This is a genomic window from Silanimonas sp. (genome assembly GCF_027531545.1).
Lineage (GTDB): Bacteria > Pseudomonadota > Gammaproteobacteria > Xanthomonadales > Xanthomonadaceae > Silanimonas.
Genome location: NZ_JAPZSC010000016.1, coordinates 224,376 through 335,456 on the forward strand (window position 1 = coordinate 224,376; position 111,081 = coordinate 335,456).

The window sequence follows — 111,081 nt, forward strand, 5'->3', positions numbered from 1 at the left end:
GAAAACGCTGGCGGGCGAGCGCCGGGGTTTGGCGTGGTCGCTCGGCGATACGGTGCGGGTGAAGGTGCTGCGCGCTTCCGTCGAGGACCGCCGCATCGATTTCAAGCTGGTGCTGCCGGACGAGATCGACACGCCGCGCAAGGGCGGCACGCCGACCACGCGCCCGCACCCCGACGCCAAGGCGCCGCGCGGTGCGGCAAAGGCTGGCCCCGGCAAGCCTGCTGGCAAGGGCGGCGCGCCCAAATCGAAGGCCGGCAAGTCCCGCCGCTGACGAACACGACACGGAACCCCTCATGAGCAAGACCAGCTGGATTGTCGGCATCAATGCCGTCGCCTCCGCCCTCGAGCACGACGTCGCCAATGTGCGCGAAGTGCTGATGGAGAACAGTGGCAAGAACCCTCGCCTTTCCGAGATCGAGAAGGAAGCCGTCGATTGCGGCATCCAAGTGCGGAAGGTGAACACGCAGGCGCTGGAAGGCATCGCCGGCGGCACGCGCCACCAGGGCGTCGCCGCGCGCTACGAAGCCGCCAAGCTGCTCGACGAGAAGGACCTGAAGGGGCTGGTCGAAGGCGCGGAGGGCAAGGCCCTGGTGCTCGTGCTCGACGGCGTGCAGGACCCGCACAACCTCGGCGCCTGCCTGCGCAGCGCCGCGGCGGCGGGCGTGACCTGCGTGATCATCCCGAAGGACAAGGCCGTCGGCGTCACGGCGACGGTTCGCAAGACCGCTGCCGGCGCCGCGGACCGCATCGCGCTCGTGCAGGTGACGAACCTCGCCCGCGCGCTGCGCGAGCTGAAGGATCTCGGCGTGTGGCTCTACGGCTTCGCCGGTGAAGCGAAGGCTTCGATCTACTCGCTCGACCTCAAGGGCAATGTGGGTCTCGTGCTCGGGGGCGAGGGCGACGGCCTGCGCCGCCTCACCGGCGAGACCTGCGACCAGCTCGTCCGCATCCCGATGCCCGGCGACATGGAGAGCCTCAATGTCTCCGTCGCGACCGGCGTCGCGCTGTTCGAGGCGGTCCGCCAGCGGGGCGCCGCGTGAGCCTGCAGTGGTTCGACTTCGTCGGCATGGCCGGCATCGGCTTCGTGCTGCTGGCCTACGCGCTGCTGCAGGCGGGCAAGCTGCAGGGCAGCTCGATCGGCTACCAGGTCGCGAACCTGTTCGGATCGATCTTCATCCTTGTCTCGATCTTCGGTTCGCCGGCCCCGATCACCGAGGTGCTCACGCCCTTCCTGATGCAGATCGCCTGGATCGCGATCAGCCTTTACGGCCTGTGGCGCGGCTTGGCAGCGCGTGCGGCGGCGTTCCGCGCGCCGAAATCCCCGGCGTAAGCGCTCAGCGCTTTGGTTTCTTCGGCGCGGCCGGTTTGGCCGCGGCTTTCTTCGCGGCCTTCGGTTTCGGCGGCGGCAGCGCTTTCGCGGTGTCGCGCAGCAGCGCGGCCAACGCTTCCGGATCGTCCAGCCATTCGTCGATCAGGGCGTGCGGCTTGGCGCCCGGGTAGGGCGGGGCCATCGGCGCCGTGGCCAGCCGAGCGGCCGTGGCCGGCGTGGGCTTGAGGAACAGCTGGTTGTCGCAGGCCAGCGCCACCACGAGGCCGTCCACGTACACGGCGTACTCGCCGAACATCTTCTTCAGCGCGACCTCGCCCGCGGCGCGGGCCTGTTCGCGGACGTACTCGGCGAAATCGGCGTCGGTGGCCATGGCGGCTCAGTCCTGCGCGGCGCGCTGCAGGTCGAGGTCGTTGAACTGCTTCCAGCGGTTCATCACCGCGCAGAACAGCTGCGCCGTGCGCTCGGTGTCGTAGACGGCCGAATGCGCCTCGTTGCCGTCCCAGGGCAGCCCTGCGGCTTGGACCGCCTTGGCGAGCACCGTCTGGCCGTAGGCCATGCCGGCCAGCGTCACCGTGTCCATCGTGCTGAAGGGATGGAAGGGGCTGCGCTTGTGTCCGACACGTGCGATCGCCGCGTTGAGGAAACCGAGGTCGAAGTGCGCGTTGTGGCCGACGAGGATGGCGCGCTGGCAGCCGTTGCGTTTCGCCGCCGCGCGCACCGGGGTGAAGATGCGGTCGAGCGCGAGCTTCTCCGGTTGCGCGTCGCGGAACGGGTGGTCGAGCTGGATGCCGGTGATCTCCAGCGACTTCGGGTCGATCTCGAGGCCCGGCGCGGGCTCCACATGCACGCTCACCGTTTCGCCGGGAAACAGGAAGCCCTCGTCGTCCATCTCGATCGGCACCGCGGCGATTTCCAGCAGGGCATGCCGCGCGGACTCGAAGCCGCCGGTCTCGACATCAACGACGACCGGAAGGAAGCCGCGGAAGCGCGAGGCCATCGGCGGCGCGCCGGTGGCGGCGGGCGTGCCCTGCGGGCCCTGTTCGTCGAAATCGCTCATGCCCGCAGGATACCAGCCGCCGCGCGCCGGCCCCTCAGGTCCAGAAGTAGCGCACGAGGTGGAAGAAGATCGGCGCCGAGAAGCACAGCGAATCGAGGCGGTCGAGCATGCCGCCGTGGCCCTCGATCAGGTGCCCCCAGTCCTTGATGCCGCGGTCGCGCTTGATCGCCGACAGCACCAGCCCGCCGAAGAAGCCCATCACGCAGCTCGCGAAGGCCAGGCCCGCGGCCTGCAGCGGCGTGAACGGCGTGATCCAGGCCATCGCCGCGCCCAGCGCCGTCGCGCTGAGGATGCCGCCGATGAGCCCCTCCCAAGTCTTCGAGGGCGACAGCGTGGGCGAGAGCTTGTGGCGGCCGAGCAGCTTGCCCCAGATGTACTGCAGCACGTCGCTGCCTTGAACGACGAGGATCAGGAAGGCGATCAGCAGCATGCCCTCGCCTTCGTGGCCGGGGATGCGCAGGTCGAGCAGGGCGGGGAGGTGCGACAGGCTGTACACCGCCACCATCACGCCCCACTGGATCGTCGCCGCGCGCGTGAGGAAGCGCTTCGGGTCGCCGCTCAGCGCGGCGAGGATGGGCAGCAACAGGAAGCCGTACACCGGCACCAGGATCGACCACAGGCTGTACCAGTCGACCCAGATCAGCGCGTAGTGCACCGGCAGGCACAGGAAGAAGCTGGCCAGCAGGGCGTGGTGGTCGCCGCGCCGCGTGTCGGTGATGGTGAGGAACTCGCGTAGCGCCAGGAAGCTCAGCAGCGCGAAGAAGCCGATGACGGCACTGCGCCCCATCCAGAACACCAGGCCGAGCAAGCCCACCATCCACCACCACGCGTTGACGCGGGCGACGAGGTTGTCGATGACGGCGTTCGGCTGCCCCTTGGCCACGGCGTGTCGCAGCCCGAGGCCGACGAGGCTGGCGAGCAGCAGCGTGCCGCCGAGGCCGGTGAACAGAAGGACGAACGGATTGGTGAAGTCGGGCATCAGCGGTCGTCCTGTTCGGGGGCCAAGGCGAGCAGGGCCTCGCGGGCGCGTTGCAGGAAGGTGCACTTGGGTTCGCCTTCGTCGACGTGCAGCGGCTCGCCTAAGCGCACCGTGCACAGCAGCGGCACCGGCAGCAGTTCGCCCTTCGGCATCACGCGATTGAGGTTGTCGATCCACACCGGCACGAGGTTCAGCGCCGGACGGCGGCGGCCCACGTGCCAGAGGCCGGCTTTGAAGGGCAGCAACCGCTCTTCGGTGAGATTGCGCGTGCCTTCCGGGAAGAGGATCAGCGAATCGTCGGCGTCGATGGCTTCGAGCATCTGTTCGACCGGATCGGCGGTGCGGGTGGCCGGGTTGCGGTCGACGAGCACGGCGCGGAACACGCGTTGGCCGATGAAGCGCCGCAGCGGGTCGCCGTTCCAGTAGTCGGCGCCGGCGACGGGACGCGTGCGTACGCGTTCGTGGGCTTCGAGCGAGGACCACAGCAGGACGAAGTCGCCGTGGCTGCTGTGGTTGGCGAAGTAGACGCGCTGCAGGCCGGGGGGCGGCGGGGCCATCCAGATGGTGCGTGCGCCGGTGAGCAGGCGCGTGGCCGTGGTGATCGCGGCGGCGGCGAGGCGGGCGAGCATCAGCGCAGCCCCGCGCGCACGCGATTCACGATCGTCCACGCCAGCAGCAGGCAGAACACCGGCATCAGCCACGCGATCCACGCCGGCAGCGATCCGGCGAGGCCGAGCCAGAGGCCGAGTGCGCCGAACACGAAGGCGCGGTCGCTCTTGCCCAACGGGCCGTCGTAGCGACGCGCGCCACCCATAATCGGGCCGAGCGCGCCCGCATATTCGCTGAGGATGGCCAGCAGCACGACGCCCACCACCCAGCCCGGACCGAAGGGCGCGACCAGCGCGAAGGGCAGGAAGAGCGCGCTGTCGGCGATGACGTCGGTGAGTTCGTTGAGGTAGCCGCCGAGTCGCGACTGCTGGCCGAACTCGCGGGCCAACATGCCGTCGACGGCGTTCAAGGCCATGCGCAGCAGCATCCACGCGGGGAGCAGCAGGAACAGCCCGGGTCGTGGGGCGTAGGCCAAGGTGGCGCCGAGCGCCACGGACACGACGCAGGTGGCGACGGTGACCTGGTTGGCGGTGATGCCGGCCCCAGCCAGGGCGGCAACGCCCGGGCGAAGCAGGGCCTGGAAGCGGGGCTTGAGGGCGTAGAGCGTCAAGGGGGCATTGGGGAGTGAGGGGCCAGCCACGCTAACGATCGGCCCCATAGGCGGCAAGGTCGGTGTGACCTATGGCCTGGGCGCGTGATCGCGAGTCGTGCATCCAGCGACGCTTCGCGGTTCGAATCCGCTACCGCATCCCCCGCGCTGTCGGACGGCCCGCCGAGCTCAGTCGGCCGTGGCCAGCTGCTGGCGAACCCAGGCCTCGGCCTCCTCGAACCGGTCGAATTCGCGGAACGGGCTGAATCCGCTGAACACGCTGGCGAAGATCGGCATCATCAAGCTGCGGCCTTCGATATCGGCTGCCGCGACGTAGGCGTTCGCGAACGGCGCGAGGCCGGAGCGCCGCCACTCGCCGAGCAATTGGTCGAAGGCTTCCAGAGCATCGGGCGTGGCCAGCATGCTCCGGTGGAACGTGCTGACATGGGCGAAGGGCCCGCCATCGGCCAGGCGCTGGAGCAGCGGTCGATAAGCGCGGATCACCGCTTCCACGATCTCGCCATCGAAGGGCCCCGTCGACTCGAAGAACAGCACCCGATCCGCGATGTGGGCGGTGATGTGGCCGCGCGGCGCGTGGGGGATCACGGCCTAAGGCCCCGCGGAGCGCTCGGGCGGGGCCGCCCGGCTCACGGCGTGCCCGCCAGTGCGCGGGCGATCCAGGCTTCCGCCTCGTCCCGCTGCTCGAAGATCTCGAGTAGCGCTCCTTCCCAGGCGCGCCGGTAGTGGGCTTCCACGATCGTCTTTCCCTCCACATCGGGCCCGACCACGTAGGCGCTGGCCGTCGGCAGGATGCCCATCGCCTTCCAATCGGCGATCAGGGCGGCGAACGTGGTGAAGGCCTCCGGCGTTGCCAGCATGCTTTCGTGGAACGTGCTGATGTGCCCGAACGGGCCGTCCGCGGCCATCGACGCCATGATCGGCGTGTAGGCCGTGCGCATCACCGCGACTGCCTCAGCGTTGAACGGACCGGTGGCCTCGAAGTAGACCACCCGGCCGTGGGGATGCACCTCTACCCGCCCGTGGGCGGGGAAAAGGTCTCCGTCGAGGCGAGGCGAAGCCACCGGCTTACTCGCTGGTCTTGTCGGCCTTTTCTCGGCTTCCCGCCATCGACTCGCCGTGCACCAGGAACCAGGTGTTCTCGGCGATGTTGGTGGCGTGGTCACCGATGCGCTCGATGTTCTTGGCCATGAACAGCAGATGCGTGCACGGCGTGATCTGCTTCGGATCCTCCGCCATGTAGGTCAGCAACTCGCGGAACAGGCTGGTGTAAGCCGCATCGAGTTCGGCGTCGCGGTTGCGCATCGCAGCGGCACGGTCGGCGTCGCGCAAGCGGTAGGCCTCGAGAGCTTCCGCGAGAAGCTCCGACGCCAGCGTCGCAAGGGCGGGCAGGCCGCGTGCCGGGGCCACCGGGGCGCTCTGGTTCAGCACCATCGAGCGCTTCGCCACGTTGGAAGCGTAGTCGCCGATGCGTTCGATGTCGGCGGCGATGCGCAGCGCGGCATAGACCTCGCGCAGGTCGCGGGCCATCGGCTGGCGCAGGGCCAGCACGCGCAGCACGTCGTTGGAGATGACCTGCTCCAGCTCGTCGATGGCGTCGTCGTTGATGGTGACGCGCTCGGCCGCCTTGCTGTCGCGGCGTTGCAGCACGTCGATGGCCGCTTCGATCTGGCCCAGGGCCATCTCGCCCATGCGGGTGATCTCGCCGTTGATGCGCTCGAGCTCGGCGTCGAAGCTCTTGACGATGTGTTCGGTGCCCATGATTCGCTCCTGGCTCAGCCGAACCGGCCGGTGATGTAGTCCTCGGTCTGCTGCTTCGAGGGCTTGGTGAAGATCTGCTGCGTGACGCCGTGCTCGACCAGCTCGCCCAGGTACATGAAGGCGGTGAAGTCGGAGCAGCGGGCGGCCTGCTGCATGTTGTGGGTGACGATCAGGATCGTGAACTGCTGCTTGAGCTCGGCGATGAGCTGCTCGATCTTGCCGGTCGCGATCGGGTCGAGGGCCGAGGTCGGCTCGTCGAACAGGATCACCTCGGGCTTCAACGCGACGGCGCGGGCGATGCACAGGCGCTGCTGCTGGCCGCCGGAGAGGCCGAGGGCGCTCTGCTTGAGCTTGTCCTTCACCTCCTCCCACAGGGCGCCCTGGCGCAGGGCCTGTTCGACGCGGTCGTCCATGTCGGACTTGTTGAGCTTCTCGTAGTGGCCGATGCCGTAGGCCACGTTGTCGTAGATCGACATCGGGAACGGCACCGGCTTCTGGAACACCATGCCGATCTTGCTGCGCAGGCGGTTGATCGGGTACTTCGGGTCCAGCAGGTTCTGGCCGTCGAGCAGGATCTCGCCCTCGGCGCGCTGGCCCGGGTAGATCGAGTAGATCTTGTTGTAGATGCGCAGCAGGGTGGACTTGCCGCAGCCCGACGGGCCGATCAGCGCGGTGACGCGCTTCTCGGGGACGGTGAGGTTGATGTCCTTCAGCGCGCGGTAGTCGCCGTAGAAGAAGTTGAGGTTCTTCGCGACCAGCTTGGCCGGCGAAGCCGTGGCGGGCTCGCCGCCGGCGACGGCGGTCTGCAGGGCGATCGGGGCGTTAGTCATTGGCGATCTTCTTGCGCAGCAGGAGGGTGCGGGCGGTGATGCTGACCAGCAGGACGAAGCAGGTGATGAGGAAGGCGCCGGCCCAGGCCAGCAGCTGCCAGTTCTCGAACGGGCTCATCGCGAACTGGTAGACCGTGACCGGCAGGTTGGCCATCGGCTCGCCCAGGTCGAGGTTCCAGAAGCTGTTGTTGAAGGCCGTGAACAGCAGCGGCGCCGTCTCGCCGGAGATGCGGGCGAGGCCGAGCATCACGCCGGTGAGGATGCCGGACATCGCCGCGCGGTAAAGCACGTGCACGGTGACCTTCCACTGCGGGATGCCGAGCGAGAGCGCAGCCTCGCGCATTTGCGTGGGCACCAGGCGCAGCATCTCGTCGGTGGTGCGGACGACCACGGGCAACACGATGAAGCCCAGTGCGACGGCGCCGGCGATGGCGGAGAAGCCCGAGATGCCGATCAGCCAGTCGGCCACGCCCGCCAGCCAGCCCTGCTGCCCGGCCTCGGTGGACTGGATGGCCGTCGCCACCTGGCGCGGCGTACCGATCAGCACCATGTAGACGAACAGGCCGAGCACGATCGACGGCGCCGACAGCAGGATGTCGTTGACGAAGCGGATGATGCTGCCGATCTTGCGGAAGTTGGCGTATTCCGCGAGGTAGGTGCCCGCCGCGATGCCGACCGGTGCGGCCATCAGCACGGCGAGCGTGCACATGACGATGCTGCCGACGATGGCATTGAGCAGGCCGCCCACGCCGACCTCGGCGCCCGGGGGCGGGGTCATCTCGGTGAACATCGCGAGGCTGAGGCCGTCGATGCCCTTCGAGAGCGTGGTGAAGAGGATCCAGACGAGGAAGAACAGGCCGACCATCGCTGCCGTGCCCGAGAGCACGAGGGCGAGCACGTTGACGAGGCGGCGGCGCTGGAACAGGCGCTCGGAGACGGCGGCGTCCATCACTTGCCCTCCCGGCGCTTGAGGCTCATCAGCATCAGCTTGGCGATGCTGAGGACGATGAAGGTGACGATGAAGAGCACGAAGCCCAGGGCCAGCAGCGAGCTGCGGTGCAGGTCGGCGAAGGCTTCACCGAACTCGTTGGCGATGGTCGCGGCGATCGAGCTGGAGGGCTCGAGCAGGTTGGCAAGGCGGTTGGCGTTGCCGAGCACGAAGGTGACGGCCATCGTCTCGCCCAGCGCGCGGCCGAGGCCGAGGAAGATGCCGCCGATCACCGCCGAGCGGGTGTAGGGCAGCACGATGTCCCACACCACTTCGAAGGTCGTCGAGCCCAGCGCGTAGGCCGATTCCTTCAGGCGCGTCGGGACGGTGAGGAACACCTCGCGCATCACCGAGGCGATGAACGGGATGATCATGATCGACAGGACGATGCCGGCGGTGAGCATGCCGATGCCGATCGGCGGGCCATCGAACCACGCACCGATGATCGGCAGCTGGCTGCCGTACTCACTGAGGCTCGGATACACGTACTCGGCGAGGAAGGGCACCAGGATGAACAGGCCCCACATGCCGTAGATGATCGACGGAATGCCGGCCAGCAGCTCGATGGCGGTCGCCACCGGGCCGCGCAGCCACGGCGGGGCGACCTCGGTGAGGAACAGGGCGATGCCGAAGCTGATCGGCACGGCGATCAGCAGCGCGATGCCCGCCGTGATGACGGTACCGACGATCGGGGCGAGGCCGCCGAAGACCAGGTTGCCCGGGTCCCAGTTGTCGGAGGTGAGGAAGCTCCAGCCGAAGGTGCCGATGGCTTCGCGGCCGCCCCAGGCCATCGTGAGGGCGGCGCCGATCAGGCTGATCAGCACGAAGAAGCCGGCGGCCGCCACGGTCCATCGGAACAGGCGGTCGGCACGCGCGTCGCCGCGGGCCAGGTGGTCGAGTTGGGACGTGGCGGACGCCATCAGGGTTCGTACCGGAGAGTTCAGATCAGGACGCCCGCGTCATGCGACGCGGGCGTTGGATCACGCCCGAGGCAGGGCGGACGGTGGAGCGGGGATTGTACCCGGCCTTCAGAACGTGAAGTTCTGGGCCCAGTAGCCCTCGACCTGGGTGACCAGGGCGTCGGGCAGCGGCACGTAGCCCAGTTCTTCGGCGCGGGCATCGCCGTTGGCGTAGCCCCACTTGAAGAACTCGAGCGCGGCGCGGGCCTTGGCCGGGTTCGACGGGGACTTGCTGACCAGGATGAAGTTGGTCGCGGCGATCGGCCACGCCTCGGCGCCCGGGGCGTTGGTGATGACCAGATGGAAGTCCTGCGCGTTGGCCCAGTCGGCGCTGGCGGCGGCGGCCTGGAAGCTGGCGATGCTCGGCGCGACCCAGTTGCCGGCGGCGTTCTGCAGGCTGACCGTGGTCAGGTTGTTCTGCAGCGCGTAGCTGAGCTCGACATAGCCGATCGCGCCGCTGAGCTGCTTGGTGTAAGCGGCCACGCCCTCATTGCCCTTGCCACCCACGCCGGTCGGCCACTTCACCGCCGTCGCGGCCTGGCCCACGCCCTCCGCCCAGGCCGGGCTGACCTGGCCGAGGTAGTTGACGAAGTTGAAGGTGGTGCCCGAGCCGTCCGAGCGGTAGACGACCTTGATGTCGGCTTCCGGCAGGGTGACGCCGGGGTTGATCTCGACGATCGCCGGGTCGTTCCACTTGGCGATCTTGCCGAGGTAGATGTCGGCCAGCAGCGGGCCGGTCAGGCGCAGCTGGTTGGCCGGCAGGCCTTCGATATTGACGACCGGCACCACGCCGCCGACCACGGAGGGGAACTGGCCGAGGTTGGCCGCCGCGAGTTCTTCCGGCTTCAGCGGGGCGTCGGTCGAACCGAAGTCGACCGTACCGGCCTTGGCCTGGGCGATGCCGCCGCCCGAGCCGATCGACTGGTAGTTCACCCGGTTGCCGGTGCCGGTGGCGTACTCGCTCGACCACTTCGACAGCAGCGGAAACACGAACGAGGCGCCCGCGCCGGTGACGTCGATCGCCGCCGGCTGCGCCGGGGCCGTCCCGGCCTCGCCGTTCGCCGCGGGGGCGTCGGACGATCCGCCGCAGGCGGCGAGCAGGCTCGCGGCGCCGAGGGCGAGAGTGGTGCGCAGCAGGGTCGAGGTCATGGCGGAGCTCCGTCGGTCGAGTTCAGGGTGCTGATGATGCCGCAGGCGCCGGGGACGCCGGCGCCTGGGGGGTGGATCGGGTTGCTGGGCGATCAGCGCTTCAGCTTGGCCGCCCAGTAGGCCTTGACGCGCTCGACCAGCGGGTCGGGCAGCGGCACGTAGCCGAGCGATTCCGCCGAAGCGTCGCCGTTGGCGTAGGCCCACTCGAAGTACTTCAGGGTGGCAGCCGCCTTGGCCGGATCGCGCGGGGTGAGCGGGACGAGGATGAAGTTCGTCGCGGCGATCGGCCAGCTGGCCTCGCCCGGGGCATTGGTGATGACGAGGTTGAAGTCTTCGGCTGCGGCCCAGTCGGCGCTGGCGGCGGCGGCGCGGAAGCTGGCGATGCTCGGCTGCACCCAGGCGCCCGCGGCGTTCTGCATGGCGGCATAGGTGAGGTTGTTGGTGGTGGCGTAGCTCAGCTCCACGTAGCCGATCGAGCCCTGCAGCTGTTTCACGTAGGCCGAGACGCCCTCGTTGCCACGGCCGCCGAAGCCGGTCGGCCAGCGCACCGCGGTGCCGAAGCCGACGCGCTGCTTCCACTCGGGGCTGATCTGCGACAGGTAGTGCACGAAGTTGTAGGTCGTGCCCGAGCCGTCCGAACGGTAGACCACGCGGATGGTCTGGTCGGGCAGGGTCACGCCCGGGTTCAGGGCGGCGATCTTGGCGTCGTTCCACTGGGTGATCTTGCCGAGGTAGATCTCGGCGATGACCGGGCCGGTGAGGCGCAGCTGGCCCGCGGCGACACCGCGCAGGTTCACCACTGGCACCACGCCGCCGATGACCGACGGGAACTGGGCCAGCTTGTTCTGGGCGAGGTCCGCCGGCGCCAACGGGGCGTCGGTGGAGCCGAAATCGACGGTGCCGGCCTTGGCCTGGGCGATGCCGCCGCCCGACCCGATCGACTGGTAGTTGACGCGGCCCTGGCCGGCGGCGGCGTACTCGCTCGACCACTTCGACATGACGGGGAACACGAACGAGGCGCCGGCACCGGTGATGTTCTGGGCCTGCGCGGCGAATGCCGAGGCGGCGATCAGGCCGGCGGCGGCGATCCGGGAAAACGTCTTGAGGTTCACGGGAATCTCCAAAAGGCCGGCGCCTCGGGGGCGGTCGGCAGTATGTGTCAGCTCTGTGACAGTCCGATGACAGGCCGCCGGGGTGGCCCCGACGGCCCGCTGGGGCGGCGTCAGATGGCGATCTGGCCGCGCAGCTCGACGATGTTCGGGTTGTTGTTGATCAGCACGCCCGACTGCACGCGGCTGCTGTCCAGCATCACGTAGTTCATCGAGAGGCGGAAGTTCGAGCGGATGTACCAGTTCACGCCGACCGTCCACGACTCCTGCTGGCCGCCGAGCAGGGCGCCGTCGTTGGCATCGAGCTTGTCGTAGCGGGCGGCGAGCTGCCACAGGCCCTTCACCGGGTCGTTCGGGACGGCCGTGGTGTAGATGCCGCCGCGGTAGCCGAACTTGTCTTCGCTCAGGGTGTAGAGGCCGGAGACGTACCAGCCATCGCTCTCGTAGTCCGGGCGACCGTTGGTGCGGCTGACGGTCTGGCGCATGTACTCGCCCATGATCTTGAACGGGCCGTTGAAGTACATGCCCTCGAGGCCGGCGATCTGGACGCGGTCGGCGTCGGCCAGCGACACCGAGATCGTGTTGAGGTTGCCGAGCGTCGCGTTGTTGTTCAGCGCGATGTCGGCCTGCGGGCGGATGCCGAGGCTGTAGCGATCCTGCACCGTGTCATGGTCGACGAGCGAGGCGCCGAAGTGCAGCACTTCGCCGGCTTCGATGTCGACGATCGGGGCCCAGGTGAAGCGGGCGCCGTAACCGTTGCCAACGCGCTGGTTGACGTTGATTTCGCGGGTGAACCAGGTGCCGGTGGCGGTGATCGACGGCGTGGCGTACTGGATCTCGGCGCCGACGCGGCGGGCGATGCCGAAGGCATTGGTGATCATCGCCTTCGAGATGAACTCGTTGTTGCGGGTGGAGGTCAGCTCTTCCAGCGAGTTCGGCTGCTTGAACTGGCCGACGCGGTAGGTCCAGTCGGCGTTGAGGCGGCCGCGGTAGTTCACGTCCAGCCAGCGGCCATTGCGGCCGGTGCCGCGCGCGCCGACGAGGTCGTAGCCGATCTGCCACTCGCCACCGTTGGCCATGCGGCCGCGGAAGATCATCTCGCCACGGCGCACCTGGCCGTTGTTGGTCAGGGTGTTGGCATTGATCTGGGCGGCGGTCAGGGCCAGGCCGTCGGCGCGGCTGATGTCCTGGTCGTAGTGGTAGCTGTCGAAGTGGATCAGGCCGTCGAAGTAGATCTCGGTGCCGCCGATCACGTCGATCGGCACCTCGGCCATGGCCGGGGTGGCGAGGGCGGCGGCGAGGGAGGCGGCAAGCAGGGAGCGGGCGAAGCGCATGGCGGCGGGCACCGTTGGGAAGGTGGGCGCAGCCTATGGACGGGATGTGACACCCATGTTTCAGTTGACACGAAATCGATACTTGAGGGTCATCCCAGCGACATCCCGCCGTCACTGGCGCATGACGCCGGGCCTCCGGCTAGACTCGGTCGGCGGGCGTTCGGATCGCCCCGGGGAGGGCGCCGATGGCAGGGCAGGCAAGCACGACCACGATCCTCGTTGCCGAAGACGACGGCAGCATCCGGGCGGTGCTGAACGCCACCCTGCGCTCGGCCGGCTACCGGGTGCTGGAGGCCGACAATGGCCCTGATGCCTTCATCCTGGCCCATGAGCACCTGCCGGACCTGATCCTGTCGGATGTCCTGATGCCCGGCGGCAATGGGCAGGATCTGTTGGCGGCCCTTCGCGCCGACCCGCGCACCGCCGACCTGCTCTTCGTGTTCCTGACCGGCCTCGACGAGCGCGAATCGATCCGTGCCGGCATGAACCTCGGCGCCGACGACTACCTCACCAAACCCTTCCGCCCGACCGAACTGCTGTCGCTCGTGCAGGCCCAGCTGCGGCGTTCTGCCAAGCGCACCGAGGCGCGCCGGCAACTCGAGGCCGAGGCGCAAAAGCTCCGCGAGTTCGATTCGGTCACCGGCCTGCCGAATCGGAGCCACTTCCTCTGCCGCCTCGCCTGGACGAGCGACGGCCAGCCCAGCGCCATCCTCGCCAGCATCGCACTGGGGCAACTGCCGGTGCTCCGGCAGTCGTTGGGGCAGGGGCCTGCGGACGAGGTGATGCGCGAGGGGGCCAACCGGCTGCTCGAAAGCGTCCGCGCCAGGCTGGGCAACCACGCCGTGCTGGCACGAGCCGGCGAGCACCGGTTCGCCATCGCCCTGTCCGGCGTGGAGGACGAGACCCGCATCGAAGCCCAGCTGCGCGACGTGCTGGCGCCCTTGGCGCAGCCGATGGAGATCGGTGGCCGCCGGCTGTTCTTCGATGCTTCGGTGGGCGTGGCGGTGTATCCGCGCGACGGCGACACCCCCGAGCGCCTGCTCGACAACGCCGAGACCGCCGAACCCGCCACCGCGCCCGGCGGCACGGTAGCCTTCTACTCCGCCGAGAACAGCGCCGCCCGCGGCCGCAGCGTGCGCCTGCTGCAAGACCTTCGCTTGGCCATGGAGCGCGGCGAACTCAGCCTCGCCTTCCAGCCTCAGATCGCGCTGGCCGGCGAGCGGCTGGTGGGTTTCGAGGCCCTGTTGCGCTGGTACCACGCCGAGCTGGGCCAGGTCGCGCCTTCCGAGTTCATTCCCCTGGCCGAGGAGTCCGGCCTGATCCTTCCCATCGGCAGCTGGGCGCTGCGCGAGGCGGTGCGCCAACTCAAGGGCTGGCGCGAGGAAGGGCTGGAGGTCGAGCGCGTGGCCGTGAACCTCTCGCCGCGGCAGTTCGAGGACCCGGGGCTGGTCGACGGGGTGCGTGCCGTGCTTCAGGAGTCCGGCCTTTCCCACGGATCGCTGGAACTCGAGATCACCGAGAGCGCCGCACTGCGCGACCCGGAGCGCGCCATCGCGCTGATGTCGACCTTGAGCGAACTCGGCGTGGCCCTCGCGCTCGACGATTTCGGTACCGGCTATTCCAACCTGTCGCAGCTCAAGCGCCTGCCGATCGACGTCTTGAAGATCGACCAGATGTTCGTCCGACAGATCGTGCGCGACGCCGGCGACGCCGCGATCGTGCGCGCCGTGATCGCGCTGGCGCATGGCTTCGGCCTCAAGGTGGTGGCCGAGGGCGTCGAGGCCCAGTCGCAGGTGATCAAGCTGGCGCAGCTCGACTGCGACATCTGCCAAGGCTACCACTACGGCGCGCCGATGGCGGCCAATGCCGTCGCCGGCTGGATGATGGAGCGCGGCTTCGCCTGAGCGCCTCGCGGTTCAGTGCGTCGCGTCGGTCTTGTCCTTGAAGCGGCAGAGGTCGCGCACCGGGCAGGCCCCGCACAGCGGCTTGCGGGCCTTGCACACGTAGCGGCCGTGCAGGATCAGCCAGTGGTGGGCGTCCTGTTTGAACTCCGCGGGCACGACCTTCAGCAGCTTCTGTTCGACGGCATCCACCGTTTTCCCGGGCGCGAGGCCGGTGCGGTTCGAGACCCGGAAGATGTGGGTGTCGACGGCGATCGTCGGCTCGCCGAAGGCCGTGTTCATCACGACATTCGCGGTCTTGCGCCCGACGCCTGGCAGGGCTTCGAGCGATTCTCGGTCGCGCGGCACCTCGCCGTCGTGCTGTTCGACGAGGATGCGGCACGTCGCGATCAGGTTCGCGGCCTTCGCGTTGTAGAGGCCGATGGTGTTGATGTAGCCCTTCAGGCCAGCCTCGCCGAGCGCGAGGATGCCCGCTGGCGTGTTCGCCACCGGGAACAGCTTGCGCGTGGCCTTGTTGACGCCGACGTCGGTGGCCTGCGCCGAGAGCAATACGGCGGCCAACAATTCGAAGGGCGAGGTGTATTCGAGTTCCGTCGTCGGGTGCGGGTTGAGCTCGCGCAGGCGGCGGAAGAACTCGATGCGGTCGGCGGGTTTCATCGGGCGCTCCAGCGCTGCCGCGCGGCGATCAGCAGGGCAAGCAGGAAGAAGGCGCCCACCGGCAGGGTGGCGAGCAGGAAGCCGCGGTAGCCGGGCAGCAGTGTCCACTCCAGCTGCGGCAGGCCGAGCAGGGCCCCGGCGCCGGCGAACACGGTGCCGCGGCCGAGCGCCTCGCGCAGGCCGCCCAGCACCAGCAGCACCAGCAGGAAACCGGTGCCCACCGCGAAGCCGTCCAGCGCCGCGCGCAGCGGGTCGTGGCGTGACGCGAAGGCCTCGGCGCGGCCGAGCAGGGCGCAGTTGGTGACGATCAGCGGGATGAACAGGCCGAGCACGCCGTGCAGCGCCGGCAGCCAGGCGCGCATCGCCAGTTCGATAGCGGTGACGACGCAGGCGATGACGGTGACGAACACCGGGATGCGCACGTCGCGGCCGGTCACGCGGCGCAGCGCCGCGATGCAGGCGTTGGTGGCCGTCAGCGCAAGCACGGTCGCGAGGCCGAGGCCGAGCGCCGACACCAGCGAGTTGCTGACCGCCAGCAGCGGGCACAGGCCGAGCAACTGCACGAGCGCGACGTTGCCGCTCGACAGGCCGTATTCGAGGATGGTGCGCGGGCTTGCACTCACTGCGTCGGGCCCTCCTGTGGCGGCAGGTCGCGGAAGGCGAGTGTTTCGCCAACCGGGGCCATCGCCAGCGCTTCGCCGTGGGATTCGACGAACTGAAGCGCGCGCCGAACCGCGCCCACCACCGCGCGCGGCGTGATCGTCGCGCCGGCGAGCTGGTCGAAGGCCCCGCCGTCGCGCCGCACGCGCCACGCGTCCGCCGCGGGGTCGCGCAGTGATCGGCCGTCAAAGCCAGTGATCCACGGGCCGCGCGCGATCTCGATGGGGTCGCCGAGGCCCGGCGTCTCGCGGTGTTCGACCACGCGCACGCCAATCACCCGGCCCTGCGCATCCACGCCGACGAGCAGTCGGATGTCGCCGTTGTAGCCGTCGGGCGCGACGGCCTCGAGCAACAGGGCCACGACGCGGCCGTCGTTCCGCGCGCGACGCACGGTCAACGCGTCCTCGCTGCCGAGCCACGCGGGAGCGACCACCTCGATGCGGTCGGTCTGCGGGTCGTTGTCGTACTCCTTCGGCAACAACACGGCCAAGGCACGGAGGGTCGACGCGCGCTGCTGCTCGGCGATGCGCTCGGCGGTGAGCGCACGCATCGCGAGCAGGCCGCCGAGGCCCAACGCTCCGACGACGGCCAGCGTCAGGGCCCCGCGTCCCAGGTTGCCGAGGCGCAGGCTCATGGCGCGCCCTTCGTCCGTTCGCCGAGCCAGCGCGGCCTCGCGAGCCGATCGATCAGCGGCGCGGCGGCATTCATCAGCAGCACGGCGAAGGCCACGCCGTCGGGGAAGCCGCCCCAACGCCGGATCGCCAGCGTCAGCAGCGCCACGCCGGCGCCGAAGACCAGGCGGCCGCGGGGCGTCGTGCAGCCCGATACCGGGTCGGTGGCGATGAAGAAGGCGGCGAACACCAGCGCGCCCGAGAAGACGTGGCTCAGAGGGCTCGGGTGCGTGTCGGCGTCCCACAGCCAGAACGGCAGCGTCACCAGTACCGTGGTGCCGAGCACCGCGACGGGCGTCTGCCACGGGATCACCCGCTTCCACAGCAGGAGCAGCCCGCCCAACGTCCAACAACCCGCCACCCATTCCCAGCCCCGGCCGCCGAGCGCGCCAAACACGGGGTTCGCTTGGATCTCGGACAGCGCGTAGCCCTGCGTGGCCTGCTGGCGCAGCAGGTCGAGCGGCGTGGCCTGCGCCAGCGTGTCCCACTGCCCGGGCGCGATCCAGCGCGAGTACTCGAGCGGGAAGGCGAGCACCACCACGGCCACGCCGACCATCGCCGGGTTGAACGGGTTGTGGCCGAGACCGCCATACAGGTGCTTCGCCACCACGATCGCTGCGGAGACGCCGACGAGGTTCATCCACCACGGCGCGGTCGGTGGCAGGCACAGCGCGAACAGCACCGCCGTCAGCGGGGCGGAGAGGTCGGTGAGGGCCGGCCGCAGTGTGGCGCCGCGGAGGGCCAGCATCGCGGCTTCGAGCACCATCGCGAAGACGACGGCGAGCGCGATCTGCACCAGCACGCCGGGGCCGAAGAACAGCGTCATGGCCACGATGCCGGGCACCAGCGCCAGCAGCACGAGGCCCATGGTCGCCGACACGCTGCGGGCGAGGTGCAGGGACGGCGTACCGGGATCGCGGAAGGCACGCGGGCTCATGGGCGATCACCCTCGGGCGGCGTGTCCGCCTTGCTCGGGGCCGAACCACTCCCGGCGCGTTTGGATCGGGCCTTCGCCAAGGCCGCCGCCGCGGCGCCCGACACCCGCTTCACCCGCTGCGCCTGGTGCTGGGCGGCCTCTTCGGCCTCGCGCTGCAGGCGTTCAATGCGGCGTTCGAAGCGCTCCTTCGCCGCCTCCGCTTGCACGCGCTGGTGCTGGCCGAGCCGTGCCGACTGTCGGGCCGCGACGAAACCGGCGGTGAGCGGGATCGCGCTCGGGCAGACGGCGTCGCAGGCCCCGCATTCGATGCAGGCGCCGAGGCCGAGCGCCAGGGCGCCGGTCAAGTCCCCGCCGTCGGACACGCGCAGGCGGGCGTGGAGCAGCTGCGGTTGCAGCCGCGAGGGGCAGGCGTTCGCGCAGTCGCCGCAGCGGATGCAGGGCAGCGGCGACCTTGGCGCGGATGAGCCCGCTCCCGCGTCGGGTGACACCGGCCCGCACCAGGCGGTGAGGGCGATGGTGGTCTTGATCACCGCCACGTCGTCATGCGGCAACGCCACGCCCATCATCGGGCCACCGGCGCGCAGCACCGTTGCCTTGTCGCGCCAGCCGCCCACGGCTTCCGCCACGTGCGACGCCGGGGTGCCGAGCAACACGTCGAAGGTGGCGGCATGGGAAACCCCATCGCCACCCACCGTCACCAGACGCGAGACCTGCGGTTCGCCATGCACGACGGCCCGCCAAGCCGCCGCCGCGGTAGCGACGTTCTGCACGAGCACACCGAGGTCGCGTGGCAGGCCGCCGTCGGGGACTTCTTCGCCGGTAATCGCCTGGATGAGCTGGCGTTCACCGCCGGCGGGGTAGCGGTCCGGCATCAGCGCCAGTTCGACCATCCGCCCCTCGGCGTCACCGTCCGCGCTCGCGGCGATCGCGGCCTGCACCGCCGGCACGGCCGAGGCCATGCGTTGTTCCATCGCCAGCACGAGGCGGGTGGCGCCGCAGAGCCGCGCCAGCAGCCGTCCGCCGGCCACCACCTCGTCGGCGCGCTCGCGCAGCAGCGCTTCGTCGCAGGCCACCACGGGTTCGCACTCGGCGCCGTTGAGGATCAGCAGGCGATGGCTGCCGACCAGTTTGTCGGCGGTGGGGAATCCCGCCCCGCCGAGCCCGACGAGGCCCGCATCAGCCAGCCGCTGGCGCAGCGCGTCCACCGGCGTCGCCTGCGGATCCAGCGCCGGCATCCGGGCGTCGTCCGACGAGTCGCTGTCGCCCGAAGGTCCGGCCCCGGCGATGCCAGCATCGACCGCGATCACCACATGCGTCGCGTCCGGCGTGCCCGGCATCGCGACCGGCCCGCGCTCGATGGCGACCACGACGCCTGCCGCCGGTGCGTGCACGTCCGCGCCAAGCGTGTCCGCCGTGCGGCGGCCGATCCGCTGGAACCGGCGAACGCGATCACCGACCACCACGCAGGCCTCGGCCTCCGCGCCGGCGTGTTGGAGCAGGGGCACGCGCAGCTGGCCCGGCACGGGCAGCCGCCTCACGGCGGCCGGGGCCGGTTTCAGCGCGGGGAGGGCCAGGCCGCCGAAAAAGCGATGCAGGCTCATCGATGCCCGCCCATGCGTGCCGGCCCGTGCGTGCTCAGCGGCCGGTGAAGCTGGGCTTGCGCTTGGCGAGGAAGGCGCCGGTGCCTTCCTTCATGTCCTCGGTCGAGAACGCGATCGCGAAGCCCTGCGTCTCGTAATCGAGGCCGACGTCGATCGGCGATTCGCCGCCGATCAGCACGGCGTCGAGGATGCCGCGCAGGGCCTGCGGGGCCGCGTTCGCCAGCTGTTCGGCCACGGCGAAGGTGGTGGCTTCCAGTTCCGCCGCGGGCACGACTCGATTGACGATGCCGAGCTGCATCGCGCGCTCTGTGCCGATCGGTGCACCGAGCAGGCAAAGCTCGAGCGTCGCGGCGCGGCCGGCGAGGCGCAGCAGGCGCTGCGTGCCGCCGAAGCCGGGGATCAGGCCGAGGTTGATCTCGGGCTGGCCGATCTTGGCCGTGTCGGCAGCGATGCGCAGGTGGCAGGCCATGGCCAGCTCGAGGCCGCCGCCCAGGGCGAAGCCGTTGAGCATGCCGACCACCGGCTTGCCGAGGCGTTCGATGCGGGTCATCAGCGCCTGCCCGTGGCGCGAGAAATCGCGCGATTGCACCGGGCTCAGGCCGTTCATTTCGGCGATGTCCGCCCCCGCCACGAAGGCCTTGGGGCCGGCGCCGGTCAGCACGATGGCGCGGACGCCGTCGTCAGCCGCCGCGGCGGCGAAGGCCGCGTGCAGATCGGTCAGCGTCGCGTGGTTCAGCGCGTTGAGCTTGTCGGGGCGGTTGACCGTGATGACGCGAACCGCGCCCCGATCTTCGGTTAGGAGGGTGTTAAAGGTCATGCGCGCTCCGCGCGGGCTGTGGATAAGTGTGCTTCCGGGCCCGGAATGTCAGTGGCGATTCAGGCCCCCGGCCGCTATTCTACGTCGCCCTCGAGGCCGCCCCACGGCCTCGATTCTTTTTCCGCTGGAGACTTGAATGATCGTGCGCGTCCTCGCTGTTGCCCTTGCTGCCGCCGTCGCCACCGCCGCGACCGCGCAGGCCCCGGCCCCCGCTCCGCAGGCCCGTCCGCAGGGCGCTCCGGCCCAGCAGGCGCCGCTGCCCCAGCCCGACAAGAACACCCTGAGCTACGCGCTCGGCTATGACGCCGGCCTGTCGATTGTCAACGCCAAGGCGGACGTCGACATGAACCAGGTCATCCGCGGCCTGCAGGACGCCTACAACAAGCGCCAGGCGGCCTACACCGAAGAGCAGATGGGTCGCGCCGTGGGCTGGCTGCAGCAGAAGCTGCAGACCGAAGCCCGCACCCAGTTCGAGACCGCCGCTCGCGAGAACAAGGCGAAGTCGGACGCCTTCCTGGCGGCCAACCGCGCCAAGCAGGGCGTCACCACGCTGCCCTCGGGCATCCAGTACCGCATCATCGACGCCGGCACCGGTGCGCGCCCGACCGCGACGAGCGAAGTGCAGATGCACTTCCGCTACTCGCTGCACACCGGCCAGGAGCTGGCCAACACCTACGCGTCGCCGAACGCGCAGCCGGCCACCTTCAAGATCGAACAGTTCCCGCTCGTCGGCATCCGCGAAGTGCTGCCGCTGATGCCGGTCGGCTCGCGTTGGGAGATCTACCTGCCGGCCGACAAGGCCTTCGGCAACGACCCGCGTTCGCCGGTCGGTCCGGGCCAGGCCCTCGTGTTCGACCTGAAGCTCGTCAGCGTCAAGTAATCCCGACGCTCGCGGCATCGACAGGGCGTCGCTCCGGCGGCGCCCTGTTTGTTTCCGGAACCTTGAATGTCCACGCCAATCCTCACCCCTTGCATCGGCATCTGCAGCCTCGACGCCACCGGCTTCTGCGAAGGCTGCTTCCGCACCGGCGACGAGATCGCGCGCTGGTCGCTGATGGGCGATGCCGAGCGCCAGCGCCTGATGGACGATGTCCTGCCGGAGCGCGAGTCGCGGCTCGCCGGCTGAAGCGTTCGATGCTGTCCCGCCACCTGTTCGAACGCGCGCTGCTTGGGCTGCACCCGGCGCCCATCGCGTCGCCGTGGAACCTCGAACAGTTGGCGGATCTGTTGCCCCCCGAACCCTTGCGCCCGGCCGCGGTGCTCGTCGGGCTGCGCGAGCACAGCAGCGGCACCACGGTGCTGCTGACGCGTCGACAGGACGCGCTGCGGCACCATGCCGGCCAGATCAGCTTCCCCGGTGGTCGTGTCGACCTCGCCGACGCGGGTCCGCTGGCGGCAGCGATCCGCGAAACCGAGGAGGAAGTCGGTTTGCCGGCGCGCAGCATCGAGCCGATCGGTTGGCTCGACCCATACGCGACGATCACCGGCTTCCATGTCTATCCGCTGGTGGCGCGCATCGACCACGAGCATCCCTTGCATCCGAACGCCGACGAAGTGGCCGAAGCCTTCGAAGTGCCGCTCGATTTCCTGCTCGACCCGGCCAGCGCCCGCGACGTGGCCATGGAGTGGCGCGGCCGCACGCGCCTGCTGGTGGAGTTCCAGTGGCGCGAACACCGCATCTGGGGCGCCACCGCGGCCATGCTGGTGAACTTGCGCGAGCGTTTGCAGGCCGCTTCTCCGCCCTGAATACTCGGGCTCCCGAACACGGAGCGCCGCGATGACCGCATCGAACGAACCGTCGCCGCTGGTCGAGGTCGAGGCCCTGCGTGCGCACCTTGGCGACCCGTCATTGCGCATCATCGACGCGCGCTTCGATCTCGCCGATGCCGATGCCGGCCGCCGCGCGTTCGCGGCATCGCGGATTCCTGGCGCGGTGTATGCGCATCTCGATGACGATCTCTCCGACCACGCGAAGCCCGCTTCGGAAGGCCGCCATCCGCTGCCCGAGGCGCACCAGTTCGCCACGACGCTCGCCCGCTGGCGCATCACGCCGGCGACGCCGGTGGTCGTCTACGACGGTGGGAGCGGCGCCATGGCGGCGGCGCGTGCGTGGTGGCTGCTGCGCTGGATGGGGCATGCCGAGGTGCGAGTGCTCGATGGCGGGTTTGCCGCATGGACGGCGGCGCAGGCCCCCGTCGATGACTCGCCCATCGAGTCTGCGGTGTGCCGAGACGACCGCGGGATCGCCCACGGCACGCCGGTCGACGCCTGGCGTCCCGGCAGCGCCCCGACCGTCGACGCCGACGCGTTGGCGTCGCGCGATGCCTCCATCGCGCTGGTTGATGCCCGCGCGCGCGAACGTTTCCGCGGCGATGTCGAACCCCTCGATCCGAAAGCCGGGCACATCCCGGGGGCGCTCAACCGCCCCTTCGCCGAGAACCTCGCCGCGGGCCGGTTCAAGCCACGGCCGCAGTTGCAGGCCGAGTGGCGAGCGTTGCTGCCGGAGGACAGCGCGACATGGTTGTCCTGCGGCTCGGGCGTGACGGCTTGCCACAACGCGCTGGCGCTCGTGCACGCCGGTTGGCCGATGCCACCGCTGTTCGCGCCCTCGTGGTCGGGCTGGGTGAGCGATCCCTCGCGGCCCGTCGCCACCGGCGACTGAAACGGTCATCCGCGCGCAACGAACGAGTCACCGCGGATCGCCAACCTGTCGGGCTTTCAGCCAGCGGGGCAAGCGATGCGCGGATTGGCAGTTTGGCGCAGTGTGGCGGTGGGCCTGGTGCTCGCCATGGCGTGGGTCGTGCAGGCGCAGGCGCCTGCGGGCACGCAGCGGGTCTGTCTTTCCGGTTCGAACACGGTCGGCCAGCGTCTGGCCCCGGAGCTGGCGAAGGCGTGGGCGGCCCAGCAGGGCTGGCGCTTCGACGGCCAGGACACCCCCGCCCTCGATGAGTCGCGGCTGCGCTTCACCACGCCGAAGGGCCTGCTCGTCGTCGACGTGCTGGCGCATGGCACCAGCACCGGCTTCGCTGCGCTTCGCGACGGCGACTGCGATCTGTGGATGGCGTCCCGCGCGGTGCGCGAGGAGGAGGTGCAGGGCGCACGGCTGATCGGGCCGCTTTACGAAAAGGGACTGGAACACGTCATCGCCCTCGATGGCCTGTCCGTGATCGTGCATCCGGGCAACCGGGTGTCGACCCTGACAGTCGAACAGGTGCGCGCGCTGTTCTCCGGGCGGGTGCGCGATTGGTCGCAGGTCGGCGGTGCGCCTGGTCCCGTGGTGCTGCATGCCCGCGACGACCGCTCCGGCACGTTCGACACCTTCAGGTCGCTGGTGATGGGCGAGGCGGCGCTCAGCGCGGCTGCTGCGCGCTACGAATCGACCGAGCAACTCGCCGCGGCGGTCGCGGCGGACCCGCAGGCCATCGGCTTCGTCGGCCTCGCCGGCGTGGGGCGCGCGAAGCCCTTGGCCCTGTCGGAGCGCGGCACCGTGCCGATGGCGCCGACGGCGCTGAGCGTGGCCACCGAGGACTACGTGCTGGCGCGTCGCCTGTTCCTTTACAGCGCGGCGCGACCGCGCGCCGAAGTGCAGGCCCTGATTGATTTCGCGCTAGGCCCTTCGGGCCAGCAGGTCGTTGCCGATGTCGGCTTCGTGCCGCAGGACATCCGCGCCCTCGACCAGCGGGCGCCGGAGCATCAGGACTACCGCGCGCTCGTCGCCGGTGCGCGCCGTTTGGGCCTGAATTTCCGCTTCGGCGAAGGCGCGGCCGTGCTCGACAACAAGGCGGTCGAAGACATCGAGCGCCTGGCCCGCTTCATGGCCGCGCCGCGTCAGGGCGGCCACGAACTGCTGCTGATCGGGTTCGCCGATCGTTCCGAAACGACGCCCTACCTCGCGCTCTCGCTGAGCAACGACCGCGTCGATCTCGTGGCCGCCGAGCTGAGGACGAAGGGGCTTCGCGTGGCGCGCCAGCGTGGCCTCGGGCAGATCGCGCCGGTGGCCAGCAACGACACGCTGCAAGGCCGCCTGCGCAACCGTCGCGTGGAAGTGTGGATCCGCCCGGTCGGCGCCGCCAACGCGGTCGGCGGGCAGCGCTGAGGGCGCGGCGCTTACTTCTTGAGCTTCGCCACCAGCGCGTGCAGGGCGTCCTGCGTCGCCTTCGCGAACCAGCGGTCGACGAAGCCGTCCAGCTCGTCGTCGCTGAAGCCGTCGAGGGCCGCATGCAGGTCGGCGCGGGCGATCTTCCGCGTGGTCAGCATCGGTTCGCGGGGCAGGGCGGCCAGTTCGCCCAGCCAGTGCAGGCCGCGCGTGGCGACGTGGTCGGCGTCGGTGAGTTCGTCGACCAGACCGATGGCCAGCGCCTGCTCCGAGTCGATCATCGCGCCGGCCACCATCAGTCGCTCGGCGCGATGCGTGCCGACGACGCGGCGCATCAGTACCTGGATCGCATCCGGCACCACCAGCCCGACCTGCGTTTCGTTGAGGCCGATGCGATAGGCGCCGCGCGCCATCACCCGGTAGTCGCAGCACAGCGCCAGCACGCAGCCGCCGGCCGGGCTGTGGCCGCCGATGGCGGCGACGACGGGCACCGGGCAGTGGGCGATGGCGCGGGCGGTGGCGAAGAAGCCCGACCATGCGGCGGTGAGGCCGGCACGGTCGAGGCCGAGCAGGTGCGGCACGTCGAGCCCGCCGGAGAACACCTTCGGCCCACCCGAGAGCACGACGCCTTCGACGCCGTGGAGCTGCGCGGGTGCGAAGGCCGTGGCGAGCGCCGCGAGCAGTTCCGGGTTCAGCGCGTTGACGGGCGGCCGCGCGAGGCGGATTTCGAGCACGTTGCCGTGGGCGATGCGTTCCAGCATGGGGGGAGTCTCAGTCGAGGGTGATGTCAGCGGCCCAACGATAGCGCACGGTGTAGCGCAGCACCGTCTCGCCGCCGGCCGGGACGCGCACGTCGGCTTCGATGCGCTGCGCGTCGGTCTTGCGGAAGCGCTCGCCGCCTTCGAGCAACTGCCACTCCGTCCAGCGCGGCAGGCGGTCGCCCAGGCGCACCGTCGCTTCGGCGGCCTTGGCATTGCGCAGCGTCCACTCCACGGTCTCGGTCATCGTCCGGCCGCTGCGGTCGAGCTGGAAATCGACCGTCTTGCGTTGGGCCGTCACGTCGAAGGCGCCGCCGAGGTCGAGGTCGAGCTCGCGGCCGGCCGCGGTGTGGCCGATGTCCGCTTCGCCGAGCAGTTCGGTGCCGTCGAAGGCGCGCAGGCGGCCCGCGGGCAGGGGCACGCCGAGCCCGGTCGCACGATCGTTCTTGAACACCAGTCGCGACCGCACCGGGATCTCGCCGTCACCGCCGAGTTCGCGATGGATCATCGGGCGGTCCGGCATCCAGTCGCCGTCATTGCGCACCGCCACGAGGCGGCGCTCGCAGGGCACGTTGGCCGCGGCCTTGAGCAGCGGCAGGCGCTGCAGCGAGCCGTCGGGCAGGTCGCCGGTGCCGGGCAGGGTGTAGCGGTGGTTCTCGCCCGAGGCCGAGACCGAAGGCGCGCCCTCGTCGGCCATCATCTTCGCCTCCGGCGGCGCAGCGGCGGCGCGCAGCATCGTTCCGCTCACCTGGACCACGTCGACGCGGCGGTTCGGTTCGCCAGCCACCAGATCGAGCGCGACGTTGTTGAAATCGACACCGGAGCGGTTCGCCACCATCGCGTGCCCTTCGAGGGCCATCCGGCAGGCACTGCCGCTGCCGGCCAGCACGGCGCGGTACTCCGCGCGCCAGGCGAGTCCCGAGGTGGCGTAGTCGAGGCGGGCGTCGCGCGCGGCCGGCGCGTCGATCAGGAAACGCAGGGTCGGGCGCGCCACCAGGCCGCTGGGCGGCTCGGCCAGCGTGAAGCCGCTGTAGCCCGAGAGCACGCGCAGCTGGCCATTGGCCTCGCGCAGCGTCAGGCCGTTGCCTGCCGCGATGAGGACGCCGGTGTATTCGCGCACGCCGGTGGCGAGGTTCTGCTCGACGGTGATGGTGCGGCCCACGGCACGCTGCAGCAATTGCGCGTGGTCGGCGGTGGCGAAGTCGTAGCGCTGGCTGCGCACCGCCACGCCATCACCGCCGAGCTGCACGGTGGAGGGGTCGAGCGCGAGCGGCAGTTCGTCGATGGACCATTCGCCCGGCGTCACGCGCACGGGCCTCTGCACGAGGGCATAGCCGGCCTGCGCGTTGCCGCCGCGGGTCTGGCTGACGGATTCGAAGCCACCGCTGTAGATGGCAAGGCGCTGGGGAACGGCGGCGGAGGCGGTCATCGAGGCAACTCCCAGCGTAAGGGCGACGGCGAGGGCGGCGGGTGTGGGGTGGACGCGCGGGAGGGGCATGGGGGACTCCGTCGTGGGTGGTGGGATCGTGAGCCCATCAACGGATGAGGCCAAGCCCCGGGGTCAGGACTTGGCTTCGTGTTCAGCCCGGGTTGTCGCCGGCCGGCGCCCGCCTACTCGCAGGCCGCGCGGATGCTCGCCGGGAGTGGAATCGACGTGCCGCTGTTGTCGACCCAGACCATCACCGTGGTGCCGTCGGCGTAGAGCACGCCGTCCTGCGTGGCGCTCTCGATGCGGTGGCCGAGCGTGAGGCTCTTGGTGCCCAGCTTGTCGGCGTGCAGCGTCACGCGCAGGCGTTCCGGCCAGCCGATCGGGCGGCGGTAGTTCATCGTCGCCGCGGCAAGAATCGGCGCGCAGTCGACGGCGGCCCAGTCCGCGGTGAGGCTCTTGAACCAAGCCACGCGCGCCTCCTCGATGAAGCGGAGGTAGCTCGCGTTGTTCACGTGGTTGAAGGCGTCCATGTCGCCCCAGCGCACGTCCATGGCGATTTCGAACACGGTCTTCATGCGTTTTCCTTCGTCTTGGTGGCGGCCTTCGCGGCCTTCTTGGCGGCTTTCTTGGCCGCAACCTTCTCTTCCTCCGTCAATCGAACGGGCGGCGGAGGGGCGGCCTTCATGCGCCGGGGTGCCGGCGCCACCGGTGCGGTCGCCGGAGCGGCCTCCAGCAGTTTGGCGAGGAAGTGCCCGGTGTGCGATTCCGGATGCGCGGCGATCTGCTCCGGCGTGCCGGTCGCGACGATCGTGCCGCCGCGGTGGCCACCCTCGGGTCCGAGGTCGATCACCCAGTCGGCCGTCTTCACCACGTCGAGGTTGTGCTCGATCACCACCACCGTGTTGCCGTCGTCGCGCAGCTTGTGCAGCACGGCCAGCAGGTGCTCGATGTCGGCGAAGTGCAGGCCGGTCGTGGGCTCGTCGAGGATGTAGAGCGTGCGGCCGGTGTCGCGGCGCGAGAGCTCCTTCGACAGCTTCACGCGCTGCGCCTCGCCGCCCGAGAGTGTCGTCGCGCTCTGGCCGAGCTTGATGTAGCTCAGGCCGACGTCCATCAGTGTCTCGAGCTTGCGCGCGATCGACGGCACCGGTTCGAACAGCTTGAGCGCGTCCTCGACCGTCATCTCCAGCACGTCGTGGATGCTGTAGCCCTTGTAGAGGATCTCCAGCGTCTCGCGGTTGTAGCGCTTGCCGTGGCAGACGTCGCAGGGCACGTAGACGTCGGGCAGGAAATGCATCTCCACCTTGATCAGGCCGTCCCCTTGGCAGGCCTCGCAGCGGCCGCCGCGCACGTTGAAGCTGAAGCGGCCCGGCGCATAGCCGCGGGCGCGGGCTTCCGGCACCTGTGCGTACAGCTCGCGCAGCGGCGTGAACAGGCCCGTGTACGTGGCCGGGTTCGAGCGCGGCGTCCGGCCGATCGGCGTCTGGTCGATGTCGACCACCTTGTCGAACAGGTCCATGCCGATGACTTCGCGGTGCGGTGCCGCCGTCGCGCCGGAGCCGTTCAGTTCGCGCGAAGCGAGGGCGAACAGCGTGTCGTTGATCAGCGTCGATTTGCCCGAGCCAGAGACGCCCGTCACCGCCACGAACAGGCCGGCCGGGATCTCCAGATCGACGTCCTTGAGGTTGTTGCCCGTGGCGCCGAGCAGCTTCAACCACTCGTTCTTCCGCGGCGCATGGCGCTTCGTCGGTACGTCGATCCGGCGCTCGCCACTGAGGTACTGGCCGGTGATCGAGCGCGGCGACGCCATGATGTCGGCCACTGAGCCCTGGCCGACGACTTCGCCGCCGTGCACGCCGGCGCCCGGACCGATATCGACCACGTGGTCGGCGAGGCGGATGGCGTCCTCGTCGTGTTCGACCACGATCACGGTATTGCCGAGGTTGCGCAGGCGGGTGAGCGTGCCGAGCAGGCGCTCGTTGTCGCGCTGGTGCAGGCCGATCGAGGGCTCGTCGAGCACGTACATCACGCCGACGAGGCCGGCGCCGATCTGCGAGGCGAGTCGGATGCGCTGCGCTTCGCCGCCGGAGAGCGAATCGGCCTGGCGGTCGAGCGTGAGGTAGTCGAGGCCGACATCCACGAGGAAGCGCAGGCGCTCGCGGATCTCCTTGACGATCTTGACCGCGATCTCGCCGCGCCAGCCGGGCAGGGTGAGGTCGCTGAAGAAGGCCATGCAGGCGTCGACCGGCAGGTGCGCCACGGCGGGCAGGTTCCGCCCATCGATGAACACATGCCGCGCCATCCGGTTCAGGCGCGCGCCGCCGCAGTCGGGGCAGGGCTGGTCGCTGATGTACTTCGCCAGCTCTTCGCGCACCGTCTGCGATTCGGTCTCGCGGTAGCGGCGCTGCAGGTTGGGCAGGATGCCTTCGAACGGGTGCTTGCGCTGGCTGCGGCCGCCGTTCTCGGTGATGTAGGTGAACGCGATCGCTTCGCCGCCGGAACCGTTCAGAACGGCGTCGCGCGCCTTGGCGGGCAGGTCCTGCCACGGCGTGTCGACGCTGAAGCCGTAGTGCTTGGCCAGCGCCGCCACTAGCTGAAAGTAGTAGATGTTGCGGCGGTCCCAGCCGCGCACCGCACCGTTGGCGAGGCTCAGCTCGGGGTGGCCGACGACCTTCGACGCGTCGAACACCTGGGTGATCCCAAGGCCGTCGCAGGTGGCGCAGGCGCCCATCGGCGAGTTGAAAGAGAACAGGCGCGGCTCGAGCTCCGGCAGCGAATAGTCACAGTGCGGGCAGCCGTACTTGCTGCTGAACATCTGCGCCGGTGCCTTGTCGTCGTCCATGTCGGCGATGAGGGCGACGCCATCGGCCAGCTTCAGCGTCGTTTCGAAGCTCTCGGCCAGGCGCTGCTTCAGGTCGGGCCGCGGCTTGAAGCGGTCGACGACGGCTTCGATCGTGTGCTTCACGCGCAGCTCGAGTTTCGGCACGGCGTCGATCTCGTGCACCACGCCGTCCACGCGTACGCGCACGTAGCCCTGCGCGCGCAGCGCATCGAAGACCTGCGCATGCTCGCCCTTGCGGTCGCGGATCACCGGGGCCAACAGCATCAGCCGCTTGTCCTCCGGCATGGCCAGCACGGTGTCGACCATCTGCCCGATGGTCTGCGCCTCGAGCGGTGCGTCGTGGTCGGGGCAGCGCGGCGTGCCCACGCGGGCGTAAAGGAGGCGCAGGTAGTCGTGGATCTCGGTGATCGTGCCGACCGTGGAGCGCGGGTTGTGCGAGGTCGACTTCTGCTCGATCGAGATGGCCGGGGAAAGCCCCTCGATGTGGTCGAGGTCCGGCTTCTCCATCACCGAGAGGAACTGCCGCGCATAGGCCGACAGCGACTCGACATAGCGGCGTTGCCCCTCGGCATAGATGGTGTCGAAGGCCAGCGAGCTTTTGCCAGACCCCGAAAGACCAGTGATTACGATGAGCTGGTCTCGCGGCAGGTCGAGATCGATGTTCTTCAGGTTGTGGGTGCGGGCGCCGCGGATGCGGATCTGGTCCATAGAGGGTCTGGGCGCAGGGGCAATCGGCTAGTCTAGCCCTCCCGCGTCGCCGGGCTGTGACCCCACTCCGGACCCATGCCGTGGGGGTCGTCGGCGCCCGTCCGCCGCGCCGCCGCGGCAGCTGAACGAACCCCATCCACAGCTTGCGCCGGGTGGGGGCGCTCCCCCATACTTCCCAACTCCCTGCGTCCAGCCCGGCCCGACCGGCGCAGCGCAGGGGTGGCCGACGGCCTTGCCGGCAGCCGAATCCCTAAGAAGAACTACATAGGAATCGCAACATGTACGCAGTCGTCGTCACTGGCGGTAAGCAGTACCGCGTGATGAAGGGCGAAACCCTCCGCGTCGAGCTGATCGACGCCGAGCCGGGCGCCAACATCGAAATCAACGACGTCCTCCTGGTCGGCGATGGTGAGAAGATCACCGTCGGTGCCCCGAAGGTCGCGGGCGCCAAGGTCACCGCGACCGTCAAGGGTCACGGCCGCCTGGAGAAGGTCCGCATCGTCAAGTTCCGCCGCCGCAAGCACCATCGCAAGCAGATGGGCCACCGGCAGCACTTCACCGAACTCGAGATCACCGGCATTTCGGCCTGATCCGTCCGTCTTAAGGAGAACACGTCATGGCAAGTAAAAAGGGCGTTGGCTCGACCCGTAACGGCCGCGATTCCAACCCGAAGTACCTCGGTGTGAAGATCTTCGGTGGCCAGGCCGTCGAAGCCGGCAACATCATCGTCCGCCAGCGCGGCACCGAGTTCCATCCGGGGGCCGGCGTCGGCATCGGTCGCGACCACACGCTGTACGCGCTGGTCGACGGCAAGGTCGATTTCGCGGTGAAGGGCGCCAACAAGCGCCGCACCGTGAGCGTGGTCGGCGCCGAGTAATCGGCCCGCGACGCGGTCCCGGCCTGCCGGAGTCGCCGCTCGCAACGCAAGGCAATACACGACGCTCCGCCACGGCGGGGCGTCGTCGTTTCTGGCGGCGCCGCCTCCCCGGGGCCGGCCGCCGTCCACTTGGAGTTCCCCATGAAATTCGTCGACGAAGCCGAGATCGCCGTCCACGCCGGTAACGGTGGCAATGGCTGCATCAGTTTCCGCCGCGAGAAGTTCATCCCGCTCGGTGGCCCCGACGGCGGTGACGGCGGCAATGGCGGCAGCGTCTGGCTCGTCGCCGACGAGAACCTCAACACCCTGATCGACTTCCGCCACCAGCGCGTCTACCGCGCGCAGCGTGGGCAGAACGGCATGGGTCGCGACATGTACGGCAAGGCCGGCGAGGACGTCATCATCCGCGTGCCGGTCGGTACGGCCGTCTGCAACGTCGCCACCGACGAGATCATCGGCGACCTCACCGAGCACGGCCAGCGCCTGCTGGTCGCCAAGGGCGGCGACGGCGGCAAGGGCAACATCCACTTCAAGACTTCGGTGAACCGCGCGCCGCGCAAGGCGACGCCGGGTTGGCCGGGCGAGGAGCGCGAGCTGCGCCTCGAGCTGAAGCTGCTCGCCGACGTCGGCCTGCTCGGCTTCCCCAACGCCGGCAAGAGCACCTTCATCCGCGCCGTCTCGGCGGCGACGCCGAAGGTGGCGGACTACCCGTTCACCACGCTATACCCGAACCTTGGCGTGGTCAGCGTCGAAGCCTTCAAGAGCTTCGTGATCGCTGACATCCCCGGCCTCATCGAAGGGGCGGCGGATGGCGCCGGCCTCGGCGCGCTGTTCCTGCGCCACGTGCAGCGCACCCGCCTGCTGTTGCACCTGGTGGACATGGCGCCGATGGACGAGGGCGTCGACCCCGTTGAGCAGGTGCAGGCGATCGAGAACGAACTGCGCAAGTACGACCCGGCGATGCTCGAGAAGCCGCGCTGGCTGGTGCTCAACAAGGCCGATCTGCTGGACGAGGAAGAGACCGTGGAGCGCGTCGCCGACGTCGTCCAGCGACTCGACTGGAAGGGCCCGCACTTCGTCGTTTCGGCCATCAGTCGCGAAGGCACGCGCCCGATCATGCTCAAGGTCCAGCAGTTCTTCGACGACCTGAAGCACCAGGCGGCGGAAGCGGCCGAGGACGCGGCTTGGGTGGAGCGGAATGCGCCGAAGCCGCCGACCGGCGAGGGCGCCTGACGGCGCCCGTTTCTGCCAGCGAAGGACAACAAAAAAGCCGGCGCAATGCCGGCTTTTTCGTGTTCCATGGCCCTTGCGGGCCAAGGAAGGCTGCGCCCGGAATCAGGCGGCCTTGAGGGCCTTGATGTGGCCGTTCAGGCGGGCCTTGTGGCGGGCAGCCTTGTTCTTGTGGATCAAGCCACGCGAGGCGTAGCGGTCGAGGATCGGCTGCGCGATGGCGAACGCGGCCTCGGCGGCGGCGGCATCCTTGGCATCGATGGCCTTGACGACCTTCTTGACGGCGGTACGCAGCATCGAGCGCTGGGCCGAGTTGCGAGCATTGCGAACAGCGGCCTGCTTGGCGCGCTTCTTGGCGGACTTGATGTTGGCCACGGACGGCTCCTGCGTGAAACTGGGTAAGATGGTGCACGAAAGACCGCGGAGTATTGGGGAAAGACCTTGGTGCGTCAAGAAGTAAGCGGCTTTCCGGCCCCGGCGTTCAGGAAATCGGCGTGAAGAAGCCCGCCTTGCTGCGGTCCACGGCTGTTTTCAGCGCGATGACCCTGCTGTCCCGCCTCGCCGGATTCGCGCGCGACGTGTTGCAGGCCAGCCTGTTCGGCGCCTCGGCGGCCATGGACGCCTTCGTCATCGCCTACCGGATCCCGAACTACCTGCGGCGCATTTTCGCCGAGGGTTCGTTTTCGTCGGCCTTCGTGCCGGCCTACTCGGCCCTGAAGGAGCAGGGCGACCGCGAGGCCGTCCGGGACTTCCTCGACCACGTGGCCGCCGCGCTGTGTGCCGTCGTGATCGTCGTGGCGGGGCTCGGCATGCTGGCCGCGCCCTGGATCGCCGCCGTCTTCGCCCCCGGGGCGCTCGACCAGCCGGGCCAGATCGACGCCATCGCGTCGATGCTGCGGATCACCTTCCCGTACCTCGTGTTCATCTCGCTGACGGCCCTGGCTGGCGCGGTTCTGAACAGCCATGGCCGGTTCGGTTTGGCGGCGGTGACCCCGGTGCTGCACAACGTCGCGATGATCGCGGCGATGCTGGCGCTGGCGCCTCTGCTCGAGGTGCCGCCGATGGCCTTGGCCTGGGGCGTGCTGCTGGCGGGCGTGCTGCAGTTCGCCCTGCTGTGGCCGGCCTTGGGTCGGATCGGGGCAAGGCCGCGTTTCCGCCTTGATTTCCGCCATCCGGCGGTGCGCAAGGTCGGGGCCCTGATGCTGCCGACGCTGTTCTCCTCCTCCGTCGCGCAGCTGAACCTGATCGTCGGCACCATCTTCGCCTCGCTGCTTGTCACCGGCAGCCAGACCTGGCTCTACAACGCCGATCGGCTCAGCGAGTTCCCGCTTGGCCTGTTCGGGGTGGCGATCGGCACGGTGATCCTCCCGCACCTCAGCTCGCGCCACGCGGCCGGCGATGCCGAGGGCTACGCCAAGGCGATCGATTGGGGCCTGCGCATGGTGATGCTGGCCGGCATCCCGGCGGGTGTTGGCTTGCTGATGCTGGCCGAACCCTTGGCCTCGGCGATGTTCCAGCGCGGCGCGTTTTCGGCCGACGACGCGAAGATGACCGGCCTCGCGCTGTCGGCGACGGCGATCGCCGTGCCCGCCTTCATGCTGACGAAAGTGCTGCTGCCGGCCTTCTACTCGCGCTCGGACACGAAGACGCCGATGCGCGCGGCCGTCGCGACGGTGTTCATCAACATCGGGCTGACCGCGGCGATCACCACGCCGCTCTGGCACTACGGTGTCCATGGGGCACACGCAGGCATCGCGCTGGCCACGTCGCTGGCCGGCATCGCCAACGCGGCGCTGCTCTGGGCATGGTTGCATCGCGATGGCCTCTATCGGACCCAGCCGGGCTGGGGGCGCTATCTGTTGCAGGTCCTGTTGGCCGCCGGGCTGATGGCCCTCGCCTTGGGCGCCCTGCGCCGTTGGCTGGGTGATTTCACCGCGATGCCCGAGTGGCCGCGGATCGCCGCCGTGCTGGGCTGCGTGGCCGCCGGCGCCGGTGTGTACGCCTTGTCGCTGCTGGCGCTTGGCGTCCGTCCACGGCAGGTCTGGGCGCACTGAGGCCGCTATACTCGGCGGCTTATGAGCCTGCTGTTCCGTGACATCGGGGGCGCGTCGCCCACCCCCGCCGGCAGCGTGGTCTGCATCGGTGCGTTCGACGGCCTGCATCGGGGTCATCAGGCGCTGATCGGCCGCGCCCGCGCCCGTGCGCGCGAGCTCGGCCTGCCGCTTGTGGTGCTGAGCTTCGAGCCGCTGCCGCGCGAGTTCTTCATGGCGCCCGAGCCGCCGGCACGATTGATCCTGCCTGCCGCGAAGATCGCCGGCCTGCAATCGCTCGAGGTCGATGTGATCGGCCTGCTGCGCTTCAACCCGGCGATGGTCGCCATGGCCGCCGAGGATTTCGTCCGCGCGGTGCTGGTGGCGAAGCTGCAGGCCCGCGAGGTGTGGGTCGGCCCGGATTTCCGCTTCGGCCACCGCCGCGGCGGCGATGTCGCGCTACTGCAGCGAATGGGCGCCGAGCTCGGCTTTGCCACGCACGCGTTGCCACTGGTCGAGGATGCCGGTGAGCGTGTGTCGAGCACCGCCGTGCGCGCTGCGCTGGCGAATGCCGAACTCGACCGCGCCGCGGTTCTGCTGGGCCGGTCCTACGCCATCCCCGGCCGCGTCGTGCGCGGCAAGCAGCTCGGCCGAACGCTGGGCTACCCGACCGCGAACCTGCGCTTCGGCGGCAAGCGCCCGCCGATGCACGGCATCTTCGCCACCTGGGTGCATGGCGTGGGCGACCGGCCGATGGCCAGCGTCTCCAGCCTCGGCACGCGGCCCACGGTGAACGGCAAGGAGCCCCTGCTCGAAGCCCACCTGTTCGACTTCAACGGCGATCTCTACGGCAAGCGCCTGAGCGTCGAGTTCGTCGCCAAGCTGCGCGACGAGCTGAAGTTCGACGGGTTGCCTGCCCTGATCGAACAGATGGATCGCGATTCGGCGCAAGCGCGCGCGATCCTCGCCAGCCTCCCGAAGGCCGGCCATCCCCATTCCTTGAGCCTGACGACGCCGTGAGCATCGACTACAAGAGCACCATCTCGCTGCCGGATACGGCGTTCCCGATGCGCGGCGACCTGCCGAAGCGCGAGCCCGCCACGCTGCAGCGCTGGCAGGACGGCCGCTTGTACGACCAGGTGCGAGCGAATGCCGCGGGCCGCCCACGCTTCGTGTTGCACGACGGCCCGCCCTACGCCAACGGCAACATCCACATCGGCCACGCGGTCAACAAGATCCTGAAGGATCTCGTCGTGAAGTCGAAGCTGCTGGCAGGCTTCGACGCGCCTTACGTTCCGGGCTGGGACTGCCACGGCCTGCCGATCGAACTCGCCGTCGAGAAGAAGTTCGGCAAGGTCGGCGACAAGCTCGACGCCGCCGCCTTCCGGCAGAAGTGCCGCGAGTACGCCGCCGAGCAGATCGCCGGCCAGGCGCGCGATTTCCAGCGCCTCGGTGTCCTCGGCGATTGGGATCATCCCTATCGCACGATGGATTTCCGCTTCGAGGCCGACATGGTCCGCGCGCTGGCGAAGATCGTCGCCCGCGGCCACCTCGTGCGCGGCGCCAAGCCGGTGCACTGGTGCTTCGACTGCGGCTCGGCGTTGGCTGAAGCCGAGATCGAGTACGCCGACAAGACCTCGCCGATGGTCGACGTCGCCTACGACGCGAAAGATCCGAAGGCGCTGGCCGCCAGGTTCGGCGTCGACGCCGGGGATGCCATCGTCGCGGTGCCGATCTGGACCACCACGCCCTGGACGCTGCCGGCCTCGCTGGCGGTGACGCTGGGCGCGGAGCTCGGCTACGCGCTGGTCGAGGGCCCGGCCCGCGACGGGAAGCGCGTTCTGCTGGTGCTGGCCGAGGCGCTGGTCGAGAAGGCGCTGGCGCGCTACGGAGTGGCCGAGGTGACGGTGTTGGGCCGCGTTGAAGGTCGCGCGCTCGAGGGCCTCGTGCTCGCGCATCCGTTCTACGCGCGCGAGATTCCGCTGATCCTCGGCGACCACGTCACCGCCGACGACGGCACCGGTGCGGTGCACACCGCGCCCGGCCACGGCCAGGAAGACTTCGCGGTCGGCAAGCTCTACGGGCTCACCGACCGTTACACCGCCGCGCAGATCAATCCCGTCGACGGCAAGGGCCTGTACCTGCCGGGCACGCCGCCGATCCCGACGCCGGACGGCGAGGTCGCAATCGCCGGAGCGCATTTGTGGAAGGCGAACGACCTCATCGTCGCGGCGCTGGGTGCCCGCGGCGTGCTGCTGTCCTCGGGCAAGCTGCACCACAGCTACCCGCACTGCTGGCGCCACAAGACGCCGGTGGCCTTCCGCGCCACGCCGCAGTGGTTCATCTCGATGACGCAGGCGAATCTGCGCGCCGACGCGCTGGCCGCGATCAAGGGCGTGCAGTGGTTCCCGGACTGGGGCGAAGCGCGCATCAGCGCCATGGTCGACGGCCGCCCGGACTGGTGCATCTCGCGCCAGCGCACCTGGGGCGTGCCGATCGCGCTGTTCACGCATCGCATCACCGGCGAGATCCATCCGCGCACGGCCGAGCTGATGGCCGCCGTGGCCGCGAAGATCGAGCAGGGCGGGGTGGACGCGTGGTTCGCGCTCGACGCCGCCGAACTGCTTGGTGCCGAGGCCGCCGACTACGAGAAGGTCACCGACATCCTCGATGTATGGTTCGATTCCGGCGTCACCCACGAGGCCGTGCTCGCCGCGCGGGCCGACGAGGGCCTGGGCAAGCCGGCCGATCTCTACCTCGAAGGCTCGGACCAGCACCGCGGCTGGTTCCAGAGTTCGCTGCTCACCGGTGTGGCGATCGACGGGGCAGCGCCCTACCGGCAGGTTCTGACGCACGGCTTCACCGTCGATGCGCAGGGCCGGAAGATGTCGAAGTCGATCGGCAACGTGGTCGAACCGCAGAAGGTCATCGACCAGATGGGCGCCGACGTGCTCCGCCTCTGGGTGGCCAGCACCGACTACCGCAACGAGATGTCCGTCTCCGACGACATCCTCAAGCGCACCGCCGACGCCTACCGCCGCATCCGCAACACCGCGCGCTTCCTGCTCGGCAACGTCGCGGGCTTCGATCCGGCCACGCACCAGTTGCCGAACGGCGAACTGCTGTGGCTGGACGCGCAGGCGGTGGCCCGCGCCGGCGAGGTGCAGGCCGAGATCACCGCGGCCTATGCCCGCTACGACTTCGCTGCTGTCGTCGCCGCGCTGCAGAACTACTGCACGAACGACCTTGGCGCGCTCTACCTCGACGTCACCAAGGACCGCCTGTACACCATGCCGGTGGACAGCCGCGGCCGCCGTTCGGCGCAGTCGGCGATGTTCCGCATCGCCCATGCGCTCACGCGCTGGATCGCGCCGATCCTGAGCTTTACCGCCGACGAGCTCTGGCAGCACCTGCCGGGTTCGCGCGAGGCGCACGTGCTTTTCGCCACGTGGAACGCCGATCTCGATCCGCTGCCCGCGGGCGGCGCGCTGTCGGGAGAGGCCTTTGCGCGATTGCTGGCCCTGCGCGAGTCCGTGGCCAAGGTGCTGGAGCCGATGCGCGCCGGTGGTGCGATCGGCGCTTCGCTCGAAGCCGAGGTCGACCTGTACCTCGACGATGCCACGCTCGCCACGTTCGCACCTGTCGCCGACGAACTCCGCTTCCTGTTCATCACCAGCGAGCTTCGCCTGCATCCGGCGTCCGCGAAGCCCGCCGACGCGGTGGCTGCCGACGGCGTCGCCGGGGCGTTCATCCGGGCAGTGCCAAGCTCGGCGGCAAAGTGCGTGCGCTGCTGGCACCACCGCCACGACGTCGGCTCGCACGCCGACCATCCCGAGCTCTGCGGCCGCTGCGTCGACAACGTCGACGGCCCGGGCGAAGACCGCCGCTTCTTCTGAGCCCCGGCCGCCTCCCGGGCGGCCCAAGCCCCACGCGCCGAGTGATCCCGCTTCCGTGACCGATCCGACCCCTACCGCTCCGACCCGCGACGTCGCCGCCCCGAACGCGCTGGCGTGGCTGTGGCTGTCCGCCCTCGTCATCGTCCTCGACCAGGCCAGCAAGCTCCATTTCCTGTCGATCCTCGAGTACGGCGGCCCGACCATTCCCGTCATCGACGGTTTCTGGGAATGGCAACTCGCGAAGAACCACGGCGCCGCCTTCAGCTTCCTCGCGGGTGCCTCGGGCTGGCAGCGGTGGTTCTTCAGCGCGCTCGCCCTCGGCATCAGTGCCTTGTTGGCGTACTGGCTGCGGCGCATGCCGCGCGGGCACTGGATCGAGGCCTTGCCTTTCGCGCTCATCATCGGCGGGGCGCTGGGCAATCTCATCGATCGCGTGCGCTTCGGCTACGTCGTCGATTTCGTGCACTGGTACTGGCGCGATTTCAGCTGGCCGGTGTTCAACGTGGCCGACTCGGCGATCGTTGCCGGCGCGGTGTTGCTCGTGATCGCCAGTTTCTTCAGCGGGGAACGGAAATGAGCTTCGATGTCCTGCTCGCGAACCCGCGGGGCTTCTGCGCCGGCGTCGACCGCGCGATCGAGATCGTCGACCGGGCGCTCCAGCAGCTCGGTGCGCCGATCTACGTCCGCCACGAAGTCGTCCACAACAGGTTCGTGGTGGAGGACCTGCGGGCCAAGGGCGCGGTGTTCATCGAGGATCTCGCCGACGTGCCACCCGGTGCGACGCTGATTTTCAGTGCCCACGGCGTGTCGCAGGCCGTGCGCAACGAAGCGGCCGAGCGTGGCTTCAAGGTGTTCGACGCCACCTGCCCGCTGGTGACCAAGGTGCACATCGAGGTCACGCGCCACTGCCGGGCCGGCCGCGATGTCGTGCTGATCGGCCATGCCGGCCATGTCGAGGTCGAGGGCACGATGGGGCAGTGGCGCAAGGAGGCGGGCACGGGCTCGATCTACCTCGTGGAGGACGTCGAGCAGGCCGAGCGGATCACCATCGCCCAGCCCGGGAACGTGGCGTTCACCACGCAGACGACGCTGTCGGTCGACGACACCAAGGACATCATCGCGACGCTGCAGCGCCGTTTCCCCGCGATGCAGGGGCCGCGCCACGACGACATCTGCTACGCCACGCAGAATCGCCAGGACGCCGTGCGCGACCTGGCCGCGCGCTGCGACCTGATCCTCGTGGTCGGCAGCCCGAGCAGTTCGAATTCCAATCGACTGCGCGAACTGGCCGAGAAGAACGGCGTCGAGGCCTACCTCATCGAAGGGGCGGAGCATGTCGAGCCGCGCTGGGTCGACGGCAAGCGCTGCGTGGGCGTCACGGCTGGGGCTTCCGCGCCTGAACTGCTGGTCCAGGGCGTGATCGCACGACTGGCCGAACTGGGCGGCGGGGCGGCGACGGAGCTTTCCGGCAAGCCCGAAGACGTCGTCTTCGCCCTGCCCAAGGAACTCCGCATCAGCCTGGTCGATTGACCGCGGGCCGACGGCCCCCTAAAATCCCGCGTCTGATGCCGGTGTAGCTCAGTTGGTAGAGCGGCGCATTCGTAATGCGTAGGTCGGGGGTTCGAGTCCCTTCTCCGGCACCATCAGTCCCCTCGGCTTCCCGCAGACCCCTAGCGGTCACCTGCTTGCTGCGGTGGCGGTGCGTTCCTTCTCCCTCGTTCGCGTTCGTCAGCCGGTGCTCCGGCCGGCGACGGTTGTTGCGTGCCAACTGCCGTCGCGTCTCGTGTCCTGCGATCCGCGCATGGCAAGCTGGCGTCCGGATCGAAGGAGCATCGGCGTGGCGGTCACCGGCAACAAGTCCAAGGCGAAGACGGCCTACGTCTGCACCGATTGCGGCGCGAGTTACTCGAAGTGGCAGGGGCAGTGCGAGGCCTGCGGTGCGTGGAACACGCTGTCGGAGATCGTCCTCGAGCCCGCCTCGGCCAAGGCGAATCCCCGCCACGGGAACTGGGCCGGCGCGCCGGAACAGGCCCGCATCACGCCGCTGGCATCGGTGAAGCACGAGGCCGAGTCCCGCGTGTCCACTGGCATCGGCGAGCTCGATCGCGTACTCGGCGGCGGCCTCGTCGAAGGCTCGGTGGTGCTGGTCGGCGGTGATCCTGGCATCGGCAAATCGACCCTGCTTCTGCAGGCCATTTCGGCCATGGCCGCGCGGGTGCCGGGCCTTTATGTCACCGGTGAGGAGAGCCTCTCCCAGGTCGCCGGGCGCGCGCAGCGCCTGGGCCTCGGCATCGACGGCGTGCAGGCGCTCGCCGAAACCTGCGTCGAGCGCATCCTTTCGCAGGCGGCGCAGGCCAAGCCGCGGCTGATGATCGCCGACTCCATCCAGACGCTGTGGTCGGAACTGCTTACCGCGGCGCCCGGCTCGGTGAGCCAGGTGCGCGAGAGCGCCGCGAAGCTCGTTCGCTTCGCCAAGGAAACCGGCACGGCGGTTTTCCTCGTCGGCCACGTCACCAAGGAAGGCGGTATCGCCGGCCCGCGCGTGCTCGAGCACATGGTCGACGCCGTCCTCTATTTCGAAGGCGAGGCCGGCAGCCGCTTCCGCGTGCTCCGCGCCTTCAAGAACCGCTTCGGCGCCGTCAACGAACTCGGTGTCTTCGCGATGGGCGACAAGGGTCTGCGCGAGGTGTCGAATCCGTCGGCGATCTTCCTTTCCGGCGCGCGCTTGCCGCAGCCCGGCAGCGCGGTGATGGTGACGCGCGAAGGCACGCGGCCGCTGATGGTCGAAGTGCAGGCCCTCGTCGATCAATCCCCGCTCGCCAATCCGCGCCGCGTCGCGCTGGGCCTCGAACAGAACCGCCTCGCGATGCTTCTCGCTGTGTTGCATCGCCACGGTGGCGTCGGCGTGTTCGACCAGGACGTGTTCGTCAACGTCGTCGGCGGCATCCGCGTGCAGGAAACCGCCGCGGACTTTCCCGTCCTGCTCGCGGTGCTCAGTTCGTTGCGCGATCGCCCGCTGCCCGAGAAGACGATCGCGTTCGGCGAAGTGGGTCTATCCGGCGAGTTGCGGCCGGTACCGAACGGCGAGGAACGGCTGAAAGAGGCCGCGACGCACGGCTTCAAGCGCGCCGTGGTGCCGAAGGCCAACGCGCCGAAATCCGGCCGCGTCGGCGAGATGGAAGTGATCGGTGTCGAGCGGCTGTCGGAAGCGCTGGAACAGGCGGTGGACTGAGTGGAGGACGCCCGCATCCGCCAACCGTTCGTCGTGCCGTTCGATGGCGGCTGCGTCCGGCCTTGGGCATCGGATGATGCCGAGGCCATGGTGCGGCACGCCGACAACCCGCGAGTCGCACGATTCCTCTCGATGCGCTTTCCGAGCCCGTACACCCGCGAGGATGCCGCACGCTGGTTCGCCTTCCTGCAGTCGCAAGACGATCCGGAGGGCTGGGCCATCGAGATCGAGGGCGCGACGGTGGGGGGTGTCGGTTTCCGTCGCGGTGAAGGCGAGTTCGCCCACAGTGCTGAACTCGGCTACTGGCTGGGCGAAGCCTACTGGGGCCGTGGCGTGATGACGCGAGTCGTGCGTGCCGTGCTGCCCGTGGCCATCCGGCGCTGGGGGCTGGCGCGGGTGACGGCTTATGCCGCGACCGCCAACCATGGCTCGATCCGCGTGCTCGAGAAGACCGGCTTTGTCCGCGAAGGCACCCTGCGAGCTCGCGCCATCCGCGGTGGCGAGGTGCAGGACCATTTCGTTTTCGGCTGGGTGGATGAGGCGCGTTTGGCCGATGTCGCGGCGGCCTGCCGCTGAGGCCGCGCGCAGGCCTCAGCGCGTCAGCAGGAACTCGTAGACGAAGCGGCTGCCGAAGAACGCCAGCCCGAGCAGCAGCATGGCGGCCAGCGTCCAGCGCGCGGCCTTGGCGCCGCGCCAGCCCCAGCGCCAATGGCCGAACAGCAGGGTGGCCAGCACGGTCCAGCTGAGCAGCGACAGCACGGTTTTGTGCACCAGGTGCTGGGCGAACAGGTTCTCGACGAACACCAACCCCATCGCCAAGGCCAGCGTCAGCAGGGCGAAGGCCGCGACCAGCGTGCGGAACAGCAGGCTCTCCGATTGGGTCAGCGGTGGAAGAATCCTTACCACCCCGGTGATGCGGCGCTGCCGCAGCGCGCGTTCCTGCAGCCACAGGCCGGCCGCGAACAGTGCCGCCAGCGCCAGCGCCGCGTAGGCCAGCAGGGCCAGCCAGGCGTGCATCAGGATCGGCCAGGGGAGGTCGTTGCTGCCGCTTCCCGGTTGTGCGCCGAGGGCATAGGTCAGCACGCAGGCGGCGGCCACCGGGAATACCACGACGCCGAGGGCTTCGAGCCGTTCGAGGCGGGCGGCCGCGACCGTGAGGGCGGCCATGCCGAGGCTCACGAGGGAGAGGGCCGCGAAGAAATGCAGGTCCGGCGCTCCCCTCAGGTGCCCGGCCCAAACGTGCAGGCCGAGTTGTAGAAGGACGCCGTTGCCGGCTAGCAGCAGGGGCCAGAGTGCACCGTGTGCCGATCCGCCGGCCTGCAGACGACGCACCAGCCCGAGGGCGGCGAGCGCATAGGCGAGCGCGGCGAGGGCCGCGAGGATCAGGTCGGTGGGCATGCCGGAAGTGTCGCACAGCGTCGCTCGAATCGAGAACGCCTCGCATCGGCCCCGGGGCTATACTTCGCGCCCCGCTTTCCCGCGTCCCTGCAGCGCTTTCCGCCATGTTCGAGTCCCTGACCCAGCGCCTTTCCGGCACCCTCCAGCGCCTCCGCGGCCGCGGCCGCCTGAGCGAGGAGAACATCCGCGAGAGCCTGCGCGAAGTCCGCATCGCCCTGCTCGAGGCCGATGTCGCCCTGCCGGTGGTGCAGGCCCTGATCGAGCGCATCAAGGTGCGCGCGGTTGGTCAGGAAGTGCTGCAGTCGCTCACCCCGGGGCAGGCGCTGATCAAGGTCGTCCGCGACGAGATGACGCTGGTGATGGGCGGGCAGGGCGCCGAGCTCTCGCTGGCCCAGCAGCCGCCGGCGGTGATCCTGATGGCCGGCCTGCAGGGCGCTGGCAAGACGACCACGGTCGGCAAGCTCGCCAAGCACCTGAAGGAGCGCCGCAAGAAGAAGGTGATGGTGGTCAGCTGCGACGTCTACCGTCCGGCCGCCATCGCCCAGCTCGAAACGCTCGCCGGCCAGGTCGGCGCGCTGTTCCATCCGTCCGAGGCCGGCCAGAAGCCCGTCGACATCGCCCGCGCGGCCATCGATGCCGCGAAGCGCAACGTCGCCGATGTCCTGATCGTCGACACCGCGGGTCGCTTGGCCATCGATGCGGAAATGATGGCGGAGATCAAGGCGCTGCACGCCGCGGTCGATCCGATCGAGACTCTGTTCGTCGTCGATGCCATGACCGGCCAGGACGCAGCCAACACCGCCAAGGCCTTCGCCGAGGCGCTGCCGCTCACCGGCGTGGTGCTCACCAAGACCGACGGCGACGCCCGCGGCGGTGCGGCCCTGTCGGTGCGCTACATCACCGGCAAGCCGATCAAGTTCGTTGGCGTCGGCGAGAAGCCCGACGGCCTCGACGTGTTCCATCCCGAGCGCGCCGCGGGCCGCATCCTCGACATGGGCGACGTGCTGTCGCTGGTGGAGGAGGTCGAACGCAGCGTCGACAAGGACAAGGCCGCGAAGCTCGCCGAGAAGGTCGCGAAGGGCAAGCGCTTCGACCTGAACGACCTGCGCGACCAGATGCTGCAGATGCAGAACATGGGGGGGCTCACCGGGCTGATGGACAAGCTCCCCGGCATGAGCCAGATCCCCGACAGCGTGAAGGCGCAGGTCACCGGCAAGGAAGTGCCGCGGATGATCGCGATCATCAACTCGATGACGCCGAAGGAACGCCGCAATCCCGACCTGCTGAATGGCTCCCGCAAGGCGCGCATCGCGAAGGGCTCCGGCACCAGCCCCGCCCAGGTGAACCAGGTCTACAAGCAGTGGCAGCAGATGGAAAAGATGATGTCCAAGCTGTCGCGCGGCGGCATGAAGGGCATGCTGCGCGGGATGCAGGGAATGATGGGCGGCCGGGGCTTCCCCGGCGGCGGCTTTCCGCGCTGAGGGCTGGTCCGGCGAGCCTGAACGGCGTCCCGGTGTTGCGGCCCCTCCTGGTCCTTGGCTTTGCCTTTTGAGGCTGGCCCCGCTAGACTTTCCAATTCCCTGCCCCTGAAAGGGCAGGTATGACCCCAAGAACTACAGAGCAAACAGCAATGGTCAAGATCCGCCTGGCTCGCGGTGGCGCCAAGAAGGCCCCCTTCTACCACGTCGTCGTCACGGACGGCCGCAACGCCCGCGATGGCCGCAACATCGAGCGCGTCGGTTACTACAACCCGGTCGCCCGTGGCGCCGAGAAGCGCGTCGAGATCGACTCCGATCGCGTGAAGCATTGGGTGTCGCACGGCGCGCAGATGACCGACAAGGTCGCGCTGCTGGTCAAGGAAGCGGCCAAGGCCGCCTGATCCCGTTGCGCCACGGCCCGCCCGCTGGCGCACGAGACCTGCAATGAGCACCGAGCGCCGCATCCTGTTGGGCAGGGTGATCGGCGCGTTCGGCGTTCGGGGTGAGCTGAAGCTCGAGTCCTGGACGAATCCCCGCGACGCGCTGTTCCGCTACAAGCCCTGGATCCTCGTCCATCGTGGCGAGGAAAGCCTCGTGTCCGGGGCGAAGGGCAAGCTGAACCCGAACGGTTCGATCACCGCCCGCCTCCCCGACGTGGAAACCCGCGACGACGCCGAGGCCATCGTCGGTGCCGAGATCTGGGTGCTGCGCTCGCAGCTGCCGCCCTCGAAACCCGGCGAGTACTACTGGGTTGACCTCGAAGGCCTCAAGGTCGCGACCATCGACGGCGTCGAGCTCGGCACGATCTCGCATCTGTTCAACAACGGCGCCAACGACGTGATCGCCATCAAGGGCGAGCGCGAGCGCTATCTGCCCTACACCCCGGACGTCGTGCGCGAGGTCGACCTCGACGGCGGCCGCATGCTCGTCGACTGGGATCCCGAGTTCTGATCGGCGCGCCCATGCGCATCGACGTCCTCACGCTGTTTCCGGATTTCATCGCCCAAGCGGCTGGTGTCGGCGTGGTCGGTCGCGCCGCCGAGCGTGGGCTGATCGCGGTGAAGGGTTGGAACCCGCGCGATTACGCCACCGGCAATTACCGGCGCGTCGACGAGCGTCCGTTCGGCGGCGGCCCGGGCATGCTGATGCTGCCGGAGCCGCTCGAAACCTGTCTGGCCGCAGCACGTGCCGACGGTGCATCGGGACCGGTCATCTACCTCTCGCCGCAAGGGCCGCGATTCACGCAGGCCAAGGCCCGCGCACTTTCGGCCACGCCCGGATTCCTCCTGCTTTGCGGCCGCTACGAGGGCGTCGACGAACGTTTCCTCGACGCGCATGTCGATGAAGAGCTGTCGATCGGCGATTACGTGTTGTCCGGCGGTGAACTGGGCGCGGCGGTGGTCATCGATGCCGTGGGCCGCCTGCTCGCCGGAGCACTGAACGACGCGGCGTCGGCGGTGCAGGACAGTTTCGAGGACGGCCTGCTCGACTGCCCGCACTACACCCGTTCGGAGTCGATGGGGACCGACGGGGTGCCGGAGGTGCTCCTTTCCGGCGACCACGCGAAGATCGCCCGGTGGCGGCGTCAGCAGTCGTTGGGCCGGACCTGGCTCCGCCGCCCGGACCTCCTGGCCCGGATGGACCTGAGCCGCCAGGACCGGGCCCTGCTCGCCGAATTCATCGCCCGTCAAGTTTCGAGCCCCGACAGCCCCTAGCGCCGGCTGTCAAGACGGGGGTATACTTTCCGACTCGCCCGGGCTACGTGCCTGCGTGGCGCGGCATCTAGAAGAACTACACAGGTTTAAAGCCATGAGCCAGCTCAACAAGTCGATCGTCGCCCAGTTCGAGGCCGAGCAGATCCAGCGTCAGCTTCCCGCGTTCAGCCCGGGCGACACCGTGATCGTCAACGTCAAGGTGAAGGAAGGCAACCGCGAGCGCGTGCAGGCCTTCGAAGGCGTGGTCATCGCCAAGAAGAACGGCGGCCTGAACTCCTCGTTCACCGTCCGCAAGATCTCGCACGGCTTCGGCGTCGAGCGCGTGTTCCAGACCCACAGCCCGATCATCGACTCGGTCGAAGTGAAGCGCTACGGCAAGGTTCGCGCCGGCAAGCTGTACTACCTGCGTGATCTCGAAGGCAAGGCGGCGCGCATCAAGGAAGACCTGGCGGCTCGCAAGTCGGCCCAGTAATCCCGGCCGCGCAAGCGCCAATCCCGGACGGCCGCCTCGCGCGGCCGTTCGTGTTTCCGGCCTCCGCCTCCATGATCCTTACGATGCGACGACGCCTCCGCTTACTCGAAGCGCCCGCCGGCGCGCCTTCGGGGGCTGCGGGCCCCGTTGTCGAGGACACGGCGTGCGTGCGTCTCGATCTCTGGCTCTGGGCGGCTCGCTTCTTCAAGACCCGCGCGCTCGCGAAGAAGGCCATCGAACTCGGTCAGGTGCGCATCGACGGCCAGACGCTGAAACCGAGTCGCACGGTACGCCCCGGCATCGTGATCGCCGTCGAGCGGGCTGGTGAGCGTTACGAAGTCGAAGTCCGCGGCGTCGCTGACCAGCGCGGTTCGGCCAGCGTGGCGCAGCAGCTGTACGTTGAATCGGAAGCATCGACCGCCGCCCGCCTTGCGGAGCGCGAGAAGCGGCGTTTCGAAGCACAGGGCTACCAAGCCCCCGAGACGCGGCCGAACAAGCGCCAGCGCCGCCTGATCCAGGCCTTGGGCGACCTCGACGCGCTGTAGCGGCTACAGCATCGCCTTGATCCGATAGAGCGCTTCCAGCGCCTGCTTCGGCGTGAGCTCGTCCGGGTCCACGGCGGCCAGCGCATCGAGCGCCGGCGGCGGGCTGCGGAACAGCGCCATCTGCGCCGGCTGCTCGATGGCAGCAGGCGACGTCGCGGTCGCCGGCATGTCACGGCTGCGCTGCTCCAGTTCCGCGAGTGTGCGTCGTGCCTCGCCCAGCACCGCGCGCGGCAGGCCCGCGAGGGCCGCCACCTGCAGGCCGAAACTGCGGTTCGCTGGGCCGTCCTTCACCGCGTGCATGAAGACCAGCTTCTCGCCGTGTTCGACGGCGTCGAGATGCACGTTGGCGATGCCGTTGCTGCCGTCGCCGGCCAGCGCTGTCAGCTCGAAGTAGTGCGTGGCGAACAGCACGAAGCCGCGATTCACGTTCGCAAGATGCAGCGCGCAGGCCTGCGCCAGCGCGAGGCCGTCGTAGGTCGAGGTGCCGCGGCCGATCTCGTCCATCAGCACGAGCGAGTGCGCGGTGGCGTGGTGGAGGATGTAGGCCGTCTCGCTCATCTCGACCATGAAGGTCGATTGGCCCTTGGCGAGGTCGTCGCCGGCGCCGATGCGCGTCAGGATGCGGTCGACGGGCCCCAGCACGCAGCGCGAGGCCGGCACGAAGCTGCCCGCGTAGGCCAGCAGTGCGATCAGCGCCGCTTGCCGCATGTAGGTGCTCTTGCCGCCCATGTTCGGGCCGGTGATCACCAGCATCCGCCGCTCGGGCGAAAGCACGAGGTCGTTCGGTTCGAACGGTGCCTCGCGCACGGCCTCGACCACCGGGTGGCGGCCGCGCTCGATGCGGATACCGGGCTCCGAGACGAGCTGCGGTTCGACCCAGTCCAGCGCCAGCGCGCGCTCGGCGAAGGCGGCGAGTACGTCGATCTCGGCCACCGCTTCGGCGGCGGCCTTCAGCGGGTTCAGCACGGCGTTGAGGCCGTCGAGCAGGTCTTCCCAGAGCTGCTTCTCGCGCGACAGCGAACGGTCGCGCGCCGAGAGCACTTTGTCCTCGAACTGCTTCAGCTCGTCGGTGATGTAGCGCTCGGCGCCCGTCAGCGTCTGCCGGCGGCTGTAGTGCAGCGGGGCCTTGTCGGCCTGGCCCTTGCTGATCTCGATGTAGAAGCCGTGGACGCGGTTGTAGCCGACCTTCAGCGTCGCGATGCCGGTGGCGGCGCGCTCGCGGGCCTCCAGATCCAGCAGGAATTGATCCGCATTGGTCGAGAGCACCCGCAATTCGTCGAGCTCGGCGTCGAAACCCTCGGCGATGACGCCGCCGTCCACCAGCTTCAGCGGCGGCTGCGGCGCGATGGCTTTCTGCAGCCAATCCGAGGTGTCGGCGTGCTCGCCGAGCCGTGCGAGCAGGGCGGCGAGGCGCGGCGAATCGAGCGGCGCCAATGCCTCACGCAAGGCAGGGAAGAGCGCGAGGCCATCGCGCAGGGTGGACAAATCGCGCGGTCGCGCCGAGCGCAGGGCCACGCGCGACAGGATGCGTTCGAGGTCGCCGACGCGGCGCAGCGCCTCGCGCAGGCCGTCGAAAGCGCGGGAGTCGAGCAGGCTGCGCACGGCGTGGTGGCGCTCGGCGACGACCGTCTGGGTGCGCAGCGGCCGGTGCAGCCAGCGCCGCAGCAGGCGGCCGCCCATCGGCGTGATCGTGCTGTCCACCACGCCTAGCAGGGTGTGCGCCGTGTTGCCGTCGACTCGGGTGTCGATTTCGAGGTGGCGGCGGGTGGCCGCGTTCAGCGCGATGGCCTCGTCCGCGGCCTCGATGGCGATGGCCGTCAGGTGCGGGAGTTGCTGCTTCTGCGTCTCCTCGACGTAGCCGAGCAGGGCGCCCGCAGCGGCCGTGGCCAGCGGCTTGCCTTCGAGGCCGAAGGGCGAGAGGTCGTGCAGATTGAAAAAGCGCAGCAGGGCGCGGCGCGCGCTGTCGGCGTCGAACAGCCACGGCGCGCGGCGACGGGCGCCCTGACGCTGCGTCACCGCCGACGGCCAGCCGTCTTCGTCCGGCACCAGAACTTCGGCGGGTTCCAGTCGCGCGATTTCCGCGGCGAGCGCGTCCTCGTCGGCGACCTCGTTGGCGAGGAAGCGGCCGCCGGCGAGGTCAGCCCAGGCCAGGCCGTACCCGACCTTGCCGCGCACCACCGCCATCAGCAGCGTGTCGCGGCGCTCCTGCAGCAGGGCCTCGTCGGTCACCGTGCCCGGGGTGACGATGCGGACCACCTTGCGCTCGACGAGGCCCTTGGCCAGCGCCGGGTCGCCGATCTGTTCGCACACCGCCACCGATTCGCCCAATGCGACGAGGCGGGCGAGGTAGCCCTCGTAGGCGTGCACCGGCACGCCGGCCATCGGGATCGGCGCACCGCCCGACGAGCCTCGCTGCGTCAGCGTGATGTCGAGCAGGCGCGCCGCCTTGCGGGCGTCGTCGTAGAACAGCTCGTAGAAGTCGCCCATCCGGAAGAACAGCAGCAGGTCCGGGTGCTCCGCCTTGGCGGCGAAGAACTGCTTCATCAGCGGGGTGTGCTGCGGGGCGTCGCTGGCCATTCGGAACGCGCGGGCTGACCGGTCGGGCAAGGGCCGGCTAGTCTAGCGGGATGGACACGCCCTACCTCCCCACCGATGCCGAGTTGGCCGCGCTGGCGCGGCAGCTCGCCGATGCCTTGGTCGCCCAGCGCCTCTTCGTCAGCACCGCCGAAAGCTGCACCGGTGGCTGGATCGCCAAGACCCTCACCGATCTCGCCGGCAGTTCGGCGTGGTTCGACTGCGGCATGGTCGCCTACAGCTACGAGGCGAAGCAGGCCATGCTCGGCGTGCGGCCGCAGACGCTCGAGCGCGAGGGCGCCGTCAGCCGCGAGACCGTGATCGAGATGGTTTCGGGCGCGCTGGTCCATTCGGCCGCGTCGGTCGCCGTGGCGGTGACGGGCATCGCCGGCCCCGGGGGCGGGACGGTCGACAAGCCGGTCGGCACCGTCTGGATCGGCTGGAAGCGCCGCGGCGGCTACCCGAAGGCCGAGGTGTTCCATTTCGCCGGCGACCGCGAGGCGGTGAGGCGGCAGACCATCGCGGCGGCGCTGCGGGGACTGCTGGGCTTGACCGCCGGCTGACGGGAGGGGGAACCCCTCGCAGGGCCCTGGGGGTTGTGGTGCTGGTCGGTTAGTAGTATTACTACCCACATGCCGCTGACCGACGTCCAGACCGCCATCCTCGAACTGATCGCCGAACGCATCGAATCGGAGGGCATGCCGCCTTCGCAGACCGAGATCGCCCGCGCCTTCGGCTTCAAGAGCGTGCGTGCCGCGCAGTACCACCTCGAGGCCCTCGAGGCCGCCGGGGCCATCGAGCGCCTGCCGGGCAAGGCGCGCGGCTTGCGCGTGCTGCAGGCCCCGGCCAAGGCGCAGTCGGCCCTCCCTCTGGCGCCATCGACCGACGACGACGCAGTGCGCCTCCCGGTGTTGGGCCGCGTGGCCGCGGGCCAGCCGATCGGCGCCGATATCGGCAGCGACGCCACGGTCGTGCTGGATCGCCACGTCTTCCACCCGACGCCCGATTACCTGCTGCGCGTCCAGGGCGACTCGATGCGCGACGAGGCCATCCTCGATGGCGACCTGATCGGCGTGCGTCGCACCGCCGATGCCCGCCACGGACAGGTCGTCATCGCCCGGGTGGACGGCGAGATCACCGTGAAGGTGCTGCACTTCGGGGGTGACGGCCTGCGGCTGATGCCGCGCAATCCCGAGCACGCGCCGATCGCCGTCGCCGAAGACCAGGATTTCGCCATCGAAGGCCTGTTCTGCGGACTGCTGAGGCCGTCGCGGTGAACGCCGACATGCGCGTTCGATTCCTTCGCACCGGGGTGAGCGGTGTTTCCCGCTGCCCCGCGATGTGCCCGGCCCCGATCCTTTCCCTGCGTTACGCCGCTGTCTCAGTCCGTGCGAAACGCCTCCCCCAGACTCCTCTCCACACCCTCTGACCCGAGACCCGACATGACCGCGATTGACGAAAACAAGAAGCGCGCCCTCACTGCCGCCCTGACCCAGATCGAACGCCAGTTCGGCAAAGGCACGGTGATGCGCATGGGCGACAAGAACGTGGAAGCCGCCGAAGTCATCGGCACCGGCTCCCTGATGCTCGACATCGCGCTCGGTATCGGCGGCCTGCCGAAGGGCCGCGTCATCGAGATCTACGGGCCGGAGTCCTCGGGCAAGACCACGCTGACCCTGCAGGTCATCGCCGAGTGCCAGAAGGCGGGCGGTACGGCGGCCTTCATCGACGCCGAGCACGCGCTCGACCCGATCTACGCGCAGAAGCTGGGCGTCAAGCTCGACGACCTGCTGGTCAGCCAGCCGGACACGGGTGAGCAGGCGCTGGAAATCGCCGACATGCTCGTGCGTTCGAACGCCGTCGACGTGGTGGTGGTCGACTCGGTCGCTGCACTGACCCCGAAGGCGGAAATCGAGGGCGAAATGGGCGAGATGCAGGTCGGCCTGCAGGCCCGCCTGATGAGCCAGGCCCTGCGCAAGCTCACCGGCAACATCAAGCGCAGCAACACGATGGTGATCTTCATCAACCAGCTGCGTATGAAGATCGGCGTGATGATGCCGGGCCAGAACCCCGAGACCACCACCGGCGGCAACGCGCTGAAGTTCTACGCGTCGATCCGTCTCGACATCCGCCGCATCGGCGCGGTCAAGAAGGGCGACGACATCATCGGCAACCAGACCAAGATCAAGGTGGTCAAGAACAAGCTGGCGCCCCCGTTCAAGCAGATCGTCACCGAGATCCTCTACGGCGAGGGCATCAGCCGCGAGGGCGAACTGATCGACATGGGCGTGGATGCCAAGCTCGTCGAGAAGTCGGGCGCCTGGTACAGCTACGGGACCGAGCGCATCGGTCAGGGCAAGGAAAACGCCCGCGCCTGGCTCAAGGACAACCCGCGCCAGTGCGCCGAGCTCGAGGCCAAGCTGCGGGAACTCTACGTTCCGGCCGAGAGCCGCAGCGAAGAGTCCGAAGAGCCGGCTGACGCGTGAGTGGCGAGGGCGCCGACGACCGCGAGCCATCCCCGCGCGGTCGTCGCGAGCGCCCAGCGGTTCCTGCCTACCAGCGGGCCCTCGGGCTCCTGGTCCGGCGCGAGCACTCAGCCACCGAGCTGAAGCGCAAGCTGCGTGGGAAGGGCGTCGAGGTCGACGAGCTCGACGCCGCCGTTGAGACCCTGCAGCGGCAGGGCTTCCAGGACGATCGCCGCTACGCCGAGGCCCTGGTTCGAAGCCGTGCGCTGGCGGGGCAGGGCCCGATTCGCATCCGCGCCGAGTTGCGCGTGAACGGCGTGCCAGCGGTCGATGTCGACGCGGCGTTCGAGGCGGCGGAAGCCGAGGGCCTTGATTGGGCGGACACCGCGGCTCGCATCGCGGCTCGCTTCCTTCCCGCGCTTCGAGCTGCCGGGCGGGGGCCGGAGGCGATCAAGCTGCGGCACAAGGCCGTGGGCTTCCTGCTGCGGCGGGGGTTTTCCCAGGACCAGGCCCGGCAGGCCTTGGCCCTGCGTTCCGAGGGCGACGACGAGGTCTGAGCCACTCCCCGCGCGCCCCCTGCTAACCTTGAAGGCTGTGTCCGCCTCCCATGTCGGCATGACGCGGCCCCGGCCGTGCCCTTCCGACCCGCCTTCAGGTTCCGCATGAAAACCAGCGCCGAGATCCGCCGCGACTTCCTTGAGTTCTTCCAGTCGAAGGGCCACACGATCGTTTCGTCCAGCCCGCTCGTTCCGGGCAACGACGCCACCCTGCTGTTCACCAACGCCGGGATGGTGCAGTTCAAGGACGTGTTCCTCGGCGCCGAGAAGCGCAGCTACACCCGCGCCGTCTCCTCGCAGCGCTGCGTGCGTGCTGGCGGCAAGCACAACGATCTCGACCAGGTCGGTTACACCGCGCGCCACCACACCTTCTTCGAGATGCTGGGCAACTTCAGCTTCGGCGACTACTTCAAGAAGGACGCCATCTGCTGGGCTTGGGAGCTGCTGACCGAAGTCTGGAAGCTTCCGAGGGAACGCCTGCTCGTCACGATCTACCACACCGACGACGAGGCCTTCGCCATCTGGAACCAGACGGTCGGCATCCCGGCCGAACGGATCATCCGCATCGGCGACAACAAGGGCGCGCCGTACGCCTCGGACAACTTCTGGCAGATGGCCGACACCGGCCCCTGCGGCCCGTGCACCGAGATCTTCTACGACCACGGCGCCCACATCGCGGGTGGCCCGCCGGGCTCGCCGGATGAAGACGGCGACCGCTTCATCGAGATCTGGAACAACGTCTTCATGCAGTTCGACCGCCAGCCCGATGGCAGCCTGCTGCCGCTGCCGGCGCCCTGCGTCGACACCGGCATGGGCCTCGAGCGCCTGGCGGCCGTGCTGCAGCACGTGCACAGCAACTACGAGATCGACCTGTTCCAGCACCTGATCAAGGCCGCGGCGGCCCTGACGGACACCAAGGACCTCGAGCACAAGTCGCTCCGCGTCATCGCCGACCACATCCGCGCCGCCAGCTTCCTGATCGTCGACGGCGTGCTGCCGTCGAACGAGGGCCGTGGCTACGTGCTCCGCCGCATCATCCGTCGCGCCACCCGCCACGTGTGGAAGCTTGGCGCGCTGAAGCCCGAGGGCGTGTTCTGGCGCATGGTCCAGCCGCTGGTCGAGGCCATGGGCGGGGCCTATCCGGAGCTGAAGGCGCAGCAGGGCACGGTGGAAGCGGCGCTGAAGGCCGAGGAGGCCGCGTTCGCGACCACGCTCGATGCCGGCATGCAGCGCCTCGATGCCACCCTGTCGAAGGCCGGCGTCGTGTTGGATGGCGAGGCCCTGTTCCAGCTGCACGACACCTACGGCTGCCCGCCCGACCTGATCCTCGACATCCTTCGCGAGCGCAGCCTCTCGCCCGCCGTGGATGCGCTGTCGGTCTACGAGCAGCGCATGAACGAGCAGCGCGAGCGCGCCCGCGCCGCCGGCAAGTTCGGCGGCGGCATCGTCATGCCCGCCGAGCTCATCGCCAAGCTGAATCCCACGCAGTTCCTCGGTTACGAGTCGATGGAGGCCGAGGACTGCCGCATCGTCGCGCTGCTGCGTGACGGCAAGCCGGTGGAGCGACTCGCCGCGGGCGAGGAGGGCGTGGTCCTGCTCGACAAGACCAGCTTCTACGCCGAGTCGGGCGGCCAGGTCGGCGACACCGGCCGCCTCATCGATGCCCGCGGCGACGCTTTCGACGTGCAGGACACGCTGAAGCTTGCCGGGCAGTTCCATGCGCACCTCGGCCGTGTCAGTGCCGGTGGCCTCGCGCTCGGCGATCGCTTGTCGGCCCGCGTGGACGGCGAGCGCCGCCAGGACGTCGTGCTGAACCACTCGGCCACCCACCTGCTGCACGCCGCCCTGCGCACGGTGCTGGGCGAGCACGTCACGCAGAAGGGCTCCCTCGTCGCCCCCGATCGCCTGCGCTTCGACTTTTCGCACTTCTCCGCGATCACGCCGGAGCAGCTCGCCACCATCGAGTCGATGGTCAACGCGGAAGTCCGCCGAAACGCCGAGGCGGAAGTGCACCACATGGGTATGCAGGAAGCGCTCGACTTCGGCGCCATGGCGCTGTTCGGCGAGAAGTACGGCGAGCGCGTGCGCGTGCTGCGCATGGGTGAATTCTCGACCGAGCTCTGCGGCGGCACCCACGTGCACCGCACCGGCGATATCGGTCTTTTCAAGATCGTTTCGGAGGGCGGTGTCGCCGCCGGCGTGCGCCGCATCGAGGCGGTCACCGGGCGCGGCGCGCTGGCCGAGATCGCGGCGCAGGAGGCTGTGCTGGAGCAGGCTGCCGATCTCGTCGGCGGTCGTGCGTCCGATCTGCTCGACAAGCTGCGTGGCCTGCTTGATCGCCAGAAGAAACTCGAGCGCGAGATCGAGTCGTTCAAGGCCAAGGCGGCGGCAGGCGCCAGTGCGGATCTCGCGTCGCAGGCCGTCGAAGTCGGTGGCGTCAAGGTCGTCGCTGCACGCCTCGAAGGCTTCGATGCCAAGGGGCTGCGCGATGCCGTCGACAACATCAAGCAGAAGCTCGGCGACGTCGTCGTCATCCTCGCCGCGGCCAACGATGGCAAGGCCAGCCTGATTGCCGGCAGCCACGGTGCCGCGCTCGCCAAGGTCAAGGCCGGCGACCTGCTCTCGCACGTGGCGCAGCAGGTGGGCGGAAAGGGCGGCGGGCGTCCCGACATGGCGCAGGGCGGCGGCAATGACGGCGACGCCCTGTTCGCGGCGTTGGCGGCGGTTCCTGCGTGGGTGGCGGGCAAGCTCGGTGCCTGAGCGTGCGGCGGATGCTGACGAAACTTGCCTTTTCCAAAGCCCCGGCGCGTTGCGTGTGAAGTCCAGCGCGCCTAGTATCGGCGGTCTGTGCGGTGCGTCGTGCAGAGCCGATCAGGCTGCGGTGGGCTCGGATGCCGCCGCGGTCCGGTGTAGGAAGAACCCCGGACGAGGAACACGCGTATGTTGATTTTGACCAGGCGGGTCGGTGAAACCCTGATGATCGGCGATTCCGTGACCGTGACGGTCCTCGGCGTCAAGGGCAATCAGGTGCGCATCGGCATCACCGCCCCGAAGGAAGTCGCGGTGCATCGCGAAGAGATTTTCCAGCGCATCCAGCGCGACGAAGCAGGCAAAGGGCCAGCCAGAGGCAAAGAAGATTTGCCCGGAGAGGCGTGAGCCGTTACTCTTTGTGCCCGCGCCGATGAGGTGCGGGTCGACGGAGTGATGCCCGAGAGGCCGAAGGGGCTCCCCTGCTAAGGGAGTATAGGGTCAAAAGCTCTATCGAGGGTTCGAATCCCTCTCACTCCGCCACGTCGATGCCGCCCTCGGGCGGCGTCTTCGTCTGGCGGGAATGGATCGCCAGCGCGTTTGCATCAATCGCATGCGTCGCGGTGGTGGTTCAGAAAAGTGGGTTCCGGGGCTTGACGTCCTGACATCCACTCCGCATAATTTCACTTCTACGCGCCCGTAGCTCAGTTGGATAGAGCACCAGGCTACGAACTTGGGGGTCGGAGGTTCGAATCCTTCCGGGCGCGCCATCGATCAAACAAGGTGCTTCGGCACCTTTTTTGTTCGGAGGAGAGACGCGGCATCGCGTCGATCCAGTGGTCCAACACAATTCGCGTGGCAGTCGTTCTTCGCCCGACCGCTTCAAAGCCGGGGTATAGCTCAGTCTGGTAGAGCGCCAGCTTTGGGAGCTGGATGTCGGGGGTTCGAATCCCTCTGCCCCGACCAGTTGCGTGGTCTGGTGGTGTCGATAAGCTGATGCCCCGGCGTCGGGTCCGGTGGGTCCATCCGTTTCTGAGCGCCCGTAGCTCAATCGGATAGAGCACCGGCCTTCTAAGCCGGCGGTTGCAGGTTCGATTCCTGCCGGGCGCGCCAGTTTCAATGTGGTGGATGTAGCTCAGTTGGTTAGAGCACTGGATTGTGATTCCAGGGGTCGCGGGTTCAAATCCCGTCTTCCACCCCAGCCCTTCAGTAGGGCATAATTCGCCTTCGCAGTCGCGTCGGCGACGAGGTTTCCGGGCCGTTAGCTCAGTTGGTAGAGCAGCGGACTCTTAATCCGTAGGTCCTAGGTTCGAATCCTAGACGGCCCACCAAACCTCGAACGCCGCTTCGCCTGCTCCAAAGCCTGCGAGAGTGGCGAAATTGGTAGACGCGCTGGATTTAGGTTCCAGTGGGGCAACCCGTGAGAGTTCGAGTCTCTCCTTTCGCACCAAGCAGCATCCGGTGCGGAGGATTTGAGGCCTGACTCCGCGGGTTTTTTCGTTTCCAGCGCGCGCGACGAGCGCGGCACAACACGCGACATTTCAGGAGTCACCATGCACGTTTCCGTTGAATCCATCGGCAGCCTGGGGCGCAAGCTTTCGGTCAGCGTCCCGGCCGAGCGCCTCGAGAGCGCCGTGGGCAACCGCCTTCGCGAGCTGTCGCGCACGGTGCGCATGAACGGCTTCCGCCCGGGCAAGGTCCCCGCGAAGGTCATCGAGCAGCGCTTCGGCTCGCAGGTGCGCTCCGAGGCTTATTCGGATGTCGTGCGCGACACCTTCGGCGAGGCGCTGCGCCAGCAGAACCTGCAGCCGGTGGGCCAGCCCGAGATCAACGCCGAAGGCGGCGTGGCGGAAGAAATCCGCTACACGGCCACCTTCGAAGTGGCGCCGGACTTCGGCGACATCGACATCACCAAGCTCGCGATCCAGCGCGCCGCCGCGTCGGTCGAAGACACCGACATCGACAACATGATCGAGACGCTGCGCCAGCAGCGCCGTTCGTGGAACGTCGTCGAGCGCGCGGCGCAGGCCGGCGATCTCGTCAACGTCGAGAACTTCGCCATGGTCGATGGCAAGCGCCTGCCTGAAGAAGGCGTCGAGCGCGGCGTGACGGTCGTCGGCAGCAATATGCTGTTCCCGGCGATCGAGCAGGCCCTCGTGGGCCTGTCGGCCGGCGAAGAGAAGACCGTCGACGTCACGTTCCCGGCCGACTGGCGCGTCGCCGAGCTCGCCGGCAAGACCGCGCAGGTCAACGTCAAGGCGGCCAAGGTCTCCGAGCAGAACCTCCCGGCGATCGACGATGCCTTCATCAAGAGCTTCGGCGTGAAGTCCGGCAAGCTCGACAAGTTCCGCGATGAAGTGCGCAGCAACCTGCAGCGCGAACTCAAGGGCGCGCTGTCGGCTCGCCTGCGCTCGGAAGTGGCCCAGAAGCTGGTCGCCGCCTACGCCCACATCGAGCTGCCGCCCCGCCTGATCGAGGCCGAGGCCCGCTCGATGGCCGCCCAGGCCGCCGAGAACGCCCGTCGCCAGGGCCAGAACGTTGGCCAGGTCGACCACGCCCCGTTCATGGAGGCCGCGCGCAACCGCGTTTCGGCCGGCCTGATCGTCGGCGAGGTGGCCAAGCGCAACAACCTGCGCCTGGACGCGAAGCGCGTGAACGAAGCCATCAACCTGATCGCCTCGACCTACGAGGATCCGCAGCAGGTGGTTGATCTTTACCGCAACGACCCCAATCTGATGCAGGGCCTGCAGGCGCGCGTGATGGAAGAGCAGGTGATCGACTGGATCGCCGAGCGTGCGCAGGCGACCGACGTGGCGATGTCCTTCACCGACGCGCTGCGCCCGAACGCCTAAACCGAACCGGAGCGCCCCATGGAACCGACCAAGAGCCTCAACCTCGTCCCGATGGTGGTCGAACAGACCGCCCGCGGCGAGCGCGCGTACGACATCTACTCGCGCCTCCTGAAGGAGCGGGTGATCTTCCTGGTGGGTCCCATCGACGACTACATGGCGAACGTCGTGGTCGCCCAGCTGCTGTTCCTCGAGGCGGAGAACCCCGAGAAGGACATCAGCCTGTACATCAACTCGCCGGGTGGCGTCGTCACCGCCGGCCTGGCGATCTACGACACGATGCGCTTCATCAAGCCGGACGTGAGCACCATTTGCGTCGGCCAGGCCTGCTCCATGGGCTCGTTCCTGCTGGCCGCCGGTGCCAAGGGCAAGCGCTACGCCCTGCCGAACTCCCGCGTGATGATCCACCAGCCCTCGGGCGGTGCGCAGGGCCAGGCGACCGATATCGCCATCCAGGCCAAGGAGATCCTGTATCTCCGCGAGAAGCTGGCCCGCGAGTACGCCGCCAACACCGGCAAGTCGGTCGAACAGATCGAGAAGGACCTCGAGCGCGATCTCTTCATGAACGCGGAAGAATCGAAGACCTACGGCCTCATCGATGCCGTGCTCGAGCGCCGTCCGGACGACACGGTGCAGGCCGGCTGAACGCCGCCGTTTTCCCCTTCACGCCGTGCCAGCACCCCGGGGCTTCCGCTCCGGGGTGCCGGTGCTATTCTCGGGCCGAGACCGCTGCCCCCGGGTTTCCCAAGAAATGACCGACGACCGACCCAGCCGCCCCGCCGACAGTTCCAAGATCCTCTACTGCTCCTTCTGCGGAAAGAGCCAGCATGAGGTGCGGAAGCTGATCGCAGGCCCCAGCGTGTTCATCTGCGATGAATGCGTCGAGCTCTGCAACGACATCATCCGCGAGGAGCTCGAGGACAAGTCGCAGGCGGCGCGCAGCCACCTGCCCAAGCCCAAAGAGATCCTCGAGGTGCTCGACCAGTACGTGGTTGGCCAGCCCCGGGCGAAGAAGACCCTCGCCGTCGCGGTCTACAACCACTACAAGCGCATCGAATCGCGCCAGAAGGGCGACGACGTCGAGCTGGCGAAGTCCAACATCCTGCTGATCGGCCCGACCGGTTCGGGCAAGACGCTGCTGGCCGAGACGCTGGCGCGCCTGCTCAACGTGCCGTTCACGATGGCCGATGCCACGACGCTCACCGAAGCCGGCTACGTCGGCGAGGACGTCGAGAACATCATCCAGAAGCTGCTGCAGAAGTGCGATTACGACGTCGAGAAGGCGCAGCAGGGCATCGTCTATATCGATGAGATCGACAAGATCTCGCGCAAGAGCGAGAACCCGTCGATCACCCGCGATGTGTCGGGCGAAGGCGTGCAGCAGGCCCTGCTGAAGCTGATCGAAGGCACGGTCGCCAGCGTCCCGCCGCAGGGCGGCCGCAAGCACCCGCAGCAGGAGTTCCTGCAGGTCGACACGCGCAACATCCTGTTCATCTGCGGCGGCGCCTTCGCGGGCATCGAGAAGGTGATCCAGCAGCGCAGCACGGAGGCCGGCGGCATCGGTTTCTCGGCCAAGGTGAAGAGCCAGAGCAACAAGGCCGATGCCGGCAAGCTGATGGCCGACGTCGAGCCGGAAGACCTGATCAAGTTCGGCCTGATCCCCGAGTTCGTCGGTCGCCTGCCGGTGGTTGCGACGCTCGAGGAACTGGACGAAGCCGCGCTGGTGAAGATCCTCACCGAGCCGAAGAACGCCATCGCCAAGCAGTTCAAGAAGCTGTTCGACATGGAAGGCGTCGAGCTGGAGATCCGCCCGGACGCCCTGGCTGCCGTGGCCCGCAAGGCGCTGAAGCGCAAGACCGGTGCCCGTGGCCTGCGGACGATCCTCGAGTCGGTGCTCCTCGACACGATGTACGAGCTCCCCTCGAAGGAGAACGTCAGCAAGGTGGTGGTCGACGAGTCGGTGATCGAGCACAAGACCGAGCCCTACCTGATCTACACCACCCCGGCGCCGGCACCGCAACGTGCCGCTTCCGGCGACTGAGTTCGGGCGCCAACATGAATACCAACAAGCCCCGCCCGGTTTCCGAGGCGGGGCTTGTTGTTTCCGGGGCAGGGCGTCCCCATCCTGCGTCCATCGGCCGACACCGGCCGCAAGGAGCCTGACATGAGCCGCGAATCCACCCACGACCTGCCGATCCTGCCGCTGCGCGACGTGGTGGTGTATCCGCACATGGTCATCCCGCTGTTCGTCGGGCGCGACAAGTCGATCAAGGCGCTCGACGTGGCCATGGCCGCCGACAAGCAGATCCTGCTGCTGGCGCAGACCAGCCCCGAGACCGACGACCCCGCCGGCAGCGACCTGTACCGGATCGGCACGCTCGCCACCGTGCTGCAGCTGCTGAAGCTGCCCGACGGCACCATCAAGGTTCTCGTCGAAGGCGTGTCGCGCTTCAAGGTGAGCGACGTGCGCGATGTCGACGGTGCGCTGATGGGCCGCGGTGCCGTGACCGAATCGATCGCCGGCGACGATGAGCGCGAGGCCGATGTGGCCCGGCGTTCGCTGCTCGCCCTGTTCGAGCAGTACCTGAAGACCAACCGCAAGCTGCCGCCGGAGCTGATGACGACGCTGTCGGGCATCGACGATCCGGAGCGTTTCGCCGACACGGTGGCCGCGCACGTCAGCGCGCGTCTGGTCGACAAGCAGAAGGTGCTCGAGACCGCGAAGGTCATGGAGCGCATCGAGATGCTGATCGGCCTCGTCGAAGGCGAGATCGACGTACAGCACATCGAGAAGCGCATCCGCGGCCGAGTGAAGTCGCAGATGGAGAAGAGCCAGCGCGAGTACTACCTCAACGAGCAGATGAAGGCCATCCAGAAGGAACTGGGGGATGGCGAGGAAGGCACGAACGAGGTGGACGAGCTGGCGAAGAAGATCGCCAATGCCGGCATGCCCAAGCCGGTCGAGGCCAAGGCCAAGGCCGAGCTGAACAAGCTCAAGCAGATGTCGCCGATGTCGGCGGAAGCCACCGTCGTGCGCAACTACATCGACTGGCTGGTGGGCGTGCCGTGGAAGAAGCGCAGCAAGGTGCGCAAGGACCTCAAGGCCGCGCAGCAGGTGCTGGATGCCGACCACTTCGGCCTGGAGAAGGTGAAGGACCGCATCCTCGAGTACCTCGCCGTGCAGTCGCGCGTGTCGAAGATGAAGGGCCCGATCCTCTGCCTCGTCGGTCCGCCGGGCGTGGGCAAGACCTCGCTGGGCCAGAGCATCGCCAAGGCCACGAACCGCAAGTTCGTGCGCATGTCGCTGGGCGGCGTGCGCGATGAAGCCGAGATCCGCGGCCACCGGCGCACCTATATCGGCTCGATGCCGGGCCGCATCGTGCAGAACCTCAACAAGGTCGGTTCGAAGAACCCGCTGTTCGTGCTCGACGAGATCGACAAGATGTCGATGGACTTCCGCGGCGACCCGTCGTCGGCGCTGCTGGAAGTGCTCGACCCCGAGCAGAACCACAGCTTCAACGACCACTACCTCGAGGTCGATCTCGACCTTTCCGAGGTGATGTTCGTCGCCACGTCGAACTCGTTGAACATCCCGGGCCCGCTGCTCGACCGCATGGAGATCATCCGCATCCCCGGCTACACCGAGGAGGAGAAGCTCAACATCGCGACGCGCTACCTGCTGCCGAAGCAGCTGAAGGCCAATGGCCTGAAGGACGGCGAGTTGGTGGTCGCGGAGTCGGCGCTGCAGGACGTGGTGCGCTACTACACGCGTGAGTCCGGCGTGCGCAGCCTCGAGCGGGAAATCGCCAAGATCTGCCGCAAGGTGGTGAAGGAGATCGCGCTCGCCGGACCGATGCCCGTTACGAAGAAGACCGGTAAGCCCGCGGCGCGCAAGCCCATCAAGGTCGATGCGAAGAACCTCGACAAGTACCTCGGCGTGCGCAAGTACGACTTCGGTCGTGCCGAAGCGCAGAACGAGGTCGGCCTGGTCACCGGACTCGCGTGGACGGAAGTCGGCGGCGACCTGCTGCAGATCGAAGCCAGTCTTTCGCCGGGCAAAGGCGCGCTGCTGCTCACCGGGCAGCTCGGCGACGTGATGCAGGAATCGGCCAAGGCGGCGTACACCGTCGTGCGTTCGCGCAGCGCCGCATTCGGCATCGACCCGGACTTCCACCAGAAGTTCGACACCCACGTGCACGTGCCCGAAGGCGCGACGCCGAAGGACGGCCCGAGCGCCGGCATCGGCATGGTCACCGCGCTCGTCTCGGCGCTGACCAAGGTGCCCGTGCGCGCCGACGTGGCCATGACCGGCGAAATCACGCTGCGTGGGCGCGTGCTGCCGATCGGTGGGCTGAAGGAGAAGCTGCTCGCGGCGCTGCGCGGAGGCATCCGCACCGTGGTCATCCCGGATGAGAACCGCAAGGACCTCGTCGACCTGCCGAAGTCGGTACTGCAGGGTCTCGAGATCATCCCCGCCAAGTGGATCGACGAGGTCCTCGACGTGGTGTTGGAGCGTCCGCTGGTTCCCGTCGCCGCCCTGGCCAAGGAGGAGGCGCCTGCCACTCCCGAGACCGCCAAGGAAAAGGCCAAGGCCGATGACGGCGGAGCCGACGCGGGACGGGCACACTGACCGCGAAAACGCGCGCGACTGGAACCGCTGCAAGCCGCGCCGTTGCTGCGTTTCGCTTGTTGCGACGCTGAAATGCCGCTGGTATAACGGCACGCAGCCCCGGTCCTCGCACCGGCGGGCTGAATGCCGCTGGCGCCCGCAGGACGGTGCGCCGGCAGAACACATCCGCGGGGAAGCCCGCCCAGGGAGTCAAGAATGAACAAGTCTGATTTTGTCAACGCTGTCGCTGATGCCGCCGAGCTGTCGAAGGCCGATGCCGGTCGCGCCGTCGACGCCGTGGTCGAGACCATCAAGAAGGCGCTGAAGAAGGGCGACACCGTGACGCTAGTCGGCTTCGGCACCTTCGCCGTCCGCAAGCGCGCCGCCCGCCAGGGCCGCAATCCGCAGACCGGCGCGACCATCAAGATCAAGGCCTCGAAGTCGCCTGCATTCAAGGCTGGCAAAGCGCTGAAGGATGCAGTAAACTAACGTTCTCGCTCGCCTAGGGTGCTTAGCTCAGCGGTAGAGCGTCGCCCTTACAAGGCGAGGGTCGGGGGTTCGAAACCCTCAGCACCCACCAAGTTTTCGGCGGAGTGGTAGTTCAGTCGGTTAGAATACCGGCCTGTCACGCCGGGGGTCGCGGGTTCGAGTCCCGTCCACTCCGCCACTTTCTACTCAAAGGCGCCGCAAGGCGCCTTTGTTTTTTCCAGATCTCGCGTTGGAGCCTGCGCTCACCATGTTGGAAAGAATCCGTGAACACACGTCGGGTTGGTTCGCTTGGGTCGTCATCGGCCTGATCATCTTCGCCATGGCGTTCTTCGGCATCGAGCAGTATTTCCAGACCCGCATCGATACCTATTCCGCGAAGATCGAATCGCCGCCGACCTGGTGGCGCGATGCCCCTTCGGATGGCGCGACGGGCCGTCTCGCCCGTGCCTTCGTCTGGGACAGCGTCGAGATCTCGCAGGCGGAATTCCGCGAACGCTTCGATCGCTATCGCGAGCAAGTGCGCGCGCGTGCCGGCGACGCCTATGACGCCGAACAGGTGGAAAGCATCGAGACCAAGCGTCTCGTTCTGGACGGCCTCGTCGACGAGAAGATCCTCGAGATCGCGGCACAGCGCGACGGCGTGGCGGTGGATGCCTCGCAGATCCGCAAGGCCATCCTCGAGATCGACGGCATCACGCAGGACGGCGAGTTCATCGGCGAGGACGCCTACAAGATCTGGCTGCAGTCGCGCGGCCTGACCGCGGCGGGTTTCGAAACGCTGATCGCCCGCCAGCTGACGACGTCCACCCTGCCGAGCGCCGTCGCCGAAAGCGGCCTCGTGGGTGATGCCGAACTGGAGAATCTGCTGAAGCTTCAGCAGGAAACCCGCGATCTGCGTTTCGTCGAGATCCCGCCGCCGGCGCTGCCAGCGGACGCCACCAATGATGCCGCCCTCGCGGAATGGCATTCGGCCAATGCGGAGCGCTACAGCACCGAGGAGACCGTCACGATCTCCTATCTCGAGCTGGACGCCGCGAGCATCGCCGTGGCTTCCGAACCGACGGAACAGGACCTCCGCGATCGCTACGAGAGCGAGAAGGGCCGTTTCGGCACTGAGGAAGAGCGCGTCGCTGCGCACATCCTCGTCGCCCTCCCGGCGGATGCGGACGACGCGGCCATCGAGGCCGCGCGTGCGAAGGCCGCAGGTATCGCTGAACAGGCGCGTGCGGATGGCGCCGATTTCGCGGCCCTGGCCGCGGCGAACAGCGAGGACCTCGGCTCGAAGGACCTCGGTGGCGATTTGGGCACGATCGCCCGTTCGACCGAGGATGCGCCGGGCCTCTATCCGAAGCCCCTTGAGGATGCGGTGTATGCCTTGGCTGAGGGCGGCGTGAGCGATCCGGTTCGCACCGACGCGGGCTGGCACGTGATCAAGCTGACGCAGCTGGTGGCGGGTTCGCAGCAGCCGTTCGAGGCCGTGCGCGACCAGCTCGCCGCGGAGTTCGGCGAATCGGAGCGCGAGCGCCTGTTCAACGAGAAGAGCGGCACGCTGATCGACGCGATCCTGCGCGAGCCGAACTCGCTGCCGGCCGTCGCGCGCGCGATGGAAATCGACGTCCAGTCGACCGCGGCATTCACGCGTGCGACGGGGGAGGGCGTCGCGGCGATCGAGGCGGTGCGCGCGGCCGCGTTCTCGCGCTCGCAGAAGGACGACCGCCTCGTCAGTGATCCGATCGAGATCGGCCCCAACCAGGTGCTGGTCCTGCAGGTGACCGAGCATGCGCCGTCGGCGCTGCGCCCGCTCGCTGAGGTCCGTGACCAGGTCCAGGCCGATCTGCAGGCCGACCGCTTGGCCACCGCGGCCCGCGAGCGCGCGGATGCCCTGCTGGAGCGTGCGCGCAAGGGCGAGACGCTTGAGGCGCTGGCTACGGAACTCGGCATCGTGCCGCAGGACAGCAATGGTGTTGCGCGCCAGGCCGGCTTCCCTGACCCGGCGATCGCGACCGAAGCGTTCCGCCTGCTCCCGATCGAAGCGGGCAAGCCTGCGGATGTCGGGTTGGCTGAACTCAGCGGCGGCCGTTTCGCCCTCGTCGTGGCGACGAAGGTGACGCCGGGTGACACCAGCACGCTGACGCCGGATGTGCGCTCGCAGATCCGCGCGCAGCTCGCGCAGATGCGCGGCGACATGGAACGCCAGGCCTTCGTGAAGGCCTTGCGCGGCCAGTTCGAGGTCACGGTCGCCGAAGAGCGCCTCTGATCCGGGGCGGCCTCGGCCCCCCGCGAAGCGATTCCCGGCGTTCCCGCCAGGAAACGAAAAAGCCCGGCGAGAGCCGGGCTTTTTCGTTGCTGCGCTGGGGAGGCGTGCCGCCTGCGCCCGCCATGCCGACGGGACTCAGTGGCTGTCGCTGTCCAGGCCGGCCATGCCGAGGGTGCTGTAGCCGCCGTCCACGTAGGTGACTTCGCCGGTGATGCCGGCCGCTAGGTCGGAGCACAGGAAGGCGGCGGCGTTGCCGACGTCCTCGATGGTGACGTTGCGACGGATCGGCGCGACCTCTTCGACATGCTTGAGCATCTTGCGCAGGTTGCCCACGCCCGACGCGGCCAGCGTCTTGATCGGGCCAGCCGAGATGCAGTTGACGCGGATGCCTTCCGGGCCGAGGTTGAGCGCGAGGTAGCGCACGCTCGCCTCGAGGGCTGCCTTCGCCACGCCCATGACGTTGTAGCTGGCCAGCGCGCGTTCGGCGCCGAGGTAGCTCAACGTCAGGATCGCCGACTGCCGACCCTTCATCATCGGGCGCGCGGCCTGCGCGAGTGCCGACAGCGAGTACGCCGAGATGTCGTGCGCGATGCGGAAGTTCTCGCGCGTGAGGTGGTCGAGGTAGCCACCGTCCAGCGCTTCGCGCGGGGCGAAACCGATCGAATGGACGAGGATGTCGAAGCCGTCCCAGTGCTTGCCGAGCTCGGCCATGCAGGCGGCGATCTGCGCGTCGTCGGCGACGTCGAGTGGGATGACGATGTTCGAGCCGTATTCGGCGGCGGCGTCTTCGACGCGCGACTTCAGCTTCTCGTTCTGGTAGGTGAACGCCAGCTCGGCGCCTTCGCGACGCATGGCCTCGGCGATGCCGTTCGCGATCGATCGCTGGCTGGCGATGCCGGTGATGAGGGCGCGCTTGCCCGCAAGGAAACCCATGGAACCTCCCGATGATCAGGCGTCGACGACGCCGCAGCGCGACAGTGTGACGACGCCCGCGGGCGGCGCCAACTGTACGCCTCAGTCTGGAATGCGCAGGGTTCGCCCGATGCGCAGCGGGCGCGCCGCGTCGATGCCGTTGAATGCGGCGAGGGCGCGCACCGTGGTGCCGTAGCTGCGGGCGATGCGCCACAGCGTTTCACCGGAACGGACGGTGTGCTCGCGCGGCGCCTCGGCCGGAGCTCCCGCGTTCGCGGCCACCGGCGCGGATGACGCGGCGATCGGTGCCATCGCGACGGCGGAGCCCATCGGGACGAGCAGGCGGCGCGGGGCGCCCGATCGGGCGATGCCCGAGCGGTAGGCCGGATTCCAGCGGGCGAGCGTTTCGGGCGCGGTGCCCCAAGCGCGGGCCACGGCATCCAGGCGGGTTGCCCCGTCCGGTGCGCGGCGCACTTCGAGCGGGGTGAAGGCGTCGACGGGCAGGGTCAGGCCGTGGCGTGTGGGTTCGGCGATGAGGCACGCCAGGGCATGCAGCTTCGCCACGTAGGCATAGGTGACGCTCGACAGGCCGGCGGGGAGACGACGCTCGCCCGAAATCCGCGATGCGCCGTCGCGGGCGAACGCGCGGCGGAGCCGTCCCTCTCCAGCGTTGTAGGCCATGGCGGTCGCTCGCCAATCGCCGAACTCGGTGTGGAGGACGGCGAGGTAATCGAGCGCGGCGTCGGTAGCGTCGACCGGCGAAAGGCGGCCGTCGTAGCCGCGCCCTACCTGCACGCCGTGGTTCCGCGCCGTGCTGCCGATCATCTGCCACAGCCCGGTCGGGCCCCCCGGGCCGCGGGCTTCCGGGCGATAGCCGCTCTCCACGATCGGAATCAGCGCGAACTCCCCGGGGAGCTTGCGGGCTTCGACGGCTTCGACGACGTAGGCCATCAGCGGCAGCGCTTCGCGCAACTGGCGCTCGAAGCTGGCGGGATGCCCTGCGTAGCGGCGGCGCCACTGGCGGTTGTGGTCGCCGCGGACGCAGACCGGCGGGGCGAAGGACTCCGCCAAGCGCTCGAACAGAACGCGGCCATCGGCGATCCGGGCGGGCGGGGTGGGTTCGGCCTCGGGCTGCGGGTCAGCGGCCCGGCGCGGCGGGGTCGGAGCGAGCTGCAGCGGCTCGCTTGGCTCCTCGATGGCGACGGGGTCGGGCGGCCCGGGAGGCGCCGGGGCCGGCAGTGTCGTACAGCCGGCAGCGAGCCCGCACAGGACCAAGGCGGCCAAGGCGTGACGGATCAGGCGGGCAGGGCGGGAGGGCAGGGGCACGGGCTCAACATCGGGCACGCGGCCCTTTGCCGCACAATCGCGACCATGCCGGCCCTCCAACTCCCCCGTCAAGCCGAAGCCCTGAACCGCTGGCTGGCCGATCCCCCCGCCCGGGGCCTGCTGCTCGGCGCGCAATCGGCTTGGACCGAGCACGGCGCCGATGGCGGTGGGCAGGTGTGGCTTCGGATGCTTCCTGAACTGGACTGGCCGGTCCCGCAGCCCGCGGCTTGCTTCGCGGAGACGTGGACGCTGGCCCCCGACGCGGGCCGCTGGCAAGGCGCCTGGCGCTCGGACCTGCACACGCTGCCGATGGCCAGCGCCGCCGTGAGCCGGATCGATCTGCGCTTCGTCCTCGAGTCGGTACCCTCGCCCGAACGCCTTGTCTCGCAGTGCGCTCGGGTCCTGCGCCCGGACGGGCGCCTGTTGGTGTTCGGTCTGAATCCGTGGGGCGTGGCCCGGCTGCGCTGGGCGCGGCATGTCGTGCGGGCCTTGCCGTGCTCGCGTGTCGTCGACCTGTTGCGCGGCGAGGGGCTGGACGTCGTGGCCCGGCGCACGCTCGGTCCGCGCTGGCGGCCGGCGGCCGTCGACGTGGGCCACGGGACGGCGCGAACGGAGTGGGGGCGAGTGGCTTGGGCCCTGCTGGCGGTGCGCCGCGATATCGGCCTGACGCCGCTGCGTCGCCCCGCCGCGGCCTGGCGTGCCTCGCCCGGGGTACCGGCCGCCTGAGCCGGGCCCGTATCATCGGGCCATGAAGTCGATCGAAATCCACACTGACGGTGCCTGCCTCGGCAACCCGGGGCCGGGCGGTTGGGCCGCACTGTTGCGCTTCAACGGCACCGAGCGCGAGCTCGCCGGCGGCGAGGCGCAGACCACCAACAACCGGATGGAGCTGATGGGCGCGATCGCCGCGCTCGAGGCGCTGAAGGAGCCTTGCGCGGTCGTGCTGCACAGCGATTCCAAATACGTGCTGCAGGGCATCAGCGAGTGGATGCCGGGCTGGAAGCGCAAGGGCTGGAAGACGGCCGGCGGCGGCGCGGTGAAGAACCAGGACCTCTGGCAGCGCCTGGATGCCGCGGCGGCGCAGCACCGCATGACCTGGACGTGGGTGAAGGGCCATGCCGGCCACGTCGACAACGAGCGCGTGGACGTGTTGGCTCGCACGCAGGCCGAGCGCTATCGCAGCGGGGCCACGGCGTGAGGCAGGTCATCCTCGACACCGAGACGACCGGCCTCTCCTGGGAAAAGGGCAACCGCATCGTCGAAATCGGTTGCGTCGAGCTGCTGGAACGCCGCCCCACGCGGCGCCATTTCCAGCGCTACCTCAATCCCGAGCGCGAGATGGAGCCGGGGGCCGCGGAAGTCACCGGACTCACCTGGGATTTCCTGCGCGACAAGCCGCTGTTCCACGAGGTGGCGCAGGAGTTCCTCGACTTCATCCGCGGTTCGGAACTGGTGATCCACAACGCGGCCTTCGACGTCGGCTTCCTGAACGCCGAACTGGCGCGGCTGGGCCCGGAGTACGGCCGCATCGACGACCACGTCAGCGGCGTGCTCGACACGCTGGCGCTGTCGAAGCAGCGTTTCCCCGGCCAGCGCCATTCGCTCGATGCGCTGTGCAAGCGCCTCGGCGTCGACAACGGGCATCGCACGCTCCACGGCGCGCTGCTCGATGCCGAGCTGCTGGCCGATGTGTACCTCACGATGACCTCCGGGCAGGGCGAGTTCTCGCTCGGTGCGGAAGCCGGTGAAAACGGGACGTCCCGCGCTGCGGAAACCGCGCTTCGCCCCTTGGCGGCCGTGGTGCGCCGGGGCATCCTCCCCGAGGAAGCCGTGGCGCATGCGGCCCGCATGGCGGGTATCGCGAAGAAGGCCGGCGGCACGGTGCTCTGGGGGAGCGAGGCATGAATTCGACGGTGCTGCTGCAGGCGGTGGACATCGCTATTCCCGGCTACCGCATCCTGCGCACGCTGGGGCAGGGCGGCATGGCCTCGGTGTTCCTCGCCGTGCAGGAGTCGCTGGATCGCGAAGTCGCACTGAAAGTGATGTCGCCAGCACTGGCCGCGAACCCCGAATTCGCCGAGCGCTTCCTGAAGGAAGGCAAGCTCACCGCCAAGCTGCAGCACCCGAACGTCGTGACCATCCACGACATCGGCATGCACAACGGCATCTACTACCTGTCGGCGGAGTTCATCCCGCGCGGCACGCTGAAGGAACGGATCACCGAGACGGGACTGTCGGTCGGCGAGGCGCTCAACGTGCTCTCGGACATCGCGCACGGCCTCGACTACGCGCACGAGAAGGGCGTGGTGCACCGCGACGTCAAGCCGGGCAACGTTCTGTTCCGGAAGGACGGTCGCGCCGTGCTGGCCGATTTCGGCATCGCCAAGGCGATGGATGGCGGCACCAGCTCGACGATGGCGGGCATGTCGGTCGGCACGCCGGACTACATGAGTCCCGAGCAGGCGCGCGGCGAGCCCGTGGACGGCCGCTCCGACCTCTACAGCCTCGGTGTGATGCTTTACGAGATGCTGACGGGCCGCCCGCCTTACGAGGCGCCCGACGCCTTCACCGTGGCGCTCTCGCACATCACCGAGCCGATCCCGACCCTGCCACCGCAGCACGCGTGGTTGCAGCCGCTGCTCAACGGGCTGATGTCGAAGATGGCCGGCGAGCGCTACAACACCGGCGCCGCGGTGATTGCCGCGGTGCAGCGCATGCTGCCGACGGCTCCGCCCGGTGCCGTCGACGTGCAGGCGTTCGAAGCGCGCGAGGGTATGGCGCGTTCGGCGCCGGCGGCCACGCAGCAGCGCACGCGGGTCAGCGACAAGGCGGCGAAGCGAGCGGGCGCGGGGGACGACGACACGTCGAACCCCTGGCCGCTGCGCATCGGCTTGGGCGTCGCGGCCACCGCCGTGGTGGGCGTGCTGCTGTGGGCGCCGTGGCGCTCGGCCGAGCCCACCCTGGTACCGACGCTGGTCACGGAGCAGCCGGTGGCGGGCCCGGGCGTGGCGACCTTCGAGACGCCGGGCGAGACAGGCGCGGCGACCGCGACGATGAGCGCGGACGAGATCGATCTGACGCTGCGGCAGGCGGAGGCGTACATCCTCGAAGGCACTGATCCCAACCATGCGATGGCGGGCCGGCGGCTTCGCGGCGACCCGGAATACGCGTCAGGCTTGATGCAGCGCGTGCTTGCGGCGGACCCAAGCAACCAGCGCGCCCTCGCTGGGCTTGGTGCCATCGCCACGTACTTCCGCGATTCCGCTGCGAAGCTCTGCGCCCGCGAGCAATGGATCAACTGCGGCACCATCGCCGGCTTTGGCCTCGAAGCCCTCCCCGACGACCCCGAGCTGCTCAAGCTGAAGGAAACCGCCGCAGCCGCCCAGCGCGGCCTCTGAGCCTCAGGCGCGGCGCAGCAGCACCGCGGTGACGTTGTCGCTGCCGCCGCCGTCGAGTGCGGCGGCGATCAGGTGGTCGACGCATTCCTGCGCGCTGATGTCCTTCTGCGCGACCGCCTTGGCGATCATGCCGTCGTCGACTTCCTCCGTCAGGCCGTCGCTGCACAGCAGGATGGCCATGCCCGGGCGCAGCTCGCCGGCCACCGTCTCGACGTTGAGCTTGTCCGGCTCGGTCACGCCGAGCGCCTTGGTGACGACGTTGCGGTAGGGGTGGCTGCGCGCCTGCTCCGGCGTGAGCTGCCCCTGGTCGATCAGCTCCTGCACGTAGCTGTGGTCGGAGGACACCTGCTGCAGCTTGCCGTTCCACAGGTAGGCGCGGGAATCGCCCACCCAAGCCAGTTCGAAGCGGTGGTTCGGCGCCACGCGCACGGCCACCACGGTGGTGCCCATCGGCATGCTTTCGTTGCGCCGCTTCGACTGCCGGATGATGTCCTCGTTGGCGCGAAGGATGGCCTCGGCCAGCGACTTGCCGGCGCGCACTTCGCGGACGATGGCGTCGCGCGCGAGGGCGCTGGCCACCTCGCCGGAGTCGTGACCGCCCATGCCGTCGGCCACCAGCCAGAGGCCCAGCTCGGCGTCGCCGTAGTAGGTGTCTTCGTTGAGTTCGCGGCGGAGGCCGACGTGGCTCAGGTGGCCAAATTCGATCATCGCCAGATCCTACTCAGAACTCGCCACGGATGCCCAGCGCGAGATTGGTCTGGGTGAAGCCGGACTTGCCGATCACCCGTTCCACGTAGACGAACCCGGAGCGCCCACCGGCGAACAGCACCGACAGGCCGCCGCCGATGCGGAAGAAGCTGCTGTCGATCGGCTCGCCTTCGATGCTGAAGCGCGTGGCGCTCGGGTCGGCGAGGAAGCGGGCACCGACGCGCTGGGGGTCATCGCGGTACTCGTGCTCCCATTCGACCTGCAGGTGCGGCATCAGGATGCCCCAGTCGCGGCTCAGCGCCGTGCTGAACTTCGTGCCGATGACGCTCGCCAGCGAGGTGTGGGTGCCGGGGAAGATCTCCAGCGCGAGGCCGCTGCCTGCGCCGCCGCCGATCACCTCGCGGCCGGCGTCGAAATCGATGCGCGAATACAACAGGCGGCCATAGGGCCCGATGTTCCAGGTGCCGGCCTGGTAGTCGCGACCCACCGTGCTGGCGACCGAGAGCAGGTCGCCGTCGAGGCGTCCGCGGGCGGTCTGGTCGATCGTGCTGGTGCCGCCCGGGCCGGTCAGCGTGTAGCGGATGCGGCGCAGGGTCTCGTAGTCGTTGCGGCCCCAGGTCAGGACAGCGTCCGTGTACCAGCTCTCGTCACGGTAGAACGTGGCATAGGCCGAGAGGCTGTATCCGTCTGCATCGACGTTGCCTTCGCCGTTGGCCAGCTCGGTGTCCTGCTTGGTGTAGCCGAGCGACGCACCGCCCACGAAACCGTCGTTGAAGCGGTAATCGACGCCGGCGGTCAGGCCGTTGATGTCGAAATCGTAGGCCGGCGTGCGACGACCGGCTTCCGACTCGCCGCGGCCGATCGTGCCGGAGACGAAGTAGCCCCAGCGGTCGAATCCGGCACCGGCTTCGGTGGTCTCGTCGGCATTCAGCGCCTTGCCGACGAAGCTCGTCATCGGGATCGCGCCCGCCGGCGAGGCCAGTGCCAAACCGCCGAACGCGCTGCCCTGCGTGCCCGATCGCAGGGCGGCGATGCGCGCCCTCAGGTTGTCGAGCTGCGCCTGTCCGGCCTGCAGCGCGACATTCACCATCGCCAGTGTGGTGTCGGGCAGCAACTGGTCGAGGGCGTCGGCGATCTGGCCGGGATTCGCACCGGCGAAGCTCTGGCAGCGCGCGAGCAGGTCGCTCTGCTCGGCGGTGCGCTGCGCGACGGGAATGCGCGCGATGGCCGCGCAGGCGTCCTGGATCACGCCGCCGAGTTCGCGTTCCGGGCCTGTGAGGCCCGGCAGGTTCTCGAGGTTGTTCGCGGTGGCCGCCACCGTAGTGCTCAGGCCCGGCGTGGCGGGAACGCTGGCTTGGATGCTGACGACGTCGCTGCTGTTCGTGCCTAAGGTGACGACGGCACTGACGCGGCCGTCGGCCCCGGTGACCTTGGTGATCTTCGCCGTGGGGCCACCGTCGCCGGCGACCGTCGCATCGGCGTCCACCCGGATGTCCACGACGGCGCCCTGCTCGGGCTGCCCGTTGCCACGCACCTCGATGACGATCGGGTTCGGCAGCGGCAGGCCGGGAATGCCCTGCTGGTCGCCGCCGGACACGAGGGCGAGGGTGCGCACGAAGGTGGAGGTCACCGCGAAGTCGACCGTGGCGCTGGGGTCATCGGTGCGCGTGGCGCGGACGACGATCGCCCCAGGCGTGGGGCCGAGCTGCAGGCCGGTCTGCGCGCGGCCCGCGGCGTCGGTGGCCGCGGTCGGGGACGACAGCGTGCCGTCACCGGACACGACGGTCCAGGTGATACCTATGCCCGGAGCGGCGATGCCGTTGTCGCGTGCTTCGACGACCAGTGGGTTGGGCAAGGACGTGCGCGTCGGCGCGTTCTGGTTGTTGCCGGAGACCGACACCATCGTCCGCGTCAGCGTCGAGGTCAGCGAGAACGTGGCATTGGCCGTGGGGTCATCGGTGCGGCTCACCCGCACCACGATGGGTCCAGGCGCGGCGCCGAAACGCACCGTCGCCTGGCCTTGCCCGGCGGTGCCGGTCACGGCGTCCGCCGTCGTGATGGCGGCGTCGCCGGACAAGACGGCCCAGTTCAGTCCCACGCCCGCCGCGGCGACGCCGTTGTCTCGGGCCTCGACGACGAGCGGGTTGGAGGCCGTCGTGCGGGTCGGGCCGCTCTGGTTGTTGCCGTTCACCGGGACGATCGTGCGCACCGTCGGTGGCTGCACGTTGATGGTGTAGTCGACGAAAAAGTCGGACCTGTCGATCCGGCTGGCCGAAATGGTGGCCGTACCGGTGCCCTGCCCGAAGGTGGCGATCACGCTGGCGTTTCCGCCCGCATCCGTGTTCGTCGAGGTGGATGACAGCGTTACCGGGCCGCTGGCGAACCATACGATCGTCGTGCTCGCTGGCGTGCCGCTGTCATCGGCCGTCACGCTCACTGTGGTGGACGAACCTTCCTCCGCATTGAAGCTGGTCGGCCCGACCGGACTGAGATTGCGGATCACCGGCACCGTCGCGGTGATGGTGTAGTTGATGATCAAGTTCGCCGGCGCCCCGAAACAGCCGGCCGTGCATTCGATACGCACTACCATCGTTCCGGCGGCAGGGCCGACGTTGATGAACGAGTTCCGCGAGCCGGGCAGGTTCGTCTCCGACGGCGGAGTGACGTTGCCTCCCGTCGTGTCGGTGACGATCGACGTCGTCGTGGTGATCGCGGTGCCGCAGCCGCCGCCACCGACCGTGTAGCCGACGCTGAGATTGTCGCCGGTGTTCGCGATCAGCGTGGTCACGCTGTCTGGCGTGATCTCGCAGTTGATCGTCGCGAGGGCCGGCTGGGCGAGCAGCGCCAGAGCGGCAAAGGCGAACAGCCGCACGCAGCGGCCGAGCAACGCGGAACTGGTCATCGAAGACTCCCCGGGGGCTGGCCACGCGTCGCATTTCCCCATGCGGGTGTGTATACACGTGGCCACGAGTATAGCCACGAAGCCGGCCGCGTCCGGCAACTGCCCGGAGGCCCCATGGCCGGTCGTCCTGTACGTGTTTCCCGCGTCCCGACCTCGTCCCGATTCGCAGCCGCTTTCGCGGTGTTCGTCGTCTCGCTGGCGGCCGGCGCCTCCGCGCCCGTGGCGGCCCAGGACGGCCCCAGCGTCCGCAACGCCGAGGATCTCCTGGTCGTCGATTGCCTGCTGCCGGGGCAGATCCGCCAGCTCGGCCGGCAGGCCAGCTTCATGAGCGCGCGTCGGCCGATCCGCACCACGCAGGCGGATTGCGAGATCCGCGGCGGCGAGTACGTGGCCTACGACCGCGCGAACTACCAGACCGCGCTGAAGGTGTGGCTGGATGCGGCGATGGGCGGCAGTGCCGAAGCGCAGAACGCGGTCGGCGAGATCTATGCGAAAGGCCTCGGCATCGAACCCGACTTCGGCATGGCCTTCCAGTGGTTCAAGAAGGCGGCTGAGCAGGGCGACAAGCGCGCCATGATCAACCTCGGCTGGTTGTACGAGGAAGGACTTGGCGTCGAGCGCGACGCGGCGAAGGCGGTGAACCTCTATCGCCAGGGTGCCGGCATCGAGGACGAACTGCTCTACGCGTCGGTGGTGCAGGGCGAACTCGACCAGCGCGACCAACGCATCGAGGGCCTCGAGCAGGATGTCGCGCGGGAGCAAGCCGCGGCCGAAGCCCTGCGCGCGGAAGTGTCGCGGCTACGGTCGCAGTTGGCCGAGCGACGTGCCGCCCTCGCCAGCGCGCGCGCTGAGCTTGCGGACACACGGCAGAAGCTCGAAGCGGCGAAGCAGGCTGAGGACCCGGCCCTGCAACGCCTGTTGGAAAACACCCTGGCCGAGCAGGAATCGCAGATCGGCCGCCAGCGCAACCTGATCGCCGGGCTGGAGCGCCAGGTCGGCGCGGGCGGCGGCATGGCCGCGCGCCTCGAACTGATCGACCCGCCGCTGGTCGCCATGCGTGGCCGGCCCGCCGCGGTGGTTCGCGGCGGCCCCGGCGAACGCACGATCACGGGTCGCGTTGCTGGTGCGGGCGAGGTCAAGAGCGTCACCGTCAACGGCACCGAAGTGCCCCTGAGCGGCGCCGGAATGTTCCAGGCCAAGCTGCAGGCAGCGGAGGCGGGCACGCCGGTGCGGGTCAGCGCGACCAAGGCCGATGGTGGCGTTGCCACGCTCGAGTTCACCCTGATGACGGCCGGCGGTGGCTCGGCCATCGCCGCGGCCGAGACCACATCGCCCAACGCTGCGTTGGGCCGCTACTACGTGGTGGTCATCGGCAACGACCGCTACGGCAATCCCGATTACCCGGACCTCCGCAGCGCGGCGAAGGACGCGACAGCGGTGGCGCGGTTGCTGGAGCAGCGCTACGGCTTCGAGACGCGGCTGCTGCTGAACGCCTCGCGGCTCGAGACGCTCACCGCCCTCGATGCCCTGCGCAAGACGCTCGGCGAGAACGACAACCTGCTGATCTACTACGCCGGCCATGGCGAGCTTTCGGATTCTGGCGAGGGCCATTGGGTGCCGGTGGATGGCCTGTCCGGCCGTTCGGAGTCGTGGATCTCGAACCGTGCGCTGAGCGAGGTGCTCGACACGTTGCCCGCCAAACGTGTGCTCGTGGTGGCCGATTCCTGCTACTCCGGCACGATGACGCGCGCGTCGGTGCCGATCGCCGATGCCAGCCTCGATGCCGCCGGTCTCGGCCGTTGGCTGCGCGAGGCCACGGCCGGGCGCTCCCGCCTCGCCCTGACCTCGGGGGGCGTCCAGCCGGTGCCGGACACGGGCCCCAGCGGGCACAGCTACTTCGCCCGCGCCTTCCTCAACGTGCTCGAGGACAATCGCGGCGTGCTCGAGGCGACGCGGCTGTTCCAGGACGTCTCCGCCTCGCTCGCGCTGGCGAGGCTGGATTCCAGCGTGGTTCAAGACCCCCAGTTCGCCCCGATCCGCTTCGCCGGCCACCAGAGCGGCACCTTCGTCCTGCAGGCGCAGGGCGCGGGTGCTTCGGCGGGTGGGCGCTGAGCATTGCGGCCCGTGGCTACAGGGCTGGCGCGAGGCGAGGGGAGGCTGTAAGATGCGCGGCTCGATCAGTCGCTGCACCACCGCGGCCGAGAGACCACCGGAGAGGTGGCAGAGTGGTCGATTGTACCTGACTCGAAATCAGGCGTACGTTTATAGCGTACCGAGGGTTCGAATCCCTCCCTCTCCGCCAGATCAAGAAAGGCGCCCTTTGCGGGGCGCCTTTCGTTTTTCCGCGCCATGAACGACCGCCGCCTGCCCGCCCTGACCGGACTCCGCGGACTCGCCGCGCTCTGGGTCCTCGTCTTCCACGCCTGGGCACTGTCGGGTGCCGCCGGGGCTGGGCTGCCCGCACCGATGACGGCACTGCTGGGCGCGGGATGGCTCGGCGTCGACGTGTTCTTCGTGCTCTCGGGGTTCCTGTTGGCCCGTGGGCTCGGGGATGAACTCGCGGATGGCGAACGGCGCCCCGACTGGACGGCCTTCGCACTGATGCGCGTGGCGCGCATCCTTCCGGCCTACTACGCGCAATTGGCGGTATTCGCCCTGCCGGCCGCGGCCGTCGTGCTGACGCCCGCCATCGCGTGGGTGCCAGCGTCGAACGGCGAGGCGCTGGCCCATGTGCTCCTGTGGCTCAACGCCTGGCCCTGGGTGCCGGCGCATCTGGGGCCGTGGTGGAGCCTGCCGGTCGAAGCGGGGTTCTATGCGGTCCTGCCGTTGCTCTGGTGGGCATGGGGCTCGTCGCGGCGGATGCTCGGGCTGCTGCTGGCCACGGCGCTCCTCGCGGTGGCGTGGCGCTTCGCGATGCATGACGTGGTGGGCATCGAACAGCGCATCGGTTGGTCGGAGCACCTGCCGGGCCGACTGGTGCAGTTCGTCGCGGGCATGGCGCTGGCACGTTGGATGTCGAGTGGCGCGCGCGAAGGCCGTGGCGGCACGGCGCAGGAGTCCCTCGGAGACGGTCGGGCGCCTCTTCGGGCCGATGCCTTGGCCCTCCTGACCTTCGCCGTGCTGGTGCTGCTGCCGCAACTCGGCGGCGATCGCGCATACGTTGGAATCATCGATGCGCGCGTCTGGACATGGTTCTGGCCCTTGCTGACCGCCGTGCCGGTCGCGGTGCTGCTCATGGCGCTGGTGCGTGCCCCGGAGGGCCGGGTCGCGCGCGTGCTGGGTAGCGCGCCTCTGGTTGCGCTGGGCACGGTCAGTTTCGGCCTCTATCTCTGGCACTACCCGGTGCAGTGGGCGCTGCGCACGGCCCTTGGCGGCTACGTCCCGCCGTCCTGGGGCCTCGCCGGCTACATCGCCGTGAGCTTGGTCGTCTCGTTGGCGGTCGCGGCACTCTCCTGGTGGGCCATCGAGCGCCCCGTCCTCGCTGCCGCCCGGCGCTGGCGGGAGCGCCGGCGCGTTAAACTGCGCGCCCCGTGAATGGAGTACTCCCGATGTCCGAGATCAGCGTGCCGGTGTCGTTCGGCGAACTGCTCGACAAGATCGCCATCCTCGAGATCAAGTCCGAGCGGATCCGCGACGAGGCGAAGCTGGTCAACATCCGCCGCGAGCTCGACGCGCTGCGCGCGACTTGGGCGGCGCATCCGGCGTCGCGGGTCGACATCGCCCCGCTCCTCGTGGCCCTGAAGGCGGTCAACGAGCGCCTGTGGGTGATCGAGGACGACATCCGCATCAAGGAGAAGGCGCAGGCCTTCGACCAGGAATTCATCCGCCTCGCCCGTGCCGTCTACTTCGAGAACGACGAGCGCGCCAAGGTGAAGAAGGACATCAACCTCGCGCTTGGCTCGACCTATGTCGAAGAGAAGAGCTACGAGGACTACAAGGTGCCCGGCGCGACGCGCTGATCAGGCCCCGAGGTCTGCGGCGCAGGCCTCGAAACGCCCGACGACCTCGTCCACGCCGATGAGGTCCATCACCTCCTCGAACTCGACGCGCTTGCCCCACGGCAGGCTCGCTGCGGGCTTGCGCAGGAAGCGCTCCGCGGCTTCGGCGTAGTGGTTCGGCGACCAGCGGCGGTCGGAGTACGGGCCGCTGCGCTCGGCATCGGTGCAGGCGTGCAGGGCAATGACCCGGCAGCCCATCGCGTTCGCCATGTGCACCGGCCCGGAATCGGGGCCGAGCAGGATCGAGGCGCGCCCGCAGAGCGCGAGGAAGCGCTTGAACGTGTCCTTGCCGATGAGGTCGAGGGCGCGCTCGCGTCCGGGCATGGCCGCGAGGATGGCATCGCCGACCTCGCGCTCCAGCGCGCTTGGCCCGCCACACAGCGCCACGCGCCAGCCGCGCGACAGCGCCTGGGAAGCGACAGCGGCGTAGCGCTCCGGCCGCCAGTTGCGCAGGCGATGGCTGGAGCAGGGCGAGACCAGCAGGGTGGGCGTCTCGCCGGGAAGCTGCGTCGAAGCCCAGTCGTGGGCCTCGTCCGGCACCGGAAGGCGCCATTCGACGCGGTCTTGCGGGCATCCGAGCACTTCCGCGAACTGCCCGAAGGCATCCAGCACATGGTGGCCGCCGGGAACGATGCGCTCGTTGATGACGAGCCCGTGGCCCTCCTTGCTGCGATACGTGTCGTAGCCGATGCGGCGGTCCGCGCGCACCAGCGTCGACAGCACGTTCGCGCGGAAGGCGAGCTGCATCTGCAGCAGGGCATCGAATCGGCGTCCAGCGAGCGTCGCACGCAGTTGCTTCAGTCCCGGCCAGCCTGACTTTTTGTCGAAGACCACGAACTCCACGCCCTCGAGGCCCTTCAGCATCGCTGCTTCGGCCTTGCCGATGATCCAGGTGATGGCGATGTCGGGGCGATGGCGTTGCAGCGTGCGGACCACGGGTACGACATGCGTGGCATCGCCGAGCGCGGAGAGCCGCAGGATGCAGACGGAAGCGGGCGGAGAGGGCACGGGAAGGGCCTTGCTAGACTGCCGCGGATGATAACGTCCGCGCCCGCCAGCCACCCTGCGCTCCAGCTGCATGCCGCCACGGCATGGCGCGATCGCGCGCGGCCCGAGTGGTTCGATGTCTCGCGTTACGGTGCGAACGCGCTGCCGATCGGCGTCGGTGGCCGCGGCGACGCGTGGTACGTGGAAGGGCCGTTTGGCGCTGGCGTGCTGCGCCATTACCGCCGCGGCGGTCTGATGGCGCGGTTCAGCACGCGGCATTACCTGTGGCTCGGCGCACGTCACGCACGCTGCGTGCGGGAGGTCGAGCTGCTCGAGGCTTTGGTGGCCGCGGGCTTGCCCGTGCCTGCGCCCATCGCGGGGGGGTGGTGGCGCGAGGGCTTCTTCTATCGTGCGGCGCTGTTGATGGCGCGCGTGCCGGTCCGTGCCGACCTGATGAGCCTGGTGCACGAGGACGTCGCGAGTGCGCCGTGGGAGGCCGTGGGCGCCACCTTGGCCCGGTTCCACCGGTTCGGTGCGCACCATCCCGATCTCAATGCGCGCAACGTCCTTCAGCGGTCCGACGGCGGCATCACCCTGATCGATTGGGACCGTGGCACGTCGGGCCACGCGCCGGGGCGCTGGTGCGACGACGAGATCGCCCGGCTGGAGCGCTCGCTGTTGAAGTACCGCCGCCACGTGACCCCTGCGCGGATCGGTGATGGCATGGCGCGATTGCGTGCGTCGTGGCGCGGGGCGATGGCTTCGGACGGAGCGGCGCGATGACCTGGGCGCTCCACCTGCTGGGCGTGGGCAATGCCGGCGCGGCCCCCGTGCTCGGCGCAGCCTCCGCCGTCATCGAGCGCGATGGTGCGCCGTTGCTGATGATCGATTGCGGGCAGGAGGCGCTGAGCGCCTTCCAGACCGCCTACGGTCGTTTGCCCGAGGCGATGTTCATCACCCACGTGCACATGGACCACGTCGCCGGCCTCGAGCGGCTGTTCTATTCGGCGTATTTCGATCCGGCCCTGCGCGGCCGGGTGCGGCTGTACGTGCCGGCGCCCGTGGTGCTGCACCTGCAGAAGCGCCTCGCGGACTATCCCGGCGTGCTCGCCGAGGGTGGCGCGAACTTCTGGGACGCGTTCCAGTTGGTGCCGGTGAGCGAGTCGTTCTGGCATGCCGGTTGGCGGTTCGAGGTCTTCTCGGTGCGCCATCACCGCCCCGACACCGCCTTCGGCCTGCGTCTGCGAGGCAGCGTGGTGTGGACCGGCGACACGCGGCCCATCCCCGAGGTGCTGGCCGCGGTGGCGGACGATGGCGAGGTGATCGCGCACGACTGCGGGCTGCACGGCAATCCGTCGCATTCGGGTCTGGACGACCTTGAGCGGGAGTACCCGCGTGAGCTGATGGCCCGCTGCGTGCTGTACCACTACGCCAGCGACGCCGACGGCGAGGCCATGCGCGCGCGCGGCCAGCGGGTGGCGAGGGCAGGGGAGCGGCTGGCGCTGCAGGCGCCGACGGCGGAAAGCGTATCGAGCCGCTGACAGCTGGCGGCGAAACGCCGACGTCGCGGCACTCTGGAAGGGTGACGGCCCCGCCAGCGTGACTCCGGCACCCGAATCAGCCGATACCGTTGCTCCCTTCCGGGCCTGGCGGGGTTTTCAGCCTATCGTCGCGGAGGCGCCAACGGGGCCGCCATAGAGGGTTCCGCTCAACAGCTTCGAAGTGGCGGACAGGGCGGGATTCGAACCCGCGAAGCGGGGTTTAGCCGCTTACACACTTTCCAGGCGTGCTCCTTCAACCGCTCGGACACCTGTCCACGCTCGTGCTGCAATCCCTTGGGCGGCCTCCGGCCGGCCTCAGGGAGCCGCGGATCATACCGGCCGGGCGGCGAGGGCACAAATGAACGGGGATTCGCGTGGCGCCGGGGCGGCCCGGTTGGCACAATGCCCGTCGGTTTCCGGGGTGCGGCATGGCCTATCTCGTTCTTGCTCGAAAGTGGCGTCCGAAGCGCTTCGCCGAACTCGTCGGGCAGGAGCACGTCGTGCGTGCCCTGTCGAACGCGCTCGAATCCGGTCGCGTCCACCACGCCTTCCTGTTCACCGGCACCCGCGGTGTCGGCAAGACCACGATCTCGCGCATCTTCGCCAAGTCGCTGAACTGCGAGCAGGGCACGAGTGCCGATCCCTGCGGCGTCTGCAACGTCTGCGTCGACGTCGACGCCGGCCGCTTCGTCGACCTGATCGAGATCGACGCCGCCAGCCACACCGGCGTGGACGACGTCCGCGATCTGATCGAGAACGCCCAGTACCTGCCTTCGCGCGGCCGGGTGAAGGTGTACCTGATCGACGAAGTGCACATGCTGTCGAAGCCGGCCTTCAACGCACTGCTGAAGACGCTGGAGGAGCCGCCGGAACACGTGAAGTTCCTGCTCGCCACCACCGATCCGCAGAAGCTGCCGGTGACGGTGCTGAGCCGCTGCCTGCAGTTCAACCTGCGCCGGCTGGAGCAGGAGCAGATCCACGGACAGATGCGCCGCATCGTCGATGCCGAGGGCATTCCCGCCGACGAACCGGCACTGGCCCTGCTCGCTCGCGGCGCGGACGGTTCGTTGCGCGACGGCCTCTCGCTGCTCGACCAGGCCATCGCGTATTCGGGCGGGCAGCTGACGGCCGAGGCCGTGCACGCGATGCTCGGCACGCTCGACCACCAGGCCATCGGCGGGCTGCTGGCGGCGCTGGCCACCTTCGACGGCCCGTCGCTGTTGGCGCAGATCGAAGCCATGTCGGCCTTCTCGCCTGACTACGCCCAGGTGCTGGATGACGTCGCCGCGGCGCTGCACGCCGTGCAGGTGAAGCAGCTCGTCCCCGAGGCCGCGCGCGCCGTCGATGGCGTGGATACGGAGGCGCTGGCCACCCAGGTGCCGGCCGAACTGGTGCAGCTCTGGTACCAGATGGCCATCAACGGCTCGCGGGATCTCGCGCTGGCGCCGACGCCGCGCGTCGGTTTCGAAATGGCGCTGCTGCGGATGCTGGCGTTCAAGCCGATGCCCGCCGGCGATGCCCCGGGCCCGGGGCCGCGCGGCGGCGAGCGCGCGACCGATCCGGCGCGGCCGTCCGCCACCGAGGCCTCGCGCAGCGTCGCGGTGCCGGTCGTCGATGCGCCGGCCCCTCGCAAGGCGCCGCCGTCGCCGTTCGCCCGCGCGGTCGAGCCCCCGCGTCCCGTGGAGCCGCCCCGCGCACCACTGCCGTCGCCTTTCGTCGAGGCCGCATCGGCCGGTGGCAGCGCGGCGCGGATGATCGAGCGTCCCGCTGTCGAAGCGATGCCCGCCGCGGCACCGATCGCTTCGAACGAGGATTGGTTGGCGGCGCTGCAGCGCCAGGCGCTGAGTGGCCCCGCGGGACAGCTGGCCGCGCATGCGCGCTTCGTCAGTGGCGATGCCGACAGCCTCACGCTCGCCCTGCTCCCCGAGGGCGAGGCGATGAAGTCCGATATCAGCGTCCGCCGCCTCGCAGAAGGGCTCGCCCCGCTGTTCGGGCGAGCGCCGCAGTTGCGTTTCGTCGATGCGCCGCGTGGCGAAGCCACCGGGGCCGAGACCCTGTTCGACCGCCAGCAGCGGCAGAAATCCGAGCGCCAGCAGGATGCCGAGGCGCGTTTCCTTTCCGATCCCGTCGTGAAGCAGCTGATGGCGCAGGGCGCCAAGCTCGTCGACGGGTCCATCCGACCGATCGAGGAGTAAGCCATGTTCAAGGGCAACATCGCGCAGGCCATGCAGATGGCGCAGCGCATGCAGGACAACATGAAGAAGGCGCAGGACGAGCTCGCCGCGCTGGAAGTCACCGGCAGCGCCGGCGGCGGCCTGGTCAGCGTCACGCTGTCGGGCAAGTTCGACGCCCGCAAGGTGCATGTCGACCCGCAGGCGCTCGGCGACGCCGAAATGCTCGAGGACCTGCTGCTGGTCGCGTTGAACGACGCGGTGGCGAAGGTCAATGAAGAATCCGGCAAGCGCATGTCGGCGGCTACGGCCGGCATGCCGATTCCGCCCGGCATGAAGGGCATGTTCGGCGCGTGAGCCCCAAGCGCGCGAGGACGCGAGCGGCAGGCGCATGAGTAGCTCCCTGCTCGAGCAGCTGATCGAGGGCCTGCGCGTGCTGCCGGGCGTGGGCGCGAAGAGCGCCCAGCGCATGGCCTACCACCTGCTGGAGCGCGACCGCGAGGGCGCTTCGCGGCTCGCGGAGCGCCTGCAGGCCGCGGTCGAGCGCATCCGTCATTGCGTGCAATGCCGCGATTTCAGCGAGACCGAGGTCTGCGCCATCTGCGCCAGCGCGTCGCGTGACCGCAGCGTTCTGTGCATCGTCGAGACACCGGCCGACCGCCTGGCCATCGAGCAGGCCACGGGCTATCGCGGCCTGTACTTCGTCTTGCAGGGCCGGCTCTCGCCCTTGGACGGGATCGGCCCGCGCCAGCTAGGCCTCGACCTGCTCGGCACGCGCCTCGCCGCCGGCGAGGTGCGCGAGATGATCATCGCCACCAATCCCACCGTCGAAGGCGAAGCGACGGCGCACTACCTCGCCCAGATGGCGCGTGCAGCGGGCGTCACGCCGAGCCGGTTGGCGCAGGGCCTGCCCCTCGGTGGCGAGCTCGAGTACGTCGATCGCGGCACGCTGGCGCACGCCTTCGGACAGCGCAGCGAAGCCGCGGGCTGATCGGGCTACACCCCGCCGCGCCGCGCTGGCATGCTCGCAGCGGACCGTTGGAGCCGACCATGCCCGAGACGATTTTCGACAAGATCATCCGCCGCGAGATTCCCGCCGACATTGTCTTCGAGGACGAGCACGTGCTCGCTTTCCGCGACATCGCGCCGAAGGCGCCGGTGCACGTGTTGTTCATCCCGAAGACGCCGATCGCCACGCTCAACGACGCGAACCCGGCTCAGGCCGAGCTGCTTGGCCGGCTGATACTCGCCGCGGCCGGCTGGGCGAAGGCGCAGGGTTTCGCCGAGAACGGCTATCGCGTGGTGATGAACTGCAATGGCGACGGCGGCCAGACGGTGTTCCACATCCACCTGCACCTGCTGGCCGGCCGCGCGATGGCCTGGCCACCGGGTTGAGGCCCTCAGCGCGGGCGATGGCGCTTGAGCGCCTCGATCAATGCCGCCCGCTCTTGGTCGGTATCGACGTTGGCCGGCGCATAGCGCTGGGCGATGAACCGTCGGACGAGGGCTTCCGCGTCGACCGCCGCGGACGGCGTGGACACGTGTGAGCGCAAGCGTTGGAGGAAGACCTCGGCGGTCTCGTCCGGGCGTTTTTCCATGCCGCGTTTCGCCCAGCGCCTGAGGAACCCGCGCCAGGCGCGCAGTAGGGGGTCACGTTCGCCCTTCGGTGGCCACATCAGCACCAGCAGGGTGAGGCCGAGGGCGATGCCGGCGGCGATGATGAAGGCCTGCCCCACCTGGGTCGCACCGGCGCCGCGCCAGCCGAGGTTCTGCAGCAGTTCGGCTTGGCGCAGCGCGTCGTAGCGCACCACGAAGTTGTTCCAGGCCTCGCGCAGGCTGTCACCGATGTCGAACACCGGCTGCAGGGCTCCTGCACTCGAGCCGCCAGTGCCCAGCATGTCGTCGAGCGTGTCGTAGATGCGCTCCGGTGCCACGGCCGCGGTCGGGTCGACGCGCACCCAGCCTTCACCTTCGAGCCACACCTCGCTCCACGCATGGGCATCCATCTGACGCACCACCCAGTAGCCGCCGACGCGGTTGGGCACGCCGCCCGTGTAGCCGGTCACGACGCGTGCCGGGATTCCGGCCCCCCTCATCAGGATGACGAAGGCTGAGCTGAAGTGCTCGCAGAAGCCTTCCCGCGTGTCGAACAGGAATTCGTCCGACGTGTGGCGCCCCAGCGGCGGCGCCGAGATGCTGTAGGCGTGCTGCGCGTTGAACCATTCCAGTACGCGTTGGATGTAGGCGCGGTCGTCCACGGCGGCGTCGCGCCATTCGCGGGCGCGTTGCAGGGTGCGCGGGTTGTAGCCGTCGGGCAGGTGCAGGAAGCTCTGCCGCAGGCGGGGATCCAGCATCGTCTCGTGAAGCTGCGGCGGTAGCGCGCGCAGGCGGTGCTGGCTGAGTGCGCGCAGGGGCGTGCGACTGCGCAGCGTGGCATCGAAGCCCAGCTCGAGCTCCGGTGACCAGCCTGCCGGGGATTCGAGCGCGAAGACGTAGCGGCGATCGGTAGGTTCGAGCGTCAGCGTATAGGCGACACCGCCCGTCGACGGTGCGCTGGGCAGTGGCGGCGCCGGGAAGCCGCCGAGCCATTCGTTGCGCGTCCACGCGCGCCCGTCGAAGCGTGTCAGCACGGGCCCCCGCCAATACAGCGTGTCGCTCGGCGGCGTCGGGCCGTCGAAGCGCACCCGGAACGCCGGCTTGTCGCTCCCCATCAGGTCGATCCAATCGCCCGGGGCCATCGATTCGCTGAGGCCGGTGCGGGCGACGGCGTTTTCCGGCAGGCCCCACAGCGGCGTCGGCAGTCGCGGGAACAGCCAGAAGCCGACGAGGGCCAGCGGCAGCGCCAACGCCAGCGATCGCAACAGATCCGCGCTTTCGCGGCGCAACGGCTTGGGCGCGGCCGGAGCCTCGGCCAGCCGGCCCATCGCCAGAAGCACGCCGAGCGCGGCGAACAGGCCGAGGGCGAGGGTGATCGGCCCCTGGTCCTGCAGGAAGGCGGCGAAAGGCGCGAACAGAGCGTAGGCGACCACGCGCTTGGCGTCGTCGAAGTCGCGTAGCTCGGACAGCTTCAGCACCAGCATCGAGAGCATCAGCGCACTGCCGGCGTCGCGGCCGACGCGGAAGCCGAACCCCACCAACACGGCGCCGGTGATCACCACGACCAGCAGCAGCCGGAGCGCAAGCGGCAGCGGCTTGCGAAGCGCACTCCAGCCCGAGACCAGAGCGACCGCGCCGATGCCCAGGCCGACGGTTTCCGGCAAGTGCAGCAGCAGGGGCAGGGCTGCGGCCAGCACGGCGACCACCACGGCGCGTCGAAGCGATGGCGTGAGCACGGGGGCGAGCGCGGCTGCGGGGGCGGCACTCATGCGCCGGCCTCCGGCAGCAGTGCGAGCGCCCGCAGGCAGGCGTGGCGATGTTCCGGCCCGCGTGCCGGCCCCAGCGTGGTGCCGGGGATCTGCAGTCGATAGCGCCGGCCTTCGCGTTCGGCCTCCAGCACCCATCGCGCCAGTCGGGCGATGCGCTGCTCATGCGGCAGCTGGCGCAGCGCCTGCCAATCGAGCATCACGTCGCGCGCAACGCCGGCTTCGTACTCGCGGACCATCAAGCGATCGAGTCGGGCACTCGCCTTCCACGCGATCTGGCGCGGCGCGTCGCCGTTCCGGTAGTCGCGGAGGTGGTGGGTGTCCTCGCCGCTGCGTTGGGCGCGAGGCTGTCGCGCGCCGTCGCTGGCCGCGCCCGGCAACGGCGGGCCGCTGCGCTCCAGCGCCGGGTAGACAAGAACGCGTTGCTGCGGGCGCCACCAGCTCCACGCCCGTGCGAGGCCAAGGGGGCGCGTGGTGCTCAGGCGCAGTCGCCCGAGGTCCATCAAGCCGCGTCGCGCGGTCGGGATCGTCAGTTCGACCTCGGCGTCCGCGCCGGTGACGTGCAGGCTGGCGGGCAGGTCCACGGCCTCGCCGGCCGCGGCACGAAGCTGCACCCCTTCGCGCGACCGCTTTCCGGATTCGAGGCGCAGCCTCAGCGCCAGTGATTCACCCGCATGCACCGGCTCGGCATGCAGCGCGGTGATGCGCAGGCCGGAAAGCCGAAGATGCGCGAGCACCACGCCGTTATGGACGATCGCCGCCAGCAGGAAAGCCAGCATCAGGCCGGGGTTGTTGTTGTAGTTCAGTGCGCCGAGCAGCATGCCCAGCACCAGCACGCCGACAAGCAGGCCCTGCCGCGTCGGCAGGACGTAGATGCGCTTGCGGTCGAGGGTGATCGGCAGCGGCTCCGGCTTCCGCCCCCGGACGAAGGGCAGCCGCGCGAGGCCGTCGTCGATGCGCTCGAGCACGTCGGGCCGGGACGGCATCGTCAGTCGACCGCCACCGCTCCCAGGATCGAGGCCGCGAGCGCGTCGCGTCGGTCGCCCTCGGCGTTGGCCACCAGCCGGTGGGCTGCCACCGCGGCGAAGAGGGCCTGCACGTCGTCGGGCAGCGCGTGTGCGCGGCCCAGCAGCAGCGCATGCGCGCGGGCGCCGCGCAGCAGGGCCAGGCCCGCGCGCGGAGACAGGCCGACGCGCACGCCGGCATGCCGACGGCTTTCGACGAGCAGACGCTGCACGTAGTCGAGCAGCGCATCGCTGGCGTGCACGCCGTCGACGGCCTTCTGCAGCGCCAGCACGTCGTCGGCGCCGAGGCGCGGCATCGTCTCGTTGATCATCAGGCGGCGGTCGCGGCCGGCCAGCATGGCGCGCTCGGCTTCGGCGTCCGGGTAGCCCATCGAAAGGCGCAGCAGGAAGCGGTCCATCTGCGAGTCGGGCAACGGGAAGGTGCCGGAGAGATCGACCGGGTTCTGCGTGGCGATCACGAAGAATGGGGCCGGCAGCCGATGCGATACGCCATCCACGCTGACCTGGTGTTCGGCCATGGCTTCGAGCAGGGCGCTTTGCGTGCGCGGCGGCGCGCGGTTGATCTCATCGGCCAGCAACAGCTGGGTGAACACCGGGCCGGGATGGAAGCGGAAGCCGCGATCGTTCTGGTCGTAGACCGAGACGCCAAGGATGTCGGAGGGCAGCAGGTCGGCGGTGAACTGCATGCGCTGGAATTCGAGGCCCAGCGTCGCCGCCAGCGCGCGCGCCAGCGTGGTCTTGCCGAGGCCGGGCAGGTCTTCCACCAGCAGATGCCCTCCGGCGAGCAGTGTGGTGAAGGCCAGCCGCACCTCGTGCCGCTTGCCCAGCACCAGGGTGTTCACCTGCTCGATCGCCGCGTCGAGTGCGGCGCGGGCGTCGACAGGTAGGATGGCGGCCGGTTTCGGGGGAGCGTGCATGGGCAGTGCGGCAGCAGGGGAAGGCCTCGAGTCTCGCATGGCCGATTCGTCGGCCCGCGTGAAGTTCATCGCGCTCTGGGCGCTGCTGCTGGTCGCGAAGTTGGCCTTCGCCGCGAGCATGCCGCTGTTCGGCGACGAGGCGTTCTACGCGTGGGAGGCCTTGCACCCCGCATGGGCCTATTCCGACCTGCCGGGCGGCACGGCGGCGGCCGTCGGCCTTGGTTTGGTGCTGCTCGACGGGCTGCCACTGCCCCGCGAGTTCGGCGTGCGGCTGGTGTTCCTGCTGGCTGGTGCCGCGATCCCCTGGCTGGTGGTCCGCATCGCTCGCCGTCTGGGCACGTGCGAGCAAGCATGGCGTGCGGGACTGTGGAGCTTGCCGATTCCGCTGCTGATGCCGATGGGCGTCATGGCCTTGCCCGACGCCCTGATGACGTTGGCGGCCCTGCTGGCCCTCGATGCCTGTGCCGGCCTGCTGCACGATGACGAGGCGCCGCGAGGCCGGCTCTACGCACAGTTCGCCGTCGCCCTCGCCCTCGGCGCGTTCACCCACTACCGCTTCGGCCCGATCCTGCTGGTCGGTGCCGCCGCATTCTTCGCTACCGGTGGGTGGCGCCGGCGTGGCGACCTTGGCCTCTGGTTGGCGCTCATCGTTGGTGCCGCGGCCTGGTGGCCGATCATCCAGTACAACCTCGAGATGCAGGGCGCGGGACTGCATTTCCAGCTCGTGGAGCGCCACCCGTGGCACTTCAACGCGAAAGGCCTGCTGCAGCCGCTGCTGCAGGCGGTGATCACCACGCCGGTGCTCTATGGGCTGTTCGGTTGGGCGCTGTGGGCGAATCGCCGGGCGCCGCAGCCTGTACTGCGTTTCGTCGCGCTCGCCGGCGGCGGGCTCTGGCTGCTGTACGCGTTGCTCGCACCCTTCGTCGACAAGGCGCGATTCTCCTTGCACTGGCCCGTTCCCGCCTACCTGTTGGCCGCGGCCCTGCTACCGATCGCCCTCGATGCCGCGAGGAATCGTTGGGCCGGGCGCCTGGCGCCCTGGGGTGCGGGCATGGCTGCGGGTGCGACGGCCCTGATGCTGGCGGCGTTCGTCCTGCCGTCGTCGCCGCAGTTGGCGGCGCGTGCCGCCGGGACCGCGCTCTATCCGGACAACTTCGTCGGCTGGGAGGAGATCGCCAGCGCGCTCCGGCCCCGGCTAGCCGATGGCGATGTCGTCGTGGCCGACCACTTCATGCTTGCCGCCCAGCTCAGCTTCTCGCTCGGTGGCCGCCCCGAGGTTTACGTGCTCGACCACTGGAACAACCACAAGCACGGCCGGGCGCCGCAGATCGCCCTCTGGGGCTACGACGAAGCGGCGCTGTCGCGGCTCGCCCCCGGCACGCGGGTCTGGATCGCCTTCGAGGTCGCCGAGACGCCGGTGCGCGACCACGCCGGGTGGGTGGCACGTCCGTGCCGCTGGTTTGAATCGGTCGAGTACGTTGCCACTATCGATGGCCCGGGCGGCGGCAAGCGCTTCTGGCTCTACCACGGCGTACGCCGCGCGGGCTCGGTGGAGCAGGCCGGCCTCGTCTGCGACGCCCGGCCGCCGGTCCGCTAGGGCAGGGCCGCCCGCTTCTCAGGCTTGGGGAGCGTCCCCGTCGGTCGCACGGCGCAACGACGCGGGTTCGCGCAGCGCGGCTTCATGGGCCGCATCGGTGGCCTGAGTGAGGGCGTCGCCTGCGGATTCCAGTGCGGCCAGCTGCTCGGCGAGGCGGTTGTGCGCCCTCTGCAGGGCAGCGCGGGCGTCGTCGAGTTCGAGGCGGGTGGCGCGCAGGCCGTTCGACTGGATCCACAGCCGGTGCTGAAGGAGATCGCGCTTGGCCTCGCGGATCAGCGGCTCGCCGTCCAGCGCCTGTTGTGCGCCCGAGCCCAGATCGCCCGCCAGACGGCCGACGACGCTCCGCCAGGCCGTCATGCGCTCGCTGGCGCGCGCGAGCAGGATCTGGACCGCATCGGCGAGGTCCAGCAGTTCGCGCAGGCGCCGCTCGCGGACCCGGCGCCCGCGATAGAAGATCCCCACGCCGGCGGCGAGCAGCACGAAGGCGACGAGGGCGAGGGTGGAAAAACCGAAGTCCATGCGGAACCGGGTTCGAGGGTGGGGGTCGAGTGTGCCCCCCGCGCTTCGCGCAGGGCAACGCGGGGTGGCGGAGGGGGCGGCGTCTGAACGGCCCCAGGCCCTTGATTTGACACAGGGGACGGCCCTCCTTACCCTTGCGCGCTTATGTCCGCGACCTCGCTTTCCGTGGTGGACGCATGGCGGATGGTTTCCGCCGCGCGTATCTTCACCGGCCGCGTCCCGCTGTCCTCCTTCACCCGGCTCGCCGGCCTGCTGGCGGATACCGAGGGCGAGTGCCGCTACGAGATCGAGTTCGGGCGTGATCTCTCCGGTCTGGCGACGATCGACATCGTCGCCGAGGCCGAGTTGCCGCTGGTTTGCCAGCGGTCGCTCGAGCGCTTCCTGTACCCGGTGTCGTCGCGGCAGCAGCTTGGTCTGCTGGCCGACGAATCGGAAGAGGCCGCGCTCCCGGAAGGGGTCGAGCCCGCCCTGGTGGGCCCGGATGGCACGTTGCACCCGCTGGAGCTGGTCGAGGACGAACTGATCCTCGCGGTGCCGGCCTTCCCGGTGAAGCCGGGCAGTGCGGAAGTGGAGGCGGTCTGGAACGACGCCACCGCCGAAGTGGAAGAAGAACAACCCAGAATCAACCCTTTCGCCGCGCTCGCCGCGCTGAAAGGCCGCAAGACCCTCGGAGATTGACCCATGGCCGTCCAGAAATCCCGCGTCACCCCGTCCCGTCGTGGCCAGCGCCGCTCGCACGATGCGCTTTCCGCCAAGCAGCTCGCCACCGACCCGACCAGCGGTGAGACGCACCTGCGCCACCACGTCACCGCCGACGGTTTCTACCGCGGCAAGAAGGTGATCGACACCAAGTCGAAGGTTTCCGACGCCGAGTGATCGGCCGGCATGGCGCCCGGCGCCAGCCTTCAGACCGTCCTCGAAGGGCTTGCCAACGGCGGTCCTTCGGGTGACGCTGCGATGACGCGACGGTTCGCCCCGTCGCGTTTCGTTTTTCTGCGCCACCGTACGCCCGCGAAGGGCGCCGGGGTGCCCTGGAGCCTTCGAGAATGACCGTCTATTCGCGCATCGCCGGCACCGGTAGCTACCTGCCGGAGAAGATCCTCACCAACGCCGACCTCGAGAAGATCGTCGAGACCTCGGACCAGTGGATCCGCGAGCGCACCGGCATCCAGCAGCGGCACATCGCCGCCGAGGGACAGACCACGGTCGATCTCGCCGAGCAGGCCGCGCTGCGCGCCATGGAGGCGGCCGGCGTCAGCGCCGCCGAGCTCGACCTGATCGTCATGGGCACCACCACGCCCGACATCATCTTCCCGAGTTCGGCCTGCCTCCTGCAGGCGCGCCTCGGCGCGAATGGATGCCCGGCTTTCGACGTCAACGCTGCCTGTTCGGGCTTCATTTTCGCGCTCACCACCGCTGACAAGTTCATCCGCAGCGGTGCGGCGAAGACGGTGCTGGTCGTCGGCTCCGAGACCTTGACGCGCATGCTCGACTGGTCGGACCGCAACACCTGCGTGCTGTTCGGCGATGGCGCCGGCGCGGTGGTGCTGAAGGCCGATGCCGAGACCGGCATCCTCAGCACGCACCTGCATTCCGACGGCGGCAAGAAGGAGCTGCTGTACAACCCGGTGGGCGTCTCCGCGGGCTTCAAGCTCGACGAGAAGAACGCCGGCGTGCGCGTACTGATGGCCGGAAGCGACGTCTTCAAGTACGCGGTGAAGGCCCTCGACAGCGTTGTCGACGAGGCCCTCGAGGCCAACGGCATCGACAAGGCCCAGCTCGACTGGCTGATCCCGCACCAGGCCAACCTGCGAATCATCGAAGCGACCGCCAAGCGCCTTGCCATGCCGATGGACCGCGTGGTGCTCACGGTGCACAAGCACGGCAACACCTCGGCGGCGTCGGTGCCGCTGGCGCTGGACGAAGCCGTGCGTTCGGGCAAGGTGCAGCGCGGCCAGCTGGTGCTGATGGAAGCCTTCGGCGGCGGCTTCACCTGGGGCTCGGCGCTGATGCGCTACTGAGCCCACGGGCTCGGCGGGGCGGCGCCATACCGCCTCGTACAGACGGATTCGCGCGGGCGGCCCTATCATGGCCGCCCGTCTCGTTTTCCGGACCCGCTGCATGACTGCACCGCTCGCCTTCGTGTTCCCCGGCCAGGGCTCGCAGAGCGTCGGCATGCTCGCCGAACTCTCCGAACTGAACCCCGGCGTGCGCGCGACCTTCGACGAGGCCAGCGACGGCGCGGGCGTGGACCTCTGGGCGCTCTCGCAGGGAGGCCCGGAAGAGCAGCTCAACCGCACTGAATACACCCAGCCGGCCCTGCTGGCCGCCAGCATCGCCGTGTGGCGCTTGTGGCAGGCCCGCGGCGGCGCCACGCCGCGCGCGCTGGCCGGCCACAGCCTCGGTGAGTACAGCGCCCTCGTCGCTGCCGGCGCGCTGACGCTGCGCGACGCGGCCCACCTCGTGCGCCTGCGCGGCCAGCTGATGCAGGACGCCGCGCCCGCCGGCACCGGCGCGATGGCCGCCGTGCTCGGCGCCGAGGACGCGGTGGTCGAAGCCGCCTGCGCCGACGCTGCGCATGCCGAAGTGGTCGTGCCGGCCAATTACAACTCGCCCGGCCAGATCGTCATTGGTGGCCATGCTGCAGCCGTCGATCGCGCCATCGCCCTGCTGGCCGAGCGCGGCGTTCGCAAGGCGGTGAAGCTCGCCGTTTCGGTGCCGTCGCATACGCCGCTGATGCGCGAAGCGGCCAACCGGCTGGCCCAGGTCGTCGCCGGCCTCGACTGGCGCGCCCCGTCGATCCCGGTCGTGCAGAACGTCGACGCCGCCGCGCACGAATCCGTCGAAGCCATCGCCGAGGCCCTCGTGCGCCAGCTCTACCTCCCGGTGCAGTGGACGCGCTGCGTGCAGGCGCTCGCCGGCATGGGCGCGACGACGCTCGTCGAGTGTGGCCCCGGCAAGGTGCTCACCGGCCTCGCCAAGCGCATCGACAAGTCGATCGACGGCAAGTCGACCTCGACGCCCGCGGATTTCGACGCTGCGCTGGGCGGCCCCGCGGCCTGAGCCGCGCCGCACGCATCAGCGTTGTTCCCTTTCCCTTGATCCTTACGCCGAATTGCCATGTCCAACGAACTGAACGGTGAAATCGCCCTCGTCACCGGTGCCAGCCGCGGCATCGGTGCCGCGATCGCCGACCTGCTCGCCTCGAAGGGCGCGACCGTCATCGGCACGGCCACTACCGAGTCCGGTGCGGCGGCCATCGGTGAACGTCTCAAGCCGCTGGGCGGCCATGGGCGCGCGCTCGACGTCACCGACGGCGCCGCCGTCGAGGCGCTCATTGATGCGATCGCCAAGGAATTCGGCGCGGTGGGCATCCTCGTCAACAATGCTGGCATCACCCGCGACAACCTGCTGATGCGGATGAAGGACGAGGACTGGAACGCCATCATCGACACCAACCTCAGCTCGATCTTCCGCACCAGCAAGGCGGTCATGCGCGGCATGATGAAGGCGCGCAAGGGCCGCATCATCAACATCGCTTCCGTCATCGGCGTCACCGGCAATGCCGGCCAGGCGAACTACGCCGCCGCCAAGGCCGGCATCATCGGCTTCTCGAAGTCGATGGCCCGCGAGATCGGGTCGCGCAACATCACCGTCAACGTCGTGGCGCCGGGCTTCATCGAGACCGACATGACCCGCGACCTGCCGGAAGAGGCCAAGGCCAAGATGCTCGCCGACATCGCGCTGGGCCGCCTCGGCAGCCCCCGCGACATCGCCGAGGCCGTGGCCTTCCTGGCCGGCCCGGCGGCTGCCTACATCACCGGCGAAACCCTGCATGTCAACGGCGGCATGCACATGGCATAGAATCCGGCCCGCAAGCCTGAATCCGGCGGCCCGCTGCTTAGACGCGCACGGCCCCGCCCCGACAACAAGCGTCTGAAACGTGGCATACCCGGGAGGGATCAAGACCCATGAGCACCATCGAAGAGCGCGTCAAGAAGATCGTCATCGAACAGCTGGGCGTGAAGGAAGAGGACGTGACCAACACGGCCTCCTTCGTCGACGACCTCGGCGCCGACTCGCTGGACACCGTCGAGCTGGTGATGGCCCTCGAGGAAGAGTTCGAGTGCGAGATCCCGGACGAGGAAGCCGAGAAGATCACGTCGGTCCAGCAGGCCATCGACTACATCAAGGCGCACGTCAAGGCGTAAGCCCGATTGCGTCAGGCGCCGCGTCCTTCACGGGGCGCGGCGTTTTGTTATCGGTGGCCCTCGCCGCCGGAACCCGATCCAAGGAGTGCTCCTAATGAGCCAGCGTCGCGTCGTCGTCACCGGCATGGGCATCGTCTCGCCCGTGGGCAACACCCTCGCCAGCGCGTGGGACAACATCCGCAACGGCCGCTCCGGCATCGGGCGCATCACCCACTTCGACCCTTCCGCCTACACCGCGCAGATCGCGGGTGAGGTGCGCGACTTCGACGTCAAGTCGATCGTGCCGCCGAAGGACGCGAAGAAGATGGACACCTTCATCCACTACGGCCTCGCCGCGTCGTTCCAGGCGCTGGACGATTCCGGGCTGGCGATCACCGAAGCGAATGCGGAGCGCATCGGCGCGCTGATCGGCTCGGGCATCGGCGGCGTGCGTGGCATCGAGGAAACCGCCATCGACCTGCACACCGGCGGCCCGCGCAAGGTCTCGCCGTTCTACGTGCCCAGCACCATCATCAACATGCTCCCCGGCCAGCTCTCGCTCATCAAGGGCCTGAAGGGACCGAATTTCTCCGCCGTCTCGGCCTGCGCCACGGCGAACCACAGCGTCGGCATGGCGATGCGCATGATCCAGTACGGCGACGCCGACGTCATGGTGGCCGGTGGCGCCGAGCACGGCTGCACCCCGACCTCGGTCGGCGGCTTCTGCTCGATGCGCGCGCTCTCCACCCGCAACGATGATCCGACCCGCGCCTCGCGCCCCTGGGACAAGGACCGCGACGGCTTCGTGCTCGGCGACGGCGCCGGCATCCTCGTTCTCGAAGAGTACGAGCACGCCAAGGCCCGCGGTGCGCGCATCTACTGCGAGCTCGTCGGCTTCGGCGCCAGCTCCGACGCTTACCACATGACCGCGCCCAGCGAGGGCGGCGAAGGCCCGGCGCGCTGCATGGCGGCCGCGTTGAAGGACGCCAAGGCCAATGCCACCGACGTGCAGTACCTCAACGCGCATGGCACCTCGACGCCGCTCGGCGACCTCGCGGAGACGCTGGCGATGAAGCGCGCCTTCGGTGACCACGCCTACAAGATGATGGTCAGCTCGACGAAGTCGATGACCGGGCACCTGCTGGGTGCCGCGGGCGGCGTCGAGGCGATCTTCTCGATCATGGCCATGGTCGATGGCGTCGTTCCGCCGACGATCAACCTCGACAATCCCAGCGAGGGCTGCGACCTCGACTACGTGCCGAAGGTCGCCCGCGACGCCAAGCTCGACCTTGTCGTGTCGAACGGCTTCGGCTTCGGCGGCACCAACGCCACGCTGGTGTTCCGCCGCCTGTGACGCCATGAGCGCGACGGTCCGCGAATTGCCCGCGGGCCTCGACCTGCTCGCGCTGAAGCGCGCCGCGCCGGCGGAGTTTCCGCTGCTGTTGGAATCGGCAGCGCAGGGCGGAAAGGCGCGCTGGGACCTTCTGCTGGCCGGTGGCGAGAGCGGGCTCTACTTGGGTGCCGATGGCGTGACGCGGCGCGAAAGCGGGCATGCCGTCACCGGTCGTTTCCTCGATGTCCTCGACCACGCCCAATCGGAACTGCGCGATCGCCTGGCGCGCATCTCCGCCTGCCGGGAGGGCGCCGGCGACGTGTTCGAAGCCGGGGTGGCGGACCTGCCGTTCCGCGGCGGTTGGGCGCTGTACCTCGGTTACGAACTCGCCGCGCAGGTGGAGCCGAGCCTGCGACTTCCAGCGTTCCGCGGCGGCTTGCCCGTGGCCGCAGCCCTGTTCTGCCCGGCGGCGGTGCTTCGCGATCGCGCGAGCGGGCGCTGCCTCGCCGTGGCGCTGCCCGGGCATGAGGCGTGGCTGGCGCGCATCGCGAACGTCGTCGATGGATTGCGACCGGCCGGGGGGGCGCTGCAGGTGGCCAGCGCGTTGCCGAAGCCACGAACGCTCGCCGAAGACGCCGACCAGCGCTTCCTCGGCGGCGTGGCGCGCGTGCACGAGTACCTGCGCGCCGGCGATGTGTTCCAAGTGAATCTTTCGCGCGGCTGGCGCGCCGGTTTCGAGGCATCGCCCGATCCCGTCGCGCTATACGCGGCCCTGCGGCAGGCGAACCCCGCGCCGTTCGCGGGCCTGTTCGCGCTGCCCGGCGGCAGCGTCGCGAGTTCCTCGCCGGAGCGGCTGGTGTCGGTGCGCGGACGTCGCATCGAGACGCGGCCGATCGCCGGCACGCGTCCGCGTTTCGAGGGCGACGACGACGCAGCGCGCATCGCCGAGCTGGTTGGCCATCCGAAGGAGCGTGCTGAGCACGTGATGCTGATCGACCTCGAGCGCAACGACCTCGGTCGCGTCTGCGTGCCGGGCTCGGTGCGCGTCGATGAACTGATGAGCGTCGAGAGCTACGCGCACGTGCACCACATCGTCAGCAATGTGTCCGGCGATCTGCGCGAGGGCGTGACCGCCGGTCAGGCCATCGCGGCGGTGTTCCCCGGCGGCACCATCACCGGCTGTCCGAAGGTGCGCTGCATGCAGATCATCGCCGAGCTCGAAGGCGAAGGCCGTGGGCCCTACACGGGCGCGATGGGTTACCTGGACGCCAGCGGCGACATGGATCTCAACATCCTGATCCGCACGCTGTGGACCGACGGTTGCGACGTGGCCTTCCGCGCCGGCGCGGGCATCGTGGTGGATTCACGCGCGGACAAGGAACTGATGGAGACCCGTGCCAAGGCCCGCGGCCTGCTGCGCGCGCTGGGGCAGGGCGATGGGGGCTGAGGCCATCGACCGCGGCCTCGCCTACGGCGACGGCCTGTTCGAGACGATGCGCGCGCACCGCGGCACCCTGCCATGGTGGCCTCGGCATCGTGCGCGCCTGACGGCCGGTGCGGGCCGGCTCGGGATCACCATGCCTTCGGATGCGGCGCTGGACGCCGCCTTGTCCGCTGCGCTGGATGCCACCCCCAACGGCGTCATCAAGCTGATCCTCACCCGCGGCTGCGGCGGGCGGGGCTACGCGCCGACGACGGGAGCCGAGCCGACGCTGATCGTCACGTCGTCGGAAGGGCCCGCCGCATCGGTCGAGCCTTTGGCGGTGGACCTGCTGTCCCTGCGCCTCGGCGTGCAGCCCGCGCTCGCGGGCATGAAGCACCTCAATCGCCTCGAGCAGGTCCTCGGGGCCGGCGAGGCCGCCGAGCGCGGACTGGATGACGGCCTGATGGCCGACGCGGACGGATTCCTCACCTGCAGCACGCGCGCCAACCTGTTCGCCCGCCTCGACGGGCGTTGGATCACGCCGCCGGTCGATCGCGCCGGCGTGGCCGGCGTGGCGCGCGGCGTGCTGCTGGACGCCTGGTCGCCACCGGGCGGGCTTCACGTGATGCCCTTGCTGATGGCCGTCTTGCCGCGCGTCGATGCGCTGCTGCTGAGCAATGCCGTGCGGGGTATCCTGCCGGTCGGCCGCTGCGGCGCATGGGCGCTCGATCCGCGGCCGGTGGGCTTCGCCGAGGCCCGCGCCGCGCTGGCGGCGTCCCATCCCGCTTTCCGCGAGTCCTGATGCGTTCCCTGCTGCGCAAGCTCTTCCGCTTCCTGTTCAAGCTCGGCCTCGTGCTGGCCCTCGTTGCGGCCGTCGGCGGCTACTTCGCGTGGCGACACTTCGAGGCCTTCGCCGACGCGCCAACTGGGGCGCCGGGAGGCACCACGGTGGTCGTCGCGCGCGGCGATTCCTTCGTGCAGGTGCTGGGCAAGCTGCGCGCTGTCGGCGTCGAGGCCGGCCACGACCTCGAATGGAAGGTCCTCGCCACCCGCATGCAGGCGCTGCCGCGCATCCAGGTCGGTGAATACGCCCTCGACCCGGCGCTGACGCCGCGCCAGCTGATCGAGAAACTCGTGCGTGGCGATGTCATCCGCTATCGCTTCACGATCGTCGAGGGCTGGTCGATGCGCGACCTTCGCGCCGCGCTTGCCCGCGATGCCGTGCTGGAGGACGACCTCTCGGCGCTCGACGACGTCGAGTTGATGCTGGCGCTGGGGCGCGAGGGCGTGCCGGCCGAAGGGCGCTTCCTGCCCGAGACCTACCTGTTCACCCGCGGCGAGACGACGGTCTCGTTGCTCGACCAGGCGGCGGATGCGATGGATGCGGCCTTGGCCGACGCTTGGGCGGCCCGCCAGCCCGACCTGCCGCTCGACTCCCCCGAGCAGCTGCTGACCTTGGCCTCGATCGTCGAGAAGGAAACCGGCAAAGCCAGCGAGCGCCCGGAGATCGCCGGCGTGTTCGTGCGCCGGCTGCGCATCGGCATGCGACTGCAGACCGACCCCACCGTGATCTACGGCCTCGGGGCGGCCTTCGACGGCAATCTGCGCCGCCGCGATCTCGAGACCGACACGCCGTTCAACACCTACACGCGCTTCGGCCTGCCGCCGCACGCCATCGCCATGCCGGGCCGGGCGGCGCTGATGGCCGCCGCGCAGCCCCTCGATGGCGAGACGCTGTACTTCGTCGCCCGCGGCGACGGCAGCCACCAGTTCTCGCGCACTTATGCCGAGCACCGGCGGGCCGTCGTGCGTTACCAGCTCGGCGGACGCTGAAGATGACGGACACGATGACGCCGCATGCCCTGCGCCGCGGCGCCCTGATCAGCCTCGAAGGCGGCGAGGGCGCGGGCAAGACCACCGTGCTCGTCGCCTTGCGGGCGCGCCTCGAAGCGCGCGGCCATGCCGTCGTCGGCACGCGCGAGCCCGGCGGCACGCCGGCGGGCGAAGCCATCCGTGCGCTGCTGCTCGATCCCGCGCAGCCGCTGGTGCCGAACACGGAGCTGCTGCTGATGTTCGCGTCGCGCGCGCAGCTCGTCGAGACGCTGGTGGAGCCGGCGCTCGCGCGCGGCGACATGGTGCTGGCCGATCGCTTCACCGATGCCAGCTTCGCCTATCAGGGCGGTGGCCGCGGTCTGCCGATGGGCCTGATCGCCGACCTTGAGCGGGCCTTCGTCGGTCGCATGCCCGACTTCACCCTGCTGCTCGACCTCGATGTGCAGGCCGGTCTCGCGCGTGCGCGATCGCGCGGTGCCCCTGCGGACCGCATCGAACGCGAGAAGGACGAGTTCTTCGAGCGCGTGCGCGGTGCCTACCGTGCCCGCGCGGCGGCGCAGCCGCAGCGCATCGGCGTGGTCGATGCGTCGCAGCCGGTCGAGGCCGTCGTGCAGGACGCCTGTGCCGCGTTGGACGCCTTCCTCGATCGCTGGAACGCGCCGTGAGCCTCGCGCCTTGGCAACAGCAGCGGCTCGACAGCGCCCTGGCGGCCTGGCGCGTCGGACGGCTCGGCCACGCGCAGTTGCTCTGCGGCCCGGAGCAGCTCGGCAAGCGCGCCGTGGCTGACGCGCTTGCCGCGAGATTGCTCTGCGATGCGCCGAAAGACGAGCCGCCCTGCGGTCGCTGCCGCGGTTGCACTTTGCGCGAGGCGGGCACGCATCCGGATTTCCGGATCATCACGTTCGAAGAGAACGCGAACACCGGCAAGCTCCGCACCGAGTTGGTGATCGACCAGGTGCGCGCCCTGAGCGGCTCGATGCAGATGACCTCGCAGCGCGGCGGCGCGCAGTTGGTGCTGATCGACCCTGCCGATGCCCTGAACAACTCCGCGGCCAACGCGCTGCTGAAGACGCTCGAGGAACCCGCCGACAACCGCTTCCTGCTCCTCGTGAGCGCCGCGCCGCAGCGCCTGCCCGCGACCATCCGCAGCCGCTGCCAGCGCATCGAGTTCTCGGTCCCCGAGCGCGAGGTCGCGCTGTGCTGGCTGGAAACCCAGGGCCATCCCGCGGCGCGCGCCAGCGAGGCGCTCGACGCCGCGCAGGGCCATCCGGGCCTCGCCGATGCGTGGCTGCGCGCCGGGCATCTCGCCTTGCGCGACACCACGCTGAAGGAGTGGGCGGGCGTCGCCCGCGGGATCGCCTCGCCGCTGGGGATCGCGCAACTGTGGATGTCCGAACCCGCCCTCGCGTCGCTGCGCCTGCGCTTCGTGGCCGATGCGGCGGTCGCGCTCGCGCGCGGGATCGCCGGGGCACCCGCCGTGGCCGGATTGACCCCGCCCGCCGATGTGGACAAGCTGGCGTCGTGGTTTGACCAGCTGAATCGCCTGCGCCTGCAGCTGTCCGCCCCGCTCAAGCATGAATTGGCCCTCGCGGGCCTGCTCGCCGAGTGGCGCGGCCTGATGGCGACAACGGAGACACGTCGATGATCGGAGCCGGTGGTGCCCGCCAGGGCATTCTTTCCCTCGCCATCAAGGACAAGGGCTCGTTGCACACGTCCTACATGTCCTTCCTGCGAGGCGGCGGGCTGTTCGTGCCGACGACCAAGCGCTACCAGATCGGCGACGAGGTCTTCCTGCTGCTGACGCTGCTCGACGACAAGGACCGCCTGCCGGTGGCCGGCAAGGTCGTGTGGATCACCCCGACGGGCGCGCAGGGCGGCCGTGCTGCCGGGATCGGCGTGCAGTTCGCCGAAACGCCCGAGGCCGAGATGGTGAAGGGCAAGATCGAAACCCACCTCGCCGGCATCATCGATTCCGACAAGCCGACCGCGACGATGTGACCCGCGCGCTCAGCGCGCGAGGTAGGGCCCGAAGAACGTGAACAGCGCGATGATGATCACGATCATCATCAGCAGCACCGTGCGCAGGCGTCGCGGATCGATGCGGCCTTTCTTTTCTTCGCGCTGCTGGAACTGAAGCTCCTGCGGGAGATAGCTCTCGCGCTGGCCGGGGTCCATCAGCCCGGCCTCGCGCAGCAGCCGGCGCGCTTCTGGCAGGTCGCCGTTGTGGGTGACGTAGAGCACCGCGGCCTTCGCGGAATCCGGCGTCTCGCGGAAGCTGAAATTCCGCCGCCGGCCGCCCTTGTAGGAGCGGCCGTTCTGGATGCTGGTCTCGATGCCGGCCCCGTTGAGCAGGGTCGCCGCGCCTTCGACCTGTTCGACGCGCAGCGAGCGGTAAACCTCGCGCATCAGTCCTCGCCCTCGACGATGCGGATCATGCCTTCCTGCGCGGTACTGGCCACAAGGCGGCCGTCGCGCGAATAGATGCTGCCGCGGCCGAGGCCGCGCGCGCCTTGGGCCGTCGGGCTATCGAGCGCATACAGCAGCCAGTCGTCGGCGCGGAACGGGCGATGGAACCACATCGCGTGGTCGATCGATGCCATCTGCACGCGCGGGTCGTAGTAGCTGATGCCGTGCGGCAGGGTGGCGGTGCCGAGCAGGTGGAAATCCGACGCGTAGGCGAGCAGCGCGCGGTGCAGCAGGGGCGTGTCGTCCACCCGGTCGATCAGCCGGAACCAGACCTGCTGGTAGGGCGGGCGCTTGGCCGGCTTCAGTTCATCGCGCGGATAGACGGGGCGCACCTCGAACGGCACCTGCCGCGACAGCCAGCGCTGCATCATCGGCGGGAGCTTGGCGAGCAGCTCGGGGGCGGGCATGACCATGGGCTCGAGGTCTTCCGGATCGGGGACCTCGGGCTTGTTGATCTGGTGCTCGGCGCCCGGCTCCTCGATGTGGAACGAGCTGGCGAACACGCAGATCGGCTGGCCGTGCTGGATGGCGGTCACCCGTCGCGTGCTGAAGCTGCGGCCGTCGCGCGTGCGGTCGACGGAATAGACGATCGGCGCTTCGATGTCGCCCGGACGCAGGAAATAGGCGTGCAGGGAGTTCACGTGCCGGGCCGCGTCTACCGTGGCCTGCGCGGCGGCCAGGGCCTGCCCCATCACCTGCCCGCCGAACACGAATTTCGTGCCGATGTCGCGGCTCTGGCCGCGGTAGAGGTTGTCCTCGAGGCGCTCCAGCTGAAGCAGCTGGACGAGGTCGGCGACGACGGGGTGGGTCATGGCGGCAGGGGTGTTGGCTCGCGGCCGCGAAGTATAGCGTTCGCCCTGTTCAGGGCTTCAGGCGCTCCAGCCCACAGGCCTCGAGCACCTGTGCCCACGGAAACAGCGGCCCGGGATCGCGTTTGCGCCACACCGTGAGTGTCGGGTCGTCGCTGGCTTCCACCAGCGCGGTGTCGAGGTCTTCGTGGCCGGCGATGAAGCGGAGGGACGGGAAGCGCTCGCGCAGCTCGGCCAGCAGCGCGAGAAGCGCGGCGATCTGGGCTTCGGTGTAGGGCTCGTCCAGCGCCTGGTGGCGGCTGTCGTACCAGTGCGGGTAGCGGCCGGTGTTGACGATCTCGACGCCGATCGAGCGAGGGTTCCATCCCCGCACGTGGTTGGCGATGCGCTCGGGTTCGACGTAGCAAACCAGCGTGCCGTCGCGGTCGATGTAGTAGTGGCCGCAGGCGCCGGTGCCAGTATCGGGGTAGAGCACGCGCTCGCCGAATTCACGCGCGCTGGCGAGCGTGGGCGTCTCGGTGCAGTGCATGACCACGAGGTCGATGCGGGCGGGGTCGCGTCGCGGCAGGCGCTCGGTGTAGGGCAGCGGCTGGTAGGGCGCGGAGTCAGGGTCGGCCATGGGCCGGATGCTAGCATCGCGACCCTTGGCGCCCTGGCGCCGCGCTTCACGAGTGGACCCCGCATGGCCCGAGGCCACGTCATCCTGTCGCATGGCCTCGAAAGCGGCCCCGAGGCCACCAAGGTCTCGGCCTTGGCGCAGGTCGCCGAACACCTCGGCTGGACCCATGAACGCCCGGACTATCGCGACCTCGATGCCGGCCGTCGCCCCGAGGACATCGCGGCGCGCGTTGCGCGGCTGCAGGCGCTCGCTCGCGCCCACATCGGGCCGCTGGTGCTGGCCGGTTCGAGCATGGGCGCCTTCATCAGTGGCGAAGTGGCGGGGCATTTCGCGGGCAGCGGCGACGGCGCGTCATCCACCGGACCGACGCTGTTGGGCCTGTTCCTGATGGCGCCGCCGATCGCCATGCCGGGCTGGTGGCCGACCCCGCTGCAGGCGCCGGCCTCCCTTCCGACGATGGTGGTGCACGGTTGGGACGACGAATTGATCCCGGCCGCCGCGGTGATCGACTGGTGCGCCGCCCGCAAGGCCGAGCTCCGGCTGGTGGATGATTCGCATCGCCTCGCCGCGCACGTCGAGTACAGCGCGAGCGCTTTCGCCGACCTTCTGAAGCGGGTGGACGCCTGATGCAGTACTTCGTGCCCTGTGGCCGCGGCCTCGAATACCTGCTTGCCGACGAGCTCCTCGCGCTGGGTGCCGACAAGGCCACCGCCGCGCAGTCTGGCGTGAACGTGGAAGGCGAGGCGGAGAGCCTGTTGCGCTGCGCGCTCTGGTCGCGCTTCGGCAGCCGCGCGCTGTGGCCGCTGCTCGAGTTCGACTGTGCCAGCGAAGATGATCTCTATGCCGCTGTCCATGCGCTGGACTGGCGCGAGCATCTCGAAGCGGAAGGCACGCTGGCGGTGCACGCCACGGTGTCCGGCCCCGGCTTCAACCACTCGCGCTATGCCGCGCAGCGGGTGAAGGATGCGATCGTCGACCGGCTGCGCTTCGACACCGGTACGCGGCCGTCGGTGGACGTCGACAACCCCGATCTGCGCCTCGATCTCGTGGTGCGCAAAGGCAAGGCGATCCTCTCCGTGGACCTCGCCGGCCCGCTGCACCGCCGCGGCTGGCGGCAAGGGCAGGGCGATGCGCCGCTGAAGGAGAACCTCGCCTGCGCCGTGCTCGCACGCGCCGGCTGGACGCGCGAAGCGCTTGCCGCTGCGGACGCGGCCGGGACGCCGCTGGCCCTGCTCGACCCGATGTGCGGCAGCGGCACGCTGCTCGTGGAGGGGGCGCTCATCGCTGCCGATACCGCGCCCGGCCTGTTGCGCCACGGCGAGGAGCCGCCGACCCGTTGGCGTGGCTTCGACCATGCGCTGTGGCAGCGGCTGGTCGAGGAGGCCAAGGCGCGTGACCATCGCGCCGACCTGCCGGCGCGCTTCTTCGGCGTCGACCTCGACATGCGCATCGTCCAGCAGGCGCGACGCAACGCCGAAGCGGCGGGCGTGTTCGATGCCCTCGATTTCCGCGCTGGCGACATCGCCGATCTGCAGCGCCCTTGCGAGGGCCCTGGCGTGGTCGCCTGCAACCCGCCTTACGACGAGCGCCTCGCCGCCGACGAGGCCCTGTATGCGGCCATCGGCACCGCGCTGCAGCAGGCGGTGCCCGAGTGGCGGGGCGCGATCCTCTGCGGCAGCGAGGCGCTGGCCCATGCCACGCGCCTGCGTGCGCGCAAGCGCTACGCGATCAGCAACGGCGCGCTGGAATGCACGCTGCTCGCCTGCGACTCCTTCGCGCCGCCGCCGCCGCGCGTGGAGGGCGAGGCGCGCGCGCTGAGCGAAGGCGCGCAGATGATCGCCAACCGCCTGAAGAAGACGCTGAAGCATTCGGCGCGTTGGCGCGAGCGCGAGGGCGTGACCTGCTTCCGCGCCTACGATGCCGACCTGCCCGAGTACGCGGCGGCTGTCGATGTCTACGCCGAGGACGAGGATGAGGGCGAAGCGCGCACCTTCCTGCACGTGCAGGAATACGCGCCGCCGGCGAGCGTGGCGGAGCACGACGCGCGCCGCCGCTTCGGCGAGCTTCTCGCCGCGCTGCGTGAGGTGTTCGGCGTTCCGAAGGAGCGCATCGCCACCAAGACCCGCGCCCGCGGCAAGGGCGGCAGCAAGTACGGGCGGATGGACGAGCGGCATGAGGCCTTCATCGTCCGCGAGGGCGCCGTGCGCTTGGAGGTGAACCTGTTCGACTACCTCGACACCGGCCTGTTCCTCGACCATCGCCCGCTGCGCACGCGCATCTTCGAAGAGTCGAAGGACGCGCGCTTCCTCAACCTGTTCTGCTACACCGGTGCCGCGAGCGTGCACGCCGCCGTGGGCGGCGCAGCCAGCACCACGTCGGTCGATTTGAGCTCCACCTACCTCGAGTGGGCCGCGCGCAACATGGCCATCAATGGCCAGGTCGGCCCGCAGCACCGCTACGTCAAGGCCGACGTGATGAGCTGGCTGCGCGCCGAGAAGGGCGAGTACGACCTGATCTTCTGCGACCCGCCGACCTTCTCGAACAGCAAGGACAAGGACGACTTCGACGTGCAGAAGCACCACGTCGACCTGCTGGGCGCGGCCATGCGCCGCTTGGCGCCGGGCGGCGTGCTGCTGTTCTCGAATAACTTCCGCCGTTTCAAGCCCGACATCGAGACGATCGCGAAGTTCGCCGAGATCGAGGAGATCACGCCGGACACCATCGGGCCGGATTTCGAGCGCAACCCGCGCATCCACCGGGCGTGGCTGTTGCACCGCGGGCGGCCACGCGACTGAGCGCGACCACGGGACGAAGCGGGAAGGCCCTTGGGGGGCGAGACCCAGCCAAGGGGAGGCGTAACGCCAGTGAAGGCCCCGCCGTGGCATGCTGGCGCACCCGCTTACCGATCCGGCCATCCATGCGCGATTCGACCGTCGACGACCGCCTGGCCCGCTGGGCCTTCTTCCGCCAATGGCTGAAGAACCCACTCGGCGTGGCCGCCGTGTCGCCGTCGAGCCCGCAGCTGGCGCGCCAGATGATCGCGGCGCTGCCGCCGAAGTCCAGCCGGCTGATCGAGCTCGGTGGTGGCACGGGGGCGATCACGGAGCAGCTGCTCCGCCATGGCATCGCGCCGGCGGACCTGATGGTGCTGGAGCTCAACGAAGCGATGCACCTGACGCTTCGCCAGCGCTTCCCGGACATCCACCTGCACCTCGCCAATGCGGCCGACGTGCAGCGCATCGCCCGCGAGAGCGGGTTCCTCGATGGTGGCCCCGCCGATGCGGTGGTGTCGGGCCTCGGCCTGCTGTCGATGCCGCGGCCGCTGCAGCGCGACATCGTCTCTGAAGCCTTCGCCTGTTTGCGCCCGGATGGACGCTTCGTGCAGTTCACCTACGGCCCGGCCAGCCCGGTGGCCCGCGAGGTGCTTGACGATCTCAAGCTGACCTCGCGACGCGTGAGTTTCACCTGGTGGAACGTGCCGCCCGCGACGGTGTACGTCTACGAGCGGCAGCGTTCGACGGCGGTGCAAGCGCAGCCGATGGGGCGCCGCGCCGGTTGAATCCGACGCGGCGCTTGGGCTTCAGCGCAGCCACATCCGCGCGCGGCGCGGCGGCAGGTTGAAGGTGTAGGTGCCGCTGGTGATGCGCACGACATTCGTGCTGTCGAGGGCGTCGCGGTAGTCGGTGTTCCACCAGAGCACGCTGTTGTTCATGTTCACGGGCACAGCCACCGAGTTCCCGCACTTGTTGATCGCCACGATGCCGCGGTCGCCGCGACGGAAGACCAGGTGGCAGTCGCCGGCCGACAGCACCTGCTGGTCGGTGCCCTGCGCGGTATTGTGGAAGCGCACCATCGCCTTCAGGTCGCTGCGGTTCCACGCGTTGACCCAGCGGTTGTCGCCGCTCTCGTTGTTGTCCGAGTACAGCATCGGCACGCCGCCGTTGCGGCCGAAGATGTAGGCGTAGGCCAGCGTCTCGTCGGTCGGGTCCATGATCAGGTAGCGGAACCCGCCGTTGTTCGGGATGTCGTGCGTGATCGTGAAGGTGATCGCGCGCGAGGGTTGCAGCGCCTGCCCGACGGCCAGTGGATCGACCAACTGGCTCATGCGGCCGCCGAAGCCGAATGCGCTGCGCAGCTGGTTGTGCAGCGGGAAGTCGTAGGCCGCGTGGTCGGTGTCGCGCAGGTAGGGCGCGAGGAAGCGGTCGTACTCGCCGTTGCCGGCACCGCCGCCGGTGATGACTTCGCCGAACACGTGCATGCCCGACTTGATCGTCGGCGTCAGCACCGCATTCATGAAGCTCGCCGGCATGTGCTTGGCGGCATCGATGCGAAAGCCCTTCACGCCCAGGTTCTTCAGGGCCTGCAGGTACTGCTGCTGTTGCGCGACGACCCAGCTGTTGCCCACGAGGTCCGGCAGGCCGGCGTCGCCGCTGCCGCCGCAGAGGCGGTAGTTCTGGACTTCCCAGACGTTGTTGTAGTCGACGATGCAGCGCGCCGGGCCGAAGTCGTTGCCCGACAGCACGTTGAAGCGCAGGTCACCGAACAGGCGGATGCCGTTGTAGTAGGCCGTGTTGCTCGCGTACGTCGAGAGCACCGCGCTGCCCGGGTAGTTCAGGTCGCTGCGCTTGAACGCCTCGTTCGCCATGTGGTTCATGACGATGTCGGCGTAGACACGGATGCCGCGTTGCTGCAGGGCCGTGACCATGTTGCGGAAGGAGGTGGTGTCGCCCAGCGGGTTGTGGATCATCCGGAAATCCTGCGGCTGGTAGCGCGCCCACCATGCGCTGCCTTCGCTCTTGTAGGCCGGAGAGACCAGCACGATGCGGTAGCCGGCATCGCGGATCTGGTCGGCGCGCGCCTGCACGTCGGCATAGCGCCAATTGAAGGCGTGGAGGATGGCATCGGCCTGGGCCGCAGGTGCGGCGATCGCCGCCAGGACGAGGAACGCGAGGGTACGGAACGAAGCACGGAGCGCCCGGAACGGGCGGAAAGCACGGGAGATCATCGTTGTGGCTCCAAACGTGGGAGGGAGCGCTTCGAGCACGGGCCGGGTCGGCCATCCTTGCGACTGCGGTGCGTCCTGGGTGGAACGTCTGCACGACGCCCGGCCCTGAGTTCCAGGCGCGTCGGTGAGCAGGACCGGGGGGCTTGCTCGGTTTAGAGCCTAGGCTCTAACCGGTGTATTCGTATGCTGAATACGTATGCACGTCGTCGCGTGCCTCAGCGGTGCCGCTGACGCGCTCAGACGGCGCGTCGGGCGTTCCGATGCATCATCCAGCCGGCGAGGCTGACGCCGATGCAGACGGCAACGATGATGAGCGTGGCCAGCGCGTTGATCTCCGGCGTCACGCCGAAGCGCACCTTCGAGAGGATCAGCACGGGCAAGGTGCTTGAGCCTGGGCCCGAGGTGAAGCTGGCGATGACGACGTCGTCCAGCGACAAAGTGAAGGCGAGCAGCCAGCCAGCCAGCAGCGCCGGCCAGATCAGCGGCAAGGTCACGAGGAAGAAGACCTTCCATGGCCGCGCGCCGAGGTCCATCGCCGCCTCTTCGAGGCTGTGGTCGGTCTGCGCGAGCCGCGAGCGCACCACCACGGTGACGTAGCAGACGCAGAGCGTCACGTGCGCGATGGTGATGGTGTCGATGCCACGGCCTTCCGGCCAGCCGACGAGCTGCTGCAGCGTGATGAAAAGGAACAGCGCGCTGATGCCGAGCATCACGTCGGGCATCACCAATGGCGCGGAGCTGAGCAGCGAGAGCAGGCCGCGGCCCTTGAAGCGGCCGAAGCGCGACAGCGCGAGGGCGGCCATGGTGCCGATCACCACCGCCAGCGTGGACGCCATGGCGGCGATCAGCAGCGAGAGCAGGGCGGCGTCGATGACGGCCTGGTTCTCCAGCAGGCGGCCGTACCACTGCAGCGAGAAGCCCTTCCACAAGCTCACCGAGCGGGTCTCGTTGAACGAGAAGGCGACGACGCTGGCGATCGGCAGGTACAGGAAGGCGTAGCCGAAGGCCATCAGCGTGTAGAGGATGAAGGGGCGGCGCTGGTTCATGTGCGCTGCGCTTCCTTCTCGGCGCGGCGCTCCTGCGAGGCTTCGAAGAGCAGCATCGGAACCACGATCAACACCAGCATCGCCACGGCCACCGCCGCAGCCAGCGGGTAGTTGCGTGCGTTGAAGAAGTCCTCCCAGATGCGCGAGCCGATGCTCAGGGCCTCCGGCCCACCGAGCAGGGCGGGGATGACGTACTCGCCGACCGCCGGGATGAACACCAGCAGCGAGCCGGCAATGATCCCCGGCAAGGAGAGCGGCAGAGTCACCGAGAGGAAGGCGCGCCACGGCTTCGCGCCGAGGTCGGCGGCGGCCTGCAGCAGGGTGAAGTCGAGCCGCATCAGGTTCGCCACCAGCGGCAGCACCATGAAGGGCAGGTAGTTGTAGGTGATGCCGACATACACCGCGAACGGCGTGTCGATCAGCCGGATCGGCGCGTCGGTGGCACCGATCGCCATCAGCAGCTGGTTCACCATCCCGTTGTCGCGCAGCAGGCCAGTGAGCGCGTAGGTGCGCAGCAGCGAGCTGGTCCAGAACGGCAGCACCACCAGCACCAGCAGGAACATGCGCCAGGCGGGCGTGGCGCGGGCGATGCCGTAGGCGATGGGGTAGCCGAGCAGCAGGCAGCCGAGCGTCGAGATCGAGGCGAACTGCAGGGAGTTCAGGTAGCTCTCGACGTACAGCGGGTCGGTGAGCAGGGTCGCGTAGCCCTTGAAGCTCAGGTTGATCTGGACGAGGCCCAGCTCGCCGATCGCCACGAGGTCGGAGTAGGGCGGCACGCCGCCCGTGCGCTCGGCGACGCTGATCTTCAGCACCACCAGTAGTGGGGCGAGGAAGAAGGCCAGCAGCCAGAGCATCGGGATGGCGATGACCACGTAGCGGCCGCGGCTGCCGCGCAGTTCGCGGCCGAGCGCGCCGATCTGCCGGAACAGGCCGACCACCACCTGGAACCAGAGGTCCCACCACGCTCCGCCGTCGTGGGAGGTCGGGCGCTGCATCAGGCGGTCAACACGATCGCGTCGCGGGCGTGCCACACGAGGTACAGCACGTCGCCCCAGTTGTAGTGCGGGTCGGCGCTGCGCGCGGCGTGGGTTTCCTGCACGCGCAGCACGAAGCCGTCGTCGGTCTGCAGATGGTAGATCGACACGTCGCCGAGGTAGGCGATCTCGACCACGCGGCCGCGAACCACGTTCTCCACGCCGCTGGGCTCGGCTTCGGCCACGTCGATCTTCTCGGGTCGGATGGCCACGTTCACGTCGGTGCCCACCGGGATGGGCTCGACGTAGCGCGCCCACACGTCGAGCTCGACGTCGTGGCAGTGCACCAGCACCCGCTCCTCCTGCTGGTCGACGACGGTGCCGCGCAGCATGTTCACCGCGCCGATGAACTCGGCGACGAACTTCGAGTTCGGGTACTCGTAAAGGTTCGAGGGCGTGGAGACCTGGACGATGCGACCGGCGTCCATCACCGCCACACGCGTCGACATGGTCATCGCCTCCTCCTGGTCGTGGGTGACCATGACGAAGGTGGTGCCGGTGCGCTCCTGGATGTTCACCAGCTCGAACTGGGTGTGCTCGCGCAGCTTCTTGTCCAGCGCGCCGAGCGGTTCGTCGAGCAGAAGCAGCTTGGGCTCCTTCGCGAGCGCCCGGGCGAGCGCGACGCGCTGCCGCTGGCCGCCGGAGAGCTGGTCCGGCTTGCGACGCCCGAGCTGGCCCATCTTCACGAGGTCGAGCATCGCCGCGACACGGTCGCCGATCTCGCTGGCCGGGCGTTTGTCCTGCTTCAGGCCG

108 protein-coding genes, 12 tRNA genes, 1 other RNA gene and 1 pseudogene (2 of these 122 running past the window's edge) are annotated in these 111,081 nt (G+C 69.2%); 77 read left to right on the forward strand and 45 right to left on the reverse strand.

Annotated elements, in window-relative coordinates:
* The 3 genes in view from rnr to O9280_RS09980 are tightly spaced (at most 22 nt apart) and all read left to right on the forward strand, a layout consistent with a single transcriptional unit that may run on beyond the window.
* Nucleotides 1-271 carry the 3' portion of a ribonuclease R gene (gene rnr, locus O9280_RS09970; protein WP_343228745.1) on the forward strand. Its footprint begins 2,153 nt before the window's first position, so only the last 271 of its 2,424 coding nucleotides appear in the window; its start codon lies off the left edge, out of view; the stop codon is at nt 269-271.
* Nucleotides 272-293: 22 nt separating this feature from the next.
* Nucleotides 294-1,040: a 23S rRNA (guanosine(2251)-2'-O)-methyltransferase RlmB gene (rlmB, locus tag O9280_RS09975; protein ID WP_298341904.1), complete on the forward strand. Its 747-nt coding sequence runs from the start codon at nt 294-296 to the stop codon at nt 1,038-1,040.
* Nucleotides 1,037-1,330 carry a hypothetical protein gene (locus O9280_RS09980; RefSeq protein WP_298341907.1) on the forward strand — a complete coding sequence of 98 codons (294 nt, stop codon included), beginning with the start codon at nt 1,037-1,039 and terminating at the stop codon, nt 1,328-1,330. Before rlmB ends, O9280_RS09980 begins: the two co-directional genes overlap by 4 nt.
* A 4-nt stretch (nt 1,331-1,334) precedes the next feature.
* Here O9280_RS09980 and O9280_RS09985 read toward each other — a convergent pair whose 3' ends face one another.
* The 14 genes from O9280_RS09985 to O9280_RS10050 all read right to left on the reverse strand — a co-directional run bounded on the left by O9280_RS09985 (nt 1,335) and on the right by O9280_RS10050 (nt 12,712).
* The gene (locus O9280_RS09985; RefSeq protein WP_298341910.1) at nt 1,335-1,700 is read right to left on the reverse strand and encodes a TfoX/Sxy family protein; all 366 of its coding nucleotides are present in this window, start codon (nt 1,698-1,700) and stop codon (nt 1,335-1,337) included.
* A 6-nt stretch (nt 1,701-1,706) separates the two neighbouring features.
* On the reverse strand, nt 1,707-2,387 hold the full coding sequence (rnt, locus tag O9280_RS09990) for a ribonuclease T (RefSeq protein WP_297864934.1): 681 nt from the start codon (nt 2,385-2,387) through the stop codon (nt 1,707-1,709).
* Between the two features lie 34 nt (nt 2,388-2,421).
* The gene (locus tag O9280_RS09995; protein ID WP_298341913.1) at nt 2,422-3,366 is read right to left on the reverse strand and encodes a phosphatidate cytidylyltransferase; all 945 of its coding nucleotides are present in this window, start codon (nt 3,364-3,366) and stop codon (nt 2,422-2,424) included.
* The gene (locus O9280_RS10000) at nt 3,366-3,995 is read right to left on the reverse strand and encodes a lysophospholipid acyltransferase family protein (RefSeq protein WP_298342483.1); all 630 of its coding nucleotides are present in this window, start codon (nt 3,993-3,995) and stop codon (nt 3,366-3,368) included. The genes O9280_RS09995 and O9280_RS10000 overlap by 1 nt, the downstream gene beginning before the upstream one ends.
* Complete coding sequence (locus O9280_RS10005; RefSeq protein WP_298341916.1) at nt 3,995-4,633, reverse strand: CDP-alcohol phosphatidyltransferase family protein; 639 nt, start codon at nt 4,631-4,633, stop codon at nt 3,995-3,997. Before O9280_RS10005 ends, O9280_RS10000 begins: the two co-directional genes overlap by 1 nt.
* Before the next feature lie 120 nt (nt 4,634-4,753).
* Nucleotides 4,754-5,170 (reverse strand): hypothetical protein, encoded by a 417-nt coding sequence (locus O9280_RS10010; protein ID WP_298341919.1) that lies wholly within the window; start codon nt 5,168-5,170, stop codon nt 4,754-4,756.
* A gap of 41 nt (nt 5,171-5,211) precedes the next feature.
* Nucleotides 5,212-5,646, reverse strand: coding sequence for a hypothetical protein (locus O9280_RS10015; RefSeq protein ID WP_298341923.1), 435 nt, complete (start codon nt 5,644-5,646; stop codon nt 5,212-5,214).
* Nucleotides 5,647-5,650: 4 nt separating this feature from the next.
* Nucleotides 5,651-6,343 carry a phosphate signaling complex protein PhoU gene (gene phoU / locus O9280_RS10020; protein ID WP_298341926.1) on the reverse strand — a complete coding sequence of 231 codons (693 nt, stop codon included), beginning with the start codon at nt 6,341-6,343 and terminating at the stop codon, nt 5,651-5,653.
* Between the two features lie 14 nt (nt 6,344-6,357).
* Entirely contained in the window at nt 6,358-7,173 is an 816-nt protein-coding gene (gene pstB / locus O9280_RS10025; protein ID WP_298341929.1) for a phosphate ABC transporter ATP-binding protein PstB, read from the reverse strand.
* Nucleotides 7,166-8,125: a phosphate ABC transporter permease PstA gene (gene pstA / locus O9280_RS10030; protein WP_298341931.1), complete on the reverse strand. Its 960-nt coding sequence runs from the start codon at nt 8,123-8,125 to the stop codon at nt 7,166-7,168. The genes pstB and pstA overlap by 8 nt, the downstream gene beginning before the upstream one ends.
* The gene (gene pstC, locus O9280_RS10035) at nt 8,122-9,081 is read right to left on the reverse strand and encodes a phosphate ABC transporter permease subunit PstC (RefSeq protein ID WP_298341936.1); all 960 of its coding nucleotides are present in this window, start codon (nt 9,079-9,081) and stop codon (nt 8,122-8,124) included. Before pstC ends, pstA begins: the two co-directional genes overlap by 4 nt.
* Before the next feature lie 108 nt (nt 9,082-9,189).
* On the reverse strand, nt 9,190-10,269 hold the full coding sequence (gene pstS / locus O9280_RS10040; protein ID WP_298341939.1) for a phosphate ABC transporter substrate-binding protein PstS: 1,080 nt from the start codon (nt 10,267-10,269) through the stop codon (nt 9,190-9,192).
* A gap of 92 nt (nt 10,270-10,361) precedes the next feature.
* Nucleotides 10,362-11,381, reverse strand: a complete 1,020-nt coding sequence (gene pstS / locus O9280_RS10045; protein WP_298341941.1) for a phosphate ABC transporter substrate-binding protein PstS — start codon at nt 11,379-11,381, stop codon at nt 10,362-10,364.
* A 110-nt stretch (nt 11,382-11,491) separates the two neighbouring features.
* Nucleotides 11,492-12,712: a porin gene (locus O9280_RS10050; protein ID WP_298341945.1), complete on the reverse strand. Its 1,221-nt coding sequence runs from the start codon at nt 12,710-12,712 to the stop codon at nt 11,492-11,494.
* 185 nt (nt 12,713-12,897) lie between these two features.
* Here O9280_RS10050 and O9280_RS10055 point away from each other — a divergent pair, with 185 nt between their 5' ends.
* Nucleotides 12,898-14,616 carry an EAL domain-containing response regulator gene (locus tag O9280_RS10055; protein ID WP_298341947.1) on the forward strand — a complete coding sequence of 573 codons (1,719 nt, stop codon included), beginning with the start codon at nt 12,898-12,900 and terminating at the stop codon, nt 14,614-14,616.
* Nucleotides 14,617-14,628: 12 nt separating this feature from the next.
* On the opposite strand, the gene nth is transcribed toward O9280_RS10055, so the two are convergent.
* From nth to O9280_RS10085, 6 genes are read right to left on the reverse strand one after another with little or no spacing between them, the layout of a single operon-like run.
* On the reverse strand, nt 14,629-15,270 hold the full coding sequence (gene nth / locus O9280_RS10060) for an endonuclease III (RefSeq protein WP_298341949.1): 642 nt from the start codon (nt 15,268-15,270) through the stop codon (nt 14,629-14,631).
* The gene (gene rsxE / locus O9280_RS10065; protein ID WP_298341953.1) at nt 15,267-15,893 is read right to left on the reverse strand and encodes an electron transport complex subunit RsxE; all 627 of its coding nucleotides are present in this window, start codon (nt 15,891-15,893) and stop codon (nt 15,267-15,269) included. The genes nth and rsxE overlap by 4 nt, the downstream gene beginning before the upstream one ends.
* Nucleotides 15,890-16,564 carry an electron transport complex subunit RsxG gene (gene rsxG / locus O9280_RS10070; RefSeq protein ID WP_298341956.1) on the reverse strand — a complete coding sequence of 225 codons (675 nt, stop codon included), beginning with the start codon at nt 16,562-16,564 and terminating at the stop codon, nt 15,890-15,892. The genes rsxE and rsxG overlap by 4 nt, the downstream gene beginning before the upstream one ends.
* A complete protein-coding gene (locus O9280_RS10075; RefSeq protein WP_298341958.1) occupies nt 16,561-17,538 on the reverse strand; it encodes an RnfABCDGE type electron transport complex subunit D in 978 nt (325 codons plus the stop codon). The genes rsxG and O9280_RS10075 overlap by 4 nt, the downstream gene beginning before the upstream one ends.
* Nucleotides 17,535-19,139 (reverse strand): electron transport complex subunit RsxC, encoded by a 1,605-nt coding sequence (gene rsxC, locus O9280_RS10080; RefSeq protein ID WP_298341959.1) that lies wholly within the window; start codon nt 19,137-19,139, stop codon nt 17,535-17,537. Before rsxC ends, O9280_RS10075 begins: the two co-directional genes overlap by 4 nt.
* A gap of 34 nt (nt 19,140-19,173) precedes the next feature.
* Nucleotides 19,174-19,956 carry an enoyl-CoA hydratase-related protein gene (locus O9280_RS10085; RefSeq protein ID WP_298341960.1) on the reverse strand — a complete coding sequence of 261 codons (783 nt, stop codon included), beginning with the start codon at nt 19,954-19,956 and terminating at the stop codon, nt 19,174-19,176.
* A 136-nt stretch (nt 19,957-20,092) separates the two neighbouring features.
* Between O9280_RS10085 and O9280_RS10090 the strand changes: the two genes are divergently transcribed.
* The 4 genes and pseudogenes from O9280_RS10090 (at nt 20,093) to O9280_RS10105 (ending at nt 24,052) form a co-directional block, all read left to right on the forward strand.
* On the forward strand, nt 20,093-20,836 hold the full coding sequence (locus tag O9280_RS10090; RefSeq protein WP_297864914.1) for an FKBP-type peptidyl-prolyl cis-trans isomerase N-terminal domain-containing protein: 744 nt from the start codon (nt 20,093-20,095) through the stop codon (nt 20,834-20,836).
* A 66-nt stretch (nt 20,837-20,902) separates the two neighbouring features.
* Nucleotides 20,903-21,702, forward strand: a pseudogene (locus O9280_RS10095) (DUF1289 domain-containing protein).
* 31 nt (nt 21,703-21,733) lie between these two features.
* Nucleotides 21,734-22,618, forward strand: a complete 885-nt coding sequence (locus O9280_RS10100; RefSeq protein ID WP_298341961.1) for a sulfurtransferase — start codon at nt 21,734-21,736, stop codon at nt 22,616-22,618.
* A 75-nt stretch (nt 22,619-22,693) separates the two neighbouring features.
* Nucleotides 22,694-24,052, forward strand: a complete 1,359-nt coding sequence (locus O9280_RS10105; protein ID WP_298341963.1) for a phosphate ABC transporter substrate-binding/OmpA family protein — start codon at nt 22,694-22,696, stop codon at nt 24,050-24,052.
* An 11-nt stretch (nt 24,053-24,063) separates the two neighbouring features.
* Here O9280_RS10105 and O9280_RS10110 read toward each other — a convergent pair whose 3' ends face one another.
* From O9280_RS10110 to uvrA, 4 genes are all read right to left on the reverse strand, one after another.
* A complete protein-coding gene (locus tag O9280_RS10110; protein ID WP_298341965.1) occupies nt 24,064-24,813 on the reverse strand; it encodes an enoyl-CoA hydratase/isomerase family protein in 750 nt (249 codons plus the stop codon).
* A gap of 10 nt (nt 24,814-24,823) precedes the next feature.
* Entirely contained in the window at nt 24,824-26,308 is a 1,485-nt protein-coding gene (locus O9280_RS10115; RefSeq protein ID WP_298341967.1) for a DUF4139 domain-containing protein, read from the reverse strand.
* Between the two features lie 113 nt (nt 26,309-26,421).
* A complete protein-coding gene (locus O9280_RS10120) occupies nt 26,422-26,814 on the reverse strand; it encodes a thioesterase family protein (RefSeq protein WP_298341969.1) in 393 nt (130 codons plus the stop codon).
* Nucleotides 26,811-29,786: an excinuclease ABC subunit UvrA gene (gene uvrA / locus O9280_RS10125; protein ID WP_298341971.1), complete on the reverse strand. Its 2,976-nt coding sequence runs from the start codon at nt 29,784-29,786 to the stop codon at nt 26,811-26,813. The genes O9280_RS10120 and uvrA overlap by 4 nt, the downstream gene beginning before the upstream one ends.
* 278 nt (nt 29,787-30,064) lie before the next feature.
* On the opposite strand from uvrA, the gene rplU reads away from it, so the two are divergent.
* From rplU to cgtA, 3 genes are all read left to right on the forward strand, one after another.
* Nucleotides 30,065-30,376, forward strand: a complete 312-nt coding sequence (rplU, locus tag O9280_RS10130; RefSeq protein WP_297864907.1) for a 50S ribosomal protein L21 — start codon at nt 30,065-30,067, stop codon at nt 30,374-30,376.
* A gap of 26 nt (nt 30,377-30,402) precedes the next feature.
* Nucleotides 30,403-30,663, forward strand: a complete 261-nt coding sequence (gene rpmA, locus O9280_RS10135) for a 50S ribosomal protein L27 (protein WP_294064528.1) — start codon at nt 30,403-30,405, stop codon at nt 30,661-30,663.
* A 141-nt stretch (nt 30,664-30,804) separates the two neighbouring features.
* Nucleotides 30,805-31,896 (forward strand): Obg family GTPase CgtA, encoded by a 1,092-nt coding sequence (cgtA, locus tag O9280_RS10140; protein ID WP_298341973.1) that lies wholly within the window; start codon nt 30,805-30,807, stop codon nt 31,894-31,896.
* Between the two features lie 102 nt (nt 31,897-31,998).
* Here the strand turns inward: cgtA and rpsT are convergent, their stop codons facing one another.
* A complete protein-coding gene (gene rpsT, locus O9280_RS10145) occupies nt 31,999-32,268 on the reverse strand; it encodes a 30S ribosomal protein S20 (protein WP_297864904.1) in 270 nt (89 codons plus the stop codon).
* 119 nt (nt 32,269-32,387) lie between these two features.
* On the opposite strand from rpsT, the gene murJ reads away from it, so the two are divergent.
* From murJ to O9280_RS10185, 8 genes are all read left to right on the forward strand, one after another.
* The gene (gene murJ / locus O9280_RS10150; RefSeq protein ID WP_298341976.1) at nt 32,388-33,947 is read left to right on the forward strand and encodes a murein biosynthesis integral membrane protein MurJ; all 1,560 of its coding nucleotides are present in this window, start codon (nt 32,388-32,390) and stop codon (nt 33,945-33,947) included.
* A 21-nt stretch (nt 33,948-33,968) separates the two neighbouring features.
* A complete protein-coding gene (locus O9280_RS10155) occupies nt 33,969-34,943 on the forward strand; it encodes a bifunctional riboflavin kinase/FAD synthetase (RefSeq protein ID WP_298341979.1) in 975 nt (324 codons plus the stop codon).
* The gene (gene ileS, locus O9280_RS10160; protein ID WP_298341981.1) at nt 34,940-37,819 is read left to right on the forward strand and encodes an isoleucine--tRNA ligase; all 2,880 of its coding nucleotides are present in this window, start codon (nt 34,940-34,942) and stop codon (nt 37,817-37,819) included. The genes O9280_RS10155 and ileS overlap by 4 nt, the downstream gene beginning before the upstream one ends.
* Before the next feature lie 55 nt (nt 37,820-37,874).
* Complete coding sequence (gene lspA / locus O9280_RS10165; RefSeq protein WP_298341983.1) at nt 37,875-38,396, forward strand: signal peptidase II; 522 nt, start codon at nt 37,875-37,877, stop codon at nt 38,394-38,396.
* Nucleotides 38,393-39,349, forward strand: coding sequence for a 4-hydroxy-3-methylbut-2-enyl diphosphate reductase (gene ispH, locus O9280_RS10170; RefSeq protein ID WP_298341985.1), 957 nt, complete (start codon nt 38,393-38,395; stop codon nt 39,347-39,349). Before lspA ends, ispH begins: the two co-directional genes overlap by 4 nt.
* 37 nt (nt 39,350-39,386) lie before the next feature.
* Nucleotides 39,387-39,462: transfer RNA gene (locus tag O9280_RS10175), tRNA-Thr, on the forward strand.
* Nucleotides 39,463-39,656: 194 nt separating this feature from the next.
* Nucleotides 39,657-41,051 (forward strand): DNA repair protein RadA, encoded by a 1,395-nt coding sequence (gene radA, locus O9280_RS10180; protein ID WP_298341987.1) that lies wholly within the window; start codon nt 39,657-39,659, stop codon nt 41,049-41,051.
* Nucleotides 41,052-41,627 carry a GNAT family N-acetyltransferase gene (locus O9280_RS10185; protein WP_298341990.1) on the forward strand — a complete coding sequence of 192 codons (576 nt, stop codon included), beginning with the start codon at nt 41,052-41,054 and terminating at the stop codon, nt 41,625-41,627.
* Nucleotides 41,628-41,642: 15 nt separating this feature from the next.
* Here the strand turns inward: O9280_RS10185 and ccsA are convergent, their stop codons facing one another.
* Nucleotides 41,643-42,437, reverse strand: a complete 795-nt coding sequence (ccsA, locus tag O9280_RS10190; RefSeq protein ID WP_298342486.1) for a cytochrome c biogenesis protein CcsA — start codon at nt 42,435-42,437, stop codon at nt 41,643-41,645.
* A 116-nt stretch (nt 42,438-42,553) separates the two neighbouring features.
* Here ccsA and ffh point away from each other — a divergent pair, with 116 nt between their 5' ends.
* The 6 genes from ffh (at nt 42,554) to O9280_RS10220 (ending at nt 46,659) form a co-directional block, all read left to right on the forward strand.
* The gene (gene ffh / locus O9280_RS10195; RefSeq protein ID WP_298341992.1) at nt 42,554-43,930 is read left to right on the forward strand and encodes a signal recognition particle protein; all 1,377 of its coding nucleotides are present in this window, start codon (nt 42,554-42,556) and stop codon (nt 43,928-43,930) included.
* A 149-nt stretch (nt 43,931-44,079) separates the two neighbouring features.
* Nucleotides 44,080-44,328 (forward strand): 30S ribosomal protein S16, encoded by a 249-nt coding sequence (rpsP, locus tag O9280_RS10200; protein ID WP_298341994.1) that lies wholly within the window; start codon nt 44,080-44,082, stop codon nt 44,326-44,328.
* Between the two features lie 43 nt (nt 44,329-44,371).
* Entirely contained in the window at nt 44,372-44,878 is a 507-nt protein-coding gene (rimM, locus tag O9280_RS10205) for a ribosome maturation factor RimM (RefSeq protein WP_297875781.1), read from the forward strand.
* A gap of 11 nt (nt 44,879-44,889) precedes the next feature.
* Nucleotides 44,890-45,642: a tRNA (guanosine(37)-N1)-methyltransferase TrmD gene (trmD, locus tag O9280_RS10210; protein ID WP_298341996.1), complete on the forward strand. Its 753-nt coding sequence runs from the start codon at nt 44,890-44,892 to the stop codon at nt 45,640-45,642.
* 94 nt (nt 45,643-45,736) lie between these two features.
* Nucleotides 45,737-46,114, forward strand: a complete 378-nt coding sequence (rplS, locus tag O9280_RS10215; RefSeq protein ID WP_297875783.1) for a 50S ribosomal protein L19 — start codon at nt 45,737-45,739, stop codon at nt 46,112-46,114.
* Between the two features lie 167 nt (nt 46,115-46,281).
* Entirely contained in the window at nt 46,282-46,659 is a 378-nt protein-coding gene (locus O9280_RS10220) for an RNA-binding S4 domain-containing protein (protein ID WP_298341998.1), read from the forward strand.
* Nucleotides 46,660-46,662: 3 nt separating this feature from the next.
* Here O9280_RS10220 and mutS read toward each other — a convergent pair whose 3' ends face one another.
* On the reverse strand, nt 46,663-49,236 hold the full coding sequence (mutS, locus tag O9280_RS10225) for a DNA mismatch repair protein MutS (RefSeq protein WP_298342000.1): 2,574 nt from the start codon (nt 49,234-49,236) through the stop codon (nt 46,663-46,665).
* 50 nt (nt 49,237-49,286) lie between these two features.
* Here mutS and O9280_RS10230 point away from each other — a divergent pair, with 50 nt between their 5' ends.
* The 21 genes from O9280_RS10230 to O9280_RS10330 all read left to right on the forward strand — a co-directional run bounded on the left by O9280_RS10230 (nt 49,287) and on the right by O9280_RS10330 (nt 65,207).
* Nucleotides 49,287-49,796: a CinA family protein gene (locus O9280_RS10230; RefSeq protein ID WP_298342002.1), complete on the forward strand. Its 510-nt coding sequence runs from the start codon at nt 49,287-49,289 to the stop codon at nt 49,794-49,796.
* A gap of 69 nt (nt 49,797-49,865) precedes the next feature.
* Nucleotides 49,866-50,510, forward strand: coding sequence for a transcriptional repressor LexA (gene lexA, locus O9280_RS10235; RefSeq protein WP_298342005.1), 645 nt, complete (start codon nt 49,866-49,868; stop codon nt 50,508-50,510).
* Nucleotides 50,511-50,684: 174 nt separating this feature from the next.
* Nucleotides 50,685-51,719, forward strand: a complete 1,035-nt coding sequence (gene recA / locus O9280_RS10240) for a recombinase RecA (protein WP_297864996.1) — start codon at nt 50,685-50,687, stop codon at nt 51,717-51,719.
* Nucleotides 51,716-52,255, forward strand: a complete 540-nt coding sequence (locus O9280_RS10245; protein WP_298342009.1) for a regulatory protein RecX — start codon at nt 51,716-51,718, stop codon at nt 52,253-52,255. Before recA ends, O9280_RS10245 begins: the two co-directional genes overlap by 4 nt.
* A 105-nt stretch (nt 52,256-52,360) precedes the next feature.
* Nucleotides 52,361-55,015: an alanine--tRNA ligase gene (gene alaS / locus O9280_RS10250; RefSeq protein WP_298342011.1), complete on the forward strand. Its 2,655-nt coding sequence runs from the start codon at nt 52,361-52,363 to the stop codon at nt 55,013-55,015.
* A gap of 180 nt (nt 55,016-55,195) precedes the next feature.
* Nucleotides 55,196-55,411 (forward strand): carbon storage regulator CsrA, encoded by a 216-nt coding sequence (gene csrA, locus O9280_RS10255; RefSeq protein ID WP_298342013.1) that lies wholly within the window; start codon nt 55,196-55,198, stop codon nt 55,409-55,411.
* Between the two features lie 42 nt (nt 55,412-55,453).
* A tRNA-Ser gene (locus O9280_RS10260) sits at nt 55,454-55,546 on the forward strand.
* Between the two features lie 150 nt (nt 55,547-55,696).
* A tRNA-Arg gene (locus tag O9280_RS10265) sits at nt 55,697-55,773 on the forward strand.
* 119 nt (nt 55,774-55,892) lie between these two features.
* Nucleotides 55,893-55,969 (forward strand) — tRNA-Pro (locus O9280_RS10270).
* Nucleotides 55,970-56,039: 70 nt separating this feature from the next.
* Nucleotides 56,040-56,116 (forward strand) — tRNA-Arg (locus O9280_RS10275).
* Nucleotides 56,117-56,127: 11 nt separating this feature from the next.
* Nucleotides 56,128-56,204, forward strand: a tRNA-His gene (locus O9280_RS10280).
* Between the two features lie 54 nt (nt 56,205-56,258).
* Nucleotides 56,259-56,334: transfer RNA gene (locus O9280_RS10285), tRNA-Lys, on the forward strand.
* A gap of 34 nt (nt 56,335-56,368) precedes the next feature.
* A tRNA-Leu gene (locus O9280_RS10290) sits at nt 56,369-56,453 on the forward strand.
* A gap of 103 nt (nt 56,454-56,556) precedes the next feature.
* Nucleotides 56,557-57,855 carry a trigger factor gene (gene tig / locus O9280_RS10295; RefSeq protein ID WP_298342016.1) on the forward strand — a complete coding sequence of 433 codons (1,299 nt, stop codon included), beginning with the start codon at nt 56,557-56,559 and terminating at the stop codon, nt 57,853-57,855.
* Nucleotides 57,856-57,873: 18 nt separating this feature from the next.
* Nucleotides 57,874-58,497 (forward strand): ATP-dependent Clp endopeptidase proteolytic subunit ClpP, encoded by a 624-nt coding sequence (clpP, locus tag O9280_RS10300; protein ID WP_297864881.1) that lies wholly within the window; start codon nt 57,874-57,876, stop codon nt 58,495-58,497.
* A gap of 106 nt (nt 58,498-58,603) precedes the next feature.
* A complete protein-coding gene (gene clpX, locus O9280_RS10305; protein WP_297875791.1) occupies nt 58,604-59,893 on the forward strand; it encodes an ATP-dependent Clp protease ATP-binding subunit ClpX in 1,290 nt (429 codons plus the stop codon).
* Between the two features lie 123 nt (nt 59,894-60,016).
* Entirely contained in the window at nt 60,017-62,482 is a 2,466-nt protein-coding gene (lon, locus tag O9280_RS10310; protein WP_298342019.1) for an endopeptidase La, read from the forward strand.
* A gap of 195 nt (nt 62,483-62,677) precedes the next feature.
* Complete coding sequence (locus O9280_RS10315) at nt 62,678-62,950, forward strand: HU family DNA-binding protein (RefSeq protein ID WP_297864878.1); 273 nt, start codon at nt 62,678-62,680, stop codon at nt 62,948-62,950.
* A 16-nt stretch (nt 62,951-62,966) separates the two neighbouring features.
* A tRNA-Val gene (locus tag O9280_RS10320) sits at nt 62,967-63,041 on the forward strand.
* Between the two features lie 10 nt (nt 63,042-63,051).
* Nucleotides 63,052-63,128 (forward strand) — tRNA-Asp (locus O9280_RS10325).
* 69 nt (nt 63,129-63,197) lie between these two features.
* Nucleotides 63,198-65,207: a SurA N-terminal domain-containing protein gene (locus O9280_RS10330; RefSeq protein WP_298342022.1), complete on the forward strand. Its 2,010-nt coding sequence runs from the start codon at nt 63,198-63,200 to the stop codon at nt 65,205-65,207.
* 135 nt (nt 65,208-65,342) lie between these two features.
* Here the strand turns inward: O9280_RS10330 and O9280_RS10335 are convergent, their stop codons facing one another.
* A complete protein-coding gene (locus O9280_RS10335; protein WP_298342025.1) occupies nt 65,343-66,140 on the reverse strand; it encodes an enoyl-ACP reductase in 798 nt (265 codons plus the stop codon).
* Between the two features lie 81 nt (nt 66,141-66,221).
* Nucleotides 66,222-67,445, reverse strand: a complete 1,224-nt coding sequence (locus tag O9280_RS10340) for a lytic transglycosylase domain-containing protein (protein ID WP_298342028.1) — start codon at nt 67,443-67,445, stop codon at nt 66,222-66,224.
* A gap of 45 nt (nt 67,446-67,490) precedes the next feature.
* On the opposite strand from O9280_RS10340, the gene O9280_RS10345 reads away from it, so the two are divergent.
* From O9280_RS10345 to O9280_RS10360, 4 genes are read left to right on the forward strand one after another with little or no spacing between them, the layout of a single operon-like run.
* On the forward strand, nt 67,491-68,171 hold the full coding sequence (locus O9280_RS10345) for a methyltransferase domain-containing protein (protein ID WP_298342030.1): 681 nt from the start codon (nt 67,491-67,493) through the stop codon (nt 68,169-68,171).
* A gap of 22 nt (nt 68,172-68,193) precedes the next feature.
* Nucleotides 68,194-68,643 carry a ribonuclease HI gene (gene rnhA, locus O9280_RS10350; RefSeq protein WP_297864873.1) on the forward strand — a complete coding sequence of 150 codons (450 nt, stop codon included), beginning with the start codon at nt 68,194-68,196 and terminating at the stop codon, nt 68,641-68,643.
* Nucleotides 68,640-69,350 (forward strand): DNA polymerase III subunit epsilon, encoded by a 711-nt coding sequence (dnaQ, locus tag O9280_RS10355; protein ID WP_298342034.1) that lies wholly within the window; start codon nt 68,640-68,642, stop codon nt 69,348-69,350. The genes rnhA and dnaQ overlap by 4 nt, the downstream gene beginning before the upstream one ends.
* Nucleotides 69,347-70,843 (forward strand): serine/threonine-protein kinase, encoded by a 1,497-nt coding sequence (locus tag O9280_RS10360; RefSeq protein WP_298342037.1) that lies wholly within the window; start codon nt 69,347-69,349, stop codon nt 70,841-70,843. The genes dnaQ and O9280_RS10360 overlap by 4 nt, the downstream gene beginning before the upstream one ends.
* Before the next feature lie 3 nt (nt 70,844-70,846).
* Here the strand turns inward: O9280_RS10360 and O9280_RS10365 are convergent, their stop codons facing one another.
* Both O9280_RS10365 and O9280_RS10370 read right to left on the reverse strand, forming a co-directional pair.
* A complete protein-coding gene (locus O9280_RS10365; protein WP_297864870.1) occupies nt 70,847-71,551 on the reverse strand; it encodes a protein phosphatase 2C domain-containing protein in 705 nt (234 codons plus the stop codon).
* Nucleotides 71,552-71,564: 13 nt separating this feature from the next.
* Nucleotides 71,565-74,453 carry an autotransporter outer membrane beta-barrel domain-containing protein gene (locus O9280_RS10370; protein ID WP_298342040.1) on the reverse strand — a complete coding sequence of 963 codons (2,889 nt, stop codon included), beginning with the start codon at nt 74,451-74,453 and terminating at the stop codon, nt 71,565-71,567.
* A gap of 114 nt (nt 74,454-74,567) precedes the next feature.
* Here O9280_RS10370 and O9280_RS10375 point away from each other — a divergent pair, with 114 nt between their 5' ends.
* The 4 genes from O9280_RS10375 to O9280_RS10390 all read left to right on the forward strand — a co-directional run bounded on the left by O9280_RS10375 (nt 74,568) and on the right by O9280_RS10390 (nt 78,412).
* Nucleotides 74,568-76,565, forward strand: a complete 1,998-nt coding sequence (locus O9280_RS10375) for a caspase family protein (protein ID WP_298342043.1) — start codon at nt 74,568-74,570, stop codon at nt 76,563-76,565.
* A gap of 99 nt (nt 76,566-76,664) precedes the next feature.
* A tRNA-Ser gene (locus tag O9280_RS10380) sits at nt 76,665-76,755 on the forward strand.
* A gap of 47 nt (nt 76,756-76,802) precedes the next feature.
* The gene (locus tag O9280_RS10385; RefSeq protein WP_298342046.1) at nt 76,803-77,987 is read left to right on the forward strand and encodes an acyltransferase; all 1,185 of its coding nucleotides are present in this window, start codon (nt 76,803-76,805) and stop codon (nt 77,985-77,987) included.
* Between the two features lie 14 nt (nt 77,988-78,001).
* Entirely contained in the window at nt 78,002-78,412 is a 411-nt protein-coding gene (locus O9280_RS10390) for a DUF6165 family protein (RefSeq protein WP_298342049.1), read from the forward strand.
* On the opposite strand, the gene O9280_RS10395 is transcribed toward O9280_RS10390, so the two are convergent.
* On the reverse strand, nt 78,413-79,459 hold the full coding sequence (locus O9280_RS10395) for a glycosyltransferase family 9 protein (RefSeq protein ID WP_298342053.1): 1,047 nt from the start codon (nt 79,457-79,459) through the stop codon (nt 78,413-78,415).
* 27 nt (nt 79,460-79,486) lie between these two features.
* Between O9280_RS10395 and O9280_RS10400 the strand changes: the two genes are divergently transcribed.
* Both O9280_RS10400 and O9280_RS10405 read left to right on the forward strand, forming a co-directional pair.
* Complete coding sequence (locus O9280_RS10400) at nt 79,487-80,221, forward strand: 3-deoxy-D-manno-octulosonic acid kinase (RefSeq protein ID WP_298342056.1); 735 nt, start codon at nt 79,487-79,489, stop codon at nt 80,219-80,221.
* Entirely contained in the window at nt 80,218-80,979 is a 762-nt protein-coding gene (locus O9280_RS10405; RefSeq protein WP_298342059.1) for an MBL fold metallo-hydrolase, read from the forward strand. Before O9280_RS10400 ends, O9280_RS10405 begins: the two co-directional genes overlap by 4 nt.
* A gap of 48 nt (nt 80,980-81,027) precedes the next feature.
* On the opposite strand, the gene ffs is transcribed toward O9280_RS10405, so the two are convergent.
* Nucleotides 81,028-81,124, reverse strand: an RNA gene (ffs, locus tag O9280_RS10410) — signal recognition particle sRNA small type.
* Between the two features lie 37 nt (nt 81,125-81,161).
* Nucleotides 81,162-81,254 (reverse strand) — tRNA-Ser (locus tag O9280_RS10415).
* 153 nt (nt 81,255-81,407) lie between these two features.
* On the opposite strand from O9280_RS10415, the gene dnaX reads away from it, so the two are divergent.
* From dnaX to O9280_RS10435, 4 genes are read left to right on the forward strand one after another with little or no spacing between them, the layout of a single operon-like run.
* The gene (gene dnaX, locus O9280_RS10420) at nt 81,408-83,174 is read left to right on the forward strand and encodes a DNA polymerase III subunit gamma/tau (protein WP_298342062.1); all 1,767 of its coding nucleotides are present in this window, start codon (nt 81,408-81,410) and stop codon (nt 83,172-83,174) included.
* Between the two features lie 3 nt (nt 83,175-83,177).
* Nucleotides 83,178-83,507 (forward strand): YbaB/EbfC family nucleoid-associated protein, encoded by a 330-nt coding sequence (locus tag O9280_RS10425; RefSeq protein ID WP_297864861.1) that lies wholly within the window; start codon nt 83,178-83,180, stop codon nt 83,505-83,507.
* Nucleotides 83,508-83,541: 34 nt separating this feature from the next.
* Nucleotides 83,542-84,141, forward strand: coding sequence for a recombination mediator RecR (gene recR / locus O9280_RS10430; RefSeq protein ID WP_298342066.1), 600 nt, complete (start codon nt 83,542-83,544; stop codon nt 84,139-84,141).
* Nucleotides 84,142-84,200: 59 nt separating this feature from the next.
* Nucleotides 84,201-84,545, forward strand: a complete 345-nt coding sequence (locus O9280_RS10435) for a histidine triad nucleotide-binding protein (RefSeq protein WP_298342069.1) — start codon at nt 84,201-84,203, stop codon at nt 84,543-84,545.
* 5 nt (nt 84,546-84,550) lie between these two features.
* Here O9280_RS10435 and O9280_RS10440 read toward each other — a convergent pair whose 3' ends face one another.
* The 3 genes from O9280_RS10440 to O9280_RS10450 are packed head-to-tail and all read right to left on the reverse strand — an operon-like array spanning nt 84,551 to nt 88,454.
* On the reverse strand, nt 84,551-86,515 hold the full coding sequence (locus O9280_RS10440; RefSeq protein ID WP_298342071.1) for a DUF3488 and transglutaminase-like domain-containing protein: 1,965 nt from the start codon (nt 86,513-86,515) through the stop codon (nt 84,551-84,553).
* The gene (locus tag O9280_RS10445) at nt 86,512-87,498 is read right to left on the reverse strand and encodes a DUF58 domain-containing protein (RefSeq protein WP_298342074.1); all 987 of its coding nucleotides are present in this window, start codon (nt 87,496-87,498) and stop codon (nt 86,512-86,514) included. The genes O9280_RS10440 and O9280_RS10445 overlap by 4 nt, the downstream gene beginning before the upstream one ends.
* Nucleotides 87,499-87,500: 2 nt before the next feature.
* Entirely contained in the window at nt 87,501-88,454 is a 954-nt protein-coding gene (locus tag O9280_RS10450; protein ID WP_298342077.1) for a MoxR family ATPase, read from the reverse strand.
* Nucleotides 88,455-88,491: 37 nt separating this feature from the next.
* On the opposite strand from O9280_RS10450, the gene O9280_RS10455 reads away from it, so the two are divergent.
* Nucleotides 88,492-90,051: a glycosyltransferase family 39 protein gene (locus O9280_RS10455; RefSeq protein ID WP_298342080.1), complete on the forward strand. Its 1,560-nt coding sequence runs from the start codon at nt 88,492-88,494 to the stop codon at nt 90,049-90,051.
* Between the two features lie 18 nt (nt 90,052-90,069).
* On the opposite strand, the gene O9280_RS10460 is transcribed toward O9280_RS10455, so the two are convergent.
* Nucleotides 90,070-90,570, reverse strand: a complete 501-nt coding sequence (locus tag O9280_RS10460) for a hypothetical protein (RefSeq protein ID WP_298342083.1) — start codon at nt 90,568-90,570, stop codon at nt 90,070-90,072.
* A gap of 144 nt (nt 90,571-90,714) precedes the next feature.
* On the opposite strand from O9280_RS10460, the gene O9280_RS10465 reads away from it, so the two are divergent.
* The 13 genes from O9280_RS10465 to O9280_RS10525 all read left to right on the forward strand — a co-directional run bounded on the left by O9280_RS10465 (nt 90,715) and on the right by O9280_RS10525 (nt 101,347).
* Nucleotides 90,715-91,248, forward strand: coding sequence for a YceD family protein (locus O9280_RS10465; protein WP_298342086.1), 534 nt, complete (start codon nt 90,715-90,717; stop codon nt 91,246-91,248).
* A gap of 3 nt (nt 91,249-91,251) precedes the next feature.
* Nucleotides 91,252-91,446 carry a 50S ribosomal protein L32 gene (gene rpmF, locus O9280_RS10470; RefSeq protein WP_297864852.1) on the forward strand — a complete coding sequence of 65 codons (195 nt, stop codon included), beginning with the start codon at nt 91,252-91,254 and terminating at the stop codon, nt 91,444-91,446.
* A 170-nt stretch (nt 91,447-91,616) separates the two neighbouring features.
* Nucleotides 91,617-92,591 (forward strand): beta-ketoacyl-ACP synthase III, encoded by a 975-nt coding sequence (locus O9280_RS10475; RefSeq protein WP_298342090.1) that lies wholly within the window; start codon nt 91,617-91,619, stop codon nt 92,589-92,591.
* A gap of 100 nt (nt 92,592-92,691) precedes the next feature.
* On the forward strand, nt 92,692-93,633 hold the full coding sequence (gene fabD / locus O9280_RS10480; RefSeq protein ID WP_298342093.1) for an ACP S-malonyltransferase: 942 nt from the start codon (nt 92,692-92,694) through the stop codon (nt 93,631-93,633).
* Between the two features lie 57 nt (nt 93,634-93,690).
* Nucleotides 93,691-94,434, forward strand: a complete 744-nt coding sequence (gene fabG / locus O9280_RS10485; RefSeq protein ID WP_298342095.1) for a 3-oxoacyl-ACP reductase FabG — start codon at nt 93,691-93,693, stop codon at nt 94,432-94,434.
* 107 nt (nt 94,435-94,541) lie between these two features.
* Complete coding sequence (gene acpP, locus O9280_RS10490; RefSeq protein WP_297864848.1) at nt 94,542-94,781, forward strand: acyl carrier protein; 240 nt, start codon at nt 94,542-94,544, stop codon at nt 94,779-94,781.
* 94 nt (nt 94,782-94,875) lie between these two features.
* The gene (fabF, locus tag O9280_RS10495) at nt 94,876-96,114 is read left to right on the forward strand and encodes a beta-ketoacyl-ACP synthase II (protein WP_298342097.1); all 1,239 of its coding nucleotides are present in this window, start codon (nt 94,876-94,878) and stop codon (nt 96,112-96,114) included.
* Nucleotides 96,115-96,118: 4 nt separating this feature from the next.
* Entirely contained in the window at nt 96,119-97,540 is a 1,422-nt protein-coding gene (locus O9280_RS10500) for an aminodeoxychorismate synthase component I (protein ID WP_298342098.1), read from the forward strand.
* On the forward strand, nt 97,530-98,318 hold the full coding sequence (gene pabC / locus O9280_RS10505) for an aminodeoxychorismate lyase (RefSeq protein WP_298342099.1): 789 nt from the start codon (nt 97,530-97,532) through the stop codon (nt 98,316-98,318). The genes O9280_RS10500 and pabC overlap by 11 nt, the downstream gene beginning before the upstream one ends.
* Nucleotides 98,318-99,349 (forward strand): endolytic transglycosylase MltG, encoded by a 1,032-nt coding sequence (gene mltG, locus O9280_RS10510; RefSeq protein ID WP_298342103.1) that lies wholly within the window; start codon nt 98,318-98,320, stop codon nt 99,347-99,349. Before pabC ends, mltG begins: the two co-directional genes overlap by 1 nt.
* A gap of 2 nt (nt 99,350-99,351) precedes the next feature.
* Nucleotides 99,352-100,014, forward strand: coding sequence for a dTMP kinase (gene tmk, locus O9280_RS10515; protein WP_298342106.1), 663 nt, complete (start codon nt 99,352-99,354; stop codon nt 100,012-100,014).
* Nucleotides 100,011-100,994 (forward strand): DNA polymerase III subunit delta', encoded by a 984-nt coding sequence (holB, locus tag O9280_RS10520; protein ID WP_298342109.1) that lies wholly within the window; start codon nt 100,011-100,013, stop codon nt 100,992-100,994. The genes tmk and holB overlap by 4 nt, the downstream gene beginning before the upstream one ends.
* Entirely contained in the window at nt 100,994-101,347 is a 354-nt protein-coding gene (locus O9280_RS10525) for a PilZ domain-containing protein (RefSeq protein ID WP_297864995.1), read from the forward strand. The genes holB and O9280_RS10525 overlap by 1 nt, the downstream gene beginning before the upstream one ends.
* 9 nt (nt 101,348-101,356) lie before the next feature.
* On the opposite strand, the gene O9280_RS10530 is transcribed toward O9280_RS10525, so the two are convergent.
* From O9280_RS10530 to O9280_RS10540, 3 genes are read right to left on the reverse strand one after another with little or no spacing between them, the layout of a single operon-like run.
* Nucleotides 101,357-101,755, reverse strand: a complete 399-nt coding sequence (locus O9280_RS10530) for a hypothetical protein (protein ID WP_298342112.1) — start codon at nt 101,753-101,755, stop codon at nt 101,357-101,359.
* Complete coding sequence (gene tesB / locus O9280_RS10535) at nt 101,755-102,627, reverse strand: acyl-CoA thioesterase II (RefSeq protein WP_298342114.1); 873 nt, start codon at nt 102,625-102,627, stop codon at nt 101,755-101,757. The genes O9280_RS10530 and tesB overlap by 1 nt, the downstream gene beginning before the upstream one ends.
* Nucleotides 102,628-102,676: 49 nt before the next feature.
* A complete protein-coding gene (locus tag O9280_RS10540) occupies nt 102,677-103,243 on the reverse strand; it encodes an N-acetylmuramoyl-L-alanine amidase (protein WP_298342117.1) in 567 nt (188 codons plus the stop codon).
* Nucleotides 103,244-103,306: 63 nt separating this feature from the next.
* On the opposite strand from O9280_RS10540, the gene O9280_RS10545 reads away from it, so the two are divergent.
* The 3 genes from O9280_RS10545 (at nt 103,307) to O9280_RS10555 (ending at nt 106,802) form a co-directional block, all read left to right on the forward strand.
* Complete coding sequence (locus tag O9280_RS10545; RefSeq protein ID WP_298342120.1) at nt 103,307-103,870, forward strand: hypothetical protein; 564 nt, start codon at nt 103,307-103,309, stop codon at nt 103,868-103,870.
* Complete coding sequence (rlmKL, locus tag O9280_RS10550; RefSeq protein ID WP_298342122.1) at nt 103,870-106,038, forward strand: bifunctional 23S rRNA (guanine(2069)-N(7))-methyltransferase RlmK/23S rRNA (guanine(2445)-N(2))-methyltransferase RlmL; 2,169 nt, start codon at nt 103,870-103,872, stop codon at nt 106,036-106,038. The genes O9280_RS10545 and rlmKL overlap by 1 nt, the downstream gene beginning before the upstream one ends.
* 122 nt (nt 106,039-106,160) lie before the next feature.
* Complete coding sequence (locus O9280_RS10555; RefSeq protein ID WP_298342126.1) at nt 106,161-106,802, forward strand: methyltransferase domain-containing protein; 642 nt, start codon at nt 106,161-106,163, stop codon at nt 106,800-106,802.
* Between the two features lie 21 nt (nt 106,803-106,823).
* Here the strand turns inward: O9280_RS10555 and O9280_RS10560 are convergent, their stop codons facing one another.
* The 4 genes from O9280_RS10560 to potA form a co-directional block, all read right to left on the reverse strand.
* Nucleotides 106,824-108,248: an alpha-amylase family protein gene (locus O9280_RS10560; RefSeq protein ID WP_298342129.1), complete on the reverse strand. Its 1,425-nt coding sequence runs from the start codon at nt 108,246-108,248 to the stop codon at nt 106,824-106,826.
* Between the two features lie 236 nt (nt 108,249-108,484).
* Entirely contained in the window at nt 108,485-109,294 is an 810-nt protein-coding gene (locus tag O9280_RS10565; protein ID WP_298342132.1) for an ABC transporter permease subunit, read from the reverse strand.
* A complete protein-coding gene (locus tag O9280_RS10570) occupies nt 109,291-110,148 on the reverse strand; it encodes an ABC transporter permease subunit (protein WP_298342489.1) in 858 nt (285 codons plus the stop codon). Before O9280_RS10570 ends, O9280_RS10565 begins: the two co-directional genes overlap by 4 nt.
* A gap of 140 nt (nt 110,149-110,288) precedes the next feature.
* Nucleotides 110,289-111,081, reverse strand: the 3' portion of a protein-coding gene (potA, locus tag O9280_RS10575; RefSeq protein WP_298342135.1) for a polyamine ABC transporter ATP-binding protein. It continues 350 nt past the right edge of the window; only the last 793 of its 1,143 coding nucleotides appear in the window; its start codon lies off the right edge, out of view; it ends in the stop codon at nt 110,289-110,291.

Bases quoted from the DNA above. Each gene is read 5' to 3' on its own strand.
- rlmB (WP_298341904.1), top strand. From the start codon at position 294: ATGAGCAAGACCAGCTGGATTGTCGGCATCAATGCCGTCGCCTCCGCC.
- O9280_RS09985 (WP_298341910.1), bottom strand. From the start codon at position 1,700: ATGGCCACCGACGCCGATTTCGCCGAGTACGTCCGCGAACAGGCCCGC.
- rnt (WP_297864934.1), bottom strand. From the start codon at position 2,387: ATGAGCGATTTCGACGAACAGGGCCCGCAGGGCACGCCCGCCGCCACC.
- O9280_RS09995 (WP_298341913.1), bottom strand. From the start codon at position 3,366: ATGCCCGACTTCACCAATCCGTTCGTCCTTCTGTTCACCGGCCTCGGC.
- O9280_RS10000 (WP_298342483.1), bottom strand. From the start codon at position 3,995: ATGCTCGCCCGCCTCGCCGCCGCCGCGATCACCACGGCCACGCGCCTG.
- O9280_RS10005 (WP_298341916.1), bottom strand. From the start codon at position 4,633: ATGGGGCCGATCGTTAGCGTGGCTGGCCCCTCACTCCCCAATGCCCCC.
- phoU (WP_298341926.1), bottom strand. From the start codon at position 6,343: ATGGGCACCGAACACATCGTCAAGAGCTTCGACGCCGAGCTCGAGCGC.
- pstB (WP_298341929.1), bottom strand. From the start codon at position 7,173: ATGACTAACGCCCCGATCGCCCTGCAGACCGCCGTCGCCGGCGGCGAG.
- pstC (WP_298341936.1), bottom strand. From the start codon at position 9,081: ATGGCGTCCGCCACGTCCCAACTCGACCACCTGGCCCGCGGCGACGCG.
- pstS (WP_298341939.1), bottom strand. From the start codon at position 10,269: ATGACCTCGACCCTGCTGCGCACCACTCTCGCCCTCGGCGCCGCGAGC.
- O9280_RS10050 (WP_298341945.1), bottom strand. From the start codon at position 12,712: ATGCGCTTCGCCCGCTCCCTGCTTGCCGCCTCCCTCGCCGCCGCCCTC.
- O9280_RS10055 (WP_298341947.1), top strand. From the start codon at position 12,898: ATGGCAGGGCAGGCAAGCACGACCACGATCCTCGTTGCCGAAGACGAC.
- nth (WP_298341949.1), bottom strand. From the start codon at position 15,270: ATGAAACCCGCCGACCGCATCGAGTTCTTCCGCCGCCTGCGCGAGCTC.
- rsxG (WP_298341956.1), bottom strand. From the start codon at position 16,564: ATGAGCCTGCGCCTCGGCAACCTGGGACGCGGGGCCCTGACGCTGGCC.
- O9280_RS10075 (WP_298341958.1), bottom strand. From the start codon at position 17,538: ATGAGCCCGCGTGCCTTCCGCGATCCCGGTACGCCGTCCCTGCACCTC.
- rsxC (WP_298341959.1), bottom strand. From the start codon at position 19,139: ATGAGCCTGCATCGCTTTTTCGGCGGCCTGGCCCTCCCCGCGCTGAAA.
- O9280_RS10085 (WP_298341960.1), bottom strand. From the start codon at position 19,956: ATGACCTTTAACACCCTCCTAACCGAAGATCGGGGCGCGGTTCGCGTC.
- O9280_RS10090 (WP_297864914.1), top strand. From the start codon at position 20,093: ATGATCGTGCGCGTCCTCGCTGTTGCCCTTGCTGCCGCCGTCGCCACC.
- O9280_RS10100 (WP_298341961.1), top strand. From the start codon at position 21,734: ATGACCGCATCGAACGAACCGTCGCCGCTGGTCGAGGTCGAGGCCCTG.
- O9280_RS10105 (WP_298341963.1), top strand. From the start codon at position 22,694: ATGCGCGGATTGGCAGTTTGGCGCAGTGTGGCGGTGGGCCTGGTGCTC.
- O9280_RS10110 (WP_298341965.1), bottom strand. From the start codon at position 24,813: ATGCTGGAACGCATCGCCCACGGCAACGTGCTCGAAATCCGCCTCGCG.
- O9280_RS10115 (WP_298341967.1), bottom strand. From the start codon at position 26,308: ATGCCCCTCCCGCGCGTCCACCCCACACCCGCCGCCCTCGCCGTCGCC.
- O9280_RS10120 (WP_298341969.1), bottom strand. From the start codon at position 26,814: ATGAAGACCGTGTTCGAAATCGCCATGGACGTGCGCTGGGGCGACATG.
- uvrA (WP_298341971.1), bottom strand. From the start codon at position 29,786: ATGGACCAGATCCGCATCCGCGGCGCCCGCACCCACAACCTGAAGAAC.
- rplU (WP_297864907.1), top strand. From the start codon at position 30,065: ATGTACGCAGTCGTCGTCACTGGCGGTAAGCAGTACCGCGTGATGAAG.
- rpmA (WP_294064528.1), top strand. From the start codon at position 30,403: ATGGCAAGTAAAAAGGGCGTTGGCTCGACCCGTAACGGCCGCGATTCC.
- cgtA (WP_298341973.1), top strand. From the start codon at position 30,805: ATGAAATTCGTCGACGAAGCCGAGATCGCCGTCCACGCCGGTAACGGT.
- O9280_RS10155 (WP_298341979.1), top strand. From the start codon at position 33,969: ATGAGCCTGCTGTTCCGTGACATCGGGGGCGCGTCGCCCACCCCCGCC.
- ispH (WP_298341985.1), top strand. From the start codon at position 38,393: ATGAGCTTCGATGTCCTGCTCGCGAACCCGCGGGGCTTCTGCGCCGGC.
- ffh (WP_298341992.1), top strand. From the start codon at position 42,554: ATGTTCGAGTCCCTGACCCAGCGCCTTTCCGGCACCCTCCAGCGCCTC.
- rpsP (WP_298341994.1), top strand. From the start codon at position 44,080: ATGGTCAAGATCCGCCTGGCTCGCGGTGGCGCCAAGAAGGCCCCCTTC.
- rimM (WP_297875781.1), top strand. From the start codon at position 44,372: ATGAGCACCGAGCGCCGCATCCTGTTGGGCAGGGTGATCGGCGCGTTC.
- trmD (WP_298341996.1), top strand. From the start codon at position 44,890: ATGCGCATCGACGTCCTCACGCTGTTTCCGGATTTCATCGCCCAAGCG.
- rplS (WP_297875783.1), top strand. From the start codon at position 45,737: ATGAGCCAGCTCAACAAGTCGATCGTCGCCCAGTTCGAGGCCGAGCAG.
- mutS (WP_298342000.1), bottom strand. From the start codon at position 49,236: ATGGCCAGCGACGCCCCGCAGCACACCCCGCTGATGAAGCAGTTCTTC.
- O9280_RS10230 (WP_298342002.1), top strand. From the start codon at position 49,287: ATGGACACGCCCTACCTCCCCACCGATGCCGAGTTGGCCGCGCTGGCG.
- lexA (WP_298342005.1), top strand. From the start codon at position 49,866: ATGCCGCTGACCGACGTCCAGACCGCCATCCTCGAACTGATCGCCGAA.
- alaS (WP_298342011.1), top strand. From the start codon at position 52,361: ATGAAAACCAGCGCCGAGATCCGCCGCGACTTCCTTGAGTTCTTCCAG.
- csrA (WP_298342013.1), top strand. From the start codon at position 55,196: ATGTTGATTTTGACCAGGCGGGTCGGTGAAACCCTGATGATCGGCGAT.
- tig (WP_298342016.1), top strand. From the start codon at position 56,557: ATGCACGTTTCCGTTGAATCCATCGGCAGCCTGGGGCGCAAGCTTTCG.
- clpP (WP_297864881.1), top strand. From the start codon at position 57,874: ATGGAACCGACCAAGAGCCTCAACCTCGTCCCGATGGTGGTCGAACAG.
- clpX (WP_297875791.1), top strand. From the start codon at position 58,604: ATGACCGACGACCGACCCAGCCGCCCCGCCGACAGTTCCAAGATCCTC.
- lon (WP_298342019.1), top strand. From the start codon at position 60,017: ATGAGCCGCGAATCCACCCACGACCTGCCGATCCTGCCGCTGCGCGAC.
- O9280_RS10315 (WP_297864878.1), top strand. From the start codon at position 62,678: ATGAACAAGTCTGATTTTGTCAACGCTGTCGCTGATGCCGCCGAGCTG.
- O9280_RS10330 (WP_298342022.1), top strand. From the start codon at position 63,198: ATGTTGGAAAGAATCCGTGAACACACGTCGGGTTGGTTCGCTTGGGTC.
- O9280_RS10335 (WP_298342025.1), bottom strand. From the start codon at position 66,140: ATGGGTTTCCTTGCGGGCAAGCGCGCCCTCATCACCGGCATCGCCAGC.
- O9280_RS10345 (WP_298342030.1), top strand. From the start codon at position 67,491: ATGCCGGCCCTCCAACTCCCCCGTCAAGCCGAAGCCCTGAACCGCTGG.
- rnhA (WP_297864873.1), top strand. From the start codon at position 68,194: ATGAAGTCGATCGAAATCCACACTGACGGTGCCTGCCTCGGCAACCCG.
- O9280_RS10360 (WP_298342037.1), top strand. From the start codon at position 69,347: ATGAATTCGACGGTGCTGCTGCAGGCGGTGGACATCGCTATTCCCGGC.
- O9280_RS10365 (WP_297864870.1), bottom strand. From the start codon at position 71,551: ATGATCGAATTTGGCCACCTGAGCCACGTCGGCCTCCGCCGCGAACTC.
- O9280_RS10370 (WP_298342040.1), bottom strand. From the start codon at position 74,453: ATGACCAGTTCCGCGTTGCTCGGCCGCTGCGTGCGGCTGTTCGCCTTT.
- O9280_RS10375 (WP_298342043.1), top strand. From the start codon at position 74,568: ATGGCCGGTCGTCCTGTACGTGTTTCCCGCGTCCCGACCTCGTCCCGA.
- O9280_RS10385 (WP_298342046.1), top strand. From the start codon at position 76,803: ATGAACGACCGCCGCCTGCCCGCCCTGACCGGACTCCGCGGACTCGCC.
- O9280_RS10390 (WP_298342049.1), top strand. From the start codon at position 78,002: ATGTCCGAGATCAGCGTGCCGGTGTCGTTCGGCGAACTGCTCGACAAG.
- O9280_RS10400 (WP_298342056.1), top strand. From the start codon at position 79,487: ATGATAACGTCCGCGCCCGCCAGCCACCCTGCGCTCCAGCTGCATGCC.
- O9280_RS10405 (WP_298342059.1), top strand. From the start codon at position 80,218: ATGACCTGGGCGCTCCACCTGCTGGGCGTGGGCAATGCCGGCGCGGCC.
- dnaX (WP_298342062.1), top strand. From the start codon at position 81,408: ATGGCCTATCTCGTTCTTGCTCGAAAGTGGCGTCCGAAGCGCTTCGCC.
- O9280_RS10425 (WP_297864861.1), top strand. From the start codon at position 83,178: ATGTTCAAGGGCAACATCGCGCAGGCCATGCAGATGGCGCAGCGCATG.
- recR (WP_298342066.1), top strand. From the start codon at position 83,542: ATGAGTAGCTCCCTGCTCGAGCAGCTGATCGAGGGCCTGCGCGTGCTG.
- O9280_RS10435 (WP_298342069.1), top strand. From the start codon at position 84,201: ATGCCCGAGACGATTTTCGACAAGATCATCCGCCGCGAGATTCCCGCC.
- O9280_RS10440 (WP_298342071.1), bottom strand. From the start codon at position 86,515: ATGAGTGCCGCCCCCGCAGCCGCGCTCGCCCCCGTGCTCACGCCATCG.
- O9280_RS10445 (WP_298342074.1), bottom strand. From the start codon at position 87,498: ATGCCGTCCCGGCCCGACGTGCTCGAGCGCATCGACGACGGCCTCGCG.
- O9280_RS10450 (WP_298342077.1), bottom strand. From the start codon at position 88,454: ATGCACGCTCCCCCGAAACCGGCCGCCATCCTACCTGTCGACGCCCGC.
- O9280_RS10455 (WP_298342080.1), top strand. From the start codon at position 88,492: ATGGCCGATTCGTCGGCCCGCGTGAAGTTCATCGCGCTCTGGGCGCTG.
- O9280_RS10460 (WP_298342083.1), bottom strand. From the start codon at position 90,570: ATGGACTTCGGTTTTTCCACCCTCGCCCTCGTCGCCTTCGTGCTGCTC.
- O9280_RS10465 (WP_298342086.1), top strand. From the start codon at position 90,715: ATGTCCGCGACCTCGCTTTCCGTGGTGGACGCATGGCGGATGGTTTCC.
- rpmF (WP_297864852.1), top strand. From the start codon at position 91,252: ATGGCCGTCCAGAAATCCCGCGTCACCCCGTCCCGTCGTGGCCAGCGC.
- O9280_RS10475 (WP_298342090.1), top strand. From the start codon at position 91,617: ATGACCGTCTATTCGCGCATCGCCGGCACCGGTAGCTACCTGCCGGAG.
- fabD (WP_298342093.1), top strand. From the start codon at position 92,692: ATGACTGCACCGCTCGCCTTCGTGTTCCCCGGCCAGGGCTCGCAGAGC.
- fabG (WP_298342095.1), top strand. From the start codon at position 93,691: ATGTCCAACGAACTGAACGGTGAAATCGCCCTCGTCACCGGTGCCAGC.
- acpP (WP_297864848.1), top strand. From the start codon at position 94,542: ATGAGCACCATCGAAGAGCGCGTCAAGAAGATCGTCATCGAACAGCTG.
- fabF (WP_298342097.1), top strand. From the start codon at position 94,876: ATGAGCCAGCGTCGCGTCGTCGTCACCGGCATGGGCATCGTCTCGCCC.
- O9280_RS10500 (WP_298342098.1), top strand. From the start codon at position 96,119: ATGAGCGCGACGGTCCGCGAATTGCCCGCGGGCCTCGACCTGCTCGCG.
- pabC (WP_298342099.1), top strand. From the start codon at position 97,530: ATGGGGGCTGAGGCCATCGACCGCGGCCTCGCCTACGGCGACGGCCTG.
- mltG (WP_298342103.1), top strand. From the start codon at position 98,318: ATGCGTTCCCTGCTGCGCAAGCTCTTCCGCTTCCTGTTCAAGCTCGGC.
- tmk (WP_298342106.1), top strand. From the start codon at position 99,352: ATGACGGACACGATGACGCCGCATGCCCTGCGCCGCGGCGCCCTGATC.
- O9280_RS10530 (WP_298342112.1), bottom strand. From the start codon at position 101,755: ATGCGCGAGGTTTACCGCTCGCTGCGCGTCGAACAGGTCGAAGGCGCG.
- tesB (WP_298342114.1), bottom strand. From the start codon at position 102,627: ATGACCCACCCCGTCGTCGCCGACCTCGTCCAGCTGCTTCAGCTGGAG.
- O9280_RS10540 (WP_298342117.1), bottom strand. From the start codon at position 103,243: ATGGCCGACCCTGACTCCGCGCCCTACCAGCCGCTGCCCTACACCGAG.
- O9280_RS10545 (WP_298342120.1), top strand. From the start codon at position 103,307: ATGGCCCGAGGCCACGTCATCCTGTCGCATGGCCTCGAAAGCGGCCCC.
- rlmKL (WP_298342122.1), top strand. From the start codon at position 103,870: ATGCAGTACTTCGTGCCCTGTGGCCGCGGCCTCGAATACCTGCTTGCC.
- O9280_RS10555 (WP_298342126.1), top strand. From the start codon at position 106,161: ATGCGCGATTCGACCGTCGACGACCGCCTGGCCCGCTGGGCCTTCTTC.
- O9280_RS10560 (WP_298342129.1), bottom strand. From the start codon at position 108,248: ATGATCTCCCGTGCTTTCCGCCCGTTCCGGGCGCTCCGTGCTTCGTTC.
- O9280_RS10565 (WP_298342132.1), bottom strand. From the start codon at position 109,294: ATGAACCAGCGCCGCCCCTTCATCCTCTACACGCTGATGGCCTTCGGC.
- O9280_RS10570 (WP_298342489.1), bottom strand. From the start codon at position 110,148: ATGCTCTGGCTGCTGGCCTTCTTCCTCGCCCCACTACTGGTGGTGCTG.